97 protein-coding genes, 1 rRNA gene, 1 pseudogene and 1 riboswitch (1 of these 100 only partly in view) are annotated in these 113,559 nt (G+C 67.2%); of the genes and pseudogenes, 67 read left to right on the forward strand and 32 right to left on the reverse strand.

Going from position 1 to position 113,559, the window contains the following annotated elements:
* Positions 1–161 precede the first annotated feature (161 nt).
* Positions 162–276 (forward strand): 5S ribosomal RNA (rrf, locus tag JLDANKMP_RS15925).
* A gap of 479 nt (positions 277–755) precedes the next feature.
* Here the strand turns inward: rrf and JLDANKMP_RS15930 are convergent.
* The 3 genes from JLDANKMP_RS15930 to hemH all read right to left on the reverse strand — a co-directional run bounded on the left by JLDANKMP_RS15930 (position 756) and on the right by hemH (position 4,965).
* Positions 756–2,861, reverse strand: a complete 2,106-nt coding sequence (locus JLDANKMP_RS15930) for a methyl-accepting chemotaxis protein (RefSeq protein ID WP_062605299.1) — start codon at positions 2,859–2,861, stop codon at positions 756–758.
* A gap of 290 nt (positions 2,862–3,151) precedes the next feature.
* Positions 3,152–4,006 (reverse strand): alpha/beta hydrolase, encoded by an 855-nt coding sequence (locus JLDANKMP_RS15935; RefSeq protein ID WP_062605301.1) that lies wholly within the window; start codon positions 4,004–4,006, stop codon positions 3,152–3,154.
* Positions 4,003–4,965: a ferrochelatase gene (gene hemH / locus JLDANKMP_RS15940; RefSeq protein WP_062605303.1), complete on the reverse strand. Its 963-nt coding sequence runs from the start codon at positions 4,963–4,965 to the stop codon at positions 4,003–4,005. Before hemH ends, JLDANKMP_RS15935 begins: the two co-directional genes overlap by 4 nt.
* A 165-nt stretch (positions 4,966–5,130) precedes the next feature.
* Here hemH and JLDANKMP_RS15945 point away from each other — a divergent pair, with 165 nt between their 5' ends.
* The 4 genes from JLDANKMP_RS15945 (at position 5,131) to tatC (ending at position 7,550) form a co-directional block, all read left to right on the forward strand.
* Entirely contained in the window at positions 5,131–6,024 is an 894-nt protein-coding gene (locus JLDANKMP_RS15945) for a YSC84-related protein (RefSeq protein WP_005411678.1), read from the forward strand.
* Between the two features lie 75 nt (positions 6,025–6,099).
* Entirely contained in the window at positions 6,100–6,327 is a 228-nt protein-coding gene (tatA, locus tag JLDANKMP_RS15950; protein ID WP_005420453.1) for a Sec-independent protein translocase subunit TatA, read from the forward strand.
* Positions 6,328–6,342: 15 nt separating this feature from the next.
* Positions 6,343–6,804, forward strand: a complete 462-nt coding sequence (gene tatB / locus JLDANKMP_RS15955; RefSeq protein WP_111193561.1) for a Sec-independent protein translocase protein TatB — start codon at positions 6,343–6,345, stop codon at positions 6,802–6,804.
* Entirely contained in the window at positions 6,801–7,550 is a 750-nt protein-coding gene (gene tatC, locus JLDANKMP_RS15960; protein WP_005411675.1) for a twin-arginine translocase subunit TatC, read from the forward strand. The genes tatB and tatC overlap by 4 nt, the downstream gene beginning before the upstream one ends.
* 107 nt (positions 7,551–7,657) lie before the next feature.
* Here the strand turns inward: tatC and JLDANKMP_RS15965 are convergent, their stop codons facing one another.
* Genes JLDANKMP_RS15965 through JLDANKMP_RS15975 form a run of 3 tightly spaced genes read right to left on the reverse strand, consistent with a single transcriptional unit; the run spans position 7,658 to position 11,173 of the window.
* Positions 7,658–8,569: a BPSS1780 family membrane protein gene (locus JLDANKMP_RS15965; protein WP_024957777.1), complete on the reverse strand. Its 912-nt coding sequence runs from the start codon at positions 8,567–8,569 to the stop codon at positions 7,658–7,660.
* Between the two features lie 50 nt (positions 8,570–8,619).
* Complete coding sequence (locus JLDANKMP_RS15970; RefSeq protein ID WP_033835362.1) at positions 8,620–9,366, reverse strand: glutamine amidotransferase; 747 nt, start codon at positions 9,364–9,366, stop codon at positions 8,620–8,622.
* Positions 9,338–11,173: a GspE/PulE family protein gene (locus JLDANKMP_RS15975; protein WP_049397059.1), complete on the reverse strand. Its 1,836-nt coding sequence runs from the start codon at positions 11,171–11,173 to the stop codon at positions 9,338–9,340. Before JLDANKMP_RS15975 ends, JLDANKMP_RS15970 begins: the two co-directional genes overlap by 29 nt.
* A gap of 83 nt (positions 11,174–11,256) precedes the next feature.
* Here JLDANKMP_RS15975 and glyQ point away from each other — a divergent pair, with 83 nt between their 5' ends.
* The 4 genes from glyQ to JLDANKMP_RS15995 all read left to right on the forward strand — a co-directional run bounded on the left by glyQ (position 11,257) and on the right by JLDANKMP_RS15995 (position 20,238).
* Positions 11,257–12,168: a glycine--tRNA ligase subunit alpha gene (gene glyQ, locus JLDANKMP_RS15980; RefSeq protein WP_033835361.1), complete on the forward strand. Its 912-nt coding sequence runs from the start codon at positions 11,257–11,259 to the stop codon at positions 12,166–12,168.
* An 87-nt stretch (positions 12,169–12,255) separates the two neighbouring features.
* Positions 12,256–14,331, forward strand: a complete 2,076-nt coding sequence (glyS, locus tag JLDANKMP_RS15985; protein WP_212561618.1) for a glycine--tRNA ligase subunit beta — start codon at positions 12,256–12,258, stop codon at positions 14,329–14,331.
* A 256-nt stretch (positions 14,332–14,587) separates the two neighbouring features.
* Positions 14,588–16,384, forward strand: a complete 1,797-nt coding sequence (locus tag JLDANKMP_RS15990; protein ID WP_212561687.1) for an autotransporter assembly complex family protein — start codon at positions 14,588–14,590, stop codon at positions 16,382–16,384.
* A complete protein-coding gene (locus JLDANKMP_RS15995; protein WP_212561619.1) occupies positions 16,381–20,238 on the forward strand; it encodes a translocation/assembly module TamB domain-containing protein in 3,858 nt (1,285 codons plus the stop codon). The genes JLDANKMP_RS15990 and JLDANKMP_RS15995 overlap by 4 nt, the downstream gene beginning before the upstream one ends.
* Before the next feature lie 19 nt (positions 20,239–20,257).
* Here the strand turns inward: JLDANKMP_RS15995 and JLDANKMP_RS16000 are convergent, their stop codons facing one another.
* Together JLDANKMP_RS16000 and JLDANKMP_RS16005 are read right to left on the reverse strand one after the other, a co-directional pair.
* On the reverse strand, positions 20,258–21,871 hold the full coding sequence (locus tag JLDANKMP_RS16000) for a J domain-containing protein (protein WP_212561620.1): 1,614 nt from the start codon (positions 21,869–21,871) through the stop codon (positions 20,258–20,260).
* The gene (locus tag JLDANKMP_RS16005) at positions 21,868–23,556 is read right to left on the reverse strand and encodes a molecular chaperone HscC (RefSeq protein WP_212561621.1); all 1,689 of its coding nucleotides are present in this window, start codon (positions 23,554–23,556) and stop codon (positions 21,868–21,870) included. Before JLDANKMP_RS16005 ends, JLDANKMP_RS16000 begins: the two co-directional genes overlap by 4 nt.
* A gap of 127 nt (positions 23,557–23,683) precedes the next feature.
* Between JLDANKMP_RS16005 and JLDANKMP_RS16010 the strand changes: the two genes are divergently transcribed.
* Both JLDANKMP_RS16010 and JLDANKMP_RS16015 read left to right on the forward strand, forming a co-directional pair.
* Positions 23,684–25,831 carry a S46 family peptidase gene (locus JLDANKMP_RS16010; protein ID WP_099603757.1) on the forward strand — a complete coding sequence of 716 codons (2,148 nt, stop codon included), beginning with the start codon at positions 23,684–23,686 and terminating at the stop codon, positions 25,829–25,831.
* Positions 25,832–26,040: 209 nt separating this feature from the next.
* Complete coding sequence (locus JLDANKMP_RS16015) at positions 26,041–29,487, forward strand: PAS domain-containing hybrid sensor histidine kinase/response regulator (RefSeq protein WP_212561622.1); 3,447 nt, start codon at positions 26,041–26,043, stop codon at positions 29,485–29,487.
* 46 nt (positions 29,488–29,533) lie between these two features.
* On the opposite strand, the gene JLDANKMP_RS16020 is transcribed toward JLDANKMP_RS16015, so the two are convergent.
* From JLDANKMP_RS16020 to acs, 3 genes are all read right to left on the reverse strand, one after another.
* Positions 29,534–30,109 carry a manganese efflux pump MntP family protein gene (locus JLDANKMP_RS16020; protein WP_032957840.1) on the reverse strand — a complete coding sequence of 192 codons (576 nt, stop codon included), beginning with the start codon at positions 30,107–30,109 and terminating at the stop codon, positions 29,534–29,536.
* Between the two features lie 88 nt (positions 30,110–30,197).
* A riboswitch (yybP-ykoY riboswitch) is annotated at positions 30,198–30,287 on the reverse strand.
* A gap of 232 nt (positions 30,288–30,519) precedes the next feature.
* Positions 30,520–31,185, reverse strand: a complete 666-nt coding sequence (locus JLDANKMP_RS16025) for a response regulator transcription factor (RefSeq protein ID WP_005411662.1) — start codon at positions 31,183–31,185, stop codon at positions 30,520–30,522.
* A 79-nt stretch (positions 31,186–31,264) separates the two neighbouring features.
* Positions 31,265–33,208, reverse strand: a complete 1,944-nt coding sequence (gene acs / locus JLDANKMP_RS16030) for an acetate--CoA ligase (RefSeq protein WP_212561623.1) — start codon at positions 33,206–33,208, stop codon at positions 31,265–31,267.
* A gap of 245 nt (positions 33,209–33,453) precedes the next feature.
* Between acs and JLDANKMP_RS16035 the strand changes: the two genes are divergently transcribed.
* Positions 33,454–34,881: a DcaP family trimeric outer membrane transporter gene (locus tag JLDANKMP_RS16035; RefSeq protein ID WP_005411660.1), complete on the forward strand. Its 1,428-nt coding sequence runs from the start codon at positions 33,454–33,456 to the stop codon at positions 34,879–34,881.
* 127 nt (positions 34,882–35,008) lie between these two features.
* The gene (locus JLDANKMP_RS16040; RefSeq protein ID WP_180844893.1) at positions 35,009–36,670 is read left to right on the forward strand and encodes an MFS transporter; all 1,662 of its coding nucleotides are present in this window, start codon (positions 35,009–35,011) and stop codon (positions 36,668–36,670) included.
* 167 nt (positions 36,671–36,837) lie between these two features.
* Here the strand turns inward: JLDANKMP_RS16040 and JLDANKMP_RS16045 are convergent, their stop codons facing one another.
* The 3 genes from JLDANKMP_RS16045 to JLDANKMP_RS16055 are packed head-to-tail and all read right to left on the reverse strand — an operon-like array spanning position 36,838 to position 38,661.
* Positions 36,838–37,527, reverse strand: coding sequence for a hypothetical protein (locus JLDANKMP_RS16045; protein WP_212561624.1), 690 nt, complete (start codon positions 37,525–37,527; stop codon positions 36,838–36,840).
* Positions 37,527–38,258, reverse strand: coding sequence for a hypothetical protein (locus tag JLDANKMP_RS16050; protein ID WP_212561625.1), 732 nt, complete (start codon positions 38,256–38,258; stop codon positions 37,527–37,529). The genes JLDANKMP_RS16045 and JLDANKMP_RS16050 overlap by 1 nt, the downstream gene beginning before the upstream one ends.
* On the reverse strand, positions 38,236–38,661 hold the full coding sequence (locus JLDANKMP_RS16055) for a hypothetical protein (protein WP_212561626.1): 426 nt from the start codon (positions 38,659–38,661) through the stop codon (positions 38,236–38,238). The genes JLDANKMP_RS16050 and JLDANKMP_RS16055 overlap by 23 nt, the downstream gene beginning before the upstream one ends.
* Positions 38,662–39,425: 764 nt before the next feature.
* Between JLDANKMP_RS16055 and JLDANKMP_RS16060 the strand changes: the two genes are divergently transcribed.
* From JLDANKMP_RS16060 to xth, 4 genes are all read left to right on the forward strand, one after another.
* On the forward strand, positions 39,426–39,920 hold the full coding sequence (locus JLDANKMP_RS16060) for a hypothetical protein (RefSeq protein ID WP_212561627.1): 495 nt from the start codon (positions 39,426–39,428) through the stop codon (positions 39,918–39,920).
* Between the two features lie 54 nt (positions 39,921–39,974).
* Positions 39,975–40,517 carry a DUF3304 domain-containing protein gene (locus JLDANKMP_RS16065; RefSeq protein ID WP_212561628.1) on the forward strand — a complete coding sequence of 181 codons (543 nt, stop codon included), beginning with the start codon at positions 39,975–39,977 and terminating at the stop codon, positions 40,515–40,517.
* A gap of 124 nt (positions 40,518–40,641) precedes the next feature.
* Positions 40,642–42,051 (forward strand): coniferyl aldehyde dehydrogenase, encoded by a 1,410-nt coding sequence (locus JLDANKMP_RS16070; RefSeq protein ID WP_212561629.1) that lies wholly within the window; start codon positions 40,642–40,644, stop codon positions 42,049–42,051.
* Between the two features lie 131 nt (positions 42,052–42,182).
* Complete coding sequence (gene xth / locus JLDANKMP_RS16075; protein ID WP_033835352.1) at positions 42,183–42,950, forward strand: exodeoxyribonuclease III; 768 nt, start codon at positions 42,183–42,185, stop codon at positions 42,948–42,950.
* 72 nt (positions 42,951–43,022) lie between these two features.
* On the opposite strand, the gene JLDANKMP_RS16080 is transcribed toward xth, so the two are convergent.
* Positions 43,023–43,274: a GlsB/YeaQ/YmgE family stress response membrane protein gene (locus JLDANKMP_RS16080; RefSeq protein WP_005411656.1), complete on the reverse strand. Its 252-nt coding sequence runs from the start codon at positions 43,272–43,274 to the stop codon at positions 43,023–43,025.
* Between the two features lie 84 nt (positions 43,275–43,358).
* Between JLDANKMP_RS16080 and JLDANKMP_RS16085 the strand changes: the two genes are divergently transcribed.
* The 9 genes from JLDANKMP_RS16085 to JLDANKMP_RS16125 all read left to right on the forward strand — a co-directional run bounded on the left by JLDANKMP_RS16085 (position 43,359) and on the right by JLDANKMP_RS16125 (position 51,524).
* Positions 43,359–43,958: a 4'-phosphopantetheinyl transferase superfamily protein gene (locus JLDANKMP_RS16085; RefSeq protein WP_005411655.1), complete on the forward strand. Its 600-nt coding sequence runs from the start codon at positions 43,359–43,361 to the stop codon at positions 43,956–43,958.
* Positions 43,959–43,997: 39 nt separating this feature from the next.
* Positions 43,998–44,636 (forward strand): 16S rRNA (guanine(527)-N(7))-methyltransferase RsmG, encoded by a 639-nt coding sequence (gene rsmG, locus JLDANKMP_RS16090; RefSeq protein ID WP_005414912.1) that lies wholly within the window; start codon positions 43,998–44,000, stop codon positions 44,634–44,636.
* A gap of 113 nt (positions 44,637–44,749) precedes the next feature.
* A complete protein-coding gene (locus JLDANKMP_RS16095) occupies positions 44,750–45,547 on the forward strand; it encodes a ParA family protein (protein ID WP_005411653.1) in 798 nt (265 codons plus the stop codon).
* Positions 45,547–46,470, forward strand: coding sequence for a ParB/RepB/Spo0J family partition protein (locus tag JLDANKMP_RS16100; RefSeq protein WP_005411652.1), 924 nt, complete (start codon positions 45,547–45,549; stop codon positions 46,468–46,470). The genes JLDANKMP_RS16095 and JLDANKMP_RS16100 overlap by 1 nt, the downstream gene beginning before the upstream one ends.
* A gap of 125 nt (positions 46,471–46,595) precedes the next feature.
* Positions 46,596–47,330, forward strand: coding sequence for a suppressor of fused domain protein (locus JLDANKMP_RS16105; RefSeq protein WP_059035936.1), 735 nt, complete (start codon positions 46,596–46,598; stop codon positions 47,328–47,330).
* Positions 47,331–47,375: 45 nt separating this feature from the next.
* Positions 47,376–48,341, forward strand: a complete 966-nt coding sequence (locus JLDANKMP_RS16110) for an NAD-dependent epimerase/dehydratase family protein (RefSeq protein ID WP_212561630.1) — start codon at positions 47,376–47,378, stop codon at positions 48,339–48,341.
* A gap of 89 nt (positions 48,342–48,430) precedes the next feature.
* A complete protein-coding gene (locus tag JLDANKMP_RS16115; RefSeq protein WP_212561631.1) occupies positions 48,431–49,153 on the forward strand; it encodes a glycosyltransferase family 2 protein in 723 nt (240 codons plus the stop codon).
* The gene (locus JLDANKMP_RS16120; protein WP_005414908.1) at positions 49,153–49,500 is read left to right on the forward strand and encodes a lipid-A-disaccharide synthase N-terminal domain-containing protein; all 348 of its coding nucleotides are present in this window, start codon (positions 49,153–49,155) and stop codon (positions 49,498–49,500) included. The genes JLDANKMP_RS16115 and JLDANKMP_RS16120 overlap by 1 nt, the downstream gene beginning before the upstream one ends.
* 251 nt (positions 49,501–49,751) lie before the next feature.
* Positions 49,752–51,524: a DUF885 family protein gene (locus JLDANKMP_RS16125; RefSeq protein ID WP_099485159.1), complete on the forward strand. Its 1,773-nt coding sequence runs from the start codon at positions 49,752–49,754 to the stop codon at positions 51,522–51,524.
* Between the two features lie 95 nt (positions 51,525–51,619).
* Here the strand turns inward: JLDANKMP_RS16125 and JLDANKMP_RS16130 are convergent, their stop codons facing one another.
* From JLDANKMP_RS16130 to JLDANKMP_RS16150, 5 genes are all read right to left on the reverse strand, one after another.
* Positions 51,620–54,829: a CusA/CzcA family heavy metal efflux RND transporter gene (locus JLDANKMP_RS16130; RefSeq protein ID WP_099490690.1), complete on the reverse strand. Its 3,210-nt coding sequence runs from the start codon at positions 54,827–54,829 to the stop codon at positions 51,620–51,622.
* Between the two features lie 10 nt (positions 54,830–54,839).
* Positions 54,840–56,045 (reverse strand): efflux RND transporter periplasmic adaptor subunit, encoded by a 1,206-nt coding sequence (locus JLDANKMP_RS16135; RefSeq protein ID WP_212561632.1) that lies wholly within the window; start codon positions 56,043–56,045, stop codon positions 54,840–54,842.
* A complete protein-coding gene (locus tag JLDANKMP_RS16140) occupies positions 56,042–57,295 on the reverse strand; it encodes a TolC family protein (protein ID WP_043034425.1) in 1,254 nt (417 codons plus the stop codon). Before JLDANKMP_RS16140 ends, JLDANKMP_RS16135 begins: the two co-directional genes overlap by 4 nt.
* A 56-nt stretch (positions 57,296–57,351) precedes the next feature.
* Positions 57,352–57,684, reverse strand: a complete 333-nt coding sequence (locus tag JLDANKMP_RS16145) for a hypothetical protein (RefSeq protein ID WP_088429526.1) — start codon at positions 57,682–57,684, stop codon at positions 57,352–57,354.
* Between the two features lie 203 nt (positions 57,685–57,887).
* Positions 57,888–58,277, reverse strand: a complete 390-nt coding sequence (locus tag JLDANKMP_RS16150; protein WP_212561633.1) for a RidA family protein — start codon at positions 58,275–58,277, stop codon at positions 57,888–57,890.
* Between the two features lie 108 nt (positions 58,278–58,385).
* Here JLDANKMP_RS16150 and JLDANKMP_RS16155 point away from each other — a divergent pair, with 108 nt between their 5' ends.
* A complete protein-coding gene (locus JLDANKMP_RS16155; protein ID WP_212561634.1) occupies positions 58,386–59,279 on the forward strand; it encodes a LysR family transcriptional regulator in 894 nt (297 codons plus the stop codon).
* A 55-nt stretch (positions 59,280–59,334) separates the two neighbouring features.
* Positions 59,335–59,844 (forward strand): DNA polymerase III subunit epsilon, encoded by a 510-nt coding sequence (gene dnaQ, locus JLDANKMP_RS16160; protein WP_005411640.1) that lies wholly within the window; start codon positions 59,335–59,337, stop codon positions 59,842–59,844.
* Positions 59,845–59,857: 13 nt separating this feature from the next.
* Here the strand turns inward: dnaQ and JLDANKMP_RS16165 are convergent, their stop codons facing one another.
* Complete coding sequence (locus JLDANKMP_RS16165; protein ID WP_212561635.1) at positions 59,858–61,072, reverse strand: glycosyltransferase; 1,215 nt, start codon at positions 61,070–61,072, stop codon at positions 59,858–59,860.
* Between the two features lie 278 nt (positions 61,073–61,350).
* Here JLDANKMP_RS16165 and rpmB point away from each other — a divergent pair, with 278 nt between their 5' ends.
* From rpmB to JLDANKMP_RS16195, 6 genes are all read left to right on the forward strand, one after another.
* Entirely contained in the window at positions 61,351–61,587 is a 237-nt protein-coding gene (gene rpmB / locus JLDANKMP_RS16170; protein WP_005411638.1) for a 50S ribosomal protein L28, read from the forward strand.
* Between the two features lie 10 nt (positions 61,588–61,597).
* Positions 61,598–61,765, forward strand: a complete 168-nt coding sequence (gene rpmG / locus JLDANKMP_RS16175; RefSeq protein WP_169411268.1) for a 50S ribosomal protein L33 — start codon at positions 61,598–61,600, stop codon at positions 61,763–61,765.
* Positions 61,766–62,011: 246 nt separating this feature from the next.
* Positions 62,012–63,430, forward strand: coding sequence for a cardiolipin synthase (cls, locus tag JLDANKMP_RS16180; RefSeq protein WP_088429534.1), 1,419 nt, complete (start codon positions 62,012–62,014; stop codon positions 63,428–63,430).
* 45 nt (positions 63,431–63,475) lie between these two features.
* Positions 63,476–64,897, forward strand: a complete 1,422-nt coding sequence (locus JLDANKMP_RS16185; RefSeq protein WP_212561636.1) for an FAD/NAD(P)-binding protein — start codon at positions 63,476–63,478, stop codon at positions 64,895–64,897.
* 9 nt (positions 64,898–64,906) lie between these two features.
* Complete coding sequence (gene uvrD / locus JLDANKMP_RS16190; protein WP_212561637.1) at positions 64,907–67,099, forward strand: DNA helicase II; 2,193 nt, start codon at positions 64,907–64,909, stop codon at positions 67,097–67,099.
* Positions 67,100–67,141: 42 nt separating this feature from the next.
* A complete protein-coding gene (locus JLDANKMP_RS16195) occupies positions 67,142–67,468 on the forward strand; it encodes a low molecular weight protein tyrosine phosphatase family protein (RefSeq protein ID WP_212561638.1) in 327 nt (108 codons plus the stop codon).
* 24 nt (positions 67,469–67,492) lie between these two features.
* Here JLDANKMP_RS16195 and JLDANKMP_RS16200 read toward each other — a convergent pair whose 3' ends face one another.
* Positions 67,493–68,119: a hypothetical protein gene (locus tag JLDANKMP_RS16200; RefSeq protein WP_060380864.1), complete on the reverse strand. Its 627-nt coding sequence runs from the start codon at positions 68,117–68,119 to the stop codon at positions 67,493–67,495.
* Between the two features lie 143 nt (positions 68,120–68,262).
* On the opposite strand from JLDANKMP_RS16200, the gene JLDANKMP_RS16205 reads away from it, so the two are divergent.
* A complete protein-coding gene (locus tag JLDANKMP_RS16205; RefSeq protein WP_005414893.1) occupies positions 68,263–68,817 on the forward strand; it encodes a hypothetical protein in 555 nt (184 codons plus the stop codon).
* Between the two features lie 48 nt (positions 68,818–68,865).
* Here JLDANKMP_RS16205 and JLDANKMP_RS16210 read toward each other — a convergent pair whose 3' ends face one another.
* Positions 68,866–69,012, reverse strand: coding sequence for a hypothetical protein (locus tag JLDANKMP_RS16210; protein ID WP_005411630.1), 147 nt, complete (start codon positions 69,010–69,012; stop codon positions 68,866–68,868).
* A 185-nt stretch (positions 69,013–69,197) separates the two neighbouring features.
* Between JLDANKMP_RS16210 and JLDANKMP_RS16215 the strand changes: the two genes are divergently transcribed.
* Complete coding sequence (locus JLDANKMP_RS16215; protein WP_005411629.1) at positions 69,198–69,644, forward strand: universal stress protein; 447 nt, start codon at positions 69,198–69,200, stop codon at positions 69,642–69,644.
* Between the two features lie 258 nt (positions 69,645–69,902).
* Here JLDANKMP_RS16215 and JLDANKMP_RS16220 read toward each other — a convergent pair whose 3' ends face one another.
* A complete protein-coding gene (locus tag JLDANKMP_RS16220; protein ID WP_212561639.1) occupies positions 69,903–70,187 on the reverse strand; it encodes a DUF2782 domain-containing protein in 285 nt (94 codons plus the stop codon).
* Between the two features lie 98 nt (positions 70,188–70,285).
* Here JLDANKMP_RS16220 and polA point away from each other — a divergent pair, with 98 nt between their 5' ends.
* Together polA and JLDANKMP_RS16230 are read left to right on the forward strand one after the other, a co-directional pair.
* Entirely contained in the window at positions 70,286–73,060 is a 2,775-nt protein-coding gene (polA, locus tag JLDANKMP_RS16225) for a DNA polymerase I (protein ID WP_212561640.1), read from the forward strand.
* Between the two features lie 340 nt (positions 73,061–73,400).
* On the forward strand, positions 73,401–73,880 hold the full coding sequence (locus JLDANKMP_RS16230; protein ID WP_212561641.1) for a YetF domain-containing protein: 480 nt from the start codon (positions 73,401–73,403) through the stop codon (positions 73,878–73,880).
* A gap of 42 nt (positions 73,881–73,922) precedes the next feature.
* Here the strand turns inward: JLDANKMP_RS16230 and JLDANKMP_RS16235 are convergent, their stop codons facing one another.
* From JLDANKMP_RS16235 to JLDANKMP_RS16265, 7 genes and pseudogenes are all read right to left on the reverse strand, one after another.
* A complete protein-coding gene (locus JLDANKMP_RS16235) occupies positions 73,923–75,086 on the reverse strand; it encodes a hypothetical protein (RefSeq protein ID WP_212561642.1) in 1,164 nt (387 codons plus the stop codon).
* 95 nt (positions 75,087–75,181) lie between these two features.
* Positions 75,182–76,078 (reverse strand): oxygen-dependent coproporphyrinogen oxidase, encoded by an 897-nt coding sequence (gene hemF, locus JLDANKMP_RS16240; RefSeq protein WP_005411624.1) that lies wholly within the window; start codon positions 76,076–76,078, stop codon positions 75,182–75,184.
* Between the two features lie 54 nt (positions 76,079–76,132).
* Positions 76,133–77,745, reverse strand: a pseudogene (locus JLDANKMP_RS22460) (hypothetical protein).
* Positions 77,746–77,782: 37 nt separating this feature from the next.
* The gene (locus tag JLDANKMP_RS16250) at positions 77,783–78,904 is read right to left on the reverse strand and encodes a hypothetical protein (protein WP_212561643.1); all 1,122 of its coding nucleotides are present in this window, start codon (positions 78,902–78,904) and stop codon (positions 77,783–77,785) included.
* A gap of 35 nt (positions 78,905–78,939) precedes the next feature.
* The gene (locus JLDANKMP_RS16255) at positions 78,940–79,500 is read right to left on the reverse strand and encodes a hypothetical protein (protein WP_005411621.1); all 561 of its coding nucleotides are present in this window, start codon (positions 79,498–79,500) and stop codon (positions 78,940–78,942) included.
* A gap of 30 nt (positions 79,501–79,530) precedes the next feature.
* Positions 79,531–79,950, reverse strand: a complete 420-nt coding sequence (locus JLDANKMP_RS16260) for an NUDIX domain-containing protein (protein WP_005411620.1) — start codon at positions 79,948–79,950, stop codon at positions 79,531–79,533.
* Entirely contained in the window at positions 79,947–82,319 is a 2,373-nt protein-coding gene (locus JLDANKMP_RS16265; RefSeq protein ID WP_212561644.1) for a S9 family peptidase, read from the reverse strand. Before JLDANKMP_RS16265 ends, JLDANKMP_RS16260 begins: the two co-directional genes overlap by 4 nt.
* Before the next feature lie 168 nt (positions 82,320–82,487).
* Here JLDANKMP_RS16265 and JLDANKMP_RS16270 point away from each other — a divergent pair, with 168 nt between their 5' ends.
* The 28 genes from JLDANKMP_RS16270 to JLDANKMP_RS16405 all read left to right on the forward strand — a co-directional run bounded on the left by JLDANKMP_RS16270 (position 82,488) and on the right by JLDANKMP_RS16405 (position 109,936).
* Complete coding sequence (locus JLDANKMP_RS16270) at positions 82,488–82,817, forward strand: hypothetical protein (protein ID WP_005414880.1); 330 nt, start codon at positions 82,488–82,490, stop codon at positions 82,815–82,817.
* 36 nt (positions 82,818–82,853) lie between these two features.
* Complete coding sequence (locus tag JLDANKMP_RS16275) at positions 82,854–83,507, forward strand: sigma-70 family RNA polymerase sigma factor (RefSeq protein ID WP_212561645.1); 654 nt, start codon at positions 82,854–82,856, stop codon at positions 83,505–83,507.
* Positions 83,504–83,719, forward strand: coding sequence for a hypothetical protein (locus JLDANKMP_RS16280; RefSeq protein ID WP_212561646.1), 216 nt, complete (start codon positions 83,504–83,506; stop codon positions 83,717–83,719). The genes JLDANKMP_RS16275 and JLDANKMP_RS16280 overlap by 4 nt, the downstream gene beginning before the upstream one ends.
* A 320-nt stretch (positions 83,720–84,039) precedes the next feature.
* Positions 84,040–85,335 carry an ABC transporter permease gene (locus tag JLDANKMP_RS16285; protein WP_249336969.1) on the forward strand — a complete coding sequence of 432 codons (1,296 nt, stop codon included), beginning with the start codon at positions 84,040–84,042 and terminating at the stop codon, positions 85,333–85,335.
* Position 85,336: 1 nt separating this feature from the next.
* Positions 85,337–86,536 carry an FtsX-like permease family protein gene (locus JLDANKMP_RS16290; RefSeq protein WP_212561648.1) on the forward strand — a complete coding sequence of 400 codons (1,200 nt, stop codon included), beginning with the start codon at positions 85,337–85,339 and terminating at the stop codon, positions 86,534–86,536.
* A gap of 129 nt (positions 86,537–86,665) precedes the next feature.
* Positions 86,666–88,063, forward strand: a complete 1,398-nt coding sequence (locus JLDANKMP_RS16295) for a cytochrome ubiquinol oxidase subunit I (RefSeq protein WP_049417921.1) — start codon at positions 86,666–86,668, stop codon at positions 88,061–88,063.
* Between the two features lies 1 nt (position 88,064).
* Entirely contained in the window at positions 88,065–89,078 is a 1,014-nt protein-coding gene (gene cydB / locus JLDANKMP_RS16300) for a cytochrome d ubiquinol oxidase subunit II (RefSeq protein ID WP_005414876.1), read from the forward strand.
* A gap of 217 nt (positions 89,079–89,295) precedes the next feature.
* The gene (locus tag JLDANKMP_RS16305; RefSeq protein ID WP_005411612.1) at positions 89,296–90,039 is read left to right on the forward strand and encodes a beta-ketoacyl synthase chain length factor; all 744 of its coding nucleotides are present in this window, start codon (positions 89,296–89,298) and stop codon (positions 90,037–90,039) included.
* Positions 90,032–90,829, forward strand: coding sequence for a lysophospholipid acyltransferase family protein (locus tag JLDANKMP_RS16310; protein WP_005414875.1), 798 nt, complete (start codon positions 90,032–90,034; stop codon positions 90,827–90,829). The genes JLDANKMP_RS16305 and JLDANKMP_RS16310 overlap by 8 nt, the downstream gene beginning before the upstream one ends.
* Positions 90,816–91,073: a phosphopantetheine-binding protein gene (locus tag JLDANKMP_RS16315; protein ID WP_005411610.1), complete on the forward strand. Its 258-nt coding sequence runs from the start codon at positions 90,816–90,818 to the stop codon at positions 91,071–91,073. The genes JLDANKMP_RS16310 and JLDANKMP_RS16315 overlap by 14 nt, the downstream gene beginning before the upstream one ends.
* 17 nt (positions 91,074–91,090) lie before the next feature.
* Entirely contained in the window at positions 91,091–91,348 is a 258-nt protein-coding gene (locus tag JLDANKMP_RS16320) for an acyl carrier protein (RefSeq protein WP_005411609.1), read from the forward strand.
* Between the two features lie 22 nt (positions 91,349–91,370).
* A complete protein-coding gene (locus tag JLDANKMP_RS16325) occupies positions 91,371–91,922 on the forward strand; it encodes a hypothetical protein (protein WP_005414874.1) in 552 nt (183 codons plus the stop codon).
* A complete protein-coding gene (locus tag JLDANKMP_RS16330; protein ID WP_049417923.1) occupies positions 91,915–93,600 on the forward strand; it encodes an AMP-binding protein in 1,686 nt (561 codons plus the stop codon). The genes JLDANKMP_RS16325 and JLDANKMP_RS16330 overlap by 8 nt, the downstream gene beginning before the upstream one ends.
* Positions 93,590–94,360 carry a glycosyltransferase family 2 protein gene (locus tag JLDANKMP_RS16335; RefSeq protein ID WP_212561649.1) on the forward strand — a complete coding sequence of 257 codons (771 nt, stop codon included), beginning with the start codon at positions 93,590–93,592 and terminating at the stop codon, positions 94,358–94,360. The genes JLDANKMP_RS16330 and JLDANKMP_RS16335 overlap by 11 nt, the downstream gene beginning before the upstream one ends.
* Before the next feature lies 1 nt (position 94,361).
* A complete protein-coding gene (locus JLDANKMP_RS16340; protein ID WP_005414871.1) occupies positions 94,362–95,303 on the forward strand; it encodes a Lysophospholipid acyltransferase in 942 nt (313 codons plus the stop codon).
* Entirely contained in the window at positions 95,293–96,843 is a 1,551-nt protein-coding gene (locus tag JLDANKMP_RS16345) for an aromatic amino acid ammonia-lyase (RefSeq protein ID WP_065183621.1), read from the forward strand. The genes JLDANKMP_RS16340 and JLDANKMP_RS16345 overlap by 11 nt, the downstream gene beginning before the upstream one ends.
* On the forward strand, positions 96,836–97,261 hold the full coding sequence (locus JLDANKMP_RS16350; protein WP_005414869.1) for an acyl-CoA thioesterase: 426 nt from the start codon (positions 96,836–96,838) through the stop codon (positions 97,259–97,261). Before JLDANKMP_RS16345 ends, JLDANKMP_RS16350 begins: the two co-directional genes overlap by 8 nt.
* Complete coding sequence (locus JLDANKMP_RS16355; protein WP_212561650.1) at positions 97,258–97,887, forward strand: outer membrane lipoprotein carrier protein LolA; 630 nt, start codon at positions 97,258–97,260, stop codon at positions 97,885–97,887. Before JLDANKMP_RS16350 ends, JLDANKMP_RS16355 begins: the two co-directional genes overlap by 4 nt.
* A complete protein-coding gene (locus JLDANKMP_RS16360) occupies positions 97,859–100,234 on the forward strand; it encodes a hypothetical protein (RefSeq protein ID WP_249336970.1) in 2,376 nt (791 codons plus the stop codon). Before JLDANKMP_RS16355 ends, JLDANKMP_RS16360 begins: the two co-directional genes overlap by 29 nt.
* A gap of 52 nt (positions 100,235–100,286) precedes the next feature.
* Positions 100,287–101,537 (forward strand): NAD(P)/FAD-dependent oxidoreductase, encoded by a 1,251-nt coding sequence (locus JLDANKMP_RS16365; protein ID WP_032967071.1) that lies wholly within the window; start codon positions 100,287–100,289, stop codon positions 101,535–101,537.
* On the forward strand, positions 101,525–102,082 hold the full coding sequence (locus JLDANKMP_RS16370; protein WP_005411599.1) for a DUF3261 domain-containing protein: 558 nt from the start codon (positions 101,525–101,527) through the stop codon (positions 102,080–102,082). Before JLDANKMP_RS16365 ends, JLDANKMP_RS16370 begins: the two co-directional genes overlap by 13 nt.
* Entirely contained in the window at positions 102,079–103,263 is a 1,185-nt protein-coding gene (locus JLDANKMP_RS16375; protein WP_005411598.1) for a beta-ketoacyl-[acyl-carrier-protein] synthase family protein, read from the forward strand. The genes JLDANKMP_RS16370 and JLDANKMP_RS16375 overlap by 4 nt, the downstream gene beginning before the upstream one ends.
* A complete protein-coding gene (locus JLDANKMP_RS16380) occupies positions 103,260–103,715 on the forward strand; it encodes a hotdog family protein (protein ID WP_005411597.1) in 456 nt (151 codons plus the stop codon). The genes JLDANKMP_RS16375 and JLDANKMP_RS16380 overlap by 4 nt, the downstream gene beginning before the upstream one ends.
* Positions 103,712–104,443 (forward strand): 3-ketoacyl-ACP reductase FabG2, encoded by a 732-nt coding sequence (locus JLDANKMP_RS16385; protein ID WP_012481595.1) that lies wholly within the window; start codon positions 103,712–103,714, stop codon positions 104,441–104,443. Before JLDANKMP_RS16380 ends, JLDANKMP_RS16385 begins: the two co-directional genes overlap by 4 nt.
* A complete protein-coding gene (locus JLDANKMP_RS16390) occupies positions 104,443–105,681 on the forward strand; it encodes a beta-ketoacyl-ACP synthase (protein WP_212561652.1) in 1,239 nt (412 codons plus the stop codon). The genes JLDANKMP_RS16385 and JLDANKMP_RS16390 overlap by 1 nt, the downstream gene beginning before the upstream one ends.
* A gap of 62 nt (positions 105,682–105,743) precedes the next feature.
* Positions 105,744–106,184, forward strand: coding sequence for a hypothetical protein (locus JLDANKMP_RS16395; RefSeq protein WP_005411594.1), 441 nt, complete (start codon positions 105,744–105,746; stop codon positions 106,182–106,184).
* 160 nt (positions 106,185–106,344) lie between these two features.
* Positions 106,345–106,605, forward strand: a complete 261-nt coding sequence (locus tag JLDANKMP_RS16400; protein WP_005411593.1) for a YcgL domain-containing protein — start codon at positions 106,345–106,347, stop codon at positions 106,603–106,605.
* Positions 106,598–109,936 (forward strand): ankyrin repeat domain-containing protein, encoded by a 3,339-nt coding sequence (locus JLDANKMP_RS16405; RefSeq protein ID WP_212561653.1) that lies wholly within the window; start codon positions 106,598–106,600, stop codon positions 109,934–109,936. The genes JLDANKMP_RS16400 and JLDANKMP_RS16405 overlap by 8 nt, the downstream gene beginning before the upstream one ends.
* A gap of 169 nt (positions 109,937–110,105) precedes the next feature.
* Here the strand turns inward: JLDANKMP_RS16405 and JLDANKMP_RS16410 are convergent, their stop codons facing one another.
* The gene (locus JLDANKMP_RS16410) at positions 110,106–111,884 is read right to left on the reverse strand and encodes a monovalent cation:proton antiporter-2 (CPA2) family protein (RefSeq protein ID WP_005411591.1); all 1,779 of its coding nucleotides are present in this window, start codon (positions 111,882–111,884) and stop codon (positions 110,106–110,108) included.
* Positions 111,885–112,228: 344 nt separating this feature from the next.
* On the opposite strand from JLDANKMP_RS16410, the gene mgtE reads away from it, so the two are divergent.
* A protein-coding gene (gene mgtE, locus JLDANKMP_RS16415) for a magnesium transporter (RefSeq protein ID WP_005411590.1) crosses the window boundary here: on the forward strand, positions 112,229–113,559 show its 5' portion. The gene runs 40 nt beyond the window's last position; only the first 1,331 of its 1,371 coding nucleotides appear in the window; the start codon lies at positions 112,229–112,231; its stop codon lies beyond the right edge, outside the window.

A 113,559-nucleotide genomic window follows, 5' to 3' on the forward strand; every position in this document is an offset into this window, starting at 1 on the left:
TAACTGATACTAATGATCCGTGCGGCTTGACCATATAACCTCAAGTTGCCTTGGCTTTACGACAACGTCGTAAGAGCATCCAAGTGCACGCTACGTCACAAGAACTACGAGAGGCAGGCGCCTTATCCAGCTGTATCGGATGGCGACGCTCCAACCGCCTCCCTGGTGAAATTAGCGCTGTGGAACCACCCGATCCCATCCCGAACTCGGAAGTGAAACGCAGCTGCGCCGATGGTAGTGTGGCTCAAGCCATGCGAGAGTAGGTCATCGCCAGGGTTTACACCCAAAACCCCGCTGCTCACGCAGCGGGGTTTTTCTTTGTGCGCCCGAAATGCCGGTATTGCCGGTCGCTGGCTGGCAACCCGATGGTGTTACATCGCCCGGTAGATCCACGCCATCCGTGGATCCCCCTGCGAGGAACAGCGGCGCCAACCAAGGTTGGCTGCTACCAACAGCAGGCGCACACAGCGGTCGTTTGCCGGCCAGCGGCCGGCAACTTTGTGCGCGGTAAACACCGGGTAGTGCCGGCCGCTGGCCAGCAACCCGATGGCATTACATCGCCCGGTAGATCCACGCCATGCGTGGATACCCCCTGCGAGGAGCAGCGGTGCCAACCAAGGTTGGCCGCTACCAACAGCAGGCCAACACAGCAATCGGTTGCCGGCCAGCGGCCGGCGCTACCAGGGGCAGGTCACGCATAAAAAGACGGCGCCCTGCGGGCGCCGTCCTGATCAAACTCGAATGGAAGGCCCGGATCAGGCGACCCGCGAGACCTCGAGCGGTTCCTGCTGGCGGAATACCGAGACTGCTTCGGTCAACGTGCCGGCCTGGTTCTGCAGCTCGCGTGCGGCAGCGGTGGCTTCTTCCACCAGCGCCGCGTTCTGCTGCGTGGCCTGATCCATCTGCACCACGGTCTGGTTGATCTGCTCGATACCGATCGACTGCTCCTGCGACGCTGCAGAAATCTCGCGCATCAGGTGGCTGACATCCTCCACGCCGCCGACAATTCCCTGCATGCGCTGGCCGGCATCGGCCACCAGCTGGGCACCTTCGCCCACCTGCCGGCCCGCTTCGTCGATCAGCTTCTTGATCTCCTGTGCGGCCGCCGCCGAACGCTGCGCCAGCACGCGCACCTCGCTGGCCACCACGGCAAAGCCTCGGCCCTGCTCGCCGGCGCGTGCCGCCTCCACCGCTGCGTTCAACGCCAGGATATTGGTCTGGAAGGCAATGCCGTCGATGACGCCGGTGATGTCGCCGATCCGCTTCGAGGCACCTTCGATGGCCTGCATGGTATCCACCACCCGCTGCATGGCCGTGTTGCCGTCACTGGCAGCGTTCTGCGTGGAGGCGGCCAACGCACTGGCCTCACGCGCATGGGCGGCGTTCTGGCGCACGGTGGCGGTCAGTTCCTCCATCGATGCTGCGGTCTCCTGCAGGTGCGCTGCCTGGCGCTCGCTGCGCTCGGACAACGCGCCGTTGCCGGCGGCAATCTCGCTGGCGGCGGTACTGATCGACGCCGCGCATTCCTGGATGCGGCCGACCATGCGTGCCAACTGCCCGGCCGTGGCATTGGCATCGCGCTGGATGGCAGCGAACGCGCCGTGATACTCGCCGTGCATGCGCCGATCCAGATCGCCGTTGGCCAGTGCCGAGAGCATCTGCCGTACTTCGTTGACGGTGCTGCCGAGCGTATCGAGCAGCTGGTTGATGCCACCGGTCAGGCCATCGAGGAAGCTGGCGCCTTCAGTGGCCTGCAGGCGCTGGTCGAGGTCACCGGCCGCTGCCGCTGCGACGATGCCGGCCACGGCATTCTCCAGCGCGAGCTCATGCGTGCGGTCATGCCATTCCACGGCGAAGCCCAGGCGCACGCCCTGCGCGTCGAACACCGGTGTGACCACCTGCGCGAAGTGCACCGGGCCGATCTGCACCTTGCCGTTGTGCGCTACCTGCAGGCCGTTGAGGATCGCGCGGATGCGGTCCGGGTTGGCGTGGAAACGATGGATGCTGCTGCCGACCAGGCGCTCGGCGTCGAAATCGGGGAAGGCCTGTCGCAACGTCGCCTGCTGGTTGCGCAGCAGTGCCACCACCGAGCGGTTCACGTAGCGGATCACATGGTCGTTGTCGGCGATCATCATCGCGGTGCGCGAGGCATCGAGGGCCTGGCGGATCTGCGCGTTCTCGGCATGTGACGCGGCTTCGCGCCCACGCTGGGCCTGCACGTGGCGTGCAGTGTCGGCCAGGGCGTGGGCCAGTGAACCCGGCGCATAGGCGCCGGTATCGGCATGCGCGCCAAGATCGGCACCGGTGGCGATATCGCGTGCGAGCGCGGCAAGCCGACGCGGGCCGTGGCCGAGGGCCTCGGTCTGCTGCCGAAGGCGCAGTGCGACCTGGCCGAGGAACAGGGTCAGGCCCGCGAGCATGCCGGCCTGCAGCAGCGTCGGCCACAGCGCGGCACCGCCCTGTAGCGGTGCCAGCAGGGCGAGCGTACCGACGCCACCGGCCAGCCACACCGGAAGGCGATCGCGATGGCCCAGCAGCACGCCCAGCAGCAGGGCAATCGGCAATGCCGGCGACAGGCTGATGATCGCGCACAACACGGCCAGCTGCAGCGACAACAGCAACGCCAGACCGTTGCGGGCGATGGCCCGGCCCGCCTGGGCCCCGCCCAACCACGCGGCTGGCAGCACGGCGACGGCCGCCAACGCGGCGGCCTGCACCTGCGGGCCGCGCAGGGCCAGCGCCAGGCCAGCCAAGGCCAGTACCGCGCTGCCGATCAGCAGGCGGCGGTCAGCGCGGTGCGCGAGCTGCTGCAGGTGCGGCAGGCGGGCGGTATCGGGGGGACGGGAGGATGCAACGGACATCGGCGACTCCTGGATCAGCAGACGACAACGGCCACGCCGCGGCGCACGCAGGAGTGCGTGACCAGGGCGCGAGCCGGGAATTCGGGGAATGCGACGCGATCAGCGACGCGGAGACGGGACACCGCGGCCACATCCTGTGGGTGACGGTGCAATGGAGCAGGCATGCGGACTTCCTTGCAGAACCAGACACACGCCGCAGGCCCGACCGGACCTGCGTGCTGCGGACGCAGGGGCCCGCAACTGATGTATCGGCCGCAGACGCGCAGAGTGAAGCGCGCGGATACCTTTGCTCAGCCCGCGTTGTCGTTGCTGAAGAAGCGCAGGATCACGCCTGCGATCTGTTCCGGATCTTCCATGTGCAGGTGATGGTTGCCGGGAAACACCGCCAACCGCCCATCGCGCAGGTGCTGCAGGCGATCGCTGCGCATCGGCTCGGGGTAGTAGGACTGCGCTGGCGTGGCATAGATCACCTGCGTCGGGCAGGCGATGGCCTGCAGCAGGTTGTCGATCTGGCCTTCGCTGAGACGGATCGCAGTGGGCAGCATCAGGCGCGGATCGCTGCACCAGCGGTAGCCACCCTCGACCGGTTCCACGCCGCGCTCGACCAGCAGCCGTGCACAGTGCTCGCTGAGCTGGTTGGTCATCATCCGTGCGCGGATCGGCGCGGCGAGGTCGGGGAACACGCGCAGCTGCTTGCGTGCCAGTGCGCGCGTGGCATTCACATGCTCGCGCAGGCGGTTGGCGGTTTCTTCCTCGGGGCCGCGCAGGCCGCCGAGCGCTTCGATCGCCACCAGGCGCTCGACGCGGTCACTGACCGAGGCGGTGAGGCTGGCGATGCCGGCGCCCATCGAATGGCCGAGCAGGTTGAAGCGGTCCCAGCCCAGTGCATCGGCGACGTCGAGCACGTGGCAGATCGCGGCGGCCGTGGTGTAGTTGGCACCGGCCGGCAGATGCGCGCTGTGGCCATGACCGGGCAGGTCGATGGCAACCAGCTGCAGCGACGACAGGTGCGGCGCCAGCGGCACGAAGCTGGCCGCGTTGTCGAGCCAGCCGTGCAGGGCCAGCACGCGCGGGCCATCGCCGTGGTTGCGCAGGCCGGCGACGCGCGCGCCACCGACCTCCAGTTCAAACGGTTGCAGACTCATGCCAGCGAGGCCACGGCCAGCCGCGCAAGCGCGCGTGCGTGCTCCGGTTCGGCGTTGAGGCAGGGGATGTAGCGCATCGTCGCGCCGCGCTCGGCCAGTGTTTCGGTGAAGCCCATGGCGACCTCTTCCAGCGTCTCCAGGCAATCGGTGGCGAAGCCGGGGCACACCACGTCGATCTGCTTCACGCCGGATTCGGCCAGCGCCCACAGGCTGGGCTCGGCATACGGCTGCAGCCAGCGCTCGCGGCCGAAACGCGACTGGTAACCCATCTGCCACTCGTCCCTGCCCAGTTCCAGCGCCTTGGCGATGGCCTGTGCGCTGGCCTCGCAGCGCTGCGGATACGGATCGCCGGCATCGGCCAGGCGCTGCGGGATGCCATGGAAGGAGAACATCAGTGTCTGGCCGCGACCGTGCTGTTCCCAGTAGCGGCGGATCGAGCCGGCCACGGCCTCGACCCAGCCCGGATCGACCGAATAGTCGCGCACCAGGCTGACGGTCACGCCAGGATTGCGGCGCTGCCAAGCATCGACGCGGTCTTCAACCGAGGCAGTGGTGGTGGTGGAGTACTGCGGATACAGCGGCAGCACCACGATGCGGCGCGCACCGTCGGCTGCCAGGCGGTCGAGCTCGCTGGCCAGCGCGGGTTCGCCGTAACGCATCGCATGACGCACTGTCAGGGTCGGCAACAGGGCCTGCATGGCCTGCGCCAGCTGGCGCGTATGCACCATCAGCGGTGAGCCGTCGGGCAGCCAGACCTGGGCGTACTTGGCCGCCGAACGACTGCTGCGCAGGGGCAGGATCAGTCCGCGCAGCAGCGGCTGCCACAGCAGTGGCGGGATCGCGACCACGCGGCGGTCGGACAGGAATTCAGCCAGGTAACGGCGTACGGCGGGGGCCGTCGGCGTCTCGGGCGTGCCTAGGTTGACCGCCAGCACGGCGGTATCGGGTGCGTCGAGCATGGGCGGTATTGTCGCCGATCCGGTGTCGCGCCGGGATGCAGGGTTCGGATTGCGGGCATAGCGCGCATCAATGTGAGCAGGGAACGCTCATTGGGGATTCATGACAACGCTACTAATTTCAGTGACTTGCTATATCTTCCTATGGACTGACTTCTGGAGCCTGCCATGCGTCGCCCGATCCAAGCCCTGCTGATCGCCGCCAGCCTGCTGTCCAGCCAGGCCATGGCCGGGCCGCAGGAAGACCAGCGTGCGCGCAATGCCGTGCGCGTGCTGGCTGAAATCCAGGAAATCCCTGAACAGGGCATTCCGGATAAATTGCTGGACGAAGGCCGCGCGGTCATCGTCATTCCCGACACGATCAAGGCCGGTCTGGTCATTGGCGGTCGTCGTGGCCACGGCCTGATGTCGGTGCGCATGCCCAACGGCGCCTGGTCCAACCCGGTGTTCGTGAAGCTCACCGGCGGCAGCATCGGCTTCCAGGCCGGCGTGCAGTCCTCCGATGTGGTGCTGGTGTTCCGCAACGACCGCAGCCTGGACAACCTGGTCAACGGCAAGTTCACGCTGGGTGCCGACGCTGGCGTCGCCGCCGGTCCGGTGGGCCGCAACGCTGCTGCGGCCACCGACGGCCAGCTGAAGGCCGAGATCTGGTCCTGGTCGCGCGCCCGCGGCCTGTTTGCCGGCGTCGCGCTGGATGGCGCGGTGCTGCAGATCGACGATGCCGCCAATCTGGACGCCTACGGCAGCAACACCACGCCGCGGATGATCTTCGAAGGCCGCGCCGCCGGTTCGCCGTCGATGGATGTGGTCGCCTTCCGCGATCGCCTGGAAGAGGCCACCTACGCGGCGCGCAACAACCGCAGCGGCAACGGCGGCAGCGCGCCGCGCCCGGCTGCCGCCCCGGCAGCTGCTCCGGCGCCTGTTCAGGCAGCACCGGCTGCGCCGGCTGAGGCCACCACCGCGCCGCTGCAGAACGTGCCGCAGACCCCGCCGCCGCAGCAGCAGGGCTTCCAGCCGGTGAATGACGGCGAGATCCGTACGGAAACGCTGGGCGGAAACTGACTTTCGTCACGCGCGCCGGCTGACAGCCGGTGCGCTATGCTCGACAGCCTGATCACTAACGTAACGAGCGTCTTTATGGGCAGTTTCAGCATCTGGCATTGGTTGGTCGTGCTGGCCATCGTCCTGCTGGTGTTCGGCACCAAGCGCCTGACCAGCGGCGCCAAGGACCTCGGTTCGGCGGTCAAGGAATTCAAGAAGGGCATGCGCGACGAGGACAAGCCGAACGCGCAGCTGGGCGATGAGTCGCGCAGCCAGGACGCGTCGCGCACCGCGCAGGACGAGCACGACCGTAACGCTCGCTGATCCGGAGCGGTTGCGGTGTTCGATATCGGCTTCAGCGAACTGCTGGTGATTGCAGTGGTCGCCCTGGTGGTGCTCGGTCCCGAGCGCCTGCCCAAGGCGGCCCGCTTCGCCGGCCTGTGGGTGCGTCGCGCCCGCAATCAATGGGATTCGGTGAAACAGGAACTGGAGCGCGAACTGCAGGCCGAGGACATCAAGCGGCAGATGCAGGACGTGCGCCAGGGCATGCAGGACACCGAGAACCAGCTGCGCGCCAGCGGTGAAGCGATCCGTCGCGAAGCCCAGCAGGCGCAGCAGCAGGGCGATGACCTGGTGCAGCAAGTCCGTGCACCGGCGCCCGCGGATCTGCCGCCGCACATGAGCGCCGCGCCCGATGCCGTTGAACCAGCGCAGGACGGTGGTGCCGCCGAGCCGGTTTCGGCCGCGCCCGCTGAAACTGGTACGCCGCCGCCGGCGCAGAGCACGGAGCGCCAGCCATGAGTGAACAGGATTTCGGCGAGAGCTCGCTGGTAGAACACCTGGTGGAACTGCGCGGCCGGCTGGTGCGCGCATTGCTGGGCCTGGGCGTGGTGCTGCTGGCGCTGCTGCCGTTCACCCAGAAGCTCTACAACGCGCTGGCCGAACCGCTGGTCTCGCAGCTGCCGAACGGGCAGACGATGATCGCCACCAACCCGGCCGGTGCCTTCTTCGCACCGCTGAAGCTGACCTTCTTCGTCGCGTTGTTCGTGGCGGTACCGTGGCTGCTGTACCAGCTGTGGGCGTTCGTCGCGCCCGGTCTGTATGCACGCGAGAAGCGCCTGGCGGTGCCGCTGCTGGTGTCATCGGTGCTGCTGTTCTACACCGGTTGCGCCTTTGCGTATTTCCTGGTGCTGCCGGCGGTGTTCCACTTCCTCACCACCTTCAGCCCGGACGTGATCGCAATCACACCGGATGCGAATGCCTATCTGGACTTCGTGCTGGCGATCTTCTTCGCCTTTGGTGGCAGTTTCGAACTGCCGGTGGCGATGGTGATCCTGGTGCTGCTGGGCTGGGTGACGCCGCAGCAGTTCAAGGAAGGCCGCGGCTACGCGATCGTCGGCATCTTCGTGCTGGCGGCGGTGCTGACCCCGCCGGACGTGGTGTCGCAGCTGATGCTGGCGATTCCGATGTGCCTGCTGTACGAGCTGGGCATCCACGCCGCACGCTGGCTGGTGCCGTCGTCGGTAGTGAAGAAGCCCGCCGCCTGAAAGACAAAAAGGGGACGGAGGGGATTAAGTCGTTAAAGGCAAAAACGACTTAATCCCCTCCGTCCCCTTTTCTATCCACGCATGGCGTGGATCTACCTGCGTTCTGGTCAGGCGTGGAACACGTCGCTCGAGGTCGGCGTGGTCGGAATCGGCGGCGCCGCGCGGCTGCCGCGGTGCACGAACATCTGCTTCCATGCGGCGTAGACCGCGCCGACATACAGCGGCATCAGCACCGTGGTCAGCACCAGCTGGGCGATGAAGGCGGCGGCCAGCGGGCCACCGATCAGCATCGCGATCTGGATCACGATCACGAACAGGATGTACATGCAGAACGCGGCGATCAGGCCGAGTACGGCGAACACGAACATCGCGCCGATGTTCTCGATGCAGCCCTGCAGGCTCAGGCGCAGCGCGTGCATGCCGCTCTGCTTGTCGAACACCACCAGCGCCGGCTGGGTGAACATTGCCAGCGACAGCGCCACCGCGCTCAGGAACACCAGCAGCATCCACAGCGCGATGCGCTTGGCCGGCAGATTGGCGACCAGCGCGGCCGCATCATCCGGCTTGATCTGCTGGCCACTACGGCTGATCTCTTCCATCTTGGTCATGACCTCGCTGAAGGCGGTGAAGCCCTCGCGGCCGATCATCAGGAACAGCAGCGCGCCCAGCAGCAGCACCGCCAGCACCTGGATCGCCAGCGGCACCAGCAGGTGGCTGACGCGGTGGTCGCGGATCGGCTGCAGCAGGTGCGAGGCCAGGCCCGGGCGGCCTTCATCGATCTCGCCCACGGCATACAGCATGCCGCCGAACATGATCGGCGAAATGGCCAGCGTCATAAGCTGCACGGCCATGCCGGCAGCGCCGGGAATCAGCGTCGACAACAGCGTGACCACCCAGCTCACCAGCAGCCAGGTCAGGCCGATCCGGGCCAGCTGCAGCGGCGCACGCCGGTACAGCGAGAACGTATCCAGCAACCACTGGGCGCCCGCCGAAGCCGGCAGCTTGCGAATCTCTTTCATGGACATCCGGGAAGGACAGGAGGGGGCCGGGCGGCTGCCCGTGCCGCCGATTATCCCTGTTTTGCCGCCGGCTGGGCTGAAGACAGCCGCGCCTGGCGGACGAAGCGGCGCAACAGCTGGCGGGCCAGCGGCGCGGCACTGACCGCGCGCTCGATGCTGCGGGCGCAGCCGCCATGGCGGCCGATGCAGTCGGCGCGGGCACGCACGTAGCCACGCATGTGATGGGTGGCGAACTCCGGATGGAACTGCACGCCCCAGGCCTGGCGGCCCCAGCGGAAGGCATGGCAGCCATCCAGCGGTGAACGGGCCAGCACCTCGGCACCATCGGGCGCGCGCAGCACGGTCTGCAGATGGGTGGCATGGGCGGCAAAGTGCTGCGGCAGGCCCTGGAACAGCGGGTCCTGCGCGGCCTGCGGCTGCAGTTCCAGTTCGATCGTGCCGGACTCGCGGCCGGCCGGGTTGTAGGCCACCTCGCCACCCAGCGCATGTGCCAGCAGCTGATGGCCGTAGCAGATGCCGAATACCGGCAGGTCGTCGTGGGCGGTCTGGCGCAGCCACGCGGCGCTGCGCTCGCTCCAGTCGGCATGGTCGGTGACGAAGGCGGCCGAGCCGGTCACCAGCACGCCGGCGAAGGCATGAGGGTCGGGCAGGGCGCCACCGTGCTCGACATCGACCACCACCGTCTCGTGTTCTTCCAGCCCGGCGGCGACGCGGATCCAGTGCGGAAAGCGCCCGTAGCGGCGCAATGACGGCACCGGTCGGCCGGTTTCAAGGATCAGGAACGGGGCTGGGTTCATCCGGGGGCGGCAGCACTGACAGGACTTCCTCGATTGTAGTCAGCCCCTGCGCCACCTTTTCAAGCCCGGCCTGGCGCAGGGTTCGCAGCCCTTCAGCCCGCGCGGCACGGGTGAAACCGGCCAGGTCCATGTCGGCGCGGATCTGCCCGCGCAGCCGCGAACCCAATGGCAGCAACTCATACAGCCCGATGCGGCCGAGGAATCCGGTGCGCCGGCATTCCAGGCAACCGACCGGCCGACAGGGCGTGGCGGCATCTGGATATGCAGCATGGCTATCAGCCAGCACCGCCCAATCGGCCGCGCCGAGGCTGTGTGGCTGCTTGCAGTGCGGGCACAGCGTGCGCACCAGGCGCTGGGCGAGGATGCCGTTGAGGGTGCTGGCCAGCAGGTAATGCGGCACGCCCAGGTCAAGCAGGCGGGTGACCGCCGAGGGCGCGTCGTTGGTATGCAGGGTGGACAGCACCAGGTGGCCGGTCAGCGAGGCCTGCACCGCCATCTGCGCAGTCTCCAGGTCGCGGATCTCGCCGATCATGATGATGTCCGGGTCCTGCCGCAGCAGGGTGCGCACGCCGCTGGCGAAGTCCAGGTCGATGTTGGCCTGCACCTGCATCTGGTTGAACTCGGGCGCGATCATCTCGATCGGATCCTCCACCGTGCACACGTTCACGTCCGGCGTGGCCAGCCGCTTCAGCGTGGAATACAGGGTGGTGGTCTTGCCCGAGCCGGTCGGGCCGGTGACCAGCACGATGCCGTGCGGGCGCTCGACCAGCGCATTCCAGCCGGCGGCCTCCTGCGGGCTGAAACCGAGCTGGTCGATGCTCTTGAACGCGGCATCTGGGTCGAAGATGCGCATCACGCACTTCTCGCCGAAGGCGGTGGGCATGGTCGACAGGCGCATCTCGACCTCGCGGCCACCCGGCGAGCGGGTCTTGATGCGGCCATCCTGCGGGCGCCGGCGCTCGGCCAGGTCCATGCGGCCCAGCACCTTGATGCGGCTGACCACGGCGGTCATCACCGCTGGCGGTACTTCGAACACCTTGTGCAGCACGCCGTCGATGCGGAAGCGCATGCGCCCCATCTCGCGGCGCGGCTCCAGGTGGATGTCCGAGGCGCGCTGTTCGTAGGCGTACTGCAGCAGCCAGTCGACGATGTGCACGATGTGCTGGTCGTCGGCATTGACGTCGCCGGTGCGGCCCAGCTCCACCAGCTGCTCGAAGCTGGGCAGGGTGGTGCTGGCCTCGCCGCGCACATCGCCACGGGCGCCGCGCACCGAGCGGGTCACCCCGTAGAACTCCATGGTGTAACGGTGCAGGTCCAGCGGGTTGACCACCGCCAGCTCGATGCGGCGGCGGGTCAGGTGCTGCAGGTCACGACGCCATTCCTGCACCAGCGGCTCGCTGGTGGCTACCAGCACGCGCTCGGCATCCACCGCCAGCGGCAGGAAGCGGTGGCGGCGGGCGTAGGCATGCGACACCAGCGCGGTCACCGCAGCGACGTCCACCCGGGTCGGGTCGATGCGCAGGTAACGGCTGCCGGTGCGCTGCGCCAGCCACTCGGTCAGGCGTTCCAGGGTCAGTTCGCCGCCGCCGGTGGCGGTCAGCTTGAGGTTGGACAGCAGCACCAGCGGATGCACTTCACTGGCGTTGCGCGCGCCCTGTGCGGAAAACCGCATGCGCTCGCGGTCCTGCTCGGCCACCAGGCCATCGGCGGTCAGGGCCGCGGCAATCTGCTCGAAATGCAGCCGTCCCCAGGGCAGCGGGACGCCGTCCGCCTCGCCGGGCGTGCCTGCCGGCAGCCGATGTTCCATCTGCCTGCTCCTCCCGGGTACGGAATGCCCCGCAGGTCGGCCGTTATACTAGCGCACCCCCTTGCCGGCCAAGACTCGTACGCATGTCCGCGACCCCGACCGTTCCGATCACCTTCCAGGGCCTGATCCAGACCCTGAACCAGTTCTGGGCCCAGCAGGGCTGCGTGCTCATCCAGCCGCTCGACCTGGAGGTGGGCGCCGGTACCTTCCACCCGGCCACCTTCCTGCGTGCGATCGGTCCGGAAGGCTGGAATGCGGCCTACGTGCAGCCGTCGCGGCGCCCGACCGATGGCCGTTACGGTGAGAACCCGAACCGCCTGCAGCGCTACTACCAGTACCAGGTGGCGATGAAGCCGGCGCCGGACAACATCCAGCAGCTGTACCTGGATTCGCTGAAGGCACTGGGCATCGACCCGCTGGTGCACGACCTGCGCTTCGTCGAGGACAACTGGGAATCGCCGACGCTGGGCGCGTGGGGCCTGGGCTGGGAAGTCTGGCTCAATGGCATGGAAGTGACCCAGTTCACCTACTTCCAGCAGGCCGGTGGCCTGGAATGCCGCCCGGTGCTGGGCGAGATCACCTACGGTCTCGAGCGCCTATGCATGTACCTGCAGAACTGCGACAACGTCTACGACCTGGTCTGGACCTACGGCCCGGACGGCCAGCCGGTGACCTACGGTGACGTCTACCACCAGAACGAGGTGGAGCAGAGCACCTACAACTTCGAATACGCCGACGTGGAAGAAATGTTCCACCGTTTCGACGCCTGCGAGCGTGAGGCGCAGAAGCTGGTGGAAGTGAACCTGCCGCTGCCGGCCTACGAGCAGGTGATGAAGGCCAGCCACACCTTCAACCTGCTGGATGCGCGCCGTGCGATCAGCGTGACCGAGCGCCAGCGCTACATCCTGCGCGTGCGCGCGCTGGCCCAGGCGGTGGCCAGGGCCTACTACGAGCAGCGCGAGAAGCTGGGCTTCCCGGGCGCGAAGAAGGCCTGACGGCCCTCCCGCACCGACCCGCTTTTCATCAACTACCCGGGGCGCCGGACGCGTTGCGCGCTGCGCCCCCACCACAGGATCGAACCGATGAGCCAACTTTCCCCCCTGCTGATCGAACTGGGCACCGAGGAACTGCCGGTCAAGGCGCTGCCGGGCCTGGCCCAGGCGTTCTTCGACGGTGTCGTCGAAGGCCTGCGCAAGCGCGGCGTCGCGCTGGAACTGGGCGATGCGCGCCCGCTGTCGACCCCGCGCCGACTGGCCGTGCTGCTGCCGGGCGTCGGCCTGGAACAGCCGGAGCAGCACAGCGAAGTGCTGGGCCCGTACCTGAACATTGCGCTGGACGCCGAAGGCCAGCCGACCAAGGCGTTGCAGGGCTTCGCCGCCAAGGCCGGGATCGACTGGACCGCGCTGGAGAAGACCACCGACAACAAGGGCGAGCGCTTCGTGCACCGCGCGGTGACCCCGGGCGCGAGCACCGCCAGCCTGCTGCCGGAGATCCTGCGCGAGGCGATCGCGGCGATGCCGATTCCCAAGCCGATGCGCTGGGGCGACCACGCCTGGGGCTTCGCGCGCCCGGCGCACTGGCTGGTGCTGCTGCACGGCGCCAACGTGGTCGAGGCCGAACTGTTCGGCCTGCAGGCCGGCCGCGTCAGCCGTGGCCATCGCTTCCACCATGACCAGGCGGTGTCGCTGTCGCAGCCGCAGGACTACGTTGAAGCGCTGCGCGCCGCGTTCGTGCTGGTCGACCCGAGCGAGCGCCGCGCGCGCATCGTCGCCGAGGTCGAGGCCGCTGCGGCCAAGGCCGGTGGCAGCGCCCGCATCACCGACGACAACCTGGAGCAGGTGGTGAACCTGGTCGAATGGCCGTCGGCGGTGCTGTGCAGCTTCGAGCGCGCGTTCCTGGCGGTGCCGCAGGAAGCGCTGATCGAGACGATGGAGATCAACCAGAAGTTCTTCCCGGTGCTGGATGCCGCAGGCACGCTGACCGAGAAGTTCATCGGCATCGCCAACATCGAATCGAAGAACGTGGCCGAAGTGGCCAAGGGCTACGAGCGGGTGATCCGTCCGCGGTTCGCCGATGCCAAGTTCTTCTTCGACGAGGACCTGAAGCAGGGCCTGGTGTCGATGGGTGAGGGGCTGAAGACGGTGACCTACCAGGCCAAGCTGGGCAGCGTGGCCGACAAGGTGGCGCGCGTGGCTGCATTGGCCGAAGTGATCGCACCCCAGGTCGGTGCCGATGCCGCGCAGGCCAGGCGGGCTGCCGAACTGGCCAAGAACGACCTGCAGTCGCGCATGGTCAACGAGTTCCCGGAGCTGCAGGGCATCGCCGGCCGCCACTACGCCGTGGCCGGTGGCGAATCGGCCGAGGTGGCGCTGGCCATCGACGAGGCCTACCAGCCGCGCTTCGGTGGTGATGACATCGCGCTGTCGCCGCTGGGCAAGGTACTGGCGATTGCCGAACGCGTGGACACCCTGGCCGGCGGCTTCGCCGTAGGCCTGAAGCCGACCGGCAACAAGGACCCGTTCGCCCTGCGCCGCAATGCGCTGGGCCTGGCCCGCACGATCATCGAAAGCGGCTTCGAGCTGGACCTGCGCGCACTGCTGGCCAGTGCCAACGCCGGCCTGGCCGCACGCAACGTGCAGGCCGACGTCGGCGAGCTGTACGACTTCATCCTCGACCGCCTGAAGGGTTACTACGGCGACAAGAACGTGCCAGCCACGCACTTCAATGCGGTGGCCGAACTGAAGCCTGTCTCGCTGTATGACTTCGACCGCCGCCTGGACGCGATCGGCACCTTCGCCGCGCTGCCGGAAGCCGAGGCACTGGCTGCGGCCAACAAGCGCATCCGCAATATCCTCCGCAAGGCTGAAGGCGACATTCCGGCCCAGATCGACCCGGCGCTGCTGCAGGAAGACGCCGAGCGCGCGCTGGCTGAAGCGGTCACTGCGGCCATCGACGACACCGGCGCCAGCCTGCATCAGAAGGATTACGTTGCAGTACTGGCGCGCCTGGCCCGCCTGCGCCCGCAGGTCGACGCGTTCTTCGATGGCGTGATGGTCAATGCGGAAGATCCGGCGCTGCGTGGCAACCGCCTGGCGCTGCTGACGATGCTGGGCGAGCGCCTGGGCAAGGTGGCAGCGATCGAGCATCTGTCGAGCTGATGCCCGTATCGGTAGTGCCGGCCGCTGGCCGGCATTGCCACCGCGCATCGCATCGACCTGTGGATTGCCGGCCAGCGGCCTGCACTACCGGATTACCGCTGGCGGATGTCCATCGGGGTCATCGCCGGCATCGCGCACGATGCCGGCATCCTCGGCTGCGATCACGAGGATCGCCACAAAGGCGCGTATTTTGACCGCCACTTAACAACCGATCCCGAATGACGTGATGCATTTCGCATCGTCACCTTCGGTCGGTATGCTGTGCCGCATGCAGCCAAAGAAATACGCCCTGCCGCTGATGGTCCTGTCGCTGGCCGCCACCTCCGTGGCCCACGCGCGCGGCACCATCGACAAGGTGGACATCAAGGGATTGGACAAGGGCGACGACGCCGCGATCATCGAGAACATCCAGGAATCGCTGTCGCTGTACGGCACGATCGGCAAGGAACAGGGCGAATCGCGCCTGGAGTACCTGCTGTCACAGGCCGAGCGGCAGACCCGCCAGGCACTGGAACCCTTCGGGTACTACAACCCGGTGATCAAGGTCGAGGCGCCGCGCGAGGACGAGCATGTGCGGGTGCTGATCCATGTCGACAAGGGCACCCCGGTGACCGTTCGCCGTGAGCACATCGACATCACCGGGCCGGCGATGTATGACCAGTACCTGCAGGACGACCTGGCCGCATTCAAGCCCCGCAAGGGCCAGCGCTTCGAGCACACACAGTACGAAGCCAGCAAGATCACCATCACCCGTCGCCTGGCCGAGCGTGGCTACTTCGATGCCGACTACACCCAGCGCCAGGTGCAGATCACCCGCGCCGACAACGCGGCCGACATCGACCTGACCTGGGACAGCGGCCGCCGCTACAACATGGGGCCGGTGCGTTTCGAGCAGGATTACTTCGTCGACAAGCTGTTCGACCCGCTGGTGTACTGGGAACAGGGCAGCTACTTCCACGAGGGCAAGCTGGACCGGCTGCGCGAGTCGCTGACCAAGCTGGACTACTTCAGCGTGATCGACATCCAGCCACGGCCCGACCAGGCCGATGCCAACGGCGAAGTGCCGGTGGATGTGAAGCTGACCCGCGCCAAGCGCACCATCTATACCGCGGGTCTGAGCTACGGCAGCGAGAGTGGCCCGGGTGTGCGCGGCGGCATCGAGCGGCGGTTCCTGAACAACCGCGGCCACAAGATGAACACGCAGCTGGACTATGCGCAGAAGCGCAAGAGCCTGGTGACCAGCTACCGCATCCCCGCCTTCAACTGGCTTGACGGCTGGTACACCTTCGCCGCCAGTGCGTATGACGAGCAGACCGATTACATCGACCTGCGCAACTTCAAGCTGATCGCCAGCCGCAGCGGCGAGATCAACGAGCACTGGACCGCGATCGCCTCGATCAACGCACTGCGCGAGCGTTGGCGCTATGCCTCCGGCACTGAATTCACCGATGCCGTCTACAACACCTCGACGCTGGTGTACCCGCAGATGGTTGCCGACTACGTCAACGTTGACGACGAGATGTTCCCGCGCAAGGGCATCAGCGGTACTGCGACGATGCGTGCCGGCGTTGAAGGTGCCGGCTCGGACACCAGCTTCGTGCAGGCCAACGCCGTGCTGCGCTGGTACATCCCGGTGGGTGAAAGCAACCGCCTGATCCTGCGCGGCGAGGGGGGTACCACCTGGACCAGCGATCTGGTGGCGATGCCGCCGAGCCTGCGCTACTTCGCGGGCGGTGACCGCAGCATCCGCGGTTACGCCTACCGCGAAGTCGGCCCGCGCACACCCAAACCCGACAAATACGCGCTGGGCGCCAAGAACCTGGTGATCGGCTCGGCCGAGTACGAGCACTACTTCAATGGCGGCCCGTGGGGCGCGGCGGTGTTCGTCGATACCGGCAGCGCCTTCGACAACACCATTGATCTGCACACCGGCGTCGGCTTCGGCGTGCGCTGGAAATCGCCGGTGGGCCCGGTGCGCGTGGATATCGCGCATGGCCTGAACAATCCGGATTCGCAGTTCCAGCTTTACCTCAACATCGGAGCGGACCTGTGAGCACGCCCGCACCCACCCCGAACACGCCGCCGCCGCGCGTGCGTTTCTACCGCCGCCGCCGCTTCTGGGCGTGGTCCGGCGTGGGCGTGATCGGCCTGGTGCTGCTGGCGTTGCTGGCGGTGTACTGGCTGCTGCAGACCGTGGCCGGCCGCGATGTGCTGCTGGCACAGGTGGTGGCGCGGCTGCCGGTGGGCGCCAGCTTCACCTGGGACAAGGTGGACGGCCCGGTGGCCGGTCCGCTGACCCTGTACAACGTCGACTTCCGCTACGACGACATCCATTTCCACGCCGAGCGCGCGCACCTGGAGCCGGACCTGCGCCCGCTGCTGGGCCGCAAGCTGCTGCTGGACAAGCTGGAGCTGACCAACGCGACGCTGAACCTGGCCAAGAGTGACGAGCCGTTCAAGCTGCCGTCGTGGCCCGATTCGCTGCCGCAGATCGAAATGCCGCTGGCGATCCAGGCCGATGCCATTGCCATCGACGGCTTCCGCATCAGCCAGGCCAACGAGCCGGTGATCGACATCAGCCGTGTGCGGGGTGGCATCGAGATCGCCAATGGCGAGTTCCAGGCGCACAAACTGGTCGTGGACAGCGACATGGGCAATTTCACCGCCCAGGGCCGCTACATCCCGGCCAAGGACGACGACACCGACGTGACCGTCACCGCAGTGTTGCCGGCCCCGCGTGGCCGTACCGCAGCGACGGTGGGGCTGGTGGCACGCGGTGATCTGGCGCACATGGAAGTGGCCGTAGCCGGGCGCGCGCCGAAGCCGCTGCACGCGATGCTGGTGTTCGATGGCCGCACCGATCCGAGCTGGAGCGCCAGCATCCGCAGCGACGAACTGGATCTGGCGCTGCTGTCGCCGGCACTGGCCAGCTCGGCGATCGCACCACTCGCACTGGACTTCACCGCGGCTGGCAAGGGCGGCAACGCCAACCTGCGTGGCAAGGTGAAGCAGGGTGATCAGGAGCTGGAGCTGGCACCGTCGGTGGTGTCGCTGCAGGACCAGGTGCTGAAGGTGTCGCCCCTGCTGGTGAAAGGGCTTGGCGGTGAGGCACGGCTGGAAGGCACCGCCGACTTCAGCCAGGAAGACCAGCAGAAACTCAATTTCTCGGTGGTCGCCCATGACCTGACCTACGTGCCGGCGCCCGATCCGAACACGGCCGGCAGCGCACCGGTGCCGGTCACCCTGAAGGAAGCGCGCTTCGGCCTGGCCGGTACCTTGAAGGCGTGGGCCGCGATCGGCCGTGCCGATGTCGAACGCGAAAAGCAGAAGGCACAGCTACAGTTCGACGTACGCGGCAATGACCAGGCCGCGTCAATCCATCAGCTGCAGGCGCAGACGCCGGGTGGGCAGCTGCAGGTGGAAGGCCAGGTGGCGTGGGCACCGCAACTGGACTGGGATGCCAAGGCCACGCTGAAGGACTTCGACCCCGGCTATTTCGTGCCGGGCTGGAACGGCCGCCTGTCCGGCAACCTGGCCTCCAAGGGCCGCCAGCTGCCGCCGCCGGCAAACGCGCCGCCGGGCACCGCCGGCACGCTGGAAGCCACCGTCGACCTGCCGTCGCTGAAGGGCATACTGCGCCAGCGCAATCTCGACGCACAGGGCAAGTTCGCGCTGCAGGGCGCGCAGGGCCAGGGCGATCTGAAGCTGTCGCTGGGCAGCAGCCGGGTGACCGCGTCGGGCAAGGTGGGTGATCGCCTCGACATCGACGCGCGTTTCGAACCGCTGCAGCTGAGCGATCTGCTGCCCGGCGCCGATGGCGGCCTGCGTGGACAGGTACAGGTGAAGGGCCCGCGCGATGCGCCGGACATCACTGCCGACCTGGTCGGCAACAACCTCAACTGGGACGGCTACGGCGCCGAGAGCGTGAGCATCAAGGGCCACCTGCCGTGGCGCGGCGACAGCGGCACGCTGGCGGTGCAGGGCCAGCAGGTCAACGCCGGCATGCTGCTGGAGCGCTTGAACGTGGATGCGCAGGGCAGCGTGTCCAACCTGCGCCTGGCTGCGCAGACCCGCAATGAGATGGGCGCGATCGAGCTGCAGGGCAGCGTCCGCCAACAGGGCGCGCAGTGGCGCGGCGAACTGGCGTCGCTGCGTATCGCACCGGTGAAGGGCGATGCCTGGTCGTTGCGTGCACCGGCGGCGTTCGCGATCAACGGCAGCACCTACACCCTGTCCGAAGCCTGCCTGGCCGCGGCCAGCAGCGGCGCGCTGTGCGCACAGGCCAACTGGCCGCGTGAGGGCCTGGTGGTGCGCAGTGATGCGCTGCCGCTGGCGCTGGTGCAGCCGTGGCTGCCGCCGCAGTCCGGCCGCCGCATCTACCTGCGTGGCGATGTCAGCCTGGACGCGCAGATCCGCCCGCGCGGCAATGCCTGGGAAGGCCATGTAGAGGTGCGCTCGAAGGAAGGCGGCGTGCGCCTGGGCGAGAACCGCAACACCGTGGGGGATACCACCCGCGGCGAGCTGGTGCGTTATGACCAGTTCTCGCTCAAGCTCGACATGACCCCGGCCAGCATCAAGGGCTACCTGGGCATGGGCTTCCAGGGCAACGGCTTCGTCGATGCCAGGATGCAGACCGGCTGGGAAGCCAGTGCGCCGCTGAACGGCGAGCTCTACCTCAACATGTCGCGGCTGTACTGGCTGGAGCTGTTCTCGCCGGACATCGTGCGCCCGACCGGCCTGATCGAGGGCCACGTCAGCCTGCGCGGTACGCGCGGCCAGCCATCGCTGGGCGGTGACGCCCAGCTGAGCAACTTCAAGGGCGAATTCCCCGCGCTGGGCCTGACCTTCGACCAGGGCAAGGGCAGCTTCGTGGCCCAGCCCGACGGTTCGGCAAAGATCACCGCGCAGGCCAACTCGGGCCAGGGCACGCTCTACGTGGATGGTGGCCTGTCGTGGTTTGGTGATGCACAGCCGCTGCAGCTGAAGATCCACGGCGAGAACGTGCTGCTGTCCAACACCAGCGAGCTGCGCATCGTCGCCAACCCCAACCTCGACTTCACCCTGGCCAAGGCGGCGATGGAGCTGCGCGGCACCGTGCACGTGCCCGAGGCCGACATCGATCTCGAACGCCTGGATCGTGGCACCTCGGTGTCCGAGGACGTGGTGGTGCTGGACCCGGCCGACCCGGAAGAGTCGCGCACCTCGCCGCTGGACATGGACCTGACCGTCAGCCTTGGCGACAAGGTCAAGATGACCGGCTTCGGCCTGAAGGGCGCGCTGACCGGCAAGATGCAGGTCTGGGCCAAGCCTGGCCGCGAAATGACCGCCAATGGTGGCCTGGAAGTGAGTGGTCGCTACAAGGCATACGGGCAGGACCTGACCATCACCCGTGGCAACCTCACCTGGAACTACAACGCGGTGTCCGACCCGCGCATCAACATCCGTGCCGAGCGCCGGATCGGTGATGTCACCGCCGGCATCGACGTGACCGGGCGTGCGCAGCAGCCGCGCGCGGACGTGTGGTCCGAGCCGGCGATGTCGCAGTCCGAGGCACTGGCCTACCTGGTGCTGGGGCGCAGCCTGACCGGTGCCAGCAGCGACCAGGCCCAGCAGGTCAACGCGGCCTCGGCGGCGCTCTCGGCTGGCAGCGGCCTGCTGGCCTCGCAGCTGGGCGCCAAGCTGGGCCTGGACGATGCCGGCGTGAGCCAGTCGCGCGCGCTGGGCGGCTCGGTGATTGGCGTCGGCAAGTACATCTCGCCCAAGCTGTACGTCGGCTACGGCGTGTCGCTGGTCGGTGCCGGTTCGGTGATCACGCTGAAGTACCTGCTGCGTCGTGGCTTCGACGTGGAAGTGGAGTCGAGCACGGTGGAAAACCGTGGGTCGATCAACTGGCGGCGGGAGAAGTAACCCGCCGCACATGGATGCATCATTGCGGCGATCTGCGCCGCAGCACCTGGGTGCGGGCCCAATAGCCCAGCACGATCACCAGCCCCAACCAGGGAAAAATCAGGCCGGGAATCATGCTGACGCGGTCCAGGGCGCCATGGTCGGCCATACCGAGCCGCTGGCGCTGCGTGGTGGTACCGATGAATGCCACCAACCAGAGCGCGAACACCAGTCCACGAGCCAACAGGATCCCAGACATATCCGGGAACGACTCATGCTGGAACAGCAGCAGAAGGCCGGCACCCACAACGACAATAACTGGAAGCGAGGCGACCTGCCGCCAGCTTCCAGCCGCAACCGGGTTCACCTGCCAGCTGATCAGCATCCGTAATCCGCAGATCAGGTACCAGCCGAATGGAATCAGCAGCGTGCCGATCGCGAGGCTGAGCGCGGCCTTCGCACCGCCGGTCATGCCGCCCTCGGTGGAGGCCAGTGGCCAGCTGTTGATCACGCCGACCAGGCAGATCGTGCCGCACAGCAGGCCGGCCAACCAGGCCCGAAGGGCGGCCACCTGCGAACGCAGAGGATCCTGACGGCTCCCGAAGCGACTCCAGAACGCCACCTGCGTGGCGGACAGGCATGGCGGCAGCTCACGATCGGGCCAGTAACGCAGTGCCGCCAACGTCAGCACCGTGATGTCGGGCCGCGACCACGGCAGCGACTCCAGCAGGTTGCGCCAGCGGCTGCGCGGGCGGCGCAACCGGTCCAGTACCGGGCGCATATCCGGGCGCACGATGGAGGTGTCCAGCCGCGAAACATGCCACGCCAGGCGCTGCCGGCCCGCATCCGTGAGCATCCAGGCCTGATCGCAGCGACGCACGATCCGCTGCAGATCCTCGGCATCGACTCCGTTGCCGATATCATCCCAGCCGAAGCTGCTGGCCACGTGCTCGACCACCTCCCGCGGCAGAGGCGGGGACGCCTCGCGCAGTTGCTCCAGCAGGGACGCCGCGATGAGCGGCTTGTCATGCAGGGACCATAGCTCGGGTTGAGCCTGCAGCCAGGTTTCCAGCGCGGGCACGGTCGTGTCATCGTCGCTGCCCCGGGCAGCTGCAGCCAGTCGGATCAGGATGGCCGCGACCATCTGATCCACTGAACGCAGTGGCGATCGCTCGCCGTCGCCAGCAGGGGCGAGCGTGGGCTGCGGTGCCAGGGCGTGCGCCGTTGGTAACGCGTCAGGCCCGTGCGGATCGCTCTGCGACGGCTCTACCACCTTGTCCAACCCGGTGTCGGCTGGCGGCATCGGTGTGGTCTGCACGATCCGGACAGGGTCATGGCCGTATGGCCCGCGTTCCTGCTCCAGCTGGCGATCCAGCGCGATCGCTGCGTGTATCGCATCGATATCTGCACGCGACGCCGGTTCCAGCGATGGATCCTGCATCGGCGGCAAGGCGTGCTTGTCCTGATCGATGTCGAGGGGCTGAGCGCGTTGTTCCACCCATGACAACGCAGACTGGTAAGCCTCATGCAGGTGCTGGAACGCAACCGGATCATCGTCAGGCCGGGTTACCCGCAACAGCCTGGCGTAGGCTCGCTTGATCGCCCGCTCGTCAGCATCCTCGTCCAGTTCGAGGACGTCCAGCCCCCGCCTCATGCATCGATCTCCAGCGAATCCATGGCGTGGGTCAATTCCTCGCGGTGGCGTTCGATACGGGCCAGGTCCTGGCTCTCCAGCGCAGCACGGAACTGCGACAGCCATCTCTGCAGGGTATCGCGCTGGTCGAGGCACTCTTCGTAAAGCCGACCCAGTCGGGCCACTACGGCCAGGTTCGGTTGATCGTCGCGCGGATGCACTTTCAATGACTGCAGTGCCGCGAGCCGCTGCTGGATCTCGTCCGGTGACAGCAAGCCGGGGTTCTGTTCCAGGATCAGCTCATGCCGGGTCCCGCTGGCATGTTCGGTCACCTCCACCTGCAGCAATCCGTTGACGTCGTAGGTGAAGCGGGCAGTCACGCTTTTTTCCTGGGCCGGGCCCTTTCCCTTCAACGGAATGCGGATTTCACCCAGTTTGATGTTGCGGTCCACGGTGGGGCTTTCGCCCTGGTAGATGTCCAGTACCAGCTGTGTCTGTGCATCGTTGATTGGGCAGAAATCGTCCTCGCGGCTGACCGGTACCACGCTGTTGCGCTGGATGATCGGATGGAAGTAGCCGCCGCGCTCCTGGCCGGATGCATCGCGACGGCACACCTGTATGCCCAACGTATAGGGGCAGACATCGGTCAGCACGGTTTCGCGCAGTGACTGGTCGCGCGCTTTAAGGCCGGCCGCCACGGCCGCGCCCATGGCGATGGCCTGGTCCGGGTTGACATGCCGCAATGGCAGGCGACCGAACATGCGGGTCACCAGCCGGCTGATCATCGGCATGCGGACGGCACCGCCCACCAGCACGATGTCGTCCAGCGCCTCCGGCTTCAGGCGGGCATCACGGATGGCCCGTTCGATGGGCGCACGCATGCGCTGCAGCAGGGGGTCGCACAACTGCGCGTAGCGTGCCTCATCCAGCTGCCAGTCCAATTCGCGGCCTTCCAGGTTGAACTGCAGGTGGCCGCTGCCCTGTTGGCTCAGTTCGCGCTTGAACAGTTCCAGCCGGCGCAGCAGCTGTGCACGTTCGCCCGGGGCGATCATGGCCGCCCGCAGGCCCTGTTCGGCCAGCAACGCCTGCTCGAGCACCCGCAGGAAGTCTTCCCCGCCAAGGAAGTTGTCGCCGGCGCTGGCATGGACTTCCACCACACCTTCGAACAGCTCCAGGATGGAGACATCGAAGGTGCCACCGCCAAGGTCCAGTACCAGCACCCGAGCTTCCTCCTCGCGCTGCTGCAGGCCATAGGACAGCGCGGCGGCGGTGGGTTCGTTGATCAGGCGCTCGACCCGGATGCCAGCCAGTTCGCCGGCGGCGCGGGTGGCCTTGCGCTGGGCGTCGGAAAAATACGCAGGCACGCTGATGACCGCTTCTTCCACTTTCTGCCCGAGCACGGCTTCCGCATCGGCCAGCAATGAACGCAGCACCAGCGCCGAAAGCTCCTCGGGACGGAATACGCGATCGCCCAGCCGGGTTTCACGGTTGCTGCCCATCCAGCGTTTGAAATGGGCCACGCTCTGGTCAGGATGGCTGATCAGGCGATCGCGAGCGGGAGCACCCACCAGCACGACGTCGCCGTCGAGACTGACTACCGACGGGGTCAACAGCTCGCCATGGGCATTGGGGAACAGGCGCGGTCCATCCGACGAATGCACACCGATGAGCGAGTGCGTCGTGCCCAGGTCGATTCCAACAATCATCTGCTGACGTCCGTTGTGCAGGGAACCGCGATTGTAGGAGTGGCCCCGACCCCCTGACCATCGGGCGTTGCCCGACAGCGCCCCACGGGCTATGGTCCCGGGCTGTTCTGTCGTACCGGATTGCCTCATGTCACCACGCAAAGCCCTTCCCACCGCCCTGGCCCTGGGCCTGACCCTCGCCGCCGGTGCCCACGCCGATGAAGGCATGTGGATGCCGACCCAGCTGCCGGAACTGGCCAAGCCGCTGCAGGCCGCAGGTTTCAAGGGCAATCCGGCCGACCTGGCCAACGTCACTGCGCCGCCGCTGAGCGCCGTGGTGCGTGCCGGTGGCGGCACCGGTTCGTTCGTGTCCGCCGACGGCCTGCTGCTGACCAACCACCACGTGGCGATGGGCGTGATCCAGTACAACAGCTCGCCCGAGCACGACCTGATCACTGGTGGCTTCATCGCCAGGGACCGTGGCGACGAGCGCCCGGCCAACCCGGACTTCCGCGTGCTGGTCACCGTCGGCTTCGACAAGGTGACCGACCAGGTGCTGGCGCAGGCGCGTGGCAAGACCGGCCGCGCCTACTTCGATGCCGTCGATGCGGCCAGCAAGCAGATCGTGGCCGAGTGCGAGAAGGACGGCAGCGTGCGCTGCTCGGTGGCCAACATGTACTACGGCACCGACTTCTACCGGATCGCCCAGCTGGAACTGAGCGACGTGCGCCTGGTGTACGCGCCGCCGCGTGCGATCGGCAACTACGGCGACGAGATCGACAACTTCATGTGGCCGCGCCACACCGGCGACTTCACCCTGCTGCGCGCCTACGTGGGCAAGGACGGCAAGCCGGCCGCCTACAGCAAGGACAACGTGCCCTACCAGGCGCCGGCACACCTGCAGATGTCGGTGGAAGGCCCGAAGGAAGGCGACTACGCGATGCTGGCCGGTTACCCGGGCATCACCTACCGCCATCGTACCGCGGCCGAATTCGCTGGCCAGATCGATACCGTGCTGCCGCGCCGCGTATCGGTGTTCCAGCAGATGATCGACACCATCGAGGCGGCCAGCGCCAAGGATGCACAGGCGCGCACCCGCTACGCTTCGCAGCTGCAGTCGTTGAAGAACAACCGCAAGCGCGCTGCCGGTGAGCTGGAAGGCCTGCTGCGCAGCGACGCGAAGGCCCAGCGTGCCGCCGACGAGACGGCGATGCTGGCCGCCACCGACCGCAAGTACCAGGGCGACATCAAGGCGCTGCTGGCCAACCTGTCGCAGGGTGCGGCGGTGGGCGAGCGTGACTTGCTGCTGGACCAGATGGCCGCGCAGAGCCAGCTGCTGCGTTCGGCGTTGCTGCTGGAGCGCCTGCGCATCGAATCGGCCAAGCCGGACGCGCAGCGCGAAAGCGGCTACCAGCAGCGCGACCAGGCGATGATCGAAGGCGTGCTCAAGCAGGTCCAGCGCCGTTACGCACCGGAGGTCGAGAAGGCGCTGCTGACCACCCTGCTGACCCGCTACCAGCAGCTGCCGGACGCGCAGCGCGTGGCCGAGTTCGACGCGGCCTTTGGCCGTACCCCGCAGCAGCTGGCCAAGGCGCTGGATACCCTGTATGCGGGCACCCAGCTGGGTGACGAGGCGCAGCGCCTGTCGCGCTTCGCCGCCGCACGCGAAGGCAAGGCGCTGGCCGCCGATCCGCTGATCGCCGTGGCCGGCCCGCTGGTGGCCGCGCAGCTGCGCATCGAGAACGAGAGCAAGACCCGCGAAGGCGAGCAGCTGCGCCTGCGCCCGGCCTACATGCAGGCGCTGTTCGCCTGGCGTGCCAAGCAGGGCCGCGCCGTGTACCCGGATGCCAACCGCACCCTGCGCATCAGCTACGGCAAGGTGGAGGCGCTGCACCCGCGCGATGGCGTGACCTACTCGCCGGTGACCACCGTGGCCGGCATCGTCGAGAAGAACACCAACGCTTATCCGTTCGATGCGCCCAAGCCGCTGCTGGCGGCGATTGCCAAGGGTGACTTCGGCAGCACCGCCGACCCGGCGCTGAAGACCCAGACGGTCAACTTCCTGACCAACCTGGATACCACCGGCGGCAACTCCGGCTCGCCGGTGCTCAACGCCAAGGGCGAACTGATCGGCCTGAACTTCGACAGCAACTGGGAGTCGGTCAGCGCCAGCTGGTGGTTCGACCCGCGCTACAAGCGCGCCGTGCACGTGGACATGCGCTACCTGCGCTGGCTGCTGGCCAAGGTCTACCCGGCGCCCGAGCTGCTGAAGGAAATGGGCGTGCCGGCCCAATAACGCCGGTACCTGGCAGGTGCCCACCGCTTCCTGGTGGGGGCCCATTGATTCTCCCGGTAGGTGCCCACTGTCAGTGGGCACGGATGTCCCCGTCACGACCAACGGTCGTGACCCACCAGACGGGCCAACGGTCGTGACCCACCGCCATGACCTACCCTCACGACCAACGGTCGTGATCTACTGGCCCCTGTTCCGACGGAAACGCACGCGTGGTCTCCAGCTGGATCCTGCTGCTGGTCTCGGTTGCCTATGCCGCGCTGCTGTTCGGCGTGGCGTGGTGGGGTGACCGCCGGCCGATGTATCCCGATCGGCCGTGGCTGCGGCCGGTGGTGTACAGCCTGGCGCTGGCCGTTTACTGCTCGTCGTGGACCTTCTACGGCGCGGTGGGTACCGCCGTGCGCAACGGCATCGGTTACCTGCCGATCTATATCGGTCCGTTGCTGCTGCTGTTGTTCGGCTGGCGCATCATCGAACGCCTGGCGCTGATCGCGCGCAGCCAGAACGTGGTCTCCATCGCCGATTTCATCTCCTCGCGCTTCGGCCGCTCGCGGCGGTTGGCGGCACTGGTGGCGATCATCGCCCTGATCGGCATCATCCCGTACCTGGCCCTGCAGTACAAAGCGGTGGCGATGAGCCTGCAGGTGCTGACCGGCAACAGCGGCCCGACCGGCTTCTTCACCGATCCGGCGCTGTACGTGGCGCTGCTGATGGCGCTGTTCGCCACCCTGTTCGGCACCCGCCAGGTCGACGCCACCGAGCATCACCACGGCATGATGCTGGCGATCGCCTTCGAATCGGTGATCAAGCTACTGGCCATGCTGGCCGTGGGCGTGTTCGCCTACCTGTGGCTGAGCAACCGCACCGACGCGGTGGTCGAGTCGGTGCATACGCTGTTCACCGGCCTGCCGCCGGTGGGCTTCATCTCGCAGACCCTGCTCAGCTTCCTGGCCATCATCTGCCTGCCACGCCAGTTCCACGTGGCCGTGGTCGAGTGCGGTGACGTGCGCGACGTACGCCGCGCGCGCTGGATGTTTGGTGGCTACCTGGTACTGATCTCGGGCATGGTGCTGCCGATCGCCACCGCCGGCGTGACCCTGTTCGGCACCGGCGGCAGCGTCGCCGACGACTCGATGGTGCTGGCCCTGCCGCTGGCCGAAGGCCGCAACGCGCTGGCGCTGATCGCCTATGTGGGCGGCTTCTCCGCTGCCACCGGCATGGTCATCGTCTCGTCCATCGCGCTGGCCACCATGGTCAGCAACGACCTGGTGATGCCGGTGCTGCTGCGTCGCAGTGGCGACCATCAGGAAGCCGCCGACGTTGCCTCGCGCGTGCTGTGGATCCGCCGCCTGGCGATCCTGCTGCTGGCGCTGATGGCCTACAGCTACTACCGCACCAGCAGCAACGACAGCACGTTGGCCTCGTACGGCCTGATGGCGTTCGCGGCGGTGGCGCAGTTCGCGCCCGGGCTGATCGGCGGCCTGTACTGGCGCGGCGCCAGCCGGCGTGGTGTCGAGGTGGGCATGCTGCTGGGCTTCGCCACCTGGCTGTACACACTGCTGCTGCCGGCGATGACCATGGCCGGCTGGGTCGATGCTGGCTGGGTGCAGCACGGCCCGTTCGGCATCGAGTGGCTGCGCCCGCAGCAGCTGTTCGGCATGACCGGCTGGGACCCGCTGACCCATGGCACGTTCTGGTCGCTGCTGGTCAATGCGGCGACGATGATGCTGGTGTCCGCACGCTGGCGGCCCGGTGTGGACGAGCGGCTGCGCGCCGCGCCGTTCCTCGACCCGTATGCCGAGCGCCCGTCGGTGGCCGGTGGCTGGCCCGGTCATGTGCACGTGGGCGACCTGCTGGCACTCGCCTCGCGCGTGGTCGGCGAGCGCCATGCGCGGCGTTCGTTCTTCGAGCAGGCACAGTCGCTGGGCCGCGAGCTGCAATCCTCGGCGCCGGCCGACCGGCCGTGGGTGCAGTTCACCGAACGCCTGCTGGCCGCGTCGATTGGTGCGGCCTCGGCGCGCCTGCTGCTGACCAGCCTGCTGCGTGGCTCGGGCATGGACCTGGGCGAAGTGGTGGCGGTGCTGGACGAAGCCGGGCAGGAACTGCGCTTCAACCGCGAGATCCTGTCGACCACGCTGGAGAATATCAGCGCCGGGGTCAGCGTGGTCGATCCGGACATGCGCCTGACCGCATGGAATCGTCGTTACCAGGACATGTTCGGCTACCCCGACGGCATGCTCTACGTAGGTCGCCCGGTGGCCGACCTGATCCGCTACAACGCCGAGCGCGGCGAGCTGGGCGAGGGTGATATCGAAGTGCAGATCAACCGACGCATCGGCTACATGCGCGCTGGTTCACCGCACGTGTTCGAGCGCACCCGCAGCGATGGCAAGGTGATCGAGATGCGTGGCCAGGCGCTGCCCGGCGGCGGTTACGTGACCAGCTACAACGACATCACCGACTACAAGCACGCGGAAAAGGCCCTGCTGGAAGCCAACGAAACGTTGGAACAGCGCGTGGCCGAGCGTTCGCATGAGGCCGAGGTCGCGCAGCAGTCGAAGACCCGCTTCCTGGCGGCGATCAGCCATGACGTGCTGCAGCCACTGAACGCCGCACGCCTGTTCGCTTCCGCGCTGCGCGACAGCGATCACGTGAGCGATGAGCAGAAGCACCTGGCCGAGCGTGTGGATGCGTCGTTGCGTGCGGCCGAAGAGCTGCTCGATGGCTTGCTGGATGTGTCGCGGCTCGATGCCGGTGGCCTGCACCCGGTGATCGGCGAGTTCGACGTGAGCGCGCTGATGCGCGAACTGGCTGCGCAGTACACCCCGGTCGCCGCCGGTCGTGGCCTGCGCCTGGACCTGTTCGCGCGACCGGCATGGGTGCGCAGTGATCGCCGCCTGCTGCGCCGCGTGCTGCAGAACTTCCTGGCCAACGCGCTGCGCTACACACGGCAGGGGCGCATCGTGCTGGCGGTACGCCAGCGCGGCGACGAAGTGGAGCTGCAGGTGTGGGATACCGGTCCCGGTATTCCCGAGCACCACATGCGGCAGATCTTCGACGAGTTCCACCGCTACCAGCAGCCCTTCGACTGGGGCGAGCAGGGCTTGGGCCTGGGCCTGTCGATCTGCCAGCGCATCTCGCGTCTGCTTGACCATCGCCTCAATGCGCGCAGCCGGGTCGGCAAAGGGTCGATGTTCTCGATCATTCTGCCGCGGGTGGCGCCGCTACCGGGCTACACCGAACTGGCCGCGCCGGTACAGCCCGTCGCCGCGCCGGTGCGGAGCGATTCGTTGGCGGGCCTGCGCGTGCTGTGCGTAGACAACGACGAAGAGATCCTCGACGGCATGCGCGCGTTGCTCGGCCGCTGGCAGGTGCAGGTGATTACGGCATCGACGGTGGATCAGGCGCTGGAGAAAGTGGCCGAGCGGCCGCAGGTGATGCTGGTGGACTACCACCTGCACGATCGCATGGACGGCCTGGATGCGCTGGTGGCGCTGCGTGAAGCCGCCGGTTACCCGCTGCCGGGTGCGCTGCTGACCGCCGATGGTCGCGACGAGCTGAAGCGGATGGCGCGCGAGCGCGGCTATCGCGTGCTGACCAAGCCGATCAAGCCGGCCTCGCTGCGCGCCTTCCTCGGCGCGCTGCGCGACGCGCAGTAGTGCCGGCCGCTGGCCGGCAACCACGCAATCGCTCGCTCTCGGCGTTTTACCCGACGCCGTGCAGGTGCTCGTACAGGATCGTCGCGCCGATGATCACCAGGATCACGCCACCGATGATCTCGGCACGCTTGCCCACCATGCTGCCCAGCACGCGGCCGAGCATGATGCCGACGGTGACCATGGTCAGCGTGCACAGGCCGATGACCGCGGCCATCACGCCGATATGCACGTCCATGAAGGCCAGACCGATACCCACTGCCATCGCATCGATGCTGGTGGCGAAACCGGTCAGCGCCAGCTTCCAGAAGCCGTGATGCTGCGAGGGGTCTTCGTCGTCCTCGGCACTGTCCGGGCGCAGCCCGTTGTAGATCATGTGGATGCCCAGCGCGCCGAGCAGGCCGAAGGCGATCCAGTGGTCGAAGGCTTCGACGTACTGCAGCGCGGCGCGACCGAGCAGCCAGCCGATGATGGGCGTGATCGCCTCGATGACGCCGAAGATGATGCCGGCCCGCAGTGCATCGCGGAACACCGGCTTGCGCATGGCCGCACCCTTGCCGATCGCCGCAGCGAAGGCATCGGTGGACATGGCAAAGCCGATCAGGAGGATCGAAATGGGGGACATGGGCAGCTGCTGAGGTCGGGCCAGGACGGACGCACGGCCTGCGCTCGCGCCCAACCTGACGTTGCGCGCGCGGGCCGCTGGTCTCGCCAACCATCATGGTTGTCCACGCCACGGCGCACTGGCCGAGTATGTTGACGTGGACGATTCCTGCGAAGGAATCCGGCTACTCCCCAAGGGGACGCGAAGCTTAGCATCGCGATTCGCGCGTGGCGCATTTCCAGCGAAACGCGCAGGCAGGGCTGGTTTGTATAGCGATGGCTATATCGCGAGCGCAGCGGTGCCGGGTAGTGCCGGCCGCTGGCCGGCATGCGCAACGGCGAGAGCGTGCCGAGCAAGCTTGGCACCTGCCGAAGCGGTTTCGGGTGATTTCAGGAGCTGAAGGCGATTGCCGGCCAGCGGCCGGCACTACCTCAGTCTTCTTCCGGCGGCAGCACGATGGCGTCGTCGTCGATCGCCAGCTTGCCGGCCATCAGCACGGCCTGGGTGCGGTTGGTCACGCCCAGCTTGCGCAGGATGGCGGTGACGTGGGCCTTGATCGTCGCTTCGGAGACGTTGAGGTCGTAAGCGATCTGCTTGTTCAAGCGGCCTGCGCCCAGCATCTGCAGCACGCGGAACTGCTGCGGGGTGAGCTCGCGCAGTCGCTGGCCGACTTCGCGTTCCTCGCGCTCGGTGGGCGGCACGTTGTGCGCTTCCGGCGGCGCCCAGGTCTCGCCATCGAGGATGGTGCCCAGTGCGTGGCCGATGGTGTCCGAATCCGCAGACTTCGGAATGAAGCCCAGCGCGCCGTGGTCGAGCGCGCGGCGCATCACCGTCGCCTCTTCGCGCGCGGACACCACGACCACCGGCAGGTGCGGATGCAGCGAGCGCATGTGCACCAGCGCGTTGAAACCCTGCGCACCGGGCATGTTGAGGTCCATCAGGACCAGGTCGGCGTCGTTGTGCTGGTCGGCCAGCGCATACAGCGCTTCCACGCTGTCTGCCTCGAACAGCTGCACGCCGGGGATGACCCGCTGCACGGCGCCGCGCAGGGCTTCGCGGAACAGCGGGTGGTCATCGGCAATCAGGAGGGTGGTCATGGTCGGGGGGAACCGTGGGGGAAAGCAGATGGGGTCAGAGCCCTTTCCTTGCGGAAAGGGATCCGACCCCGGTCGTACGTCAGCGCACCTTGCGTTCGTCCACCAGCGACGCCACCACCGACGGATCGGCCAGGGTCGAGGTGTCGCCAAGCTGGTCGGGCGCGTTCTCGGCGATCTTGCGCAGGATGCGGCGCATGATCTTGCCCGAACGGGTCTTCGGCAGGCCTGGCGCCCACTGCAGGTGGTCGGGCGTGGCGATCGGGCCGATCTCCTTGCGCACCCAGGCGATCAGCTCCTTGTGCAGTTCATCGCTCGGTGCCTCTTCTGCCACCAGGGTGACGTAGGCGTAGATGCCCTGGCCCTTCACGTCGTGCGGGAAGCCGACCACGGCCGCCTCGGCCACCTTCGGGTGCGAAACCAGCGCGCTTTCCACTTCGGCGGTGCCGATGCGGTGGCCGGAAACATTGATCACGTCATCGACGCGGCCGGTGATCCAGTAGTAGCCGTCTTCGTCGCGGCGGCAACCGTCGCCGGTGAAGTAGCTGCCCGGGTAGGTACGGAAATAGGTATCGATGAAACGCTGGTGGTCGCCGTACACCGTGCGCATCTGGCCCGGCCAGGAATCGCGGATGATCAGGTTGCCCTCGGTCGGGCCGTCCTGGATCTCGCCATCGGCATTGACCAGCGCCGGCTGCACGCCGAAGAAGGGCAGGGTGGCCGAACCCGGCTTGAGGTCCATCGCGCCGGCCAGCGGCGAGATCAGGATGCCGCCGGTCTCGGTCTGCCACCAGGTATCGACGATCGGGCAGCGGCTGTCGCCGACCACCTCGTAGTACCAGCGCCAGGCTTCCGGGTTGATCGGCTCGCCGACGCTGCCGAGCAGGCGCAGCGAGGCGCGCGAGGTCTTCTTCACCGGCTCCTCGCCTTCGCGCATCAGCGCGCGGATGGCGGTCGGGGCGGTGTAGAAGATGGTCACCTTGTGCTTGTCGATGACGTTCCAGAAACGCGAGGTGTCCGGGTAGTTCGGCACGCCTTCGAACATCAGCGAGGTCGCGCCGTTGGCCAGCGGCCCGTACACGATGTAGCTGTGGCCGGTGACCCAGCCGACGTCGGCGGTGCACCAGTAGATGTCGTCCTCGCGCAGGTCGAACACCGCTTCATGGGTGTAGGCCGCGTACAGCAGGTAACCGCCGGTGGTGTGCAGCACGCCCTTCGGCTTGCCGGTGGAACCGGAGGTGTAGAGGATGAACAGCGGGTCTTCCGCGTTCATGCGTTCCGGTTCGCAGCTGGCCGGCTGGCTGTCCACCACATCGTGGAACCAGCGGTCGCGCGGGGCCTGCATGTCCACGGCACCGCCGGTGTGGCGCACCACCAGCACGGTTTCCACGGTATTGGTGCCCGGCAGCTTCAGCGCGGCATCGACGTTGGCCTTCAGCGGAATCCTGCGGCCACCGCGCAGGCCCTCGTCGGCGGTGATGATCAGCTTGCTCTGGCAGTCGCTGACGCGGTCGGCGATCGAGTTCGGCGCGAAGCCACCGAACACCACCGAGTGGATCGCACCGATGCGCGCGCAGGCCAGCATGGCCACGGCGGCGTCGACGATCATCGGCAGGTAGATGGTGACGCGGTCGCCCTTCTTGACGCCGAGATTGCGCAGTGCATTGCCGAGGCGGCAGGTGCGCTCGTACAGCTCGCGGTAGGTCACGTGCTGGGCCGGTGCATCCGGGCCATCGGGCTCGAACAACAGGGCGGTCTTGTCGCCGCGCGTTTCCAGCTGGCGATCCAGGCAGTTCACGCTGGCATTGAGCTCGCCATCTTCGAACCACTTGATGTGGAAGTCGGACAGGTCATAGCTGACGTTCTTGATCCTGGTCGGCTTGCGCATCCATTGCAGGCGTTCGGCGGCCTTGCCCCAGAAACCATCCGGGTCGGTCACCGAAGCCTGGTACTGCTGTTCGTACGACGTCTTGTCGATGCGTGCCTTGGCGGCGAACTGCGGATCGACGGGGTAGATATCAGCCATGGCACCCTCACTTGCACGTTGACTTTGTATGTGCGGTCGCAGCATCGCAGCGACCGATCCCCTTCAGTTTGCCCCATCCACCCCCGGCCGCGTCACCACTCTGGTTAGACCATGGTCGAAAGTGAGCGCCCAGCAGGGCCGGGTTCGACCAATGGCGAATAGCCGCTATACATATTCGCCCCGCAGTCTCGGCTCGACCGTGCCCCACGCGCGGCATCACCTTGCCACTTGGGAGAGAGGGCAACATGAGCCACCGTACGTTGAAAGCCGTGCGCACACCTTTGGCGGCCTGCCTGTTGGTCGCCCTGGTCGCACCGGGCATGGCGTTCGCCGAGACCGCCAAAGAGAAGGCGCTGGAAGCACGCGTTGCCGAACTGGAACGCCAGGTCCAGCTGCTGCTGTCCTCGCAGCAACAACAACAGACCCAGATCAGCCAGACCCAGCAGGCGGTGACCGAAGTCCGCACGGTGCAGGCCGGGCAGAAGCCGGTCGCCTCGGTGCCGGCCGGCAAGCAGCCGATCCAGGTCACCACCATCACCCCGGGCGCGGCGCCGGGCACCACGGTCAAGATCGGTGGCTTCATCAAGGCCGACTTCCTGGCCACCCAGACCAGCGATGGCCAGCTGGCCGACGACGCCACCGGCCGCTCGCTGTACCTGCCGGGCCAGACCCCGGTGGAAGGCGCCGGCGGCAGCGGCAAGCGTTCGGGCACCGACTTCAACGCCCATGCCAAGTTCTCGCGCTTCAACCTGGGCATCGACAACGTGAGCGAATCGGGCAACAAGGCCGGTGCGTTCTTCGAGATGGACTTCTTCGGCAACTCGTTGGGCAACCAGACCGCCACCAATACCTATGGTGTGACCCTGCGCCACGCCTACATGTACTGGAACAACTGGATGGCCGGTCAGACCTGGTCCAACTTCATGGACGCGGCCGCGCTGCCCGAAGCGGTCGACTTCGTCGGCCCCACCGACGGCGTGATCTTCGTGCGCCAGGCCCAGGTGCGCTACACCCAGGGTGGCTTCAGCGTCGCGCTGGAAAACCCGGAAACCACGACCCTCACCGGTACCCGCAACCCGGTCACCGGCGCCTGGACCAACACCAGCGCCAACTCCGACCGTGGCAGCCTGCCTGACCTGACCCTGCGCTATGGCTGGAAGGGTGACTGGGGCACCTTCGGTGTCGGCGGCATCGTCCGTCAGCTGAAGGTCGACAACCAGGCCACCGGCGCCAAGGCCGACAAGGTGGCTGGCGGCCTGACCCTGGGCGGCAAGTGGGTGATGGGTGACAGCGATTCGCTGCACTACCAGCTGACCGGTGGCGAAGGCATCGCCCGCTACATCGGCCTGGGCATCACCGCCGACAGTGCCTACGACGTGGCCCGCGACGAGCTCAACCCGACCGGCGTGCTTGCCGGCTACGTGGGCTGGCGGCATGCGTTCTCGCCGAAGCTGCGCACCAACCTGATCTACGCGCGCAGCGACTACGACAACGACAGCATCCTCGGCCCGCTGGTGACCAAGAGCGTGCAGAGCATCCGCGGCAACATCTTCTACTCGCCGTTGCCCAAGGTCGATATCGGCGCCGAGCTGATGTACGGCCGTCGCGAAGTGGAGAACGGAAACAAGGGTGACATCACCCGGTTGCAGTTCACCACCAAGTACAGCTTCTAAGAGCGTGCCGGCCAGCGGCCGGCACCTACCGAGATGGGGTGCCGGCCAAGGTCGGCATCTACCGAATTGAGTGCCGACCAACGGTCGGCACCCACCAACAACGATTGCTTCGGAGGGGAAGCGTCCCATGTCCAGTACACCCAGCACCGCACATAAAGCGGGCACCCTGACCAAGGGCCACAAGAAGGTCATCTTCGCCTCGAGCCTCGGCACGGTCTTCGAGTGGTATGACTTCTTCCTGTACGGCTCGCTCGCGGCCATCATCGCCAAGCAGTTCTTCAGCGGCGTCAATGAAACCACGGGCATGATCTTCGCCCTGCTGGCGTTTGCCGCCGGCTTCTTCGTGCGTCCGTTCGGCGCGGCCTTCTTCGGCAGCCTCGGCGACCGCATCGGCCGCAAGTACACCTTCCTGGTCACCATCCTGATCATGGGCATCTCGACCTTCCTGGTCGGCGTGCTGCCCAACTACGCCTCGATCGGTTTCGCCGCACCGGTGATCCTGATCATCCTGCGCCTGGCCCAGGGCCTGGCGATGGGCGGCGAGTACGGCGGTGCCGCCACCTACGTGGCCGAGCACGCGCCGGACGACAAGCGCGGCCTGTACACCAGCTTCATCCAGTGCACCGCCACGCTCGGCCTGTTCATGTCGCTGCTGATCATCCTGGCCTGCCGCTACTTCCTCGGCAATGAAGCCTTCGAAGCCTGGGGCTGGCGCATTCCGTTCCTGGTCTCGATCCTGCTGCTGGGCGTGTCGGTGTGGATCCGCCTGCAGCTGAGCGAGTCGCCGCTGTTCCAGCAGATGAAGTCGGAAGGCAAGGGTTCCAAGACCCCGTTCCGCGACAGCCTGAAGGGCGGCAACCTGAAGCTGATGCTGCTGGTCCTGCTCGGCGCTGCAGCCGGCCAGGCCGTGGTCTGGTACGGCGGCCAGTTCTATGCGCTGTTCTTCCTCAGCAGCATGCTGAAGGTCGATGCCACCACCTCCTACCTGCTGATCGCGGCCGCGCTGGCGCTGGGCGTGCCGTTCTTCATCTTCTTCGGCTGGCTGTCCGACCGTATCGGCCGCAAGAAGATCATCCTGGCCGGCTGCCTGCTGGCCGCCGTCACCTACATCCCGATCTTCAAGGGCCTGACCCACTTCGCCAACCCGGCCATCGAAGAAGCCCGCAGCAGTTCGCCGGCCCTGGTTGTGGCCGATCCGAACACCTGCTCGTTCCAGTTCGATCCGGTTGGCCTGCGCAAGTTCACCAGCTCCTGCGACGTGGCTACCGCCGCGCTGACCAAGGCGGGTGTGCCGTACGACGTGCAGCCCGCCGCCGCCGGTTCGCTGGCGATGGTGAACGTGGGCAGTGCCAGCGTCACCTCGTATGAGGCCGCCGGCCTGACCAAGGAAGACGGCAAGGCCAAGGCCGATGCGTTCGGTGCGGAACTGAAGACCGCCCTGACCACCGCCGGCTACCCGGCCAAGGCCGATGGCGCCCGCATCAACATTGCCGGCACCATCTTCATGCTGTGGCTGCTGGTGCTGTACGTGACCATGGTCTACGGCCCGATCGCCGCCTACCTGGTCGAACTGTTCCCGACCCGCATCCGCTACACCTCGATGTCGCTGCCGTACCACATCGGCAACGGCTGGTTCGGTGGCTTCCTGCCGGCGATCTCGTTCGCGCTGGTGGCCGGTACCGGCAACCTGTACTACGGCCTGTGGTACCCCATCATCATCGCGCTGATGTCGGTGGTGATCGGTGGCCTGTTCCTGCGCGAGACCAAGGACGTGGATATCACCAAATAACCGGTGGGTTCCATGCAGTGAAGGGAAGGCCGCGGTGCAGACCGCGGCCTTTCTGTTTGTGGGGGCCGGACCGCCTGACGGGAGGTAGAGTCGACCGTTGGTCGACTATCGCGCACAGCGCGGGGTTCTTGGGTTTCGCACCAACGGCAGTCGACTGACATTCGACTCTATCGGCCATACAGCGCCTCTCTCTGCAAAGGCGTGACTTCAAACGTCCCTGCATCGATCAGCTTCCTGTAGTGGTCCCTGTTGCCTGGACCAGGCGGGTCGCAGCGAAGCAGATTGTCGAGGGAACCATCGGGCGCATCCGAGGGACTCAGGCGGCCTGAGGCATAGTCCCCCGCGGTAGGGCGCCCATCAGAAAGGATCAGCTCTGGAAGCGCCGGTGATACCCAGGCGCCAGCGCCATTGAATTGCCCTCCACAGAATTGTCCGGTCTGTCGCGCGAGCAGGCAGCCGCTTCGTGTGTCGATGAAACCGCAGTACGGCCTTTCATGCAGAGAACGGCGTCCATTCGGTAAATCTACCTCGCCAGATTCAATATCAGTGATAAACACATACTTCCCGTCAGGCGACGTCGCCGGTTCGATATCGGGTTCGAACAGAGAGTAAGAGCGCTCGCTCAGCTCTATCCGGCGCACCAGCGTGCCCTGCTTCATCACAGACAGGTTCCGGTAGCGACCATTCTCCTCGCCGTCGTATCGCAGTGTGATGTTGCTGCCAGCGTGCACCCATCTCCCGCTGCCAGCCTTCGTATCCTCTGTTGAAGCCAGTGTTGCAAGCAGAGTGAAGATCAAGCTCAACAAGTTCATTCTCCAGGAAACCGTCATCTTCAGGCGGGAGCATGCGATGGGCATCAGGGGCTCGTGTTGGTCACTTCCGGACATTCACCTTCCTCCGCCAGCTGTCGCCTCGAGAACTCCTTGATGCACAACAAGCGCTGTTCACTCTCATCGCCTGCCTGCCCGATCTTCCTGCGCAGCTGGTCGCCCCCCGGGCAACGCGCAGCGCGAGCGACAACGAGGTTGCACACAGGAACAAACGGGAAGTGCACCTCATGGCGTGGGATGCTCAGCTTCTCGTTCCAGGCTTCGAACGGGAAGAGCACATGTAACAACCCATCTGCCGCCTCATCCTCGCTTGGTCGCCTGAGGGCAACATTCGGTGCATCCCTGAGCAACGCCGCATAGGCGTCCAGGAAGCGACGGCCCCGACTATCGTGCTCCGCTGGCGTCTTCGCCTGCCGCAAGGCTGCGTAGTAGGGAAAGAGTCGCTCTGCATCAGGTACGTTGCAGGTGATGTCGCGTGTCTGCGACTGCGTATTGTCTGGGTCTTCTGGCTTGCATGAGGTGCGATTCAGTCGCTGCTCCAACGTGGCCAGCACCCGCTCGATGGAGGCGCCAGAGGTGGACCCACTGTCCAACTCGCCCACAAGCGACGCCAGGCTGTCGCCCACCATCGGGACATACTCGCGCTCTGCATCCAGCGTGAAATCGGCATGGGCAGCAGGCGTGCGTTCGACGCGGAAGACAGAGTCAGCACTGCGACCATCGCTAGCGCCACCATCATCGGTCGCACGCCAGATCACCAATGGAATCAGGCTGCAGGGCGATGGAGCACCACCTGACCACCTTGCGCCCCCTTCGTGAGGGAATGATTTCGACCTCCACACTCAGACGGTCATCGTGGAATTCAACGGTCTTGAAGTCGACCAATGCGAAGTCGCGATCAAATCTGGCTTCGCCGAGTGAGCAGATCGTCCGATCGCGCAGGAATACGCCTGGATGACCGGGTTTCAGGTGCTGGATCGTCAGGCACGGATTGTCTGCTGTCAGCACGTATCTGACCAAGAGATCGCCAGCTCTTCCCAACCCGGCATTGGTGACCTTTGAATAGTCCATGTGGCGTGGTGTGGCCTTCACTCGCTCGATCAGCAGACCAGTTGCTGCGCAGAGTAGACCGATCAGCGGAAATGAAATTCGTATCAGCACACCAAGTCTCCGATGTGTCCACGACGGATAGCGATTGAGCAGTCCCGAACATTGCGTCCAGGTATGCGAAGGAGCGTGAAGTCGATCTCCAGATGGACATGGTCGCGCTTGAACTCGACGCTCTCGACTCCGACATGTGCGAAGTCACTCGAGAACTTTTGCTTCCCAAGTGAACAGATGTTCTTCTGGCGGATGAGAGTGTCCAGAGATGCCGTTTTGAAAAGTTGAATCGTGAAACACGGGGAATCAGAGGTCTCCACATAGCGAGCCCATTGCCCTTGGACCATTGACGTTCTGGCTTTTACGACACGGGCGTAATCAATCTGTGGACTTGCTGCGACGACGGTTCCTGCAATAAGAAGCCAGCCGGCCACGCATGCGGAGACTATTCGCATTCATTCCAACATCTGGTTCTGGGAAATCATTACCCTGATGCTGGTGAGCCGGCTTGGCAATGAAACAAATACGAATCTACACATCAGCGCAGGATCTGGCCGTATCGATGCGGGGTGACGTATCCGGCCGCATGGTAGGCAAAGATCTATAGCCACAGCCGCCGATATCTGACGCAAATAGCCCGAGTTCACCTTGCTCATCCGTACGCCCCATAGCATGTGTGATTCATCGAATCGGATCGGGACATGCGCAGGGTACTTCTGGCAGCGATCATCACTGTCTCAGCGTCAGCGGCTGGCGCTGAAACGCATGTAGCTGCCGACGGTGCGACACCGCAGGGAAGCCTGCGAGTCGAGGAAAGATCGCCCGTGATCAAACAACTTTGCAAGACAGAGAAGGTCTGGCTGTCCTGGAACAAAGCCGTACCAAACGCAACGCTGGTGACCTGCGATTGCAGTTGCACATCGCATGACAACTCAGGATGGCTTGTCGAGTGGCAACCGGAAGTCGACACCTATCGGGTGCATCGAGTCTCTCTCGGCAAGGTTTTCAGTCCCACGGAGTTCCGTCGGGCTGGTGCGCGGATTCAGGACATCGTCTCGTCGCATCCGTGGTGTTCAGGCGCCAAACCGAGCATGCCGACGAATGCCGTGTTTGCGACGTTGGTGAAGCAGCCCACGGAATCGGGCGATGAGCCTTACTGCTTTAGGCCCCACTTCTTCATAGGTGATCGGAATTTCCCCCTGAGGAGAAATCCGATGTCGGGCGAACAGTTCTCCGACGCGCCCGCAGAAGAATCGGCGCTGATCACGCGGGAGGTCGAGATGCTGCGTGACTGGAGGCGGGAGTTTGCACCTGAGTAGGGCATTGGTGCCCTCGGAAAAATTATTGGGGCTATACATTCTGGAGTTTCAGTGATGTTTGTTTTGAAGCGCTTGGCACTGGCATTTCTTGCTGGCCCACCTCTGCTCTTGTCGGCCTGCGCGGTGAATGCCAGTGCGATCTATGGCGTCAACCACACTCATTGGGCCATCAACCGATTCAGTGTCGATGGCCGTTCAGCCGTTGACATCATTGGCCCATATCAAGGCGGCGGTGGGGGATGCTGTTACGGTGCACCAGAACGTTGGCATCCGGGGCTGATGGTGCGGGTAGACTGGGAAACGGGTGCCGGAAGTACAGGAGATTTTCCTGGAACCGAAGACTGGGCCAAATTCTTAGCTTGGGAGAAGAAAATCCTGGCGCAAAAGCGCAGGCATAGCAAAGTCGTCGCCGTCCCGGATTACACCGGCCAGAAAGTCTGCGGCATCACCGTACATTTCCTGCCCTGCGATGACATTCAGGTCACCACCTCCTGTTACGCCTACGGCAGCCCCGAGTACCCGATCAAGATTCCGCTTGAGTTGCCAGAACCGCAGTCATGCCCGGCACAACGTACCGACCAGCAGAAGGCGTATTGATGGACGAGTTTGCATGCGAGGGTAAACGCATGCAAGGCGGTCGAGAGGCATCCGAATGAGATCCTTTCCCACGGCGTGAAGGTTGGCATGCGAGCCGAGCACGGCTCGACCCTACAATCGGCCCATGACCACCACCGCCCCAGCCGACCTCCCCGCCATCCTGCACACCCTGCGCAGCGCCTGGCAGTCGCAGCGGCCCACGCTCGACCAGCGCGAAGCCGACCTGCGCCGCCTGCGCGAGGCGCTGAAGCCACGCCTGGACGAAATGGCGCAGGCCATCGCCGAGGATTTCGGCCATCGCGCCCACGTGGAATCGAAGCTGGCCGATGGCATGAGCGTGCTGTCGGCCATCGATCACCTGCGCCGCCACCTGCGGCGCTGGTCGAAGCCGCAGCGGGTCGGTGCAGGCTGGAAGCTGTGGCCGGCGCGTGCGCAGCTGCGGCCGACGCCGCTGGGCGTGGTCGGGGTGATCTCGCCCTGGAACTACCCGGTCACGCTGGCGCTGGTGCCGCTGGCCACCGCGATTGCTGCCGGTAACCATGTGCTGCTGAAGCCTTCGGAACACACGCCGCGCACCAGCGCGTTCCTGGCCGATCTGCTGGCCAGTGTGTTCCCGCCCGATCGGGTGGCGGTGGTGCAGGGCGGGGCGGACGTGGCCTCCGCGGTGTCCTCGCTGCCGCTGGACCATCTGCTGTTCACCGGCTCGACGGCTGTTGGCCGCAAGGTGATGGCGGCCGCAGCCGAGCATCTGGTGCCGGTCACGCTGGAGCTGGGCGGCAAGTCGCCGGCGATTGTCTGCCGCGATTTCCCGCTGGACAAAGCCGCCGCGCGGCTCGCCACCGGGAAATGGTTCAACGCGGGCCAGACCTGCATCGCGCCGGATTATGTGCTGATCGATACCATTCGCCAGCGCGAATTCGTGCAGGCGCTGCAGCAGCAGGTACGCGAGCGCTACGGCGATTTCAGCAGCGCCGACGACTACACCCGCATCATCAACGAAGGCCAGTACCGGCGCCTGCAGGGCTATCTGACGCAGGCGCGCGAACGCGGCGTGCCGGTGATTCCGCTGGCGCAGGTGGATGAGGCGCGCGCCGACCGCGAGCGCCTGCTGGTGCCGACCGTGGTGCTGGACCCGCCGGACGACCTGGAGCTGATGCGCGAGGAGATCTTCGGGCCGATCCTGCCGGTGCGGGCCTACCCGGACCTGGAGGCGGCGCTGGCCGACGTGCTGTCCCGCGACCGGCCGCTGGCGCTGTATCCCTTCAGCCATGACCGGGCCACGGTGGAGCGCATCCTCGGCCAGTTGGTGGCCGGTGGGGTGACGGTGAATGACACGCTGCTGCACTTCGCCGCCGATGGATTGCCGTTTGGCGGGGTAGGGGCCAGCGGCATGGGCGCGTACCACGGCCGGGCCGGGTTCGATGCGATGAGCAAGCGGCTGCCGGTGCTGTGGCAGTCGCGCTGGGCGGCCAGCGACCGGCTGCGGCCGCCGTATTCGAAGATTGCGGGGTTGTTGAAGCTGCTGCTTCGGTAGTGCCGGCCGCTGGCCGGCAACTGCGGGGTCTTGCCGACGGTTCATGGGTTTGCCGGCCAGCGGCCGGCACTACCGGTGGGTGCCCACCTGGGGTGGCACGCGTGCCAAGCCCACCCGGGTAGAATGCCCGCATGAAGATCGCCTCGTGGAACGTCAATTCGCTCAATGTCCGCCTGCCGCACCTGGAGCAGTGGCTCAGGGAGTTCGGCCCGGACATCGTCGGTATCCAGGAAACCAAGCTGGAGGACCACAAGTTCCCCGATTCGGCGCTGATCGCCGCCGGCTACCGCAGCGTGTTCGCCGGCCAGAAGACCTACAACGGCGTGGCGCTGCTGTCGCGTGAGCCGGCGCAGGACGTGCAGATCGGCATTCCCGGCTTCGAGGACGAACAGAAGCGCGTCATTGCCGGTACCTTCGGCGACCTGCGGGTGATCAACCTGTACGTGGTCAATGGCCAGGACATCGGCACCGACAAGTACGACTACAAGCTGCGCTGGCTCGAGGCGGTGCATGCCTGGATCGCCGAAGAACTGCAGCGGCATCCGAAGCTGATCGTGATGGGTGACTTCAACATCGCCCCGGACGCGCGCGATGTGCACGACCCGGAGGTGTGGAACGACAACCACATCCTGACCTCCACCGCCGAGCGCGGCGCGCTCAACAAGCTGCTGCAGCTGGGTCTGCACGATGGCTTCCGCCTGCACAACGACGAGGCGGGCACCTTCAGCTGGTGGGATTACCGTGCCGCCGGCTTCCGCCGCAACCTGGGCCTGCGCATCGACCTGACCCTGGTCTCCGATGCGCTGAAGGGCAGCGCGGTGGCCTCGGGCATCGACCGCGAGCCGCGCACCTGGGAACGCCCGAGCGACCACGCGCCGGCGTGGGTGCAGATCGGTTGAACGAACAGGGCCCGACGATTGCCGGGCCCGTTCTGGAACATCCGCCGGCCAGTGGCCGGCACTACCCTCGGATCACCGTATGCTCTTGCGGGTGAACAGGTTGACGATCGCCAGCAGGATCACCGCGCCGATCAGCGAGAACAGGAAGGTGCGGATGGTGATCGCTTCGTTGATGCCGCCGCCGAACAGCCAGCCGGAAATCAGCGCGCCGACGATGCCGACCACGATGTTGAGGATGATGCCCTGCTGGGCATCGCGCTTCATGATGATGCTGGCCAGCCAGCCTACGATGCCGCCGACGATCAGCCAGATGATGATGCCCATGATCGAACCTCCGGTGGGGAACTGTGACCAGTTGACGCGCAGGGCTGTGAACCCGTCGTGCAATTGCGTGATGGGCGCGTGCGGATGAGCCTGCCAGCCACCCTCGACGGTCCGTGGCGCTTCGGTCCGGTAACGGTCTGGCGGCGTCCGCACGTGCCGGGCCAGCGCGGTGAACCGCAGGCCCGGCAGGTACTGGCGCAGGCGCTGGGCACCGATCCGCAGACGCTGCCACTGGTCCGTGACGACAAGGGCCGGCCGGAGCTGAGCGGCCCGTTGGCCCACTACGGGACCGGCTGGAGCCACAGCGGTGAGGTGCTGCTGGTGGCGCTGGGCGAAGGCGTGCGGCTGGGCGTGGACCTGGAACTGCTGCGGCCGCGGCCGCGTCTTCTGGAAATCGTGCGGCGCTTCTTCCACCCGCAGGAGGTGGCCTGGCTGGAACGCCTGGACGAGGCCGACCGCGAGCACTGGTTCTTCCGCGTATGGTGCGTCAAGGAGGCCATCCTGAAGGCGCACGGGCAGGGCATCTCGTTCGGGCTGCACCGCCTGCAGCTGGCGCCGGGGGCCGATGGCGCTCTGCACCTGCGCTGGTGCGCCCCGGAACTGGGCGAGGCCGCGCGCTGGCACCTGCACGAATGGCAGGCCACCGGCCAGTTCCGTGCGGCGTTGGCCTGGTATCCGCACTGAAGCGGGGAATCAGCGCGCAAAACCGGCGATAATGGCGGCATGAGCGAACACCCACTTCCCGCCAGCGTGGTTGCCACGCTGGAACAGGGCCTGGCCAGCATGGGCCTGGACGCCGCGCTGGCGCCGCCGCTGCTGCGCTACCTGGCCCTGCTGCACCGCTGGAACGGCACCTACAACCTCACCGCCATCCGCGACCCGCAGGAGATGGTTACCCGCCACCTGCTCGATTCGCTGGCGATGCAGCCGTTCGTGGCTGATGGCAGCCTGGCCGACCTCGGTACCGGCCCCGGGTTGCCCGGCATCCCGCTGGCGATCGCCTGCCCGGGCCTGCAGGTCACCCTGGTGGAGAGCAACGGCAAGAAGGCGCGCTTCATGCGCGAGGCCGTGCGCCAGCTCGGCCTGGGCAACGCCCGCGTGGCCGAATCGCGGGCCGAAGCGCTGGACGAGGCCGGTCGTTACGACCAGCTGACCGCGCGCGCAATGGATACCCTGGCCGGCATCGTCCGTGTCGGTGGCCATCTGCTGCGCCCCGGTGGCGTGCTGCTGGCCATGAAGGGCGTCTACCCGCATGAGGAGATCGCGGAACTGCCGGCTGGCTGGCAGGTGCGTGAGGTGACCCCGCTGAGCGTGCCCGGCCTGGCCGGCGAACGCCACCTGGTCACCGTTACAGGTCCCTGATTCCCGCCGCCAGCCCTTTGTGGAACAACGGGTTGGCGATCCACGATTTCCGCAAGGGGCCGGTTGTACGCATAATGACCGGTCCCAACCATCCGTCGACGAGGCACACCCGCATGGCCCGCATCATCGCCATCGCCAACCAGAAGGGTGGCGTCGGCAAGACCACGACCGCCGTCAACCTGGCCGCTTCCCTGGCCAACGCACCCAAGCGCGTGCTGTTGGTCGACCTGGACTCGCAGGGCAACGCGACCATGGGCAGCGGCGTGGACAAGCGTGAGCTGGCGGCCTCCACCTGCGATCTGCTGCTGGGCGAGAACAGCGCCGCCGATGTGCGCGTGCAGACCGCCGAAGGCTACGACCTGCTGCCGGGCAACATCGACCTGACCGCCGCCGAGATCCAGCTGATGGGCCAGAGCGAGCGCGAGCAGCGCCTGAAGCGCGCACTGGCGCCGATCCGCGACGAGTACGACTACATCCTGATCGATTGCCCGCCGGCGTTGTCGCTGCTGACGCTCAACGCGCTGGCCGCTGCCGATTCGGTGATCGTGCCGATGCAGTGCGAGTACTACGCACTGGAAGGCCTGAGCGCGCTGGTGGAAACCATCGAAGCGCTGCGCACCAGCCTGAACCCGGCGCTGGAGATCGAAGGCGTGCTGCGCACCATGTTCGACGTGCGCAACAACCTGGCCAACGCAGTGTCGGCCGAGCTCACCGAGCACTTCGGCGACCGCGTGTTCCGCACCATCGTGCCGCGCAACGTGCGCCTGGCCGAGGCGCCCAGCCATGGCCAGAGCATCGTCGGCTACGACCGCGCCTCGCGCGGTGGCGTGGCCTACCTGGGCCTGGCCGGCGAGATCATCCGCCGCAACAACGAACGCAACAAGGCCGCCAAGGCCGTGGAGACCGTCTGATGACCAGCAGCAAGCCGGCAGCCAAGAAGCGAGGCCTCGGCCGTGGCCTGGATGCGCTGCTGGGCCCGAAAGGCGCGGTCAGCCAGGTGCAGGCCACCACTGCGGTGATCGAACCGCTGCCGGGTGAAGTGCTGCGCAAGTTGCCGGTCGGCCAGCTGCAGCCGGGCAAGTACCAGCCGCGCCGCGAGATGGACGAGGGCAAGCTCTCCGAACTGGCCGACTCGATCAAGTCGCAGGGCGTGATCCAACCGATCCTGGTGCGCCAGCTGCCGGCAGGCAACTACGAAATCGTCGCCGGTGAGCGCCGCTGGCGCGCATCGCAGCTGGCCGGCCTGGACGAAGTGCCGGTGGTGGTGCGCGAGCTGGAAGACCGCACCGTCATCGCGATGGCGCTGATCGAGAACATCCAGCGCGAAGACCTCAACCCGCTGGAAGAAGCCGAGGCGCTGCAGCGCCTGATCAGCGAGTTCACCCTGACCCATGCCGAGGCCGCCGAGGCCGTCGGCCGCTCGCGCGCGGCGGTGTCCAACCTGCTGCGCCTGCTGGAGCTGCCGGTGGCGATCCGGCTGCTGCTGGAAACCCGCCGCCTGGAAATGGGCCACGCCCGCGCGCTGCTGACCCTGGCTCCCGAGCTGGCTGGCAAGCTGGCGCAGGAAGCTGCCGATGAAGGCTGGTCGGTGCGCGAGGTCGAGCGCCGTGCGCAGGCCTTCGCGGCCGGCAAGGTGCCGAGCAACCGCCCGGTGGCGACGCCGAAGGTGCAGCAGGCCGACATCGCCTCGCTGGAAACCGAACTGTCCGAAGCACTGGGTGCCAAGGTGGCGATCAACCACGGCCGGGGCGGCAAGGGCAAGCTGATCATCCACTACACCGACCTGGATACCCTGGACGGCGTGCTGGAAAAGCTGCGTACGCGCCAGGGCTGAGCCCGGCGCCGCGCCAGGGGGTGCGGCCTGTTCCCGCCGCGTCCTGCAGATGACAGGGAACGCACCGCCGCGCGTGCCGGGGATGCACTGCTCTCCGGTCCGTGGCCTCATCCAGGGAACAGGACATGAGCAACGAATACGAGGACGTCAGCCCGGACGGCACCCAGATACTGGTACATCGCCGCGAAAAGGACTTCGTGCCCGCCATCGGCGAAGAACAGCACATCGAGGCGATCAGCGCCCACCTCGAACGCCATCTGGGCCCGGTGTCCGGTGTCTTCCACGAGATCATCTCCGATCTGGTGCACATCGACGTGCACGTGGTGCCGGCCAATGACCACTGCCCGTACCTGCGCCTGGTCACCTCCGGCATGAGCGACCTGCCGATGACCGTGCCCGCCGAGGTGGACGCGGACGTGCCGCGCTACATGGAACTGATGGTGACCCTGCCGGCCGACTGGCCGATCTCCCAGGACGCCTTCGAGGACGAGCGCAATTACTGGCCGGTGCGCCTGCTGAAGGGCATGGCACGGCTGCCGCACGAGTACGACACCTGGCTGGGCTTCGGCCACACCATTCCCAACGGCCATCCCAGCGAGCCCTACGCGCCGGGCGTGGGTTTCGACGGTGCCATCGTGCTGTCGCCGGTGACCGCCCCGGAGGACTTCGCCACGCTGGCGCTGGAGGACGGCAGGACCATCAGCTTCATGAGCCTGGTTCCGCTGTACCCGGAAGAGATGGACCTGAAGCTGAAGAAGGGCGCCGAGGCGCTGCTCGACCGCTTCGATGCGAAGAACATCCAGGACGTGATCGAACCCGGCCGCACCAACGTGGCGAAGAAGCGTTTCGGTTTGTTCTGAGACCGGTAACATCAGGGGCCTGAACTTCGTTTCCAGGCCCCTGTCATGACCATCCTGCTCACCGGCGCTGCCGGCTTCATCGGTGCCTACACCGCCCGCGCGCTGCTGGAGGCCGGCCAGCCCGTGGTCGGCCTGGACAACTTCAACGACTACTATGACCCGCAGATCAAGCGCGACCGCGTGGCTGCGCTGTGCCCGGCGCTGGACCTGCGCACCCTGGACCTGACCGACCAGCAGGGCCTGGCGGCACTGTTCGACGAGGTGAAGCCGACTGCGGTGATCCACCTGGCCGCGCAGGCCGGCGTGCGCTATTCGCTGGAAAACCCGCACGCCTACGTCGACAGCAACCTGGTCGGCTTCGTCAACATGCTCGAACTGTGCCGTCACCGTGGCGTGCAGCACCTGGTGTATGCCTCCAGCAGCTCGGTCTACGGTGATTCGGCCACGCCGCCGTTCTACGAGGACCAGCGCGTGGACCAGCCGCGCTCGCTGTACGCGGCGACCAAGGCGGCCAACGAGCTGATGGCCTATACCTACGCGCAGCTGTACGGCCTGCGTGCCACCGGCCTGCGCTTCTTCACCGTGTATGGCCCGTGGGGCCGGCCGGACATGGCACCGCTGCTGTTCTCGCGCGCGGTGCTGGCCGGGCGGCCGATCGACGTGTTCAACGAGGGCCGCATGCAGCGTGATTTCACACATGTCTCCGACATCGTGTCGGGTATTCTCGGCGCGCTCGCGCATCCGGCCGATGGTCCGGTACCGCACCGGGTGTTCAACCTCGGCAACCATACGCCGGTCGAGCTGGAGCGCTTCATCAGCGTGATCGAGCAGGCCGCCGGTCGCCCCGCGCAGAAGGTCTACAAGCCGATGCAGCCGGGCGACATGGTGCGCACGATGGCCGATACCCGGCGCGCCCATGACGCATTCGGCTTCGACGCGGTGACCCCGATCGAAGAAGGGTTGCCCCCCGTCGTGCAGTGGTGCCGTGAGTATTTTGGCGACCGCGCCTGAGGACGGATCCTCACACAGCCGGATTCATCTTCGGATAACCTCGGCTTCGGAGAATGCGCGGTCTTTGTCCCCCTTTGGCCGAGTGCCTTATGAGCCAACCCGAGCTTTCCGTTGTCGTCCCGGTGTTCAACGAACGCGACAACGTCGCCCCGCTGGTTGCCGAAATCACCGCTGCACTGCGTGGCCGGCTGCCGTTCGAGATCATCTACATCGACGATCACTCGCGCGATGACACCCTGGCAGTGCTGCAGGGGCTGAAGGCGACCACGCCGGAACTGCGGGTGCTGCACCACGTGGACCAGAGCGGGCAGAGCACCGCCGTGCGCACCGGTGTCAAGCATGCGCGGGCGCCGTGGATCGCCACCCTGGATGGCGATGGCCAGAACGATCCGGCCGACATTCCCAAGCTGCTGGCCGCGCGCGAGGCCGCCGAGGCGCAGGTGAAGCTGTTCGCCGGCTGGCGGGTCAACCGCCAGGACAGCGGCAGCAAGCGCTGGGCCAGCAAGTGGGCCAACGCCATCCGCGCACGCATGCTGCGCGACGATACGCCCGATACCGGCTGCGGCATCAAGCTGTTCGAGCGCAGCGCGTTCCTCGACCTGCCGTACTTCGACCACATGCACCGCTATCTGCCCGCGCTGATGCAGCGTGCCGGCTGGAAGACCACCAGCGTGCCGGTCAACCACCGCCACCGTACCGCCGGCGTGTCCAAGTACAACAACCTGGGCCGTGCACTGGTCGGCATCCGTGACCTGCGCGGCGTGGCGTGGCTGATCACCCGCAGCAAGCGCACCGCGGTGGAGGAGCGTTGATGGATCTGGAGCTGCACTGGCTCGACCAGCCGCTGACCTGGTTGTACTGGACCGGCCTGCATGTGACCGGCTGGAAGCTGATCGGCTACACCGGCGCGCTGATGTTCGGCGGCCGCTGGCTGGTCCAGTTCATCGCGTCCAAGCGTGCGGGCAAGCCGGTGATCCCGCGGCTGTTCTGGTACATGAGCGTGGTCGGCAGCCTGATGACGCTGAGCTACTTCCTGTTCTCGGCCAAGCAGGACTCGGTGGGCGTGCTGCAGAACCTGTTCCCGGCGTTCACCGCGCTGTACAGCCTGCAGCTGGACATCAAGCACCGGGGCTGGAAGCGGGACAAGGCCAGCCATTGAGGCTGCGCCGGGATGCGGTCTGCTGTGGGTAGAGTCGAATGTCAGTCGACTTTCGCGCGGAGCGCGGGGTTTGCTGCATATGGCGGAAGAGCAGCCGACTGACAGTCGGCTCTACCACGCGCCTCCGGCGCTGGGCCCCGGCCTGCGGCCGGTTCCCGGTCCTGCCTGCGCTGCAGGCAGGACCTTCGTCCCATGCCGTGGGCCGTGGGCGGTGCCATCATCGGGGTCTGCCTTCCCGGGAACCTGTGCTCGTGAAAACCCGTCTTGCCGTTGCCCTGCTGATTGCCCTGTCCGCGCCCGCCGTGGCCCTTGCCGTGCCGCCTGCCACCGCCGCACCGGCCAGCGTGGCCACCGAATCGCCCGCCGATGCCGCCTTCCGCGCGCTGTACGAGAAGGAATGGAAGTGGCGCCAGCAGGGCGGCGGCGAGGCCAGCGAAGACGAAGACGCGCCGGCCAATGCCACCCGCATGCCCGATGTCGGCCCGGCCGCGCAGCAGGCGCGCCTGAAGGTGTGGGACGAGACCCTCGCCGCGCTGAAGAAGATCGACCCGAAGACCCTGTCGCCCGACAACCAGGTCAACTACGCGATCTACCACGACCAGGTGTTCAACCTGGCCGAAGAGACGCGCCTGCGCGGCTACGAGATGCCGTTCAACGCCGACTCCTCGTTCTGGTCCAACCTGTCCTTCATGGCCCGGCGCGAGATGAAGACCGTGCAGGACTACCAGAACTACATCGCACGGCTGAACGATGTGCCGCGATACTTCGGCCAGCAGACCGAGAACATGCGTGCCGGCCTGAAGCGTGGCTTCAGCGTGCCGCGTGCCGTGCTCGATGGCCGCGAAGTGTCCATCGCCACCGTCGCCGAGCTGAAGGACCCGACCGGATCGCCGTTGTACGCGCCGTTCAAGAAGCTGCCCACCACCATCCCGGCCGCCGAGCAGGCCAGGCTGCAGGCGCAGGCGCGTGAAGCGATCAGCGGCAAGGTGGTGCCGGCGTTCCAGCAGCTGCGCACCTTCTTCGTCAACGAGTACGTGCCGCAGGCGCGCACCACCCTGGCCGCCGAAGCGATGCCTGATGGCAAGGCGTACTACAAGCAGCAGATCCACGAATACACCACGCTGGACCTGTCGCCGGACGAGATCCATCGCATCGGCCTGGATGAAGTCGCACGCATCCAGAAGGAAATGAACGACATCATCAAGCAGGTGAAGTTCAAGGGCAGCTTCGCCGAGTTCCTGACCTTCCTGCGTACCGATCCGCAGTTCTATGCCAGGACGCCGGAAGAGCTGCTGTCGCGTGCCGCGTGGATCTCCAAGCGGGCGGACGGCCAGCTCGGCAAGTACATGACGCTGCCGCGCGCGCGCTTCACCATCGTGCCGGTGCCGCCGGATATCGCGCCGTTCTGGACCGCCGGCCGTGGTGGTATGGGCACCTACTGGCTCAATACCTACAACCTGCCGTCGCGCCCGCTGTACAACCTGCCGGCACTGACGCTGCATGAGTCCGATCCGGGCCACGCGCTGCAGGGCGCCATTGCCGCCGAGCAGAAGAACCTGCCCGAGTTCCGCCGCAATGCCTACATCTCCGCCTATGGCGAAGGCTGGGCGCTGTACTGCGAGAAGCTGGGCGTGGAAATGGGCATCTACGAAACCCCGTACGAGGATTTCGGCCGCCTGACCTATGAGATGTGGCGCGCCGCGCGCCTGGTGATCGACACCGGCGTGCACAGCAAGGGCTGGACCCGCGAGCAGGCGCTGGCCTACCTGCGTGACCACACCGCGCTGAGCGAGCATGAAGTGACCACCGAAGTGGACCGCTACATTTCCTGGCCGGGCCAGGCACTGAGCTACAAGCTGGGCGAGATCGCCATCGTGCGCCTGCGCGCGCAGGCCGAGAAGGAACTGGGCGACAAGTTCGACATCAAGGGCTTCCACGACACCCTGCTCAAGCAGGGCTCGGTGCCGCTGCCGGTGCTGGAACAGCAGATCCAGGCCTACATCGCCGAGCGCAAGAAGGCCTGACCGCTACCGGGTAGTGCCGGCCGCTGGCCGGCAATCCGACCCGGTCACGGGGTCGGATCCCTTTCCCACGGAAAGGGCTCCGACCCCCTCTCAGCTCACCCCACCGCCCGCGGCTTGGCCACCCGTGCAGCAAAGGTCGGCAGCACCAGCAGGGTCAGCACGGTGGCGGTGATCAGGCCACCGATCACCACCGTCGCCAACGGCTTCTGCACTTCCGCACCGGAACCGCTGGCAATCGCCATCGGAATGAAGCCGACGATGGCCACCAGCGCCGTGGTCAGCACCGCGCGGATGCGGCTGGAGGCACCGTTGATCGCTGCCTGCAGCGGCAGGTCACCGGCATCCAGGCGTTCGCGGATCGCCTGCATCAGCACCAGGCCGTTCAAGGTGGCCACGCCGGAGACGGCGATGAAGCCGACCGCCGCCGACACCGAGAACGGCATGCCCCGCAGCAGCAGCGCGAGGATGCCGCCGACCAGCGCCAACGGCACGCAGCTGAACACCAGAATGGCTTCCTTGCCGCTGCGCAGGGCCATGAACAGCAGGCTGCCGATCAGCAGGAACACCACCGGCACCACCGTCGCCAGCCGCTTCTCCGCGCGCTGCAGGTTCTCGAACTGGCCACCCCAGGTCAGGTAGGCACCCGGCGGCAGTGCCACGTCGGCCACCGCTGCCTGCGCCTCGCCGACGAAGCCGCCCAGATCGCGACCGCGCACGTTGGCCTGCACCACCACGCGGCGGCTGCCGTTGTTGCGGCTGATCTGGTTCGGTCCTTCGCTGACCGTGATGCGCGCCACTGACGACAGCGGAATCACCAGCCCCGAAGGCGTGGCGATCGGCAGCGAGGCCAGCTGGTCCGGATCGTTGCGCGAGGCATCGTCCAGGCGCACCACCACGTTGAAGCGGCGATCACCTTCGAAGATCTTGCCGGCCGCCGTGCCGCCAATGCCGGTGGACAGTGCATCACTGACGTCTGCGGCAGTCAGGCCGTACTGCGCCGCCGCCACGTGGTCGATCGCCACGTTGAGCGTAGGCAGGCCGGAGATCTGTTCCACCCGCACGTCGGCCGCGCCGTTCACCGCACGCAGCTTCAGCGCCACCTGGTCGGCCACCTTCTGCAGCTGGCTGAAGTCATCGCCGAAGATCATCACCGCCAGGTCGGTACGCACGCCGGAAATCAGCTCGTTGAAGCGCAGTTCGATCGGCTGGCTGAACTCGAAGCTGTTGCCCAGCTGCTGCCCGGCCAGCTTTTCGAAGCGCGCCACCAGTGCGTCCTTGGCCAGCTTCGGATCGGGCCAGTCCTTGCGCGGCTTCAGCACGATCACGCTGTCGGAGATGTTGGTCGGCATCGGGTCGATGGCCGCCTCGGCGGTACCGGTACGCGAGAATACGGTTTCCACTTCCGGCTGCTTGGCGATCGCTTTCTCCAGCGCGAGCTGCATCGCCAGCGACTGCTCCAGTGAGGTCGACGGCACGCGCAGGGCCTGCATCGCCACGTTGCCTTCGTCCAGCGTCGGCATGAACTCGCGGCCCAGCAGCGAGAACGCGCCGATGCCCACCACCACCATCATCACCGCAGCTGCCAGCACCGTGCGCGGATGTGCCACGGCCTTGCGCACCACCGGTTCGATGCGCGCACGCAGCACGCGGATCAGCCTGGTCTCGTGCTCGCCATCTTCGGCATGCGTATCGCCGTCCTTTACCTTCGGCTCGCGCACCAGCAGCGCGGCCATCGCCGGCACGAAGGTGAAGGAGAACAGGAAGGCACCGACCAGGGCCAGCATGAAGGTCGCTGCCATCGGGTGGAACGTCTTGCCCTCCACACCTTCCAGCGTGAGGATCGGCGCGAACACCAGCAGGATGATCAACTGTCCGAACGCAGCTGGACGCGCCATCTTCATCGCCGAATCGGCAGCCACGCGCAGCCGCTCCATCGCGGTCAACGCACGGCCCAGTTCGGCGCGGCGCTGGCCCAACATCAGCAGCGTCGACTCGACCACGATCACCGCACCGTCCACCAGGATGCCGAAGTCCAGTGCACCCAGGCTCATCAGGTTGCCGCTGATGCCGAAGCGGTTCATGCCGATCACTGCGAACAGGAACGACAGCGGAATCACCAGCGCGGTGATCGTCGCTGCACGCAGGTTGCCCAGCAGCAGGAACAGCACCACCACCACCAGCAGCGCGCCCTCGGTGAGGTTCCTGGCCACGGTCTTGATGGTGGAATTGACCAGCACGCTGCGGTCCAGCACCGGCGCGGCCACAATGTCGGCCGGCAGCGATTTGTTCACCTGTTCCAGACGCGCCGCAGCGGCCTGCGCCACGGTGCGGCTGTTGCCGCCGGCAATCATCAGCGCGGTACCCAGTACGGCTTCATGGCCGTTGCGGCTGGCCGCACCCAGGCGCGGCGCGCGGCTCAGCTCGACCTCGGCCACATCGGCCACGCGCACCACCACGCCATTGCGGGTCGCCACCGGGGCCTGTGCCAGATCCTCGGTGGTCAGCGCCAGGCCATCGGCACGCACCACCAGTCCTTCGCCGGCGCGCTGCACGAAACCGGCACCGGCCTGCACGTTGGAACGCTGCAGGGCGGTGACCAGATCGGCCAGGCCGAGGCCGTGCGCGGCCAGCCGGGCGCTGTCCGGATGCACGCCATATTCCTTGACGTAGCCACCGACCGTATCGACGCCGGCCAGCCCCGGGCTGGAACGCATCTGCGGCGCGATGATCCAGTCCTGCACGGTGCGCAGGTAGGTCGCACGTTCTTCCGGCGTGCGCAGCAGATTGCCTTCCGGCGTGCGGTAGACCTCGCCGGCCTGCCAGCCGGCTTCACCCGGCTTGGCCAGCTTGGCCGGATCGAACGTGGTGAAGTCCACGGTCCACATCAGCACTTCGCCGAGGCCGGTGGTAACCGGCGACAGCATCGGCGACGCGCCATCGGGCAGGTCTTCAGATGCCTCGCGCATGCGTTCGGCCACCTGCTGGCGCGCGAAGTAGATGTCGGTCGCATCGGTGAAGATCGCGGTGACCTGCGAGAAGCCATTGCGCGACAGTGAACGCGTGGTGGTCAGGCCGGGGATGCCGGCCAGCGCGGTTTCCAGCGGGTAGGTCACCTGCCGCTCGATCTGCTCCGGGGTCAGCGCCGGTGCCACCGTGTTGATCTGCACCTGGCGGTTGGTGATGTCCGGCACCGCGTCGATCGGCAGCTTGCCCAGCTGGAACAGGCCCACCGCGGCGATCAGCGCCGCCATGAACACCACCAGCCAGCGGTGGCGCACCGCTGTTTCAATGATCAGCTTGAACATGGTCGCCTCCTCAGTGGCCGTGCTCGGCTTCGCCCTTGGCCAGCTCGGCCTTGAGCAGGAAGGCGTTGCTGCCAACGATGCGCTCGCTGCCGGTCAGGCCACCGAGGATCTCGATGCGGTCACCGGCACGGCGCCCAGCCAGGACCGGCTGCGCCTTGAAGCCACCTTCGACGGCAACGAACACCGCGCTGCTGCCATCGACGTTCTGCACCGCATCGGCCGGGACGCTGAGCGAGCTGTCCTGGCCTTCGGTGACCACCACGGCCGATACCGGCGAACCGGCCGGCGGCAGCGACGCATCCACCGGCGTGGCACGGATCACCGCGACGCCGCCCTGCTGGCGGACATCGGCGGCCGAACCGGTGACGGTGGCGGTGAAGCTGCCACCCGGCACGCTCACTTCCAGCTTCATGCCGGGCGTGACCTGTGCGGCCAGCGCCGGCGGTGCGGTGAACACCAGCTCGTTCATCGTCGGGTCGGCGACGTCGGCCACCGAGCTGCCGGCGGCGACCACGCCACCCGGGGTGACCTGCACGTTGCCGACGATGCCGGCTACCGGGCTGGTGATGCGCACGCGACCGCTGCTGTCCGGCGAACCGTTGGCAGCGGCCTGGGCCTGCGCGGCGGCGGCCTGGGCCTGTGCCGCCAGCGAACGTGCACGCGAGGCTTCCATCTCCTGGCGGGCGACCACGCCCTGGTCGACCAGCGCCTTGTCGCGGCCATAGGCCAGCCGCGCGGCTTCGGCTTCGGCCGCTGCGGCCAGCGCATTGGCGCGGAACACCGCCGCTTCGCCGCTGACCACGATCGCCAGTGCCTGGTTCTGCTTCACCGCGGTGCCCGGTGCGACCAGCACGCGCTCGACGCGGCCGGTCACCGTGGAGGCCACCGACGCGCGTGCGCCGACCGACGGTTCGACCCGGCCGGACAGGCGCGTGGAACCACCGCCACCGCGACCGATCGCGACCACTTCAATACCGGAGGCTTTGATCTGCTCCGGGGTCAGCTGCACCACGCCTTCGTCGGCGTCAGCAGGCGCCTTCGCGGTTTCTGCCTTGGCTTCCTTGCTGCCGGCGGCATGGCCGTGGCCATCGTCGGTGCCGGCCTTGGCCGCAGCGGGGTTTTCATTGGCAGGCGTCTGCGCGTTGCCGGCGCAGCCAGCCAGCAGGACGGTCAGCAGCACGCCGCCGATCAGCGGGAAAGTACGGGAGAGAGTCATGGAGCCTCCACAAAGGGTGCGCGCCCTTCCAGGCGGGCAAGATCGATTTCCGCGGCGACGCGCGACAGGCGCGCATCCACGGCGGTGCCGCGGGCGGCGATGAGGGCGCTGCGCGTGCTGCGCAGTTCCAGCTGCGAGATGCGTCCGGCGTCGAAGCCAATGCGGGCCAGGCGATATGCCTCTTCGGCGGCGACCACGCTTTCATCAGCGGCGCGGGTACGGCTACTGGCGGCCTTCAACCCGGCCACCGCAGAGAGGCGCTCGGCCTCGCTGTCGCGGCGCTGCTGGTCCAGGCGTGCTTCGGCCGCGCGCTGGTCGGCATTGGCGGCGCGGATGCCACCGCGGTTGCGGTCGAACAACGGGATGCTGAGGCTGACCCCGAGGTTGTAGGCGCGCTCGCCGCCTTCGCGGAAGCGGGTCTGCGCGGCGGTGACACTGAGGTCGGGCAGGGCGCGCTTGCGTTCCACCTCGACCAGCTTGCCCGCCGCATCGGCTTCGGCTTCGGCAATGCGCACCGCCAGCGCCACGTCGGTGGCACCGCGCGGCAGCGGCGGCGCACGGTCGAGCAGGCTGTCGTTGATCGACTGCACCGGTGCATCCAGCAGTGCAGCACCGGCCAGGCGGGCCAGCGCGGCATCGCGGAACGCCTGCGCTTCATCCAGCGCTGCGCTGGCGTTGGCCACCTCGCTCTGCGCCTGCACCGCACGCAGCTGCGGTTCGCGGCCCTGCTTGACCAACGCGTTGACGGCGTTGGCGTCAGCGCGGGTGAGGGTCAGTGCTTCTTCGGCCAGGGTGTAGCGGCGCAGTGCACTTTCCGCCTGTGCGTAGACCACCGCCAGCTGGCTGGCCACGTCGCTGCGGCTTTGGGCACCACGCAGGTTGGCGGCCTGTGCTTCGGCCCGGGCGGCACGGACGCGCGCGCCACGCTGGCCCCAGACCTCCAGCGGCTGGGACAAAGTGAGCACGGTATCGGCCTTGCCCATGCCGCCATAGGAGCCGGTGCCCCAGGCATTTTCAGCGGAGTAGGAGAGGGAAGGGTTGGGCAATGCACGGGCCTGGTCGGCGCGCGCGTCGGCGGCCTCGGCCAGCGCCGCACCCACACGGGTGCCGGGCAGCTGGTCCAGGCGTTCAAGCAGGGCGTCGTAGGAAGGGGCGGCTTGCGCCATCACCGATGCCGCCGGGGCCAGGCCCAGCAACACAGCGACGACCAGCCCGGCCGCGCGCGGCGACCGAGGTGTCAGGATCGACATAGGGGGATTCCGGTTGTGAGTGAAACGGGAGCCCGCAATCGCGGGACGCGCTCAACTCACGCCCGGGGGGGACGCGTCAATTCATCCTGGGCGACCGCATAGGTCGCCGCGTCGCCGGCATTCATCCAGCGCGCCGGCAGTGGCGCACCGAAGGCGGCGAGGGTACTGGCCGGCAGGCTCAGGTTGGAGTGGTGGCAGTGGTTGTGGCCACAGGCACCAACATGCTTGCCGTCGGTATCGCCATCGGCATCCGGTGCGGACTCCACGTGCACCGTGCTGGCGTGCGGTTCCACCGTGCAGGCCAGCGCGTCGGCCACCGGCACGACCACGAATGCCGCCATCAGCAGCAGCATCAGGTACGAGCGAAGGTGGCGGGCGATCCGGCGCATGGAAGGGAGGCTAGCAAGCGGTTTTCGCCGGATACAATATCAATGGCCGCTTCGGGAATACGTCGGAATCTCCCGTTCAGGTGGACGGCCTGGGGGCATCCTGCCCTGGTGGGTGCGGACCTCCTGCCTTGGTGGGTGTCGACCTTGGTCGACACGCTTTTCGACCCCACTGCGTTGCCGGCCAGCGGCCGGCACTACCCGTATCACGGCAGCTTCGCGATCACCTTGATCTCGAACTGGAACCCATAGAGCCAGCTCACGCCGATACCGGTCAGGGTCGGGTGCGGCGCCTCGCCCCAGTACTCGGGCACGATCGCCCAGGCCTTCTCGAAGTTGGTTTCCGGATCGACCAGGAACACGGTCACGTCGATCACGTCATCGAACGTGCAGCCGGCAGCAGCCAACACCGCATTGAGATTCTCGAAAGCGCGGCGCACCTGCGTTTCGAAGTCTGGCTCGGGCGAGCCGTCCTCACGGCTGCCGACCTGGCCGGATACGAACAGGAAGCCGTTGGAACGGATCGCAGGCGAGTAGCGGTTGCGCTCGTACAGGGCCTGGCGGCCGGCGGGGAAAACGACATCACGCTGTGACATGGGGAAGATCCCGTGGGAGAGAACGCCATCCTCCCCGTCAGCGCTGTCTGGATAAACCGCGATGATCGGCCTAGATTGATTGTCAATTCCAAACAATCATGGCCCGCCATGGACCGTTTCGAGGCGATGCGGGCCTTTGCCCGGGTGGTGGAAACCGGCAGCTTCACCCGCGCCGCGCAGACCCTGCAGATCAGCCGCACCACGGCCACCCAGCTGGTGCAGCAACTGGAGGCACACCTGCGGCTGCGCCTGCTCAACCGCACCACGCGCCGGGTCAGCGTCACCGCCGACGGCGCGGCCTACTACCCGCGCATCGCCCGCCTGCTGGCCGAGCTGGAAGAAGTGGAGGGCGGGCTGGGCGACGCGGCCACCCAGCCACGCGGGCGGCTGCGCGTGGATGTGCCCGGGCCGTACGCGCGGTTGCGGCTGGTGCCGGCGTTGCCGGATTTCCAGGCGCGCTACCCGGAGATCCAGCTGGACATCGGCGTCAGCGACCGCGAGGTCGATGTCATCGCGGACAACGTCGATTGCGTGATCCGCGGTGGCACCCCCGCCGACCCGGCACTGGTGGCGCGGCCGCTGGCGGCACTGCCGATCGGTTTCCACGCCAGCCCCGGCTATGTGCAGCGTTTCGGCCTGCCGACCGACCCGCGCGCGCTGGAAGGACCCGACCACCACATGGTCGGCTTCCTCAGCCCGCGCAGTGGCCGCGCACGCGTGTTCGTTGCACAGCGCGGCGATGAACGCGTTGAGGTGCAGGGCCGCTATACGGTCGGCTTCGATGATGGAAACGCCTATCTGGCCGCTGCGTTGGCGGGGTTGGGCGTGGTGGTGCTGCCCAGCTACATGGCCGAGCAGCACGTGGCGCGCGGCGAGCTGCTGCCGGTGTTGCAGGACTGGCAGCTGCCGCCGATGCCGATGCATGTGATGTTCCCGCCGAACCGGCACATGAGCCAGCGGCTGCGGGTGTTCATCGATTGGGTGGTGGAAGCGTTGGGGTGAGTGCATCGGTCGCGTGCGAAAATCGGCGTGCACGTACTGGAGAACGCACACCCTGATGAGCCGCATCGTTGCACTGGATACCGAAACCACCGGCATCTCCCACCGCCTGGGGCACCGGGTGATCGAAATCGGTGCCGTCGAACTGATCGATGGCCAGCTCACCGGCCGCCAGTTCCACACCTACCTGCAGCCGCAGCGCAAGGTGGATTGGGGCGCACAGCGCGTGCACGGCATCAGCGATGCGATGCTGGTGGGCAAGCCGCTGTTCTCCAGCAAGGCGGCCGAACTGCTGGAGTTCCTGCGCGGCAGCGAGATGGTCGCGCACAACGCTACCTTCGATGTGGGCTTCCTGGACAACGAGCTGCGCCTGTCCGGTATCCCCGGCACGCTGGCCCAGCACTGCCGCATCACCTGCAGCCTGAAGCTTGCGCGGGGACGCTGGCCGGGTCAGGGCAACAAGCTGGATGATGTGCTGCAGCGCCTGCGCATTCCCAGCCAGCGCGGCCTGCATGGCGCGTTGAAGGATGCGCACCTGCTGGCGCAGGTGATTCCGCACCTGCGCTGAGGCCTGGCCGCTGTCACACCGGCCGCAACCAGCGCTCGATCATTGCAACGCCACAGGCCACCCCGTCCTCATGGCTCATCGTCGCGCCCAAGGCAGCAGCGCGTGTACGCGTTGCGTCGGTTTCAACAAAGGTGATGGCTGCCGCCAGCGTTGCTGCATCCAGTCGCTTCGCTGATAGCGGCGCCGGTGCCACCCGCACCCGATACAGACGATCAGCCCAGAAGAACTGATCGGCGGCGAACGGCATCACCAGTGAGGGAATGCCGGCGCGGCAGGCCGAATGCGTGGTACCGCTGCCACCGTGGTGTATGGCGAATGCGCAACGCGGGAACAGCGCTTCGTGTGGAGTCGGCCCCAGTACGAAGACCGAATCGGGCAAGCGCATCGCAGGCAGTCCCACCCAGCCAGGAAACAGCAGCACCCGGCGTGGCGCCAGCGCCTGCAGCAGGGCCGGCAACACGCGCTCGCGATCAAAGCCGGTCATGCTGCCGAAGCCCAGATACACCGGCGGCGGACCGGCATCGAGGAAGGCCTGCAGATCGGCCGGGGGTATCCAGGGCGCATCAGGAAGGCGCCATTGGCCACAGACGATGTGGTCGGCCGGCCAATCCGCCGGTGGCGGCAGCAGCTGCGGCGAGATGCCATAGAGCATCGGCAGGCCGGGCCACAGCGAGCGGCGCGGCGATTGCCCCAGCTGCTTGCGGGCTGCGTTGATCGGCCGACGGAACTGGCGCCAGATCAGGCCGTTGACCAGCCCATAGCTGGCGCGGTTCAACCAGCCCGGCGAGCGTCCCGGTGGCAGGAACGGAGAGCGGAAGGCCCGCGTCGGGGTCAGCGGGATCATGCCGGTGCCGATGACCGGCAGTCCGCGGCGTTCGCCCACGCTCATGCCGACAAAGGCCGCCAGGCCACCGGTCAGAATCGCATCGCAGCCTTCGGCAGCGGCATCGGCCTGGCGCATCCAGCCGCTGACATGCTGCAGCGCCATCCGTGCCAGCCCGCTACTGGCGGCGGCAACACCGTTGCCACGCGAGACCAGCGCGACCACTTCGTCATGGATGTCACCTTCAAGAGCTGCATGGGGCACATCCAGTGCCTGCGCGCTGCCCAGGGTGCCGCCATCGGCAAGCAGTGTCACCTCGTGGCCTGCGCCGATCAGCCCATGGCAGAGCATGGCCAGGGGACGCGTATCGCCTTCGGTTCCGTAGGTCAGGGCCAGCAGCCGCATGGAAAGCTCCGCAGTGAACCGGAGCAGTATGCCGGTTGGCGGGCTCCCGGCCCTGCCGGTTCAGCCGCAGCCTGTGGGTAACTTGCGCAAGTGCTTGAACCCGTGCATAATGCGCGGCTCGCTGTGTCCGGTTTTCTACCGGGCGGCGCCCCCGGGAGCACGTCCCCGGCCGCCCAACGCCAGCGTAACCCTTTGATTCTCTTGACGTGTGGTGGGCAACCATCGAGGCCGCCGTCTCCCGGGCTACGGGCTGACAACTACTACTATCGAGGTGCGCAATGTCCCGCGTATGCCAGGTTTCCGGCAAGCGAGTGCAGACGGGTAACAACGTCTCGCACGCCAACAACAAGACCCGTCGTCGTTTCCTGCCGAATCTGCACGAGCGCCGTTTCTGGGTGGCCAGCGAGAACCGCTGGGTCAAGCTTCGTGTTTCCGCGCATGCACTGCGCACCATCGACAAGAACGGCATTGATTCCGTTCTGGCTGAGCTGCGTGCGCGCGGCGAAAAGGTCTGAGGAGTAAAGCATCATGGCAGGCAAGCGCGATAAGGTCCGTATGATTTCCTCGGCCGGTACCGGCCACTTCTACACGACCGACAAGAACAAGAAGAACACCCCGGGGAAGATGGAATTCCTGAAGTACGATCCGGTCGTGCGCAAGCACGTCCTGTACAAGGAAGGCAAGATCAAGTAATCCGCAAGGATTGCTGGTCCCCGCGAAGAAACCCGCCCTTGTGGCGGGTTTTTTCATGTCTGGCATTCCAGGGCGGCTGCCGGCTGCTCCGCCATTGCCGTGGTGGGTGCCGACCGTTGGTCGGCACGCTGTCCGCCCGGTAGGTGCCAACCTTGGTTGGCACGCTGCTTCAACGCAGTCGAGCGCGGCTCGACTCTACAAAGGCCGGTGGGCAGAATGGCCCATCACCTCCCGACGGGCGACACGATGCTGTTCGAGTGGTTGCTGGGTTCCTACCTGCTGCTGATCGACTGGCTGATCCGGCTGGTCGCGCTGTGCTGGATTCCCACCCGCACCACGCCCGGCGCGGCGCGCAGCTGGCTGTTGCTGGTCGGCTTCGTACCGCTGCTGGGCCTGCCGCTGTACCTGCTGTTCGGCCATCCGTGGCTGTCGCGCGAGCGCATCCGCCGCCAGGCCGAGGCCTCGCAGGTGATCCGTGAGGAGCAGGCGCTGCAGCATCGCCTGCGCTGGACCCCACAGCCCGACACCGCCAGCGCCGAGATCGTGCCGCTGGTGCAGCGCCAGGGCGATTTCATGCCGGTGCACGGCAACGCCGTCGATCTGCTGACCGACTACGACGAGTCGCTGCACACGCTGATCGCCGACATCGACCAGGCCGAAGACCGCGTGCACCTGCTGTACTACCTGATGTTCGATGACGCGGTCGGCGAGGCCATTGTCGAGGCCTTGCAGCGTGCCGCCGCGCGTGGCGTGCAGTGCCGCGTGCTGCTCGATGCGGTGGGCGCCAAGCGTGGCCTGCGCGCCTATCGCAAGCGCCTGCAGGCGCGCGACATCGAAGTGCGCGCGATGCTGCCCGGTGGCCTGCGCTGGCGCCGCAGCGGGCGCATGGACCTGCGCAACCACCGCAAGATCGCGGTGATCGACAACGAAGTGGCCTACGTCGGTTCGCAGAACCTGGCGGGCCCGCAGTTCGTGCCGGGCCACCCGAACCGCGAGCTGGTGGCGCGCGTGCGTGGCCCGGCGGTGGCGCATCTGGAAGCCGTATTCGCCAGCGACTGGTACATGGAGACCGGCCAGCGCCTGGACGTCATCACCGATGTGCCCGAGTGCAGCGATGACATCGCTACCCAGCTGCTGCCCAGTGGCCCGGCCTACCCGTACAGCAACGCGCGTGATGCGGTTGCGGCGCTGATTCATCTGGCGCGACGCCGGCTGGTGATGGTCACCCCGTACTTCGTGCCGGACGAAGCCACACTGAGTGCGCTGCGTATCGCCGCATTGTCCGGCGTGCAGGTGCAGCTGATCCTGTCGGCAAGCAACAACCAGCGGCTGACGTCCTGGGCGCAGGAGGCGTACTACGATGAACTGCTGCGCTGTGGCGTGCGCATCGCCCTGTACGAACCGCAGTTCCTGCACGCCAAGCACATGAGCGTGGACGAGGACATCGCCGTGCTCGGCTCGATCAACATGGATATCCGCTCGTTCGCGCTGAATGCCGAGATCGGCCTGATCTGCTACGACCGCGCGCTGGTGCAGCAGCTGTGCGCGATCGAGGATGGCTACCTGCGCGAGTCGCGGCAGCTGGACCTGCAGCAGTGGCGCAGCCGCCCTACGTGGCGGCGCAGCCGCGAAGGTATTGCACGGCTGGCCGATGCGTTGATGTGAAGCAATGCCGGCCGCCCATTCCGGCAATCCGGCCCGTCATCGCCGATGGCCTACAATTGGCACATGACTGATTCACCGCGTAATGGCGAACTGGACCTGGCAATCATCGGTGGTGGTGCGGCCGGGGGGCTGGTGGCGATCCAGGTGTTGCGCCAGGCCAAGGCGCCGCTGGCGCTGGCCATCTTCGAACCCGCCTCGCAGCTGGCCCAGGGCATCGCCTATGCCACGCCGTGGCCGGAGCACCTGCTGAACGTGCCGGCGGCGAAGATGAGTGCGTTTGCCGATCAGCCCGGCGATTTCCTCGACTACCTGATGGCCGCCAATGCCTACCCGGGCGAGGCGCGCGAGGTGCTGGGCGAGCGCTATGTGTGCCGCCACTACTTTGCTGCCTACCTGCAGCAGCGCCTGCAGGAGGCCGCTGCGACCAGGCCGGCACAGCTGCAGGTGATCGCGCAGCCGGTGCTGGGCCTGCAGCCGGATGACCATGGTTACCGGCTGCAGCTGGGCGATGGCCAGACGCTGCATGCCGCGCAGGTGGTGCTGGCCACCGGCAACAGCATGCGACCGCTGCCGGTAGCCGGTGCCGAGGCACTGCCCGCCGATGACGTGATCGAGGCCTGGGACTACGACGGCGTGCGCACCCTGGCCGGCGAGCAGGCCGTGGCCATCGTCGGGTCCGGCCTGAGCATGGCCGACACCGTGTTGGCATTGGTCGCCGCCGGCCACACCGGCCCGCTGCACGTGATCTCGCGCCACGGCCTGCTGCCGTTGCCGCATGCGCACGGCGGCCTGCCCACGTTCGACCCGGCCACGCTGTTGCCGATGAACCTGCGCCAGCGCCTGCACGCATTGCGCGGGTTCGCACGCCAGGCCCAGGCCGACGGCCTGCCGTGGCAGGGCGTGATGGACCGCATCCGCCCGCACGGGCAGGCGCTGTGGCGCAGCCTCGACGAGGCCGACCAGCGCCGCTTCCTGCGCCATGTGGTGCGCTACTGGGACGTGCATCGCCACCGCATCGCCGAAGAGGTGGACGCGCAGCTGCAGGCGCTGATCGAAAGCGGCCAACTGCGTGTTCACCTGTCCCGCCTGCAACGCGTCGGCCGCGAGGGCGATGCCCTGCGGCTGTCGGGTCGCGATGCCACCGGCAATGAACAGCAGTGGACGATCAGCGGCGTGATCAACGCTACCGGCGTGGAAACCCGCGCCAGTGCGCTGCGCAACCCGCTGCTGCAGCAGCTGCAGGCCGATGGGCTGGCCCGCCCCGGCCCGCATGGGTTGGGCCTGGACAGCACGGTGCCGGGCGACCGCCTGTGTGCTGCCGGGGGCCAGCCGCAGGCACGGCTGGGCGTGCTCGGCAGCCTGCGCATCGGCAGCCTGTGGGAAAGCCTGGCGGTGCCTGAACTGCGTCAGCAGGCGCAAGCACTGGCCACCCAGGTGGTCGCAGGAGCCGCGACGGCGATGCCGTAAAATGGGGGCATGGATGTCTCCCACCTGCTTGATGGCCTGAACCCGGCCCAGCGCGAAGCCGTCTCCGCTCCCCCCGGCCACCACCTGGTGCTGGCCGGTGCCGGTTCCGGCAAGACCCGCGTACTCACCCACCGCATCGCCTGGCTGCATGAAGTCGAAGGCGTGCCGACCCATGGCATTTTCGCGGTGACCTTCACCAACAAGGCGGCCGGTGAAATGCGCCACCGCATCGACGCGCAGCTGCCCAATGGCAGCCGCGGCATGTGGATCGGCACCTTCCACGGCCTGGCCAACCGCCTGCTGCGCCTGCATTGGCAGGACGCCAAGCTGCCCGAAGGCTTCCAGGTGATGGATTCAGATGATCAGCTGCGGCTGGTCAAGCGCGTGGTGCAGGCGCTGGAACTGGACGACGGCAAGTACCCGGCCAAGCAGATCGCCTGGTGGATCAACGAACAGAAGGATGAGGGTCGCCGCCCGCAGCACATCCAGCCCGAGCCGCATGATGCGTGGCTGGAAACCATGCGCCAGGCCTATATCGAATACCAGGCACGCTGCGACCGCGCCGGCCTGGTCGACTTCGCCGAGCTGCTGCTGCGCGCCCATGAACTGCTGCGCGACAACCCGGCGCTGCTGTCGCACTACCGTGCCCGCTTCCGCGAGATCCTGGTGGACGAGTTCCAGGATACCAATGCCATCCAGTACGCCTTCGTGCGCGTGCTGGCCGGCGATTCCGGCCACGTGTTCGTGGTCGGCGACGATGACCAGGCCATCTACGGCTGGCGCGGCGCCAAGGTCGAGAACGTGCGGGGCTTCCTGCGTGATTTCCCAGGTGCGCAGACCATCCGCCTGGAACAGAACTATCGCTCCACCGCCAACATTCTCGGCGCCGCCAATGCGGTGATCGCGCACAACCCGGATCGCATCGGCAAGCAGCTGTGGACCGATAGTGGCGACGGAGAACCGATCGACCTGTACGCGGCGTACAACGAGATGGACGAGGCGCGCTACATCGTCGAGCGTGCCCGCCAGTGGGTGCGCGACGGTGGCAGCTACACCGAAGTGGCCGTGCTCTACCGCAGCAACGCGCAGTCGCGCGCGCTTGAAGAGGCGCTGCTGAGCGAACAGGTGCCCTATCGCGTGTACGGCGGCATGCGCTTCTTCGAACGTGCCGAAATCAAGGACGCGCTGGCTTACCTGCGCCTGCTGTCCAACCGCAACGATGACGCCGCCTTCGAGCGCGCGGTCAACACGCCTACCCGGGGCATCGGCGACCGCACGCTGGACGAAGTGCGCCGCGAGGCGCGCGCGCAGGGCATCTCGCTGTGGGAAGCAACGATGCTGGTCACCCAGGGCAACGCGCTGGCCGCACGCGCGCGCAATGCACTGGCCGGCTTCCTGGGGCTGGTCAACGAGCTGCAGGCGCAGACCGTGCACATGACCCTGGCCGAGCGCGTGGACCACGTGCTGGCCCGCTCGCAGCTGCGCGAGCACTGGAGCAAGGAAAGCCGCAATTCGCTGGATTCGGAATCGCGCACCGACAACCTCGACGAACTGGTCTCGGTGGCCTCGCGCTTCGTGCGCCGCGCAGACGATATCGAGGAAGTGGGCGAGGACATGGACGAGCTGGTCGCGTTCCTGGCCTACGCCGCGCTGGAGGCCGGTGAAGGCCAGGCGCAGGCCGGCGAGGACGGCGTGCAGCTGATGACCCTGCATTCGGCCAAGGGCCTGGAATTCCCGCTGGTGTTCCTGGCAGGCATGGAAGACGGCCTGTTCCCGAGTGCACGTTCGCTGGAGGAAAGCGGGCGGCTGGAGGAAGAGCGTCGCCTGGCCTACGTCGGCATCACCCGCGCGCGCCAGAAGCTGGTGCTGAGCTACGCCGAGTCGCGCCGCATCCATGGCCAGGACAACTACAGCCTGCCGTCGCGCTTCCTGCGCGAGATTCCGCGCGAGCTGCTGCACGAAGTGCGCCCGAAGGTGCAGGTCTCGCGGCCGGCCTCGATGGGTGCCAGCCGGGTGATGGGCCATGCCTCGATCGAGGCGCCGCCGGTCAAGCTCGGCGCGCTGGTCACCCATCCCAAGTTCGGCGAAGGCATGGTGACCGACTACGAAGGCAGCGGCGCCCACGCCCGCGTGCAGGTCGAGTTTGCCGACGCCGGCAGCAAGTGGCTGGTGATGGCGTATGCCAACCTGACGGTGATCTGATCGCCGTCGAGGAGTGGCCGGAACACCTGTAGAGCCGAGCCCATGACCCGCAACGTGCTCTTCCTCCGCAGCCAGAACCGCCTGCGCAGCCCGACGGCCGAGCAGGTGTTCGCCGAGTGGCCGGGCATCGAAACCGCATCGGCCGGGTTGCTGGCCGACGCGGATGAAGTGCTCAGCCCGGAGCTGCTGCAGTGGGCGGACCTGGTGTTCGTGATGGAGAAGGCGCACCGCAACCGCCTGTCCAGCCGCTACAAGACATGGATGAACGGCAAGCGAGTGATCTGCCTGGATATCCCGGATGACTACGACTACATGGACCCGGTGCTGGTGGAGCTGCTCAAGCGCAAGGTGACCCCGTTCCTGCGCTGACCGCCAGCTTTGAAGAGCCGAGCGTCAGTCCTGCGCCTTTGAACCGGCCGCCGCATCCTGTTCGGACATCGACTGCTGCAGGCTGCTGGTGAAACTCTTTACCGCGCGCTCCAGTGCGATCTCCCAGTTCTCCCGCGAGGCCACCTGGAAGATGTTTGCTCCGTGGCCGGAAGCCGTGAAGGTGCGTGTCTGCCCGTCCTTGCGCGCCGTCACCTGCACCGCGATGTCTGCAAGCATCTGCTGGGTGTACGTCGCTGCGCGCCAAACATTCACCGGAGAACTTACCGAAAGATCGGTCAGCGTAGCCTCCAGGCGCGTGCACGACGCTTCGCAGTTGTCTGCAGTCCGGTAACCCATGTTGCGCAGGGCCTGGATCATGATCTCGCGGGCCTTGTCCGAGGCCGTGGACGTCTCCAGTTCCACCAGTACACCATTGCCGGCACGGATGACACCGCCGATGTTCTTTGCGCGCGCTGCCGATTGCACCTGCGGGAAGTACTGGGGGCGGTTGTCGCGCACCGACGCAACCACTACCACCGGACCCTGTTCCGGGTTCACCCGGATGTCGGGCACGTTCACGCGCACCACTTCGGTGCGGATGCCGCAGCCGGTGAGCAACAACAGCAGTGCCGGTGCAATGATCGACTTCATATATTCCCCCTGATGGAATGGTGTCCTTGCGCCGCGCATTATCAGCTCGGCTGACAGACAGGGGGAGTGGCTTTGGTCAGGGAGACGCAGCCGGGCACGGCTCGGTCCTACAATAGGCGGCGACATCTTCCAGGAACGCCTCCATGACCGAACCCACGCTGCACGTCACCGTGAAGTTGAACGCCCGGCTGCAGCCGGAGCATCGCCACGAACTGTTCGAGGATCCGCTCGATGCGCTGCTGCAGGCGGCCCAGGTGGGCGAGCTGACTGGCGGCGGCACCGCGATGTCCGATCTCGGCGAGGTCGAATACGGTGATATCGAAGTTGCCCTGGTCGATGCGGCCGGCGTGCCGAAGCTGATCGACCTGCTGGAACAGCTGGGTGCACCGAAGGGTTCGCAGCTGCAGGGCGCGGGTGAAGCCGACCGCAGCTTCGGCGTGACCGAAGGCCTGGGCATCTACCTGGATGGCCTGAACCTGCCGGACGAAGTCTACGAGCAGTGCGATTCCAACCACGTGTTCGAACAGCTGTCGGAGAACATCGACGGCCTGGGCGAGATCTGCAGCTGGTGGCAGGGCCCGACCGAGACCGCGCTGTACATGTACGGCGAATCGTTCGAAGCGATGCGTGATGCGATTGCCGAATTCGTGGGCAGCTATCCGCTGTGCCAGAACGCACGCGTGGTGCAGATCGCCTGAAGGTAGGGGCGCTGTAGAGTCGAGCAAGCTCGACTCTACGGCAGCAGGTTATCGGCCGGCTGACTGCCGGGCGTTGTCGCGCAGCGCCATGTCCTTGCCGATCTGGTAGCCGCCGAACAGCACCGCCAAGGCGATGATCGCAGCGACCATGATGGACTTCTGGGAACTCCAGACGGGCGGCTTGTTGTCCTGCATGTCGGTCGTCCTTGGGCGCGGCAGTGCGCCGCCCGCCGAGCATGCGCCGCCCGACCGGTGCGTGCAAGCGGGCGGTGCGCACACGCCAATGCGCGGCGCCGGATTGATTCTGCTCAAGGCACGGCCTGCACATCCGGTGTGCAATGGTGTCGTTCCCATCTGGCAGATCGCTACGGAGCCCCACCATGTACAAGCGCATCCTGATTGCCACCGACGGATCCGAGCTGGCCGACAAGGGCCTGGCCAAGGGCCTGGAGCTGGCCAAGGACCTCAATGCCGAGGTCGATATCGTGACTGTTTCCGAGCCATGGGCCGTCGGCATGTACGATGCCATGGGCTGGAGCGTGGGCTACATGAACAGCCCGGAGTACAAGGCCGACCGCGAGGAAGGTGCGCAGAAGGTGCTGCAGCCGGCGCTGGCCAAGGCGGCCGAGCAGGGCATCACCGCCAATCCGGTGCACGTGCTGGACCGCTACGCAGCTGACGGCATCATCGAGACCGCCGGCGAGCGCAACAGCGACCTGATCGTGATGACCTCGCACGGCCGCCGTGGCGTGACCCGCGTGCTGCTGGGCAGCCAGACCGCCGAAGTGCTGGCACGCAGCACGCTGCCGGTGCTGGTCATCCGCTGATCCACACCCACTGATTCAAGCGTTCCCGGGGAGGGGACCCGACGCCGGCCGCAGGATGCGCGCCGGCGTTGCTTTTTTGTCGGGGATCGGGGGGCGGATCCACGCATGGCGTGGATCTACTGATAGGCGGTCACCCACGCATGGCGTGGATCCACGTTCGTTGTCCCGGTAGATCCACGCCATGCGTGGATGGGCCGTGCCGATGGCCTTGAGGGGTCAGAGCCCTTTCCTGTGGAGAGGGATCCGACCCCGGTCACCTCACCAGCTGTACAGCTTCCAGTACACCGGCGACACACCGTCCTTGTCGTTGTCGAAACGGCCGTCGCCGTTCTTGTCGTACATGTAGAACGGAGCACCGCGCGACGGCGTCACCTTGACCATGCGCAGCTGGCCGGACACACGGTATTCCTCGATGACATCGCCGTTGTCCATGGTGCGCTTGGAGACATCGGCGCCCTTGACGTCCACCGGGGGAGCACCTGCGGCACCCATGCTGGCGCAGCCAGCGAGCAGGAGCAGGGAAGCCAGCATCAGGGTCTTCATCGGCGGGGGCCTTTGCCTGGAGAGAGCCCTGATTATGCCCCATCGCCAGGTGCGTGCCGTGTCGTCGCGGTGCAGGCACGGGCGCGTAGAATCGGCCCATGAGCAGATTAGTCCTGATCGACGGGTCCAGTTACCTGTACCGCGCGTTCCACGCGCTGCCGCCCCTGTCCAATGCACAGGGTGAACCCACTGGCGCACTGTTCGGCGTGGTCAACATGCTGCGTTCGACGCTGAAGGAACGCCCGGCCTACGTCGCGTTCGTGGTCGATGCGCCCGGCAAGACCTTCCGTGACGACCTGTATGACCAGTACAAGGCCAACCGCCCGCCGATGCCCGATGAGCTGCGCAGCCAGGTCGAGCCGATGTGCCGCATCGTCGAGGCGCTGGGCATCAGCATCCTGCGCGTCCCCGGCGTGGAAGCCGACGATGTGATCGGCACGCTGGCCCTCCAGGGCCTGGCGCAGGACCTGAAGGTGACCATTTCCACCGGCGACAAGGACTTCGCCCAGCTGGTGCGCCCGGGCATCGAGCTGGTCAACACCATGACCGGCAGCCGCATGGATTCGGATGCGGCGGTGATGGAGAAATTCGGCGTGCGCGCCGACCAGATCATCGACCTGCTGGCGCTGATGGGCGACGCGGTCGACAACGTGCCGGGCGTCGAGAAGTGCGGGCCGAAGACCGCTGCCAAGTGGCTGGCCGAGTACCAGCACCTGGATGGGGTGATGGCGGCCGCGCCGACCATGAAGGGCAAGATCGGCGAAAACCTGCGCGCCGCGCTGGAGCGTCTGCCGCTGAACCGCGAGCTGGTGACCATCCGCACCGACCTGGCGCTGGACGCCAGCCCGACCACGTTGGCCCTGCGCGAGCAGGACGTGCCGGAGCTGACCGAGCTGTATGCGCGCTACGGCTTCACCCAGGCGCTGAAGGAGCTGGGTGCGCCGGTGCCGGCACCGGTGGCCGCCAGCGAGGCGACCCCGAGCCTGCGCGGCACTGCGGCCGGCTTCGCGCGTGGCAGCGTCGAGGCGCCCGCCGCCGGCACGCTGGATCCGGCACTGTCCGCGCCGGGTGAATACGAGACCGTGCTGACCAGCGAGCAGCTGCAGGCCTGGGTCGAGCGCCTGCAGCAGGCCGACCTGATCAGCTTCGATACCGAAACCGATGCGCTGGACGCGATGCGTGCGCGCCTGGTCGGCATCAGCCTGGCCGTCGAGCCGGGCAGGGCGGCGTACATTCCGGTCGGCCACGATTACCCGGGTGCGCCGGCCCAGCTGCCGATGCAGCAGGTGCTGGACGCGCTGCGCCCGGTGCTGCAGGACCCGGCGAAGAAGAAGCTGGGCCAGCACGGCAAGTACGACCTGCACGTGCTGCGCCGCCACGGCGTGCAGGTGCAGGGCTACCACGACGACACCATGCTCGAGAGCTTCGTGCTCAATTCCACCGCTACCCGCCACGACATGGATTCGCTGGCGCTGCGCTACCTGGGCTACAGCACCATCAAGTTCGAGGACGTGGCCGGCAAGGGCGCCAAGCAGATTCCGTTCTCGCAGGTCGGCATCGACGAGGCCAGCCGCTACGCCGCCGAGGACGCCGACATCACCCTGCGCCTGCATCACGCGCTGCAGCCGCAGCTGCTGGCCGAGCCGGCGCTGGACAGCGTTTACTGCGGCATCGAGATGCCGCTGGTGCCGGTGCTGGCCAGCATCGAAGCCAACGGCGTGCGGGTCGACACCGACGAACTGCGCCGGCAGAGCCAGGACCTGTCTTCGCGCATGCTGGCCGCGCAGCAGAAAGCCACCGAGCTGGCCGGGCGCAGCTTCAACCTGGATTCGCCCAAGCAGCTGCAGGCGGTGCTGTTCGACGAGTTGAAGCTGCCGGCGGTGGTGAAGACCCCCAAGGGCCAGCCCAGCACCAATGAAGAGGCGCTGGAGGCGATTGCCGACCAGCACGAGCTGCCGCGCGTGATCCTGGAGTACCGCGGGCTGGCCAAGCTGCGCAGCACCTACACCGACAAGCTGCCGGAGATGGTCAACCCGGACACCGGCCGCGTGCATACCAGCTACCACCAGTCCGGTGCCGCCACCGGCCGCCTGTCCTCGTCGGACCCGAACCTGCAGAACATCCCGATCCGCACCGAGGACGGCCGTCGCATCCGCCGCGCGTTCGTGGCGCCGGAGGGCTTCCAGCTGCTGGCGGCCGACTATTCGCAGATCGAACTGCGGATCATGGCCCACCTGTCCGAGGACCCGGGCCTGGTGCGTGCCTTCGAGCAGGGCGCCGACGTGCACCGTGCCACCGCCGCCGAGGTGTTCGGGCGCACGCTGGAGGAAGTGACCCCGAACGAGCGCCGCGCCGCCAAGGCGATCAACTTCGGGCTGATGTACGGCATGAGCGCCTTCGGCCTTGCCCGCAACCTGGGCATCGACCGTGGCCAGGCGCAGGACTACGTGGCGCTGTACTTCAGCCGCTACCCGGGCGTGCGCGATTTCATGGAGCGGATGCGCCAGCAGGCCCGCGACCAGGGCTATGTGGAAACCCTGTTTGGTCGTCGCCTGTACCTGAACGACATTCATGCACGTAACCAGGGCCTGCGCGCCGGTGCCGAACGCGCGGCGATCAACGCGCCGATGCAGGGCACCGCCGCCGACATCATCAAACGCGCGATGGTGGACGTGGACCAGTGGCTGCGTGACAGCGGCGCACCGGCACGGATGATCCTGCAGGTGCACGATGAACTGGTGTTCGAAACCGAAAGCAGTTTCGTTGAAGACTTGCGTTTGCAGGTGGTGGAGCGCATGTCGCAAGCGGCCAAACTGCGGGTGCCGCTGGTGGTCGATACCGGCGTCGGCAACAACTGGGACGAAGCGCACTGAGGGCATTTCAGGCCGAAAACGACGTGAATTCGTTCATTCGTCAGAGGTTTCTGACTCGATCATGAATGTTGTCCTGATCGAGGTTCATTAAATTGGGCCCCTTCACGAACCGTTAGTGTTCGGAGTGCTTCTATAACTCTCGACAGGCGCAACGCCTGTTGTGGATCTCTCCCATCCCCTGGAGCAGATCTCGGAACGGGGACTCCTCCCCAAGTGCCCGTTCCCCGGCCCCGTTGACCTCCCCCTGGTCAGCGGGGCTTTTTATTTGTGCCGCCGCAGCACCAGGGATGGGGTCAGATCCTTGGTGCTAGGCTGGGCTACCGTCCCACAGGGGAAGACCATGCCCGATCTGTTTGCACTGGCAATGCCCTGGTGGGAGTTCATCCTGCGCGCGGTGGTGGTCTATGTCGTGGTGCTGGGCATGGTCCGGCTTGGCGGCAAGCGGGCTCTAGGGCAGATCACGCCCTTCGACGTGCTGTTGATCGTGCTGCTGGGCAATGCGGTGCAGAACGCGCTGCTGGGCACCGATACCTCGCTGGGCGGCGGCCTGCTGCTGGCCGCGACCCTCATCCTGCTCAACTATGGGGTGGGCTGGCTGAGCACCCGGAATCGACGCATGGAGCGGATGATCGAAGGAGAACCTACCGTAATCGCGCGCGATGGCCGGCTTTTGGAGGGTGTTCTCCGCCGCGAACTGATCAGCCGGGCCGATTTCGATGCTGCGTTGCGCCAGCAGGGTGGCCTGCGGATCGAGGATGTGCAGATCGCCCTGCTGGAGACGACCGGGCACATCACCATCCTTCCGCGGAAGGGCACCTGATCGTGCAGCACCGAGCATGGGCTCGGCGCTACAGGGCATCATTCACGGTGTGCAGCGGGTATTGCCGGCCGCCGGTTTGCGCTCGTAATAGGCGAATCGATTGCCGCTGTCGATACCGACCAGGTTGCCGTTCTGCAGCAGCTGCAGCACGAAGTCGCTGCCGATATCGCGGTGGATGAGGATGCGGCCATCGCGCAGGCTTGCCCGCAGTGGCTGTTCGCGACCACCGGCCTCAACCACACCACCCTCGAGGAAACGCAGCTGCGACAGCGCGCTGCGCTCGGCTTCAAAGCTGCCACAGGGCAGTGCGGCGGCCGGCACCGACGTGAGCGCTGCCGCGGGGGCGCTGGCGAGAACGGCAAGGTCCTTGGCCGGACCGCAGGCCGGGGCATCCGCGCGCTGCGCACAGGACCGCTGCAGCGCATCGCGGGCCTCCTGCAGGCGGCCACTGCTCCACAAGGTTTCGGCGGTGTCGGCGCAGAACGTTTCGCCCTGTTGCACGCGGCAAAGTTCGATCAGTTCATCAAGCTGTGCAGGTGGCAGAGGCGCATCCACGGAATGCTGCAGGCCGAGCAGGGCCTTGCCCATCATTTCCGAGGCAATCTCTTTGGCTGCCGTCATGCAACCCTCGGCGTCGAACGAGGGCAGCTCCTCCCTGCAGATCTCGGGAATCGGCGGTTCTTCCTTTCTGGGCGCTGCGTCCTTGGCCTGCTGCTGGTAGGTCTCCAGCAGGCGCATGCAGGCTGCGCCCACGCCCTCGGCGCACCAGGCGTGCAGTTTCACGGGTGCGGCCTCTGGCAGCGCCTCCAGGCACTCGGAGGTGTTCATCACGCAACCGCCCTCGACGGGCTGCGGCATCGTCTTGCAGGCGGCGGCGTGCTCACGGGTGAACTCGCGATAGGGCGTGCTGATCGTGCGGTCGTTGTCCGAGAAGTACCAGTTTTCCAGCTGGCCCGTGGACAGGTTGCCGGTACCGAGCACGTCTTCCTGGCGGGCGATGCGCAGCTCCTCGGTGGCCTGGTAGGGGCCGGACAGGAAGCCGTGGCCTTCGCTCTCCAGGGTCAGCGTGGTGTTGCCGTTGCTGTCCTTGTAGGTGCCGCAGGCCATCGACTGAGCGGCGGCCGGCAGGCTGGCCGAGGCCAATGCAAGCAACAGCAGGGAGCGCCAGCCCACAGCGCGGGGGCGGGGGGAAACAGCAGCGGGCATGGGGTCATCCTTGAAGGAAGTGAGCAGGGCCTGTCCGGTGCGGGGCGCACCACAGGCAGGAGAGGGCGCCACGGGTCAGGCGTGGCGCCGGAAGATCAGAGCCAGTCGCGCGGCACCAGATAGTCGGCCAGGCGCGCCTCGGCGCTGCCCGCTTCCGGGACGAAGCCGTACTCCCAGCGCACCCGCGGCGGCAGGCTCATCAGGATGCTCTCGCTGCGGCCGCCGCTCTGCAGGCCGAACAGCGTGCCGCGGTCGTAGACCAGGTTGAACTCCACGTAACGGCCGCGGCGGTACAGCTGGAACTCGCGCTCGCGCTCGCCATGCGCGGTGTCCTTGCGCTGCTGCACGATCGGCAGGTAGGCGTCGAGGAAACCATCGCCGACCGCACGCAGATAAGCGAAGTCGCGCTCGAAGTCGCCGTGCAGGTCGTCGAAGAACAGCCCGCCGACGCCGCGCGTTTCATTGCGGTGGCGCAGGAAGAAGTACTCATCACACCAGCGCTTGTGCGCGGCATAGCGTTCGTCGCCGAACGGAGCACACAGATCGCGTGCCACCTTGTGCCAATGCTGCACGTCCTCGTCGAACGGATAGAACGGGGTCAGGTCGAAGCCGCCGCCGAACCAGCTGGCCACCACTTCACCGTCGCGCTGTGCCTGGAAGAAGCGCACGTTGGCATGGGTGGTCGGCACGTAGGGGTTGAGCGGGTGGAACACCAGCGACACGCCGGTGGCGCGCCAGGAGGCGCCGGCCAGTTCCGGGCGGTTGGCCGAGGCCGACGGCGGCAGGCGGCTGCCGGACACATCGGAAAAGCCGATACCGGCCTGCTCGAACACCGCGCCGTCGCGCAGCACGCGGGTGCGCCCACCGCCGCCCTCGGCACGCTGCCACAGGTCTTCCTGGAAGCGGGCCCGGCCATCGACGGCCTCGATCGCCGCACAGATGCGGTCCTGCAGGTCGGTGAGGTAGGCGCGCACGCGCTCGAATTCGTTCATGGCGCGTACTTTACCGCAGGGCCCGCCCGAAGCTGCGGACAGGCCCTGGCCGGCTCAGCGCTTGCGGTTGGAATGGCGTGGCGGCGGGGTGTCGTCTGATGCCGCGTCATCGGCCGCCTTCTGCAGCGCGCGGCCCAGATCGATCAGTTCCCAGTTCTGGGTGCCGAGCACGTCGCAGGCCACGTGCAGGCCACTGCGGTCGGCCTTGCACAGCCGGTCCAGCAGTGCATGTGCATCCACCTCGGCACCGTTGCCCTGGGCCGTGACCAGGTTCTCGCAGCCCTCGCGGACGCCGGCGCGGCAGACCGTGGTGTAGTGCTCGGCGGCCTGCAGCCAGTGCCCGGACAGCGCAAAGCGGTTGCCGAGTATGTTGCAGCCCTGCAGCCTGCCCTGCGCGCAGCAGGCTTCCGCCCCGCCGGTAGCGAGCGCCTGCGGGCAATCCTGGGGTAGCGGCAGCACGGTGTACTGCTTCGGTGCACTGCAGCGGCCCGGGCCATCGCCAGTTGGGGTGAACACCTGGAAGCGGGTCCAGGTATCCAGGCCTAGCAGTTGGCCGCCAGGCAGCGGACGCAGCACGAAGTCGCCGCCCCTGTCGTGGCGGATGCGGATGTCGCCCTCTTCGACGCGGGCGCGGAGATGACTGTTCCAGCCAACGCCGACCAGGCCGTTGTCACCGAAGTCCAGCGTGTCCATCAGACCGCCATCGGCCCGGTAGTTGCCGCAGGGCAGGGCCGTTGCCGGTTGCGGTTGCAATGATGCGCCCAGCGCCTGCAACGCCGGCAGACGCTCGCAGGTGGCGGTGTCGTTGCCCGGTGTGCAGGCCGCAGCCAGCGCCTGCACCGCCGGCAGGGGATCTCCCGCGTCCCAGGACAGTTCGGCCACCCGCTCGCAGAAGCCGCCATGCGCTACCTCGCGGCACAGCCGCAACAACTGTTGCCGCCGCTCAGCCGGCATGATCAACGGCACGGTCGGCGCCGTCATCGTCACCATGGCTTCGGTCATGGCAGCCGTCATCGCGGCCTTGACCAGCTGCGCCTGCACTGCGGGGTCGGCCTCGAGCGCGGCGGCACATGCCGGGGTTTCCTGTTCGAAGCCACCGTTGTCACAGGCAGCGGGGAGCTTGATACCGGACAGGGCGGCGTCGAGGGCCGCCTTCTGCTGGACAGGATCGGCTTCGACGACAGGTTTAGCCTCTCATGCCAACGATCAGCCAGTTGCAGGCACATGCCGGGCACGCCTTCCCGGCACCCTGCTTCCAGCGCGGCCGGAGTGGCTTCGTGACGGTTGTCCAGGCAGGCCACGGCATTGGCCAGGCAGCTGCCTTCAGCCGGTGTGGCTGCGGCGGCGCACTGTTCGGGGGCCAGCAGGATGTAGGTCGTGCCATCCACTTCGACCGTGCGGCCACGGTCGCGCACCTGCAGCGCGCTGGGCAGGCCATGTTCCAGGTTCACCAGTTGCAGCTTTCCGTCGATCTGCTGGAATGCGACCGGAGACGGCGCACTGCCGAAGTGCTTCTGTTCGCCACGGTTGGGTGAGCTGATGCGCAGCGTGCTGCTGCCTTCGTCAGCCTTGAACAGGCCGCATTGCGGTGACTGTGCGGCGGCCATCGGTGCGGCCAGCAGCAACGCCCAGGCCAGCCAGCGCTGGCGCGGTGCGGGTGAATGCATGTCGTCTCCTTGACGATCGAACGGGAAACTCCAGGCGCTACGGCGAACCACGGCCCTCGCGCGGGGGCGTACATTCTGCCGTGCCGGGCACGGGCTGGTAACGCTGGTAGGCGGTCTGCGCATCCATGCCGAGCAGATCGCCGTTGCCGAACTGGCGCAGCACAAGGGTTTCGCCTTTCTGCTGCAGGTGGATGGCGCCGTTCTGCAGGCGGGCCCGGGTGCCATCGCCGAAGTCGAGCCTGTCGATCACGCCTCCATCGGCCTGGTAGCGGCCGCAGGGCACCTGCTGGGCCGGGACGAGGCGCAGGTCGGCGCCGGGACCGCGCAGCGGTGCGATGCGTTCGCAGGCGCTGGTGCGGCCGGCATCGCAGACCACCTGCAGCGCCTGCACCGCCGATGCGGGCTCCAGCGCGATCAGTTGCTGTGCGGCTACTTCGACGCAGAAGCGGCCACTGCGGTGCTGCAGGCACAACTGCTGCAGGCGATCGCGTGCAGCGGCCGGAAGCGGTGAATCCGGCATGTCTTCGTCCTCCTGTTGCAGGCGTTCACCGACCTTCTGCATGGCGGCGGCCAGCGCATCGCCGGTCAGCGTCTCGCAGGCCTGCGGGTCATGGCCGGGCGTGTGTTCGCGGCAGATGGGCGGGCGTTCGAAGCGCGCGGGGCTGGTGTCATCGCTGCCGGCTACAGTTGTTCCATCGCGAAGCTGGCGCAGCAGCGCCGAGCAGCCCGCGCCAACGCCTTCGCTGCACGCACGCTGGGCCTGGCCGGGTGAGGCCGTGGGCAGCCGTGCAACGCAGTGGCTGCCAGCGGCGCGGCAGCTGCCATCCATCGCGCTGGGCTCGCTGGCGCAGGCGCGGGGCTGGCGCAGGGTGTAGAGCACCACCCCGTCGTGCTCGATGCGCTGCCCATCGGCGCTGATCCGGATCGGCTGCGCCACGCCATCGTCGAGCATGACCAACCGCGTCTGTGCCGCACCGCGATCAACCCACAGCGGCTGCGGCTCGCTGCCATCATCGTGGTGGTAGCCGCTGCCCGGAGTGGTGAACACCAGAGCCATGCCGCCATCGGCGCTGCGGTATTCGCCACATTGCAGCGCGTCGGCGCTGGCAGGCAGCGCAGTCAACAGCAGCAATGCGGGGAGAAGGGTCGGCAAGCGCAAGCGACGGTCCTTGTCGTGCGGGAAAGGGGTGTGGCTCAGTGAAAGCGCGAGCGGAGGTCCGGCCGCAACAGGCGCCAGGCCAGCCAGCCCTGCAGGCCGAGGAGCACCAATGACATGGCCACCACGGTCAGCGTGATCAACCAGCGTTTCAGATGGAGTTCCTGCTGCAGGACGGCGTCGTCGGAGAGAAACGGGATGACGTCACGCATGAACACGTCCAACCAGCCGGCGATCGCAAAGTTGGCCAATGCGCTCAGCAGCAGGATCACCACAAAGCTCCACAGGCCCCAGCTGCGCTCGCGAAGCAGGCCCCAGCTGGCCAGCGTCGAGGCCAGGCACAGCAGCGCGGCAATCATCGACGCGGCCACCGGATGCGCCAGAAGCCAGGTCAGGCTGTGCAGGTGCTGGTCTTGTACTTCCCTCTCAACCAGATGCCAGATCGGAAGGTTGTGCAGCGGCCACAGCAGCAGCCCCTGCATCACGAAGTACACCGTGAGCAGCAGCGACAGCCAGAACGAAGCGTGTGCGATCGGGCGCACCCAGGCGTGATAGGTCGGCTGGACCAGCGAGGGAATCGGCGGGATCGACATTGACATCCGGTGTCCTTGCAATCGGTGCCCGCGCGATCAGCGGGCCGTCACCCGGGTGGCGACGGCCGGCAGGATATGGTGTTCGCTCAACGGTGCCAAGGGCTGGCCATGCGGCGGCTGCAGTGGCACCCAGGCCAGTTCGGCGATCTCGGCACATGCCTGTGGCGTGCCGTCCACCCGCACCCACCAGGCCTGTGCCTGCACGCGATGGCCGGGTTCGTTCACCGCCCAATCCTCGAAGGTGCCCAGCGCGATGGCGGTTTCGGCGCACAGCTGCACACCGAGTTCTTCGTCCAGTTCGCGGGCCAGCGCCTGCAGCGGCGCTTCGCCGGGTTCGGGCTTGCCGCCCGGCTGGATGAAGCGGCTGGCGCCGTGCTTGCGTACCACCAGCGCCCGGCCGCGGTCATCCAGGATGACCGCGGCCACGATGTGGATCGTGGCCGCGGCGTTGCTCACTTCAGGTTCTGCTCGAACAGCTTGAGGATGCGCTTGTACTGGTCCAGCCAGGAATCGGCGCGCACATAGCCGTGGCGCTCCAGCGGGTACGGTGCGATCGACCAGTTGTCCTTGTGCAGTTCGATCAGGCGCTGGGTCAGGTTCACCGAGTCCTGGAAGAACACGTTGTCATCCATCATGCCGTGGGCGATCAGCAGGTTGTCCTGCAGGTTCTGCGCGTATTCGATCGGCGAGGACACGCGGTACGCCTCCGGATCGATGTCCGGGGTATTGAGGATGTTGCTGGTATAGCCGTGGTTGTACTGGTGCCAGTCCACCACCGGGCGCAGCGCGGCGCCGGCCTTGAACGTGCCCGGCGAGCGGAACAGGGCCATGAAGGTCATGAAGCCGCCGTAGGAACCACCGTAGATGCCGGCATGGTCGTGGTCACCCTGCTGGGTGTCGACCAGCCAGTCCAGGCCGTCCTTGTAGTCTTCCAGTTCCGGGTGGCCCATGTTGCGGTAGATCGCCGTACGCCAGTCGCGGCCGTAGCCCTCGCTGCCGCGGTAATCCATGTCCAGCACGATGTAGCCCTTCTGCACCAGCAGGTTGTGGAACATCTGCTCGCGGAAGTAGGCCGGGTAGCGCTGGTGCACGTTCTGCAGGTAGCCGGCGCCGTGCACGAACATCACGATCGGGTACTTCTTCCCCGGTTCCTTGTTTTCGGGCTCGTAGTACTTGGCCCAGACCACGCCGGCGCCATGCTTGGACGGCACCGCCACCAGCTTCGGCTGGATCCACTGGCGCGCCTTGAACTCGGCAGTGCGGGTGTCGGTCAGCACGCGGGCCTGGCCTGCGCCGGTGCTCGGTACCACGGCCAGCTGCGCCGGCAGGTAGGCGCCGGAGTAGCGCACCAGCAGCTGCTGGCCGTCCGGCGACAGCGAGAAGTCTTCCACGCCGTTGAGGCTGGTCAGCTCGCGCACCTGGCGGCTGCCGGTGTCGACCGCGCAGACTTCGTAGTCATGCGGCGCCTGCTGGTTGCACAGGAAGTAGAAACCCTTGCCGTCGGCCGACAGCACCGGCGCCGAGGTTTCCCACTTGCCGCTGGTCAGCGCCTGCGGCTTGCCCGTACCGGACTGGGTATACAGGTGCGAGAAGCCCGATTCCTCCGACAGCAGCCACAGCGTGCGGCCATCGGCCATCCAGCCGAAATCATTGAAGCCCCAGTTGATCCAGGCGTTGTCGGTCAGGCGATGGCGGTTCTGCACGCGGCCGTCGGCGGCGTTGACGCTGATGATCCAGCGGTCCTTGTTGTCGTTGGCACGCAGCATCACCGCGGCCTGCTGGCCATCGGGGCTCCAGCGGATGCCACCGCCCATGAAGTCGCTCATCACCTGCAGGCTGCGCTCGCCCTTCAGCGCGTCCTTGCCGGCCTTGCGGCGCAGCTCGGCCAGCGGATCGGTGCTGATGCCCGGCAGGCCGGCCAGAGAGACTTTCTCGGCCTTGCCGGTGCGCACGTCCACGTACCACAGCGTGTGCGGTTCGAAGCCGTTACGGCCGACGCGGGTGCGGGTGTCCTCGGTTTCCTCGTAGCCCGACTCGGTCACGTACAGCGGCATCTTGCCGCCACGGCCGTCATCGAAGTCCTTTGGCTTGGTCACCACGATCAGGTGGGTCAGGTCAGGCGACAGCACGCTGTCGGCGATCTCCACGTCGGCGCCCAGGTACACCGGGCCCGGCGCGCGGGTCGGGTCAGCCTGGCGCCAGCGCTGGTCCTGGTCCTTCAGTGCTTCGCGCTGGTCACGGTCGCGGCGAAGGGTTTCCAGCGTGCGCAGCTGCTGGTCGCGCAGCACGTCGGCCTTCGGCGGTGTACGCGGATCCTTTTCGGCCTTCAGGCTGGCCACCTGCTGCACGCCGCTGGCGGCGGCCCAGTGGAACCAGTTCTGGCCGACGCGCCAGATCACGCCATTGTCGGCGGCGAAGTTTACGTTGCCCGCGCGCTCGTTGCTGCGGGTCAGCTGCGTCAGCGCGCCGCTGCGCAGGTCGCGCACGAACACGTCGCCATTGCGCACGAAGGCGCTGCGGCTGCGGCTGCGGTCGTAGACCGGCTCGGCCACGTCCAGGGTGCCGCGCTGGTCATCGGCCACCTGCGCGGCCACGCCACCGGCCACCGGCTGGCGGAAGGTATCGCGCACCGGGCTGCCGTTGCGCTTGAGCTGGTACTCCACCTGCTGGCTGTTCCACGACCACCAAGCCTTCTCGACCGGCGGGCCGATCCAGTCCGGGTCGGCCATGGCCTGTTCGATGGTGATCGGCGTCGGCGCGGCATGCGCGGCCGGTGCGGCCAGCACGGCCGACAGCAGGAGGGACAGGGGCAGCACTCGGAACATGGGCGGACGGCACCAGTAGAGGAAAACCGGCCAAGCGTAGCAGCCGCAAGGGCCGGGGGCAGGGGCCACAGGTCATGGCAGCGGGATTGGCAAAGTAGTGCAACCGCTGGCCGACCTCGCGCATCCATTCTCCTGAACCCGCATCATCCATCGAACAGGAGCCCGACCATGCAGGAACTGATCCCGATCACCCTCTTCATCTGCATCGCCTACGCGATCCACGCCATTGCCGATGCCCGCGCGCGTAGCAAGCTGGTGGCCCCGCACGTGCCGGAGGAAGTGATCCGCTCGCTGGCCGTGCTGGAAGAAGAGCGGCGCCGCCAGGGGGCGTTGCGCTGGGGCATCAGCCTGGTCTGCCTGGCGCTGGCCATGGCCCTGCTGGAGGCCATCGGTGCGCGTGACCTGACCTTTGGTGCCGCTGCCGCGCTGGTCGGCAGTGCCGGCCTCGGCCAATTGCTGGCCTGGCACTTCACCCGCCCTGCCGCACGCAAGGGCTGAGGCAGGCGTGCCACGGGCACAGGGGGCGCCCCGTAGATGAGCCTGCTCGGCGAAGCACTGTCGGCACTGCGGGGCCGTCGCCGCCACGATACAGCGGCGACGGCGGCACCCGCTGCACCGCTGGATGCGGACCAGGCCCTGGTGCGGGCCATCGTCGACGGCTCGCAGGCGGCCTTTTCGCAGCTGGTGGAGACCCACCAGCGCACCTGCGCGCATGTGATCGGGCGCATGGTGGGCGACCGCGATCAGGTGGCCGACCTGCTGCAGGAAACTTTCCTTGCTGTGTTCCGCCAGCTGCATCGGTTTCGTTTTGAATGCTCGCTGCGCACCTGGGTATCCCGGGTCGCTTACACCACCGCGCTGCAGCACCTGCGCCGGCGGCGGCTGGAGGCGCAATGGATGGTGGCCGTGGAGGTGCCGGAGGAACTGGGGATCGGCGATGAAGGCCCCGGGCCCGCCGAGTTGAGCGAGGCGCTGCAGGCCGGGCGCCAGCTCGGCGCGGCACTGGAACGGCTGAGCGCGCCGCAGCGCCTGATCGTCGGCCTGCATTACCTGGAGGATTTCGATCTGGCCGAGATCGAGCAGGTGACCGGACTGGCACGCGGTACCATCAAGAGCCACCTGTACCGCGCGCGCCAAGTCCTGAAGCAGGAACTGACGCGGCATGCCGCCGCCGGAGAACTGCTGTGACTCAATCGACCGACTCTCGCGATGCGGAAAAGCGCGCGCTGGCGCAGGCGTTGCGTGAGCAGGTGCAGCAGGAAGAAACGCCGGATGTGAGCGAGGCGCTGCAGAAGCGCATTGCCGCTGAGTCGCGCGACAGTGGCGTGGGCTATGTGATGGTGCAGGTTGTGTTGTTTGGCGCGCTGTTGGCTGCAGCGGCCTGGTACTTCTGGGTCTAGAAGAACATTGACGCCCGCAACTGCTTTGGGCGCTTCTTCCTCCAACTTCCGATCAGATATCCAAGCGTCGGGCATTGTCTCCACGTCGGCAGTTGGCCTTTCCCGTCAGACTCCGTCACGTCGGCCTCGTCATCAGTGGCAGTCGCTCTATCCAGGGTCCGCGAGCTACGTGTGTTTCCTGAGGAAAGTTGCAAACTCCATGCCTCCGCTTGAGTCGGAGTTTCACAATCAGAGACTCTCAACCATCAGCTTCCACGGGTATGGAGTGAGAATCACATGGACAGGTGCGCCAGTAATCCAACGCCGGATGCAATTGGATGATGCTCTACTACATCCAGCTTTCGCTTGCCCGATTCAAGCAACGGATCGGCACTCATCTGGCAATCGCTCTCATGCTGGGTGCGGGGGTGGGGATCACGACCGTGATGCTCTCCATTGTTCTCCAGGCATCGTCGGATCCCGCGCCAGGCCGGAGCTCCGCATTGTTCCGCCCGTACCTTGACGCGCGTCCAGATGCTCTGCGCAGTGGTTCCCCGGATCCGGGACAGGCACTGACCTGGCCGGATGCGAAGGCGCTTCTGGGCCAGGGGAGGTCGTGGAAGCACGCCGCCATGGCGGGCGGGGCGGTGACGCTCTCCCGGCCGGGAGCCTCAAGCGCAAGGCTGCGTGCGAGGTTCGCAACGTCCGAAGTGTTCAGTGTTCTTGGCATTGCTGTTGTTCAAGGGCGCGCATGGACCGCCGAGGAGGGGCATGCTGCGAGTCGTATAGTGGTCCTGTCGCGTGCGCTCGCTGAGCGCGAGTGTGCGCAGGACTGTGTTGGTCATCGGTTGGAACTGGGCAGGCGCACCTACACTGTTGTGGGTGTCGCGGAGGATTGGCATCCGGTGCCGATGTTTCAGGGAGATCTCACACGCCGGCCGTTTGTGGAGCCTGACGAGATCTACCTGCCGGTTGAGACCGCAATCGCGGACAGGCTGACTGTTGTGGACGGGACGGCGATCTGGGGGGGTGACCAGGACACGGATCCTGCAGGAGCCAACGTGTCATGGCTTCAATTGTGGGCGTGGCTGCCCACCGCGGATGATGTCGCCGCCTACCGGGCGAATCTGGATGCCTATGCACAGGCAAAGGGCCTTCGGATCGAACCAGGCACCCAGCAGGTGGCACTCTGGCCGTTGACGGAGTGGCTGGACAGGCTGGGATTGGTTCCAGAGCGGGCCAGGATGCAGCTTCGGCTGTCACTGATCCTTCTCGGTGTGTGCATCGTCAACGCGGCGGCGCTGCTGAGCTTCAGTCTGGGGCGCCGTCGGCGGGAGCTCGCGATACGACGTGCACTGGGAGCGCGACGTCGGGACGTGTTCATCCAGCTCATGTGGGAATCCATCGCGGCGGGAGCCGCAAGCAGTGTGCTCGCTGTCGTCACCTACACGCTGGGAATCCGGGTGGTTGCTGCGGGAGACGTTCTGCCCAGCGCGATAACGGCGATGCATGCTGGGGCAATGCTGATGGCCGCTGGCCTGGGAGTCGTCACGACGCTGCTCTGTTCATTGGTCCCGTCGTTTGAAATCTGCAGGGTCAGGTCCCTGTCGAGTGCCTTCGCGAAGGGGGCTGCCTGAAATGTTCGAATCGATGAGGGGGACCCGACGACATTTGGGAAGCGCCGCACTGCTTGCAGTGCAGGCAGCGCTTGCAAGCCTGGCATGTGCGTTCGCACTGCAATCTGCGCTGGACAGCTTCGCCAGATTGAACGCCGGGAGCATCCGGGAGGCAGCATCGATTGGTGTGGTCAGAGTCTCTGATGTCGAAGACGGCGCGGATGCGGCAGTGCTGCGGGCAGACCTGTCCGCGATCCGGCTGCCCGGTGTTCAGGACACGGTTGTGAGCGACGCTGTTCCATTCGGGGGAAGAGCCCATCGATACGGCGTATGCACCAGTGAGTCGGCCATGGTGCATTCGATGAACGCGGGCACGGCAGACGTTGCTGGATGTGATCGCGTTCCCGTTGTAACTGCAAGCTCTGGCTTGCTGGCGATGCTGGGCGCGGGAATCGTCCTGGGGCGCGATGCCACGGAGGACGACATGATTGAAGGCGCTCCGGTGGTGCTGATCAGTGAATCGCTGGCTGCCCATCTATTCGGAACGGGGAATGCTGTTGGCCGCCACCTGTATTTCGGCCCCGGCAGCAGCCGGGTCATCGTGGGCGTATTTGCGTCTGTTGCTGGACCGGCGCCAGGCGGCAATGAGCGGGACTCGCAGTGGGTGCTGCTCCCGGGCCTTCCCATGGGCGCCAGTCGCTATTATCTGGCGAAGTGGAGGTCGGAGGTTGATCGTTCATCGCTTGATCGCACCGCCGATGCGCTGCAGCGGCCTTATCGGATCATGCATCCAGCCGGTGTCGAGACGCTGGCGGGTTATCGCGACGCCTACGTCAAAGCTGATCGCTTCGCTACGACCGTGCTCGCGGTCATGACCGCCGTTGTTCTCGGTGTGCTGATGGCCGGCGTTTCCGGAGTTGTGGGCGCGTGGCTTGATCGGCGCCGGCACTCCATTGGGGTCCGACGGACATTGGGTGCTCGCAGGTCCGTGATCTTTGCCGAAATCATGTTCGAGGTTTCACTGTTCACCACGCTGGGCACCCTGCTCGGCGCGTTGTCGTTGCAGTGGGTAGGGTCGCCGCAGGACGGCAGCACAGGTTCACCGTGGTTCTCGATATCGAGCGCTGTCGTGCTGGTGATGGCGGCCTGCTTGACTGCACTGGTACCCCGGGCCCTGCGAATCGCCAAGGAGCCGCCCTTGACCTTGCTGAAGCCCCTGTAGCCCATTCATCCTGTCACCCAGCTTCACCTGCGACAAAGTGAAGCAGCGCGTCACCCGGTCGCATCCCGTCTTAACGAAATCCTCCTAAAGTGGTCCGGTATCCCACCGGTCACAGGCAGGAGGCGTCCCTTGGACGCGTTGTTGTTGTCCCGGATCCAGTTCGGGTTCGTCATCAGTTTCCATGTGCTGTTCCCCGCCTTCACCATTGGCACGGCCAGCTGGCTGGCCTTCATCGAATGGCGCTGGCTGCGCACCAAGCTGCCCGTGTGGCGCGAGCTGTATTTCTTCTGGCAGAAGATCTTCGCGGTGTCGTTCGGCATGGGCGTGGTCAGCGGCATCGTCATGGCCTTCCAGTTCGGAACCAACTGGCCACGGCTGAGCGAGGTGGCCGGCACGGTCATCGGCCCGCTGCTGACCTACGAAGTGCTGACCGCGTTCTTCCTGGAAGCCAGTTTCCTCGGCGTGATGATGTTCGGCTGGGGCCGCGTCTCGCCGCGCCTGCATTTCCTGTCCACCTGCATGGTGGCGCTGGGCACGCTGTTCTCCACGTTCTGGATCCTGTCGTCCAACAGCTGGCTGCATACGCCGGCCGGCTACGAGATGGTCAACGGCGTGGTGCATCCGGTGGACTGGTGGCAGGTGGTGTTCAATCCTTCGTTCCCGTACCGGCTGGCGCACATGGCGCTGGGTTCGTTCATCACCACCTGTTTCGTGATCGGTGGCGTGGGCGCGTGGTACCTGCGCAAGGGCACGCACGTGGAAGCGGGCCGGCGCATGTTGATCGCAGCGGTGGCGTTCGCGGCACTGACCGTGCCGGTGCAGATTTTCGTCGGCGACATGCATGGCCTGAACACGCTCAAGCACCAGCCGATGAAGATCGCGGCGATGGAAGCGCACTGGCATGAAACCAAGGAGGGCGAGGGCGTACCGCTGGTGGTGTTCGCGCTGCCGAACGAGAAGGAAGAGCGCAATGATTTCGAAGTTGCCATCCCGAAGCTGGGCAGCGTGATCCTCACCCACAGCCTGGACGGCACCTTCGACCCGCTCACTTCGGTACCGTCCAGCGAGCGGCCGCCGGTGACGCCGGTGTTCTTCGCCTTCCGCATCATGGTCGGGCTGGGCACGCTGATGCTGCTGCTGGCCTGGGTGTCGGCGTTCCAGTTGTGGCGCAGGAAGCTGCTGGATTCGCCGAGGCTGCTGCGCGGCTGGAACTGGATGCTGCCCAGCGGCTTCATCGCGCTGCTGTCCGGGTGGTTCGTCACCGAGATGGGCCGCCAGCCGTGGGTGGTGTATGGCGTGCTGCGCACTGCTGATGCGGTCGGCCCGCAGAGCGCGTGGATGACCGCGCTGTCGCTGGGTGTCTACGTGGTCGGCTATGCCTTCGTGTTCGGCTGGGGCATCTGGTACCTGGTGAAGATCCTGCGCCACGGACCGCGTCCGCACGATGATGGGCCATCGCTGGACCACGGCAGCCACACCCCGGCACGCCCGCTGTCGGCAGCCGACGAACCGCTGGAGGAGCGCTGACATGGACCTGATGACCTGGCTGCCGGTGGCGTGGTTCGCGGTGATCGGCTTCGGCGTGCTGATGTACGTGGTGCTGGACGGTTTCGTGCTCGGCATCGGCATCCTCGCCCCGTTCGCCGAGGACGAGGAACAGTTGGACCTGATGATGAACACCGCCGCGCCAATCTGGGACGGCAACGAGACCTGGCTGGTGCTGGGTGGCGCCGGCCTGCTGGCGGCGTTCCCGAAGGCCTATGCGGTGTTGTTGTCGGCGCTGTACCTGCCGGTGCTGTTGCTGGTGGTGGCGCTGGTGTTCCGCGGCGTGGCCTTCGAGTTCCGCTTCAAGGCGCATCGATCGCGCCGGCTGTGGAGCGTGGCGTTCGGCCTCGGTTCGCTGCTGGCCACGTTTGCCCAGGGCGTGATCCTCGGCACCCTGGTGCAGGGCATCCCGCTGGTGGACGGCGTCTACCAGGGCGGACCGTTCGCCTGGTTCAGCCCGTTCGCGATGCTGACCGGTGCCGCGCTGGTGGCCGGCTATGCGCTGCTGGGCAGCACCTGGCTGATCCTGAAGACCGAAGGCCGCGTGCAGGCGCTGGCACGGCAGATGACCCGGCCGCTGGTGGTGGCGGTGATCGCAGCGATGGGCCTGGTCAGCAGCTGGCTGCCGTTCCTCGATTCGCGGCTGATGGCCCGCTGGTTCAGCGACGGCAACTTCTGGTGGCTGTCGCCGGTGCCGCTGTTGACCCTGGCGGTGGCCGCAGCGCTGTGGCGCAGTGCGACCCATCCGCGCCGCGACCTGCCGCCGTTCCTGCTCAGCCTGGCGCTGTTCGTGCTTGGTTTCCTTGGCCTGGTGCTGGGCATGTGGCCGTACCTGCTGCCGCCGTCGATGACCCTGTGGCAGGCCGCCGCGCCGGCCTCCTCGCTGGGCTTCACCCTGGTCGGGCTGGTCATTCTGCTGCCGGTCATCCTCGGCTATACGGCGTGGTCGTACCGGGTGTTCCGCGGCAAGGTGCACGCCGACACCGGTTACCACTGACGGGTTGAAGGCGGGGCCCGCCGGTGCCGGGCCCCGTGTTGGGGAATGTGAAACCTGCACACCCCGGGCGGGACGTGCTAGCGTGCGCTCCTTTCCGGCAGCCAGGGGGGCAGCCGGCGACGTCCTGGACGGACGCACGGCTGCAGGAATGGGGGGCCGCCGCGCGTCGCCGTAATGGCTCGTGCCTATCGTTCTCCCGTTGAAGCACCAACGCTAAATGATTGAATTCTCCATCGTCGACTGGGCCGCGTGGGCGCCCGGCCTGAGCGAGCGTAGCCAGTGGCTGGGCTGGGCCGAAGCGCCGTACCTGCCGCACGGCGGGGATACGCCGGCACTGGCAGAGGTTCCGGCAATGCAACGCCGTCGCATCGAGCGGTTGGGCCGCATGGCGATCCAGACCGCGTGCTGGTGCGAGGACGGGCAGGGGGCCGACAGCGACGTGCCGCTGGTGTTCGCCAGCCGCCATGGCGACGTCGCACGTTCGATGGACCTGCTGGGGGCGCTGGTCGGCGACCAGCCGTTGTCGCCCACCGGATTTGGCCTGTCGGTGCACAACGCGATCGCCGCGCTGTATTCAATCGCCCGCGGCCATCGCGGCAACTACCTGGCATTGGCTGCTGGCCAGGCAACGGTCGAAGCCGCGTGCCTGGAGGCCGTCGCCCTGCTTGCCGATGGCGCCCGCGAGGTACGGGTGGTGGTCTACGAGTCGCCCCTACCGGAGGTTTACGCGACGTTCGCCGACGAACCCGACCCGTTCTTCGCCTGGTGCTGGCGTTTGACCGCGCCAGCAGAGGGCCGGCCGACGCTGGCGCTGCAGTGGCAGCCGGCCGACGGCCAGGCCAGCACTGTGCCCGGCCTGCTGCCGCACGCGCTGGACCTGCATCGCTTCCTGTTGTCCGGCGCGCCAGCGCTGGAGCACGTGGCCCATGGCCAGCGCTGGCGCTGGGGCCGCCGTGAGTGAGCTGCCGCGCCGCCTCGACCACGCCTGGCGGGTGTTTGGCACCGGCCTGAGCTTTGTTGCGTTTGGCCTGGGCGGGCTGCTGCTCGGCGTCCTGGTGATGCCGGTACTGCTGCTGATGAGGGACCCGGTGGCCCGTCGCCGGCGCGCCCGGCGCGTGGTCCAGGTCGCGTTCGCCAGCCATCTGCGGCTGATGCGCGGGCTGGGGGTGATGACCTACGAGATCGAGGGTGGTGAACGCCTGCAGCGTGACGGCCTGCTGGTGCTGGCCAACCACCCGACCCTGATCGACGTGGTCTGCCTGATCTCGCTGCTTCCCAACGCCGACTGCGTGGTCAAGCGGGCCGTGGCCTGCAACCCGTTCATGCGCGGTCCGGTACGGGCCGCCGGCTACATCTCCAATGACGATGGCGCCGGCCTGGTCGATGACTGCGTGGCCGCGGTGCATGCCGGCGGCACCCTGGTCATCTTCCCGGAGGGCACCCGCAGCGTGCCCGGGCAGCCGCCGCGCCTGCAGCGCGGGGCCGCCAACATCGCCGTACGGGGCCGCATCGACGTCACCCCGGTGCGGATCACCTGCAGCCCGCCAACCCTGACCAAGGGACAGAAGTGGTATCGTGTCCCCTCACGTCGCTTTCACGTTCGGCTGCAGATCGGCGAAGATATCCCGATCGCGCCTTTCTTGGCCGAAGACGACTCGCCAAGGGGGGATGCCTTGGCGGCACGCCGCGTTACCGAGCACCTTTCTCGTTATTTCGACCTGTCTGGAGAGCCGCCCCGTGCAAGCACTTGAGCACGAGATCAAGGAATTGATCATTTCCTCCCTTTCGCTGGAGGACATCACGCCGGAGGACATCGATCCGACCGCGCCGCTGTTCGTCGAGGGCCTCGGCCTGGATTCGATCGACGCGCTGGAGTTGGGCCTGGCGTTGCAGAAGAAGTACGGTGTCAGCCTCTCGGCCGATTCGGAAGAAACCCGTCGCCATTTCTCCAGCGTGCGCGCGCTCGGCGAGTTCGTCGCCGCCCGCCAGTCGTAACGGCGCCAGGAATTGCCATGACCAAGAATGAACTGTTCGAACGCATCGTCAGCATCCTGACCGACAGCTTCGAGATCGAAACCGCCCGGATCACCCCCGAGGCACGCCTGTACGACGACCTGGATATCGACAGCATCGATGCGGTCGACCTGATCGTGCAGCTCAAGCCGCTGCTGGGCCGCAACCTGCAGCCGGAAGCGTTCAAGGCCGTGCGCACCGTGCAGGACATCGTCGATGTCGTGCATGGGTTGCTGCCGGACCAGGCAGCCGCCTGACCGCAGCGCCGGCGGCTCCGCCATGGCACGCGCACGCACGGTCGTGGTGGCTGCGATCTCGCTGGCCTACCCGGTGCTGGTGTACCTGGCGATGGGCCGTTTCGAGCCACGCTGGCTGTCGCTGCTGCTGTTCACCCTGGCGCTGCTGCGTGCGCTGAGTACGCGCCAGCCGCTGTGGTGGGCCGCCGCCGCGGGAACCGGCCTGCTGGCCGTGTTGGCCACCGTGCTGAACCAGGCCCTGCCGCTGAAGCTGTATCCGGCGCTGGTCAACATGGTGATGCTGGCGGTGTTCGGCACCAGCCTGCGCTTCGGCCCGCCGCTGGTGGAACGCCTGGCGCGGTTGCAGGAGCCGGACCTGCCGGCGTTCGCGGTGGCCTATACCCGCCGCGTCACCCAGGTGTGGTGTGGCTTCTTCGTTCTCAACGGCAGCCTGGCCCTGCTGACCGCGCTTTACGCGTCGGACCGGGTCTGGATGCTCTACAACGGATTGTTGGCGTACGTGATGATGGGCGTGTTGTTTGCAGGTGAGTGGCTGGTGCGGCGTCGGGTCAAGGCAGCGCACGCGCATGGCTGAGTGGATTGCCCTGGACCGGCTGCTGGTGGACCCGCAGCCGCAGCGCAGCATCGGCGTGTGCGATGGCGAGGTGATCGACCATGCCCGCTTCCGCCAGCGGGTGCTGGCCTGGCGTGCGGCCTTTGCTGCCGCCGATGGCCGTGACTGGGCCCTGTACTTCGATGATGCGGTGGCCTTCGCTGCTGCGCTGTTCGGCGCCTGGCATGCCGGCAAGCGGGTGTTCCTGGCTGCCGACAACCTGCCGGCCACGCTGCAGGCGCTGCAGCCACAGGTGAGCGGTTTTGCCGGCGATGTTTCCGCCGACTACCGAGCGCTGGTTGCCCCCACCGTTGGCGTGGACGGCGAACTGCAGGTGCTGGACGAGCGCGCCTGCGAGCTGTGCGTGTTCACCTCCGGCAGCACGGGCCAGCCCAGTGCGATCAACAAGCGCATGGACCAGCTGGCGCGCGAGGTGGATGCGCTGCAGGCTGCGTTCGGCGCGCAGCTGGAAGGCGTGCAGGTGCATGGCACGGTGTCCCACCAGCACATCTACGGCCTGCTGTTCCGGGTGCTGTGGCCGCTGGCCGCCGGCCGCCTGATCCATCCGCGCCGGTTCTTCCACGAAGACCTGGTGGGCGCGCTGGCCGGCACCGACACGGTGCTGGTGGCGACGCCAGCCCACCTCAAGCGCCTGCCCGAGCAGCTCGACTGGGCCAGCCTGCACGGCCGCCTGCGCGCGGTGTTCTCCTCCGGTGGCCCACTGCCCGAAGAAGCCGCACGCCAGGTACGGCAATGGCTGGGCGTGGCACCGACCGAGGTTTACGGCAGCAGCGAAACCGGGGGTATCGCTTGGCGCCGCTGGGATACCGACCTGCCACCGTGGCAGCCGTTGCCGGGCGTGCAGTGGCGCATTGAGGATGGCTGCCTGGCCGTCGCCTCGGCGCATCTGGAAACCCTCGACTGGTGGCGCACCCAGGACCGTGTCGAAGCCCTGGCCGATGGCCGCTTCCGCCTGCTGGGCCGCGCCGACCGCATCGTCAAGATCGAGGAGCGCCGCGTTTCGCTGGATGCGCTGGAACGCGCGCTGCGCGAAGACACCGAAGTGGACGATGTGAGAGTACTGGTCCTGCCAGGACAGCGTGAGCAGCTGGCAGCGGTGGTGGTACCGGCCAGCCTGGCGCTGCTGGAGGGCGGTGACGCCGCGCGCCGCGCGCTGGGCCAGCGCCTTGGCGCGCGCCTGGCACAGGCGCATGACGCGGTCACCCGGCCGCGCCGCTGGCGCCTGGTGAAGGCGCTGCCGATCAATGCACAAGGTAAGGTCACCCAGGCGGCACTGGCGGCGCTGTTCCAGCCGCTCATGCCGGTGCCGGTCTGGGTTCACCGCGATGCTGCCAGCGCCACGTTGCGCATGACCCTCGACCCGGCGCTGCGGCCGTTCCAGGGCCACTTCCCGCAGGCGGCGATCCTGCCCGGCGTGGCGCAGCTGGACTGGGCCGTGCGTTTTGGCCGCCAGGCGTTCAGCATGCCGGCCGGATTCCTGCGCATGGATGCGGTGAAGTTCCAGCACGTGGCCCGCCCGGGCGATGAGCTGACCCTGCAGCTGGACTGGGATGCCACGCGCAATGTGCTGGCCTTCCGCTACACCTCCAGCCACGGTGTGCATGCCAGCGGCAAGGTGGTTTTCGCCGATGCGGACTGATCCGGCCGTTGCCGGTGCCGCGTTCGCGCCACTGGTGGTGATTCCCGTCTACGACCACGAGCACGCCATCGGGGCGGTGGTCGACGGCGTGCAGGCCGCCGGGCTGCCGTGCCTGCTGGTCGACGATGGCTCGCATGAAGCGTGCGCGACGGTGCTGCGTTCGCTGGCACAGCGCCAGGGCGTCGACCTGCTGCGCCTGGACATCAACCAGGGCAAGGGTGGGGCGATGCTGGCCGGTTTTGCCGAGGCCGCTGCGCGTGGCTACAGCCACGTGCTGCAGATCGATGCCGACGGCCAGCACGATACCGCCGACCTGCCGCGTTTCGCCGAGGCGGCGCGTGCGCACCCGGGTGCGGTGATCTGCGGCATTCCGGCCTACGACGCCAGTGTTCCCAAGGCGCGCCTGTATGGCCGCTACGCGACCCACATCTGGGTCTGGATCAACACGCTGTCGCTGCACCTGCGCGACACCATGTGCGGCTTCCGCGTGTATCCGCTGCCGCCGGTGCTGCGCCTGATCGGTGAAGAGACCATCGGCCGCCGCATGGATTTCGATACCGAGGTGATGGTGCGCCTGTACTGGCGACAGCTGCCGGTCGAGCACCTGGCCACGCGGGTGACCTATCCCGCCGATGGCGTGTCGCACTTCGATGTGTGGCGTGACAACGTGCGCATCAGCCGCATGCATACCCGCCTGTTCTTCGGCATGCTCTGGCGCGCACCGCGCCTGCTGTGGCGCCGCCTGCGGGGGCAGCGCTGAGATGGCGGCCGCGCAGGGCGCTCCGCACTGGGCCGACATCGGCGAATCGACGTCGGTGGCCGGCGTGTTGTTCCTGTGCTGGGTGCACCGCTGGTTCGGGCGCTGGCCGTTCCGACTGTGCGTGTGGCCGGTGGTGGCCTGCCACTGGTTGGGCAACCGCGTCGGCCGCCAGGCCTCCATGCAGTACCTGCAGCGCCTGCAGGCACACAGCGGTGTGCTGGGCCGTGCGCCGACCCGGCGCGACAGCCTGCGCCACTTCTTCGCCTTCGCCGACACGATGCTGGACAAGATCCTCGGCCTGGGCGGGCGCTATCCGGCCGAACGCATCCACCTGCATCGCGACCTGGTGCTGCAGAAGATCGCGCGCCGCGAAGGCGGGCTGATCCTGACCGCGCACATCGGCTGCCTGGAACTGTGCCAGGTGCTGGCCGAACAGGTGCCGGGGTTCCGCATCACCGTGCTGGTGCACACCGCGCATGCGCAGCGCTTCAACCGCCTGCTGCAACGGCTGGACCCGCTGGCGGCGGTGGAACTGGTGCAGGTAACCGAAATGGGCCCGGCCACGGCAGTGATGCTGGCCGAGCGCGTGGCGGCGGGGGGCTTCGTCGCCATCGTCGGCGACCGCACGCCGGTGCAGGGCGGACGCAGCGTCACCGCCGATTTCCTTGGCCACCGCGCCCCGTTCCCGATCGGCGCCTATGTGCTCGCCGCCGCACTGGGCTGCCCGGTCTACACCATGGCCTGCCTGCACCAGGGCGAGGGCTACCGCGTGGCATTCGAACAGTTCGCCGAACGCATCGTGCTGCCACGCGGCTCACGCGATGCGGCACTGGCCGAACAGGCACAGCGCTTTGCGCGCTGGCTGGAACTCCAGGTCATCCAGTCCCCGTTGGACTGGTTCAATTTCTTCCCCTTCTGGGATCAGGCTCCGCATGACGACTGACGCCGTACCTGTGTGCCGCTTTGGCGATGCACCGTTGACCATCGAAGACGTGGTTGCCCTGGCCCAGCGCCAGTGCGAGGCCGCACTGAGCGACGCGCCGGCATTCCGCGCCCACATCCAGCGTGGTGCCGACTTCCTCGACCGCCTGCTGCGCGAGGATGGCGTGATCTACGGCGTGACCACCGGCTATGGCGATTCGTGCACGGTGAACATCCCGCCGGCACTGGTGGCTGAACTGCCGCACCACCTGTACACCTACCATGGCTGCGGCCTGGGCCGTTACCTGGACCCGGTCGAGACCCGTGCGGTGCTGGCGGCGCGCCTGGCCTCTCTGGTGCGCGGCATGTCCGGTGTAAGCCTGCCGCTGCTGGAAGGCCTGGCCACGCTGCTGCGGCACGACGTGCTGCCGATGATTCCGGCCGAGGGCTCGGTCGGTGCCAGTGGCGACCTGACGCCGCTGTCCTACGTGGCGGCGGTGCTGTGCGGCGAGCGCGAGGTGCTGCACGACGGACGCGTGCAGCCGGCGGCGGACGTGCTGGCGAAGATCGGCATGACCCCGCTGAAGCTGCGGCCGAAGGAAGGCCTGGCGATCATGAACGGCACCGCGGTGATGACCGGCCTGGCCTGCCTGGCCTGGCAGCGCGCCGACTACCTGGCACGCATGGCTACGCGCCTGACCGCGTTCAACGTGCTGGCCAGCGACGGCAACGCGCACCACTTCGACGAAACCCTGTTCGCAGCCAAGCCGCACCCGGGCCAGGGCCGCATCGCCGCGCGCCTGCGCAGCGACCTGCACAGCGAGCGCCCACCGCGCAATGAACAGCGCCTGCAGGATCGCTACTCGCTGCGCTGCGCACCGCATGTGATCGGCGTGCTGGAGGACAGCTTGCCGTTCCTGCGCCAGCTGATCGAGACCGAACTGAACAGCGCCAACGACAACCCGCTGATCGACGCCGATGGCGAGCGCATCCTGCATGGCGGCCACTTCTACGGGGGCCACATCGCGCTGGCGATGGACACCCTGAAGAACACCGTGGCCAACGTTGCCGATCTGCTCGACCGGCAGCTGGCGCTGGTGGTGGACGCCCGTTACAACCATGGCCTGCCGGCCAACCTGTCGGCGGCCACCGGTCCGCGCGCGGCCATCAACCATGGCCTGAAGGCGCTGCAGATCAGCGTGTCGGCCTGGACTGCCGAAGCGCTGAAGCAGACCATGCCGGCCAGCGTGTTCTCGCGTTCCACCGAGTGCCACAACCAGGACAAGGTCAGCATGGGCACCATCGCCGCGCGCGACTGCCTGCGCGTGATCGAGCTGACCGAGCAGGTGGTGGCCGCGATGCTGATCGCTGCCCGCCAGGGCCTGGCGCTGCGCGAACGGGTTGGCCTGAATGCGCAGCTGCATGGCAGTCTGGCCGACATGTACGCCGACCTGGGGCAGCGCATCGCCCTGGTCGAGGAAGACCGCGCGCTGGATCGCGAACTGCGGGAACTGCTGGTGGAGATCCGCGCGCAACGTTGGGAGCTGTACGCCGGTGAATGAGGCCATCGAACGGGTTGGCGAAATCGCGTTGACCCCTGCCTTCCATGACTGCGATCCGATGAACGTGGTCTGGCATGGCAACTACTTCAAGTACTTCGAGATCGCGCGCTGCGCGCTGCTCGGGCGCTACGACTACGACTATCCACAGATGCTCGAATCGGGCTACCTGTGGCCGGTGGTCGATGCGCGGGTGAAGTACGTGCGGCCGCTGCTGTTCAACCAGGCCCTGCGCGTGGTCGCGCGCATCGTGGAATGGGAGAACCGGCTGAAGATCGAGTACGAAATCCTCGATGCGGAAAGCGGCCAGGTGCTGACCCGGGCGATGACCATCCAGGTCGCGGTGGACGCGGCCAGCAAGGAAATGCTGTACCAGTGCCCGCCGGTACTGTGGGAACGCCTGGGAGTGCCTGCGCCATGAATCGAGCGAACCGTTTCGCGCATGCGCTGCTGTGCGCGCTGCTGCTGGTGGCCGCACCACTGGTGCAGGCGGCCGACCCTGCCATCGATGCGATTACCCAGGCGGTGGCGCGGCCGGATGTGCTGCGTGGCCAGTTCACCCAGGAAAAGCAGGTGAGTGGCTTCAAGAACCCGCTGCGCTCGCAGGGCCGGTTCGTGGTCGCGCGCCAGCACGGCGTGATCTGGACCACGCTCAAGCCGTTCCCCTCGGAAGTAGTGGTCACCGCCGACCGCATCCTCAGCCGGCAGCGTGATGGCAGCACCCGCGTCGAACTGGACGCGCGGCAGCAGCCGGCGATGCGTTCAGTGAATGCGATCATGTTCGCGTTGATGAGTGGCGACGTGCAGGCACTGTCCAGCCAGTTCAACGTGGCGGCCAGCCGTGAAGGGCAGGGCTGGCGGCTGCGCCTGACGCCGAAGTCGGCGATGCTGGCCAAGGCCTTCGAATCGCTGACCCTGCAGGGCGACCGCTACGTGCGCCAGGTCGAGATCGTCGAGGCCAACAAGGACCGCACGCAGATCCAGTTCAGCGCGTTGAGCGAGGCGCCGGCCACGCTCAATGCCGACGAGGCCCGCCGCTTTGAGTGAGGCCGTGGCATCGAACGCACCGGACCGGTTGCGGCGCTGGTGGCACTGGCTGGGCATTGCCTGGCTGCTGGTGCTGCTGGCGCTGGGCGCACAGCAGTGGCAGCTGTGGAGCCAGCAATCGCGGATCGACACCGACATCCTCGCCCTGCTGCCGCAGGATGCGCACGACCGCCTGTTGAGCGACGTCACCCGGCGCATTGCCGATGGCAGTTCGCGGCAGGTCGTGGTGCTGCTCGGCAGCAAGGACAGCGCGGCTGCCAAGCGCGCGCAGGCGGCCTTTGCGGCGGCCATGGCCAAGGATGCCGACCACGCCTTGCTGGTACCCAGCGGCTCGATCGAAGGCTGGTTTGACGAGGCGCGCGCGTTCTACGCGCCGTACCGCGACCGCCTGCTGACACCGGCCCAGCGCGAGCAGTTGCAGGGCAGCGAACCGGGCGTGTTGGCCGAGCAGGCGCTGGCTGCGCTGTATGGCCCGATGGGTGCGCCGCGATTGACTGAATGGCGCCAGGATCCGTTGTCGCTGTGGCCGCAGTGGTGGCAGCAGCAGGCGCAGGGTTCGGGCCTGCGGTTGGGCGATGACGGCCTGCTTGAAGCCGAGGGCAGGCATTGGGCCGTGCTGCAGTTCGATACGCCCGGCTCGGCGTTCCAGCTGGATGGCGAGCGCCACCTCGATGGCCTGCTGGAACGTGCCGGGCAGGCCGCCACGGCGGCGGCGCCTGAGCTTGAAATCCTGCATGCCGGCGTGCCGCTGCATGCCGAGGCCGCCGCGGTGCAGGCCAACCAGGAGATCAACACCATCGGTTGGGGGTCGCTGGCGGCGGTGCTGCTGCTGGTGTGGCTGGCATTCCGCTCGCTGCGCCCGATCCTGCTGGTCGCCGCCTCGCTGCTGATCGGCTGTGGCGTGGCGCTGGCGGTGACCGTGCTGGTGTTCGGCAAGGTGCACGTGCTGACCCTGGTGTTTGGTGCGTCGCTGGTGGGCGTGGCCGAGGATTACGGCATTCACTGGTTCGCCTCGCGCCAGGCCGAACCGGCCGATCGTCGCTGGAAACTGCTGCGGCATCTGCTGCCCGGCCTGTGGCTGGCCCTGCTGACCAGTGCGCTGGCCTACCTGGCATTGGGCCTGGCCCCGTTCCCCGGCCTGCGCCAGATGGCACTGTTCTCGGTGGTGGGCCTGGCCGCAGCTTTCCTCACGGTGATCTTCTGGTTCCCGTGGCTCGACGGTGGCGAGATCCGCCAGACCCGCTTCTCGCAGTGGCTGGGCAATACGCTGGAGCGTTTCCCGCGGCTGCATGGCCGCCGCGCGGTGACGGTCTTCGTGGTGGTCGCGCTGGCACTGTCTGCCATCGGCATCGTGCGCCTGCAGAGCAACGACGACCTGCGCAGCCTGCAGTCGTCACCGCCGGCGTTGATGGCGCAGCAGATCCGCCTGAGCCAGTTGCTGGGCATGCCCAGTCCGGCGCAGTTCTACCTGGTGCAGGGTGTCGATGCCGCGCAGCTGCTGCAGCGCGAGGAAGCACTGACCGAGCGCCTGCGTGTATTGGCCACCGACAAGCGCATTGGTGGCTATCGCGCGATCAGCGATTGGCTGCCATCACCGGCACGCCAGCAGGCCGATGCTGCGCTGACCGCGAAGGTGGAACCCGGCGTGCTGTCGGCCGTGTCCGAGGCGGTGGGCGAGCCGCTGCAGCGACCGCAGTTCGCCGCCGCGCCGCTCACCGCCGAAGCCTTCCTGGCCTCGCCGGCCTCGCAGCCGTTCCGCCACCTGTGGGTGGGTGAAGTCGGTGGGCAGATGATCAGCGTGGTGATGGTCGATGACCTGTCGCGCGCCGATGCCCTGGCCACGCTGCAGGGTGCCGCCGAAGGCCTGCCCGGCGTGCGCTGGGTAGACCGCACCTCCGATTTCTCCAAGCTGCTGGGCCACTACCGCAAGCTGATGGGCGGGCTGTTGCTGGTCGGCATCGCACTGGTGTTCGGTGCGCTGTGGCTGCGCTACCGCCGCCAGGCCTGGCGCGTATTTGCCCCGACCCTGATTGCCGGCGCACTGACCCTGGGCCTGCTGGGCCTGTTCGGCCAGCCGCTGCAGCTGTTCAACGTGCTGGCGTTGATGCTGCTGCTGGGCATGGGCATCGACTACGGCATCTTCCTGATCGAACACCGTGGCGATGCCAGCGCATGGCTGGCGGTCTGCGTGGGTGCGGCCAGCACCTGGCTGTCGTTCGGCCTGCTGGGCCTGTCGCAGACCCCGGCGCTGCGCGCGTTCGGCCTGACCCTGCTGTTCGGCATCGGCCTGGTCTGGCTGATCTCGCCACTGTTCCGGCCGCCACCGCATGACCTGCCGCCGGCCTGAGTCCGCCTTCCGCTTTTCTTCTTTCCCCTGATCGAGCAACAAGGACGCCCCGATGAGTACTGCTGTGGATGCTGTCGAACGCACTGAAATCCTGATCATCGGCGCAGGCCCGGCCGGCTCCGTGGCCGCGGCGATGCTGCGCCAGCAGGGCCGACAGGTGCTGATGCTGGAGCGCCAGCAGTTCCCGCGCTTCTCCATCGGCGAAAGCCTGCTGCCGCAGAGCATGGAGTACATCGAAGCAGCCGGGCTGCTGCAGGATGTGGTCGAGGCCGGCTTCCAGTACAAGAACGGCGCGGCCTTCGTGCACGGTGAAGCGCGTACTGCCTTCGACTTCCGGAAGAAGTTCTCGCCGGGCTGGGGTACCACCTACCAGGTGCAGCGCGCCGACTTCGACAACGTGTTGGCACGCGGCGCCGAGCGCATGGGAACCACGCTGCGTTTCGGTGATGAAGTGCTGTCGGTCGAACCCGGTGAACAGCCTGCGGTGAGCGTGCGCCGCCCGGATGGCAGCGAATACCGCATCGAGGCCGATTTCATCCTCGACGCATCGGGCTTCGCGCGCCTGCTGCCGCGCCTGCTGCAGCTCGAATCGCCATCCAATTTCCCGGTGCGCGGCGCGATCTTCTGCCACGTGCGCGACAACATTCCGGCCGAAGCCGACTTCGACCGCAACAAGATCCTGATCACCACCCATCCCGAACACATCGACGTCTGGTACTGGACGATTCCATTCTCCAACGGCTGCTGCTCGCTGGGCGTGGTCGCCGAGCCGTCGTTCTTCGAGCGCTACGAAGGCGACGACCTGCAGAAGCTGCAGGCCATCGTCGGCGAGGACCCCAACCTGACCCGCCTGCTGGCCAATGCCGAATGGGCGGTGCTGCCGGTGCGCCGCATCACGGGTTACTCGGCCAATGTCAGCTCGCTGTGGGGCCCCGGCTACGCGTTGCTGGGCAACGCCGGCGAGTTCCTCGACCCGGTGTTCTCGTCCGGTGTGACCATTGCCTTCAAGTCCGCGCAGCTGGCCAGCGAGTGCCTCAAGCGCCGTTATGCCGGCCAAACCGTCGACTGGGAAGCTGAATTCTCGATCCCGCTGCGCGCCGGCGTGAAGACCTTCCGCCGCTTCGTGGAAAGCTGGTACCAGGGCGGCTTCCAGAAGATCATCTACCACCCGCAGCAGCAACCCGAAGTGCGCGACATGATCAGCTCCATCCTGGCCGGTTACGCCTGGGACACCAAGAATCCGTATGTGGCCGATGAAAGTGGTCGCCGCATGCGCGTGCTGGAGGAATTGTGCAGCGCCTGATCTTCCGTACTGCGGCCCTGCTGCTGTGCCTGCTGCTGGCCGCCTGTGCCGGGCGCATGCCCAAGCCCCAGGTGGAGCTGCCGCCGCTGCGGCTGTCGCCGGCCAGCCTGCCGGCGCCGCTGGCCCTGCAGCAGCAGCTGCATTTCCGCTTCGGCAGCCATGAGCGCGACCTCGACGCGCTGCTGGAAGCCGACGCGCAGCAGGTGCAGCTGGCGGTGCAGGCGATGGGCCAGACCGGCGTGCGCCTGCAGTGGGACGGCCAGCAGCTGACCCAGCAGCGCGCGCCGTGGCTGCCGCCGCAGGTACGTGCCGAGCGTGTGCTGGATGACCTGCAGTTCGCGTTGTGGCCGACCGCGGCCATCGCCGCCGCGCTGCCGTCCGACTGGCAGGTCAGCGACGACGGCCAGCAGCGCAGCCTGTCGCGCGATGGCACGGTGTGGCTGCAACTGCAGCGCCTGGACGATGGCAGCGTGCAGCTGGACAACCGTGCCGAAGGCTATGCGCTGCGCATCGAATCGATCGACATGGCCGGACAGGACCGATGAGTGCACCGATCTACCTGAACGACCTGGGCGTGGTCTGCGCGCTCGGCGATGGCCGCGCCGCTGTCGCGTCGGCGATGTTCGCCGACGTGCCGGGCGGGCTCAGTGACAACGACAGCCTGTTGCCGGGGCGCACCCTGGCGCTGGGAGAAGTACGCACGCCACTGCCGGCGCTGGAGGAACTGCCGGTGGCCCTGCGCGGGCGCAACAACGCCCTGCTGGACGTGGCACTGGCGCAGATCGCTCCGGCGGTGGCCGCCGCGATCACCCGCCATGGCGCCGAGCGCGTGGCGGTAGTGCTGGGCACCAGCACCTCGGGCATCGGTGAGTCCGAGCAGGCCCTGCGCACCCACGCCGAACAGGGCCAGTGGCCGCAGGGCTTCGATTACGCCCAGCAGGAAATGGGTACTGCCGCGCAGTTCGTGCGCCAGCGCAGCGGCGCTCAGGGGCCCGCGTGGACCCTGTCCACCGCCTGCTCGTCCAGTGCCAAGGCATTGATGTCGGCTGCACGCATGCTGCGAGCCGGTATCGTCGACGCCGTGATCGCAGGCGGCGCGGACTCGCTGTGCCGCTTCACCGTGGCCGGTTTCAGTGCGCTGGAATCGGTGTCGGCCCTGCGCTGCAATCCGTTCTCGCAGCACCGCGCCGGTATCAACATCGGCGAGGGCGCCGCGCTGTTCCTGCTCACCCGCGAGCCGGGCCCGGTGTGCCTGGCCGGGTGGGGCGAATCGGCCGACGCCCACCACATGTCCGCGCCGGACCCGCAGGGCCTGGGTGCCATCGATGCACTGCAGCAGGCGCTGCAGCGCGCCGGCTGGGCGGCCGATGAAGTGGACTACGTGAACCTGCATGGCACCGCCACCGGGCACAACGATGCGATGGAAAGCCTGGCGGTTTCGCAGGTGCTGGGCAACGGCATTCGGGCCAGTTCGACCAAGCCCCTGACCGGCCATACGCTGGGTGCGTCAGGCGCGATCGAAGCTGCATTGTGCTGGATCGTGCTGGCCGAGAACCCGCAGCAGCAGCTGCCACCGCACTGGTGGGACGGCGTGGCAGACCCCGCGCTGCCGGCACTGCCGCTGGTCGCACCAGCTACCCGCCTGGCGCAGGCACCGCGGCGGGTGCTGAGCAATTCGTTCGCCTTCGGCGGCAGCAATGCCGTGCTGGCGCTGGAGCGTCGATGAACATGCTGTATGCAATTGAAGAGGTGGTACCGCACCGCCAGGACATGTGCCTGCTGGAGCGCATCACGCACTGGGACCAGGACACCATCGAGGCGGAACTGGTGGTGCCCGAGGCCGGCCTGTTCGTGGAAAACCACGAAGTGCCGGCCTGGGTGGGTATCGAATACATGGCACAGGCCATCGCGGCCTGGGCCGGCTGCCGTGCGCGTGCAGCGGGCAAGCCACCGCAGCTGGGCTTCCTGCTCGGCAGCCGCCGCTACAACAGCGCGCGCTGCAGCTTCCCCAGCGGCTCGCGGCTGCGCGTACAGGCGCGCTGCGAGCTGTTGGGTGACAATGGATTGGGGATGTTCGCCTGCCGCATCCTGGCGGGCGAGGACGAATGGGCTACAGCCAACGTGTCGGTGTTCGAACCGGCTGATGCGATGGCCTATCTGGAGAGTGGACAGGCATGACAGGGAATCGAAGCGTGCTGGTGACCGGCGCCAGCCGGGGCATCGGCCGGGCCATCGCGCTGCGCATCGCGCGCGATGGCTTCGACGTGGTGGTGCATTGCCGCAGCCGCCTGGATGAGGCACAGGCCGTGGTGGCCGAGATCCACGCGTTGGGCCAGCAGGCCCGCGTACTGATGTTCGACGTGGCCGACCGCGAGGCGGCACGCGCCGCGCTGGAGGCCGATGTCGAAGCGCACGGCGCGTACTACGGCGTGGTCTGCAATGCCGGCATCGCCCGCGACGGCGCCTTCCCGGCGCTCTCTTCGGAAGACTGGGACCAGGTCATCCACACCAACCTGGATGGCTTCTACAACGTGCTGCATCCGCTGATCATGCCGATGGTGCGGCGGCGCAAGCCGGGCCGCATCGTCACCCTGTCGTCGGTGTCCGGACTGGCCGGCAACCGCGGGCAGGTCAATTACAGTGCCGCCAAGGCCGGCATCATCGGTGCCACCAAGGCCCTGGCGCTGGAACTGGCCAGCCGCCAGATCACCGTCAACTGCGTGGCCCCGGGCCTGATCGAGACCGAAATGCTCAACGATGAAGTGATCGAACACGCGCTCAAGCTGATTCCCGCCGGCCGCGTCGGCCGTCCCGACGAAGTGGCGGCCACGGTGGCGTTCCTGCTGTCCGAACCGGCCGGCTACATCACCCGCCAGGTGATCTCGGTGAACGGGGGCATGCTCTGATGGCCTCCGATCGTCGCGTCGTGGTGACCGGTGCGTCCGCGATCAGTCCGCTCGGCCATGACTGGCCGACCATCGAGGCGCACCTGCGCAGCTGCCGCAACGCGGTGCGCGCGATGCCCGAGTGGGATGTCTATGCCGGGCTGAACACCAAGCTGGCTGCGCCGGCGCAGGACTTCGCGCTGCCGCCGAACTACAACCGCAAGACCACCCGCTCCATGGGCAAGGTCGCGATCATGTCGGTGCGTGCCACCGAAGTGGCGCTGCGCGAAGCCGGCCTGCACGAGCACCCGGTGCTGCGCAGCGGTCGCACCGGCGTGGCCTATGGTTCCTCGTCGGGCAGCCACGAAGCCACCGGCGAGTTCGGGCGCATGCTCAACGAGTTCACCACCGAAGGCATCAGCGCCACCACCTACCTGAAGATGATGAGCCATACCGCGCCGGTCAACATCGGCGTGTTCTTCGGCCTGTCCGGGCGTGTCTACACCACCTCCAGCGCCTGCACCTCGGGCAGCCAGGGCGTGGGCGCGGCCTATGAAGCGATCCGCAGCGGCAAGCAGACGGTGATGGTCGCCGGTGGTGCCGAGCAGCTCGACGCCACCGCTGCGGCGGTGTTCGATACCCTGTTCGCCACCAGCGTGCGCAACGACGCACCGCAGACCACGCCGCGCCCGTTCGATGCCGGCCGCGATGGCCTGGTGCTGGGCGAGGGGGCCTGCACGCTGATCCTGGAAGACCTGGAGCACGCGCAGGCGCGCGGTGCCACCATCCTTGCCGAGGTGGTCGGCTACGGCACCAACAGCGATGGCCAGCACGTCACCCAGCCCAGCGCCGACACCATGGCCCAGGCCATGCGCCTGGCGCTGGAGGATGCGGGCCTGGAGGCGGCGCAGATCGACTACGTCAACGCCCACGGCACCGCCACCGATCACGGCGACATCGCCGAGACCCAGGCCACCGCGCAGGTGTTCGGCAGCCGCGTACCGATCAGCTCGCTGAAGAGCTACGTCGGCCACATGCTCGGTGCCTGTGGTGCGTTCGAGGCCTGGCTGAGCATCGAGATGATGCGTGCCGGCTGGTTCGCCCCCACGCTGAACCTGGCCGAGGTTGACCCGCGCTGCGGCCAGCTCGACTTCATCACCGGGCAGGGCCGCGAATTGCAGGCCGAGTACGTGATGAGCAACAACTTCGCCTTCGGCGGCATCAACACCTCGCTGGTGTTCCGCCGCTGGAGCGAATGATCCACCGTCCCATCCCGCCTTTTTCCTCAACCCACCCGCACCCCCGACAAGGAGATGTTCCGATGCGCCGCACCCTGATGATCGCCACGGCCACTGCACTGCTGGCCCTGACCTCCACCGCCTCCGCCCGCGACACCCGCGTTGAGCAGTCCCTGCAGGAGCTGGTCACCTCGCAGGCCGCCCGGGACGCCGGCATCGACGGCAGCGTGCGCTTCTACCTGGCCGGCCAGCCGGTCAGCGTGCAGCAGCGCCTGGGCGAGGACGTGACCAACAAGAAGACCAACGCCGCCAACAAGAGCGATGCCGAGGCCTGCCGCTGGGTCGCGCTGTCGGCGCTGCGCGCGCTGCAGGACGGCGCCAAGTCGCGCGGTGCCAACGCGGTGGTCGACATCGTCAGCTACTACAAGAAGAACGAGTTCAAGAGCAGCACCAACTACGAATGCTATGCCGGTACGATCCTCGCTGGCGTGGCGCTGAAGGGCACCTACGCCAAGGTCAAGTAAGCGACCGCAGGGCAGCGGCGTTGCCTGAACGCCGCCGCCACATTGCTGAACCCCGTCGGGGAAACGCCGTCGATCACGCCGCCATCGTCGGCCGACGGCTTTCCCCGGTGTCGGCTTTCCGACACAATCATGGCTCTTCCCGGGTTATCGTCCCGCGGACATGCACGCCTACGTCTATAAAAGCCAACTCAAGCCTGACACCTACGTCTACGTTCCCCGACGCGATGATTTCAGCGCGCTGCCTGCGCCGCTGCTCACCTCGCTGGGTGCGCTCACCTTCGTCCTGGACGTGGCCCTGGATGCCCAGCGTCGCCTGGCCCAGGCCGACCCGGACAAGGTTCGCAGTGACATGAGCGAGCGCGGGTTCTACCTGCAGGTGCCGCCGTCGGTGGCCAGCCTGATGCCGCGCCACTATGACTGACGTCTCCCGTCCGCGCGCCCTGTCGATCGCCTTCGCCGTGGGCGCCGTGCTGGCACTGGGTGCTGCCGTGGGCGGCGTTGCCGGTGCCATCCTCGCCGCCCTGGCGCAACCGGCGTTCGCGCTGGGCGTATCGTGGTGGCGGCGCAGCCGTGCGCTGCTGCCGCTGAAGGTGGTTGCACGCCAGGACCTGCCGGCGCTGCTGGCACTGTGGGCGGCCGCACCGCTGCTGCTGGCGCTGCTGCTGGCCTGGCCGCTGGCGGCGCTGCGTGACAGCGGCAGCCTTGCGGCGGTGCTGGGCCTGAGCGTGCTGGTCAGTGCCGGCCTGCTCGCTGCCTGGCGCACCTGGCCGTTGTGGAACGATGTCGAACGGCTTGATGGCAGCCTGGCCCATCATTGGCAGGCGCTGGCCGGTCGCGACCTGACCGCCTGGCGCGGTCTCGGCGTGGCGGCGCTGGTGATCGCGCTGGCCGCGCTGGTGGTGCTGCCGGCCTGGCCGGGGCTGCTGTCGGAGAGCGCGCGCTGGCCCGCTGCGCTGGCCGTGGTGGTGGTGTCTCCCGTGCTGCACCTGCTGCTGCAACGGGTCGCGCCGGCGCCGCTGGTGTCGTTGCGCCCCAGCCCGATGGCGACGTCCAGCGCAGAACACGAACCGATGTTCGCTGCCGCGGCCGAGACCGCGCCGCTGGAGGCGATGGCACCGCAGGAGCTGACCCCGGCCCTGTATGAAGCCGCCCGCCACGGCCGCATCGACCGCGGCCTGCAGCTGCTGCAGGCCGGCGCCGATCCGTATGCGCTGCCCGACCCGAACTGGCGCGACCAGCGCAGCCTGGCGGTGCTGGCGGCGGTGTTGCCGGACCTGCGCCTGCTGCGCGAACTGATTGCCCGCGGCGTTGACGTGAACGCGCCGCACCGGGGCATGACCCCGCTGCTGGCCGCCACCCGCGACAGCTGGCATGGCCGCCCCGAAGCCGTGATGACCCTGCTCGCCAACGGTGCCGATTCGCGTGCCACCGACAGCGATGGCAACACCCCGCTGCACCATGCCGCGCGCAGTTCCGACCCAGGCGTGGCCGCGCTGCTGCGCGATGCCGCCGCCGAAGTCGATGCGCTGAACAACGAGGGCTGGTCGCCGCTGGCCGTGGCCTGCCAGGTCGGCAACTGGCGCCTGGCCCGCTTCCTGCTCGAACGCGGTGCGCGCAGCGAACCGGCAGAGGGCACCCCGGTGCTGCTGGCCGCCGCCGCCACCGAAGACGACGATCCGGCTGGCGTGCAGCTGCTGCTCAAGCACAAGGCGCGTGCCGACGCGCGTGATCGCCAGCGCCGCAGCGCGCTGCACGAGGCGGCGCTGGCCGGCCACGTTGAAATCATCGGCGTGCTGCTGGCCGCCGGTGCCAACCTGGAAGCACGCGATGCACTGGGGCGTACGCCCTGGCTGGAAGCCGCCCGTGCCGGGCGTGCCGCGGTGGTCGAACACTTGCTGCCGCACAAGCCGGACCTGGTTGCCGTCGACGGCGAAGGGCGCAACGCAGTGCAGCTGGCGGTGATGGCAGAGGATGTCTCGCCGTTGCTGGTCAAGCGCCTAGTGGAGCTGGGCATCGCCGCCGACGCGACCGATCCGGTCGGTCGCCGTGCAGTGGACTACGCTGCCGAAGCCGGGCGCTGGGCGATTGTCGCCCTGCTGGATCCGTCCTATCCGTTGCCGGCCGCGGTCAGTGACGGCCTGGCCGAGCGTGGCGAAGCCGCCAGTGCCAGCGGCCTGCTGCCGGACCGCCCGCCGCTGACCCTGCTGCGCGAGGCGCTGGGCTTCGGCAACACCGAAGGCATGGCCGCGCTGGCCAAGCTGTGCCAGCCGGAAGAACTGGGCGGCCTGCTGCTCGACCCCGAGCTGGCGCTGGAGCCGCGCGCGGTGGATTGGCTGCTGGGCCACGGCGCCGATCCCTACGTGCGCGACGCCTGTTCCGATACGCCGATGTTCGCGTTGCTGTCGCGCGGCATTGATGCGGTGCCGGCGTTGCAGGTGATGTTGCAGCGTGGCTTGTCGCCGGCCGGACGCGGTGGCCTGGCGCGCTTCCTGGCGGCCTGTGCGCAGCACGACCAGGCCGCCCGTGGCCTGGAACAGCTGGCGCTGGAATTGCTGGAGCGTGGCGCCGATCCGTTCGCGGCTTCGCCGGCCGGTGATCCGCCGTTGTCGCTGGCGGTGCGCCTGGGCTGGCTGCGCCTGCAGCAGGCGCTGCTGAAGGCGGGCGTCGATCGCGAAGCGCGCGACAGCCATGGCATGACCGCATTGCATCTGGCCACCGCATTGGCCCGCGAAGGCGCGCTGAAGCTGCTGGTGCAGCACGGTGCCTCGCCGGAAGCACGCGCCGCCGATGGCCAGACGCCGCTGGGCGTGGCGCTGTCGATTGGTCGCCGCGACCTGGCCGACTGGCTGGACTGGCGGGTGTGGCCGTTGCCGCGCCGCACCCTGCGCGAGTCCGATCTGCCGGCCGCCGCAATGGCCGGTGACGTGGATGCGGTACGCCGCCTGATCGATCTGGGCTTCGCCGTCGATGCGGTTGATGCGCAGGGCTGCACCGCGCTGCTGCGCGCCGCCGGTGGTGGCCATCTGGCGGTGACCGACCTGTTGCTGGCGCGTGGCGCTGATCCGCAGCACGCAGCGGCCAGTGGTGCCACGCCGCTGTCGGCGGCGGTCAGCATGCGCCAGGTGGACATCGTGTCGGCCCTGCTCGACGCTGGCGCCAAGCTGGAACACCGCCTGCCGGGCGGCGTGACCGTGCTGATGCTGGCGTCCGCGCTGGGCCTGCCGGACATCGTTGCGCGCCTGCTCACCGCCGGTGCCGACGTGCACGCCGGTGACGCCCAGCAGCTGGGCCCACTGCACTGTGCCGCGCTTTATGGCTTCAGTGCCCGCGACCGCTCGCGCCTGCTCGCCCTGCTCGACACCCTGCTGCTGGCCGGTGCCGAACCGGACCAGGCCGCGGCTGGTTCGGTCACGCCGCTGCTGTTGCTGCTGGGCGCACGCGCCGAGCCCGGCACCGCCTGCGACGAACAGGTGGTGATGGCCGCAGTGGAACGCCTGCTGGACGAAGACGTGAGCCTTGAGGTGCGTGATCCGCGCGGCTTCGGACCGCTGCACCTCGCGGCCCTGCACGGCCTGCCGCTGCTGGTGCAGCGCCTGCTGCGCGCTGGTGCCGATCCGGAGGCGCGCGACAGCCTCAACCGCAGCCCGCGCGAGATCGCGGTGATGCGTGGCTTCATCGACGTGGCCGGCGAGTTCGAACCGCGCGTGCCGGGTGTCTCGTCAATGGCGCGGTTCCTGCGCGACAACGGTTGAGCCGAGGTCTGCGACATCCACGCATGGCGTGGATCTACGGCCGGAATCCGCAGTGGGTAGTGCCGGCCGCTGGCCGGCAACCTCATGACACCCCGGGGACGCGAGATTGCCGGCCAGCGGCCGGCACTACCGCAATCCGTGGTGGGGTGCCGACCGTTGGTCGGCACGCCTACTTGCCGTCGCTTTCCGCGTCGGCCTCGAACAGATGCATCAGGTCGTTGCGTGCGTCGCGCGAGGTCTGGATCACCGCTGCCTCGTCGTCGTACACCAGGTACTGGTCGCGCAGCAGCTGCTCATCGTGCTCGCGGAAGCGCTGCACGTGGCGCTCGGCCACGTCCGGTGCCACGCCCAACGCGGTCAGCACGCGGCCGCTCATCTCCAGGCTGGTGCCGAACACTTCGCGGAACGGCTCGGCCGACATGTCCATCAACCGCCACGCATGCTGGCGGTTGCGTGCACGCGCCAGCACCGTCGCGTCCGGGTACAGCCGGCGCACCATGCGCACCGCGCGCAGGTTGGTTTCCGGGTCATCCACGGTGATCACGAACACATCGATGTGCTCGCCCCCGGCCGCGCGCAGCATCTCCGGCCGGGTCGGGTCGCCGTAATACAGCTGGTTGCCGAATCGGCGCAGGTCGGCCACGGTATCCGGGTTCGCCTCCAGCGCCACGAACGGCACCTTCTGCGCGGTCAGCAGGCGCGCGATCACCTGGCCGAAGCGGCCCATGCCAGCGATCAGCACCTTGGGCCGGTTGTCCGGCGCCACCTTGTCGGCCTCGGCCGGCTCGCGCGGAGTGGCTTTCTCCTGGCCGAGCAGTTTCAGCAGCGCGATCATCAACAGCGGCGTGATCGCCATCGACAGGCCGACGATCGCCACCAGCCGGTCGTGGTTGGCGTTGCCCAGCAGGTGCGCGCGCTGTGCCTCGTTGAACACCACGAAGGCGAACTCACCGCCCAGCCACAGCACGCTGCCCAGCAGCAGCGATTGCCGCGAGCTGAGCCGGGCGACACGTCCAACCGCGTAGAGCAGGCTGAACTTGACCACCAGCAGGATGCCGACACCTGCGGCGATCAGCCACGGCTCGGCGGCGATGCGGTCCAGGTCGATGCCCATGCCCACCGCGATGAAGAACAGGCCCAGCAGCAGCCCCTTGAACGGCTCGATCTGCGCTTCCAGCTCATGCCGGAACTCCGAATCGGACAGCAGCACGCCGGCCAGGAACGCGCCGAGGCTGGGGCTGAGGCCGGCTTCCTGCATGAACCAGGCGGTGCCCAGCACCACCAGCAGGGCGGTGGCAGTGAATACTTCCGGGCTGCGGGTGCGCGCGATGATGCTGAACACCTTGCGCAGCACCGGTCGTCCGCACAGGATCACCACCGCCAGCGCACCCAGCGCCACGGCCGCATCTTCCCAGCGCAGGGTCTCGTTCTTGACCCCGCCCAGCAGCGGAATGGCCGCCAGCAGCGGGATCGCGATCAGGTCCTGGAACAGCAGGATGGCAAAGCCCAACCGGCCGTGGTCGCTGTTGATCGCCTTGTGCTCGGACAGCAGCTGCAGGCCCACCGCCGTGGATGACAGCGCCAGCGCCACGCCTACCACCAGCGCGCTCTTCCACTGGAAGTGGTCGAGCAGCAGCAGGCCGCCCAGCACCAGCCCGGACAGCGCCACCTGCGCCGCACCGGCACCGAACACCGAGCGCCGCATCACCTTCAGGCGTGCCGGCGACAGCTCCAGGCCGATCACGAACAGCAGCATCACCACGCCGATCTCGGCGGCGCCGAGGATGCGGTCGGCGTCCTGCACGAAGCCCAGCCCGTCCGGGCCCAGCACCACACCGGCCGCCAGGTAGCCCAGCACCGCGCCGAAACCGAACTTCTTGAACACCGGCACGGCGATGACCGCTGCCAGCAGCAGCACCAGCGCCAGTTCCAGACCACCGCTATGCATGGGAATACCTGGTCATCGGGGGAGCCGCTGTGCGTCCGTTCGGGTTGGGAAAAGCGTGGCGAACACCACCGCGCCATTATGCGCGACGGCCTGTGTACGCACGAGAACAACCTGCGGGCAGGGTGCTGCCGCGGCGGGACCGGGTTGACCTGCATGGTCCACGGGTCCAGACTGCCCGCCGCTGGCGGCGCGTCCGTCGGCACACGCATCCCGGAGTCCCCAACCCATGTCCAGCGACAGTAGAAGTCGACCTCGTTCGACGCCAGCGATGGCCACCGCCTGACATCGGGACGGTTTGCCTGCGTTGGCGTTGCGCGAGGTCGCACCCCCACAAGGCAAACCCGATGAACCAGAAGCAATTGCTGCGCCCGGTGGCCGATGCCGCCGCACTGGCCGCGCCGCTGGCGAACTTCAACACCGCCGATGCGGTGGAATTCCTCAACACGCTGGAACTGACCCGCGCCGCGGAAACGCTGGCTGCGCTGCCGTTGCCGCGTGCAGTGAAAATGCTGGAAGCGCCGGAACTGCACCGCAGCGGCGAACTGGTGGCTGCGCTGCCGCCGGCGCGCGCTGCCGCCCTGCTCGGCTTGATGGCCGACGACCGCGCCACCGACATCGTCCATGAGCTGGATGAGGAAGAACGCGCCCGGTTGATCCCGCTGCTGGGCACCGACGCCCGCCAGGCCATCCAGAAGCTGCTCAGCTACCCGCCGAACACCGCCGGCGCGCTGATGACCACCGAGTACGTGGCGGTACCCGCCAGCTGGACCGTGGCGCAGACCCTGCAGCACATCCGCCAGGTCGAGCGCACCCGTGAAACGGTGTACGCGATCTACGTGCTGGACCCGGCCAGCCAGCAGCTGCAGCAGGTGGTGACCATGCGCCGGCTGATCACCGGCCTGCCGGAGGAGTCGATCCTGGACGTGGCCCAGGTCAATCCACCGGTGACGGTGGACGCACTGATGGACCAGGAAGAAGTGGCACGGCTGATCCGTCGCCACGACCTGCTGGCGATCCCGGTGGTCGATGCGCAGCAGCAGATGCTCGGCATCGTCACCGTCGATGACGTACTGGATGCGCTGATCGAGGAATCCACCGAGGACGCGCACAAGTTCGGCGGCATGGAAGCACTGGACAAGCCGTACATGCAGATCGGCTTCTTCGAGATGCTGCGCAAGCGCGCCGGCTGGCTGAGCGTGCTGTTCCTGGGCGAGATGCTGACCGCCAGCGCGATGCAGCACTATGAAGACGAACTGGCGCGCGCGGTGGTGCTGACCCTGTTCATTCCGCTCATCATGAGTTCGGGCGGCAACTCCGGTTCGCAGGCCACCTCGCTGCTGATCCGCAGCTTGGCGCTGCGCGAACTCCGCCTGCGCGACTGGTGGAAGGTGGCCCTGCGCGAAGTGCCCACCGGCATGGTGCTGGGCGCGATCCTCGGCTGCCTGGCCATCGTGCGCATCGTGATCTGGCAGCTGGGTGGCCTGCATGACTACGGCGAGCACTGGATCCTGCTGGCGATCACCATCGGTGCGGCGCTGGTCGGCATCGTCACGTTCGGCTCGCTGTCCGGATCGATGCTGCCGTTCATCCTGAAGCGGCTCGGCTTCGACCCGGCCAGTGCCTCGGCCCCGTTCGTGGCCACGCTGGTGGACGTGACCGGACTGGTGATCTATTT

Origin of the sequence: Stenotrophomonas sp. PE591 (assembly GCF_018320795.1) — a bacterium.
Taxonomy (GTDB): Bacteria; Pseudomonadota; Gammaproteobacteria; order Xanthomonadales; family Xanthomonadaceae; genus Stenotrophomonas; species Stenotrophomonas maltophilia.

What these genes read in the sequence shown, in the direction of transcription:
- JLDANKMP_RS15930 (WP_062605299.1), bottom strand. Translation starts at nt 2,861, where the DNA reads ATGTCCGTTGCATCCTCCCGTCCCCCCGATACCGCCCGCCTGCCGCAC.
- JLDANKMP_RS15935 (WP_062605301.1), bottom strand. Translation starts at nt 4,006, where the DNA reads ATGAGTCTGCAACCGTTTGAACTGGAGGTCGGTGGCGCGCGCGTCGCC.
- hemH (WP_062605303.1), bottom strand. Translation starts at nt 4,965, where the DNA reads ATGCTCGACGCACCCGATACCGCCGTGCTGGCGGTCAACCTAGGCACG.
- JLDANKMP_RS15945 (WP_005411678.1), top strand. Translation starts at nt 5,131, where the DNA reads ATGCGTCGCCCGATCCAAGCCCTGCTGATCGCCGCCAGCCTGCTGTCC.
- tatA (WP_005420453.1), top strand. Translation starts at nt 6,100, where the DNA reads ATGGGCAGTTTCAGCATCTGGCATTGGTTGGTCGTGCTGGCCATCGTC.
- tatC (WP_005411675.1), top strand. Translation starts at nt 6,801, where the DNA reads ATGAGTGAACAGGATTTCGGCGAGAGCTCGCTGGTAGAACACCTGGTG.
- JLDANKMP_RS15965 (WP_024957777.1), bottom strand. Translation starts at nt 8,569, where the DNA reads ATGAAAGAGATTCGCAAGCTGCCGGCTTCGGCGGGCGCCCAGTGGTTG.
- JLDANKMP_RS15970 (WP_033835362.1), bottom strand. Translation starts at nt 9,366, where the DNA reads ATGAACCCAGCCCCGTTCCTGATCCTTGAAACCGGCCGACCGGTGCCG.
- JLDANKMP_RS15975 (WP_049397059.1), bottom strand. Translation starts at nt 11,173, where the DNA reads ATGGAACATCGGCTGCCGGCAGGCACGCCCGGCGAGGCGGACGGCGTC.
- glyQ (WP_033835361.1), top strand. Translation starts at nt 11,257, where the DNA reads ATGTCCGCGACCCCGACCGTTCCGATCACCTTCCAGGGCCTGATCCAG.
- glyS (WP_212561618.1), top strand. Translation starts at nt 12,256, where the DNA reads ATGAGCCAACTTTCCCCCCTGCTGATCGAACTGGGCACCGAGGAACTG.
- JLDANKMP_RS15990 (WP_212561687.1), top strand. Translation starts at nt 14,588, where the DNA reads ATGCTGTGCCGCATGCAGCCAAAGAAATACGCCCTGCCGCTGATGGTC.
- JLDANKMP_RS16000 (WP_212561620.1), bottom strand. Translation starts at nt 21,871, where the DNA reads ATGAGGCGGGGGCTGGACGTCCTCGAACTGGACGAGGATGCTGACGAG.
- JLDANKMP_RS16005 (WP_212561621.1), bottom strand. Translation starts at nt 23,556, where the DNA reads ATGATTGTTGGAATCGACCTGGGCACGACGCACTCGCTCATCGGTGTG.
- JLDANKMP_RS16010 (WP_099603757.1), top strand. Translation starts at nt 23,684, where the DNA reads ATGTCACCACGCAAAGCCCTTCCCACCGCCCTGGCCCTGGGCCTGACC.
- JLDANKMP_RS16020 (WP_032957840.1), bottom strand. Translation starts at nt 30,109, where the DNA reads ATGTCCCCCATTTCGATCCTCCTGATCGGCTTTGCCATGTCCACCGAT.
- JLDANKMP_RS16025 (WP_005411662.1), bottom strand. Translation starts at nt 31,185, where the DNA reads ATGACCACCCTCCTGATTGCCGATGACCACCCGCTGTTCCGCGAAGCC.
- acs (WP_212561623.1), bottom strand. Translation starts at nt 33,208, where the DNA reads ATGGCTGATATCTACCCCGTCGATCCGCAGTTCGCCGCCAAGGCACGC.
- JLDANKMP_RS16035 (WP_005411660.1), top strand. Translation starts at nt 33,454, where the DNA reads ATGAGCCACCGTACGTTGAAAGCCGTGCGCACACCTTTGGCGGCCTGC.
- JLDANKMP_RS16040 (WP_180844893.1), top strand. Translation starts at nt 35,009, where the DNA reads ATGTCCAGTACACCCAGCACCGCACATAAAGCGGGCACCCTGACCAAG.
- JLDANKMP_RS16045 (WP_212561624.1), bottom strand. Translation starts at nt 37,527, where the DNA reads ATGCCCATCGCATGCTCCCGCCTGAAGATGACGGTTTCCTGGAGAATG.
- JLDANKMP_RS16065 (WP_212561628.1), top strand. Translation starts at nt 39,975, where the DNA reads ATGTTTGTTTTGAAGCGCTTGGCACTGGCATTTCTTGCTGGCCCACCT.
- JLDANKMP_RS16070 (WP_212561629.1), top strand. Translation starts at nt 40,642, where the DNA reads ATGACCACCACCGCCCCAGCCGACCTCCCCGCCATCCTGCACACCCTG.
- xth (WP_033835352.1), top strand. Translation starts at nt 42,183, where the DNA reads ATGAAGATCGCCTCGTGGAACGTCAATTCGCTCAATGTCCGCCTGCCG.
- JLDANKMP_RS16080 (WP_005411656.1), bottom strand. Translation starts at nt 43,274, where the DNA reads ATGGGCATCATCATCTGGCTGATCGTCGGCGGCATCGTAGGCTGGCTG.
- JLDANKMP_RS16085 (WP_005411655.1), top strand. Translation starts at nt 43,359, where the DNA reads ATGAGCCTGCCAGCCACCCTCGACGGTCCGTGGCGCTTCGGTCCGGTA.
- rsmG (WP_005414912.1), top strand. Translation starts at nt 43,998, where the DNA reads ATGAGCGAACACCCACTTCCCGCCAGCGTGGTTGCCACGCTGGAACAG.
- JLDANKMP_RS16095 (WP_005411653.1), top strand. Translation starts at nt 44,750, where the DNA reads ATGGCCCGCATCATCGCCATCGCCAACCAGAAGGGTGGCGTCGGCAAG.
- JLDANKMP_RS16100 (WP_005411652.1), top strand. Translation starts at nt 45,547, where the DNA reads ATGACCAGCAGCAAGCCGGCAGCCAAGAAGCGAGGCCTCGGCCGTGGC.
- JLDANKMP_RS16105 (WP_059035936.1), top strand. Translation starts at nt 46,596, where the DNA reads ATGAGCAACGAATACGAGGACGTCAGCCCGGACGGCACCCAGATACTG.
- JLDANKMP_RS16110 (WP_212561630.1), top strand. Translation starts at nt 47,376, where the DNA reads ATGACCATCCTGCTCACCGGCGCTGCCGGCTTCATCGGTGCCTACACC.
- JLDANKMP_RS16115 (WP_212561631.1), top strand. Translation starts at nt 48,431, where the DNA reads ATGAGCCAACCCGAGCTTTCCGTTGTCGTCCCGGTGTTCAACGAACGC.
- JLDANKMP_RS16120 (WP_005414908.1), top strand. Translation starts at nt 49,153, where the DNA reads ATGGATCTGGAGCTGCACTGGCTCGACCAGCCGCTGACCTGGTTGTAC.
- JLDANKMP_RS16130 (WP_099490690.1), bottom strand. Translation starts at nt 54,829, where the DNA reads ATGTTCAAGCTGATCATTGAAACAGCGGTGCGCCACCGCTGGCTGGTG.
- JLDANKMP_RS16135 (WP_212561632.1), bottom strand. Translation starts at nt 56,045, where the DNA reads ATGACTCTCTCCCGTACTTTCCCGCTGATCGGCGGCGTGCTGCTGACC.
- JLDANKMP_RS16140 (WP_043034425.1), bottom strand. Translation starts at nt 57,295, where the DNA reads ATGTCGATCCTGACACCTCGGTCGCCGCGCGCGGCCGGGCTGGTCGTC.
- JLDANKMP_RS16145 (WP_088429526.1), bottom strand. Translation starts at nt 57,684, where the DNA reads ATGCGCCGGATCGCCCGCCACCTTCGCTCGTACCTGATGCTGCTGCTG.
- JLDANKMP_RS16150 (WP_212561633.1), bottom strand. Translation starts at nt 58,277, where the DNA reads ATGTCACAGCGTGATGTCGTTTTCCCCGCCGGCCGCCAGGCCCTGTAC.
- JLDANKMP_RS16155 (WP_212561634.1), top strand. Translation starts at nt 58,386, where the DNA reads ATGGACCGTTTCGAGGCGATGCGGGCCTTTGCCCGGGTGGTGGAAACC.
- dnaQ (WP_005411640.1), top strand. Translation starts at nt 59,335, where the DNA reads ATGAGCCGCATCGTTGCACTGGATACCGAAACCACCGGCATCTCCCAC.
- JLDANKMP_RS16165 (WP_212561635.1), bottom strand. Translation starts at nt 61,072, where the DNA reads ATGCGGCTGCTGGCCCTGACCTACGGAACCGAAGGCGATACGCGTCCC.
- rpmB (WP_005411638.1), top strand. Translation starts at nt 61,351, where the DNA reads ATGTCCCGCGTATGCCAGGTTTCCGGCAAGCGAGTGCAGACGGGTAAC.
- cls (WP_088429534.1), top strand. Translation starts at nt 62,012, where the DNA reads ATGCTGTTCGAGTGGTTGCTGGGTTCCTACCTGCTGCTGATCGACTGG.
- JLDANKMP_RS16185 (WP_212561636.1), top strand. Translation starts at nt 63,476, where the DNA reads ATGGCCTACAATTGGCACATGACTGATTCACCGCGTAATGGCGAACTG.
- uvrD (WP_212561637.1), top strand. Translation starts at nt 64,907, where the DNA reads ATGGATGTCTCCCACCTGCTTGATGGCCTGAACCCGGCCCAGCGCGAA.
- JLDANKMP_RS16195 (WP_212561638.1), top strand. Translation starts at nt 67,142, where the DNA reads ATGACCCGCAACGTGCTCTTCCTCCGCAGCCAGAACCGCCTGCGCAGC.
- JLDANKMP_RS16200 (WP_060380864.1), bottom strand. Translation starts at nt 68,119, where the DNA reads ATGAAGTCGATCATTGCACCGGCACTGCTGTTGTTGCTCACCGGCTGC.
- JLDANKMP_RS16205 (WP_005414893.1), top strand. Translation starts at nt 68,263, where the DNA reads ATGACCGAACCCACGCTGCACGTCACCGTGAAGTTGAACGCCCGGCTG.
- JLDANKMP_RS16210 (WP_005411630.1), bottom strand. Translation starts at nt 69,012, where the DNA reads ATGCAGGACAACAAGCCGCCCGTCTGGAGTTCCCAGAAGTCCATCATG.
- JLDANKMP_RS16215 (WP_005411629.1), top strand. Translation starts at nt 69,198, where the DNA reads ATGTACAAGCGCATCCTGATTGCCACCGACGGATCCGAGCTGGCCGAC.
- JLDANKMP_RS16220 (WP_212561639.1), bottom strand. Translation starts at nt 70,187, where the DNA reads ATGAAGACCCTGATGCTGGCTTCCCTGCTCCTGCTCGCTGGCTGCGCC.
- polA (WP_212561640.1), top strand. Translation starts at nt 70,286, where the DNA reads ATGAGCAGATTAGTCCTGATCGACGGGTCCAGTTACCTGTACCGCGCG.
- JLDANKMP_RS16230 (WP_212561641.1), top strand. Translation starts at nt 73,401, where the DNA reads ATGCCCGATCTGTTTGCACTGGCAATGCCCTGGTGGGAGTTCATCCTG.
- JLDANKMP_RS16235 (WP_212561642.1), bottom strand. Translation starts at nt 75,086, where the DNA reads ATGCCCGCTGCTGTTTCCCCCCGCCCCCGCGCTGTGGGCTGGCGCTCC.
- hemF (WP_005411624.1), bottom strand. Translation starts at nt 76,078, where the DNA reads ATGAACGAATTCGAGCGCGTGCGCGCCTACCTCACCGACCTGCAGGAC.
- JLDANKMP_RS16255 (WP_005411621.1), bottom strand. Translation starts at nt 79,500, where the DNA reads ATGTCAATGTCGATCCCGCCGATTCCCTCGCTGGTCCAGCCGACCTAT.
- JLDANKMP_RS16265 (WP_212561644.1), bottom strand. Translation starts at nt 82,319, where the DNA reads ATGTTCCGAGTGCTGCCCCTGTCCCTCCTGCTGTCGGCCGTGCTGGCC.
- JLDANKMP_RS16270 (WP_005414880.1), top strand. Translation starts at nt 82,488, where the DNA reads ATGCAGGAACTGATCCCGATCACCCTCTTCATCTGCATCGCCTACGCG.
- JLDANKMP_RS16275 (WP_212561645.1), top strand. Translation starts at nt 82,854, where the DNA reads ATGAGCCTGCTCGGCGAAGCACTGTCGGCACTGCGGGGCCGTCGCCGC.
- JLDANKMP_RS16285 (WP_249336969.1), top strand. Translation starts at nt 84,040, where the DNA reads ATGCTCTACTACATCCAGCTTTCGCTTGCCCGATTCAAGCAACGGATC.
- JLDANKMP_RS16290 (WP_212561648.1), top strand. Translation starts at nt 85,337, where the DNA reads ATGTTCGAATCGATGAGGGGGACCCGACGACATTTGGGAAGCGCCGCA.
- cydB (WP_005414876.1), top strand. Translation starts at nt 88,065, where the DNA reads ATGGACCTGATGACCTGGCTGCCGGTGGCGTGGTTCGCGGTGATCGGC.
- JLDANKMP_RS16305 (WP_005411612.1), top strand. Translation starts at nt 89,296, where the DNA reads ATGATTGAATTCTCCATCGTCGACTGGGCCGCGTGGGCGCCCGGCCTG.
- JLDANKMP_RS16320 (WP_005411609.1), top strand. Translation starts at nt 91,091, where the DNA reads ATGACCAAGAATGAACTGTTCGAACGCATCGTCAGCATCCTGACCGAC.
- JLDANKMP_RS16325 (WP_005414874.1), top strand. Translation starts at nt 91,371, where the DNA reads ATGGCACGCGCACGCACGGTCGTGGTGGCTGCGATCTCGCTGGCCTAC.
- JLDANKMP_RS16330 (WP_049417923.1), top strand. Translation starts at nt 91,915, where the DNA reads ATGGCTGAGTGGATTGCCCTGGACCGGCTGCTGGTGGACCCGCAGCCG.
- JLDANKMP_RS16335 (WP_212561649.1), top strand. Translation starts at nt 93,590, where the DNA reads ATGCGGACTGATCCGGCCGTTGCCGGTGCCGCGTTCGCGCCACTGGTG.
- JLDANKMP_RS16340 (WP_005414871.1), top strand. Translation starts at nt 94,362, where the DNA reads ATGGCGGCCGCGCAGGGCGCTCCGCACTGGGCCGACATCGGCGAATCG.
- JLDANKMP_RS16345 (WP_065183621.1), top strand. Translation starts at nt 95,293, where the DNA reads ATGACGACTGACGCCGTACCTGTGTGCCGCTTTGGCGATGCACCGTTG.
- JLDANKMP_RS16355 (WP_212561650.1), top strand. Translation starts at nt 97,258, where the DNA reads ATGAATCGAGCGAACCGTTTCGCGCATGCGCTGCTGTGCGCGCTGCTG.
- JLDANKMP_RS16360 (WP_249336970.1), top strand. Translation starts at nt 97,859, where the DNA reads ATGCCGACGAGGCCCGCCGCTTTGAGTGAGGCCGTGGCATCGAACGCA.
- JLDANKMP_RS16365 (WP_032967071.1), top strand. Translation starts at nt 100,287, where the DNA reads ATGAGTACTGCTGTGGATGCTGTCGAACGCACTGAAATCCTGATCATC.
- JLDANKMP_RS16375 (WP_005411598.1), top strand. Translation starts at nt 102,079, where the DNA reads ATGAGTGCACCGATCTACCTGAACGACCTGGGCGTGGTCTGCGCGCTC.
- JLDANKMP_RS16380 (WP_005411597.1), top strand. Translation starts at nt 103,260, where the DNA reads ATGAACATGCTGTATGCAATTGAAGAGGTGGTACCGCACCGCCAGGAC.
- JLDANKMP_RS16385 (WP_012481595.1), top strand. Translation starts at nt 103,712, where the DNA reads ATGACAGGGAATCGAAGCGTGCTGGTGACCGGCGCCAGCCGGGGCATC.
- JLDANKMP_RS16390 (WP_212561652.1), top strand. Translation starts at nt 104,443, where the DNA reads ATGGCCTCCGATCGTCGCGTCGTGGTGACCGGTGCGTCCGCGATCAGT.
- JLDANKMP_RS16395 (WP_005411594.1), top strand. Translation starts at nt 105,744, where the DNA reads ATGCGCCGCACCCTGATGATCGCCACGGCCACTGCACTGCTGGCCCTG.
- JLDANKMP_RS16400 (WP_005411593.1), top strand. Translation starts at nt 106,345, where the DNA reads ATGCACGCCTACGTCTATAAAAGCCAACTCAAGCCTGACACCTACGTC.
- JLDANKMP_RS16405 (WP_212561653.1), top strand. Translation starts at nt 106,598, where the DNA reads ATGACTGACGTCTCCCGTCCGCGCGCCCTGTCGATCGCCTTCGCCGTG.
- JLDANKMP_RS16410 (WP_005411591.1), bottom strand. Translation starts at nt 111,884, where the DNA reads ATGCATAGCGGTGGTCTGGAACTGGCGCTGGTGCTGCTGCTGGCAGCG.